This window comes from Novosphingobium indicum (genome assembly GCF_014645195.1).
Classification (GTDB): Bacteria; Pseudomonadota; Alphaproteobacteria; order Sphingomonadales; family Sphingomonadaceae; genus Novosphingobium; species Novosphingobium indicum.
This window is the reverse complement of sequence record NZ_BMLK01000005.1, coordinates 1-114352: the sequence shown is the minus strand read 5'-3', so window position 1 is coordinate 114352 and position 114352 is coordinate 1. Positions and strand designations below refer to the sequence as shown.

108 protein-coding genes and 2 pseudogenes (1 of these 110 cut by a window edge) are annotated in these 114352 nt (G+C 61.1%); 47 read left to right on the top strand and 63 right to left on the bottom strand.

Annotated elements, in window-relative coordinates:
* The 22 genes from cls to IEX64_RS06450 form a co-directional block, all read right to left on the bottom strand.
* Window positions 1–1184: the 5' portion of a cardiolipin synthase gene (gene cls, locus IEX64_RS06555; RefSeq protein WP_013833449.1), read on the bottom strand. It extends 283 nt beyond the left edge of the window; the window shows 1184 of its 1467 coding nt (coding positions 1–1184); it begins with the start codon at window positions 1182–1184; its stop codon lies off the left edge, out of view.
* A 434-nt stretch (window positions 1185–1618) separates the two neighbouring features.
* Window positions 1619–2335 (bottom strand): DUF6629 family protein, encoded by a 717-nt coding sequence (locus IEX64_RS06550; RefSeq protein WP_188818861.1) that lies wholly within the window; start codon window positions 2333–2335, stop codon window positions 1619–1621.
* 228 nt (window positions 2336–2563) lie between these two features.
* Window positions 2564–3334, bottom strand: a complete 771-nt coding sequence (gene ppk2, locus IEX64_RS06545) for a polyphosphate kinase 2 (RefSeq protein WP_188818967.1) — start codon at window positions 3332–3334, stop codon at window positions 2564–2566.
* Between the two features lie 103 nt (window positions 3335–3437).
* Window positions 3438–4106, bottom strand: coding sequence for a methyltransferase family protein (locus tag IEX64_RS06540; RefSeq protein ID WP_098105929.1), 669 nt, complete (start codon window positions 4104–4106; stop codon window positions 3438–3440).
* A gap of 15 nt (window positions 4107–4121) precedes the next feature.
* Window positions 4122–4391, bottom strand: coding sequence for a DUF2933 domain-containing protein (locus IEX64_RS06535; RefSeq protein WP_206049389.1), 270 nt, complete (start codon window positions 4389–4391; stop codon window positions 4122–4124).
* 264 nt (window positions 4392–4655) lie between these two features.
* The gene (locus IEX64_RS06530; RefSeq protein WP_229710111.1) at window positions 4656–5579 is read right to left on the bottom strand and encodes a DMT family transporter; all 924 of its coding nucleotides are present in this window, start codon (window positions 5577–5579) and stop codon (window positions 4656–4658) included.
* Window positions 5580–5682: 103 nt separating this feature from the next.
* Window positions 5683–6666, bottom strand: coding sequence for a F0F1 ATP synthase subunit gamma (locus IEX64_RS06525; protein ID WP_098105926.1), 984 nt, complete (start codon window positions 6664–6666; stop codon window positions 5683–5685).
* On the bottom strand, window positions 6663–8285 hold the full coding sequence (locus IEX64_RS06520) for an alternate F1F0 ATPase, F1 subunit alpha (RefSeq protein WP_188818860.1): 1623 nt from the start codon (window positions 8283–8285) through the stop codon (window positions 6663–6665). The genes IEX64_RS06525 and IEX64_RS06520 overlap by 4 nt, the downstream gene beginning before the upstream one ends.
* Window positions 8282–9127, bottom strand: coding sequence for a F0F1 ATP synthase subunit B family protein (locus tag IEX64_RS06515; protein ID WP_098105924.1), 846 nt, complete (start codon window positions 9125–9127; stop codon window positions 8282–8284). The genes IEX64_RS06520 and IEX64_RS06515 overlap by 4 nt, the downstream gene beginning before the upstream one ends.
* A 3-nt stretch (window positions 9128–9130) precedes the next feature.
* Window positions 9131–9412, bottom strand: a complete 282-nt coding sequence (locus IEX64_RS06510; protein WP_098105923.1) for a F0F1 ATP synthase subunit C — start codon at window positions 9410–9412, stop codon at window positions 9131–9133.
* 24 nt (window positions 9413–9436) lie between these two features.
* Window positions 9437–10138: a F0F1 ATP synthase subunit A gene (locus tag IEX64_RS06505; protein ID WP_098105922.1), complete on the bottom strand. Its 702-nt coding sequence runs from the start codon at window positions 10136–10138 to the stop codon at window positions 9437–9439.
* Window positions 10128–10442 carry an ATP synthase subunit I gene (locus IEX64_RS06500; protein ID WP_098105921.1) on the bottom strand — a complete coding sequence of 105 codons (315 nt, stop codon included), beginning with the start codon at window positions 10440–10442 and terminating at the stop codon, window positions 10128–10130. The genes IEX64_RS06505 and IEX64_RS06500 overlap by 11 nt, the downstream gene beginning before the upstream one ends.
* Window positions 10435–10773 (bottom strand): AtpZ/AtpI family protein, encoded by a 339-nt coding sequence (locus IEX64_RS06495; protein ID WP_098105920.1) that lies wholly within the window; start codon window positions 10771–10773, stop codon window positions 10435–10437. Before IEX64_RS06495 ends, IEX64_RS06500 begins: the two co-directional genes overlap by 8 nt.
* Window positions 10766–11155: a F0F1 ATP synthase subunit epsilon gene (locus IEX64_RS06490; protein ID WP_098105919.1), complete on the bottom strand. Its 390-nt coding sequence runs from the start codon at window positions 11153–11155 to the stop codon at window positions 10766–10768. Before IEX64_RS06490 ends, IEX64_RS06495 begins: the two co-directional genes overlap by 8 nt.
* Before the next feature lie 2 nt (window positions 11156–11157).
* Window positions 11158–12567 (bottom strand): F0F1 ATP synthase subunit beta, encoded by a 1410-nt coding sequence (gene atpD, locus IEX64_RS06485; protein ID WP_098105918.1) that lies wholly within the window; start codon window positions 12565–12567, stop codon window positions 11158–11160.
* Window positions 12564–13748, bottom strand: a complete 1185-nt coding sequence (locus IEX64_RS06480; RefSeq protein WP_168176343.1) for an NAD(P)/FAD-dependent oxidoreductase — start codon at window positions 13746–13748, stop codon at window positions 12564–12566. The genes atpD and IEX64_RS06480 overlap by 4 nt, the downstream gene beginning before the upstream one ends.
* Window positions 13749–13873: 125 nt before the next feature.
* Entirely contained in the window at window positions 13874–14884 is a 1011-nt protein-coding gene (locus IEX64_RS06475; RefSeq protein WP_188818859.1) for a bifunctional enoyl-CoA hydratase/phosphate acetyltransferase, read from the bottom strand.
* Window positions 14881–16137, bottom strand: coding sequence for an acetate/propionate family kinase (locus tag IEX64_RS06470; protein WP_229710110.1), 1257 nt, complete (start codon window positions 16135–16137; stop codon window positions 14881–14883). The genes IEX64_RS06475 and IEX64_RS06470 overlap by 4 nt, the downstream gene beginning before the upstream one ends.
* Window positions 16115–16519 (bottom strand): DUF3141 domain-containing protein, encoded by a 405-nt coding sequence (locus IEX64_RS06465; RefSeq protein WP_229710109.1) that lies wholly within the window; start codon window positions 16517–16519, stop codon window positions 16115–16117. The genes IEX64_RS06470 and IEX64_RS06465 overlap by 23 nt, the downstream gene beginning before the upstream one ends.
* 46 nt (window positions 16520–16565) lie before the next feature.
* The gene (locus IEX64_RS06460; RefSeq protein ID WP_229710134.1) at window positions 16566–18968 is read right to left on the bottom strand and encodes a heavy metal translocating P-type ATPase; all 2403 of its coding nucleotides are present in this window, start codon (window positions 18966–18968) and stop codon (window positions 16566–16568) included.
* Window positions 18969–19592: 624 nt separating this feature from the next.
* Window positions 19593–21254 (bottom strand): phosphoglucomutase (alpha-D-glucose-1,6-bisphosphate-dependent), encoded by a 1662-nt coding sequence (pgm, locus tag IEX64_RS06455; RefSeq protein WP_188818858.1) that lies wholly within the window; start codon window positions 21252–21254, stop codon window positions 19593–19595.
* A 245-nt stretch (window positions 21255–21499) separates the two neighbouring features.
* On the bottom strand, window positions 21500–22762 hold the full coding sequence (locus tag IEX64_RS06450; protein WP_188818857.1) for an MgtC/SapB family protein: 1263 nt from the start codon (window positions 22760–22762) through the stop codon (window positions 21500–21502).
* Between the two features lie 629 nt (window positions 22763–23391).
* On the opposite strand from IEX64_RS06450, the gene ftsH (IEX64_RS06445) reads away from it, so the two are divergent.
* Window positions 23392–25230, top strand: a complete 1839-nt coding sequence (ftsH, locus tag IEX64_RS06445) for an ATP-dependent zinc metalloprotease FtsH (RefSeq protein ID WP_373290130.1) — start codon at window positions 23392–23394, stop codon at window positions 25228–25230.
* A 168-nt stretch (window positions 25231–25398) separates the two neighbouring features.
* Here the strand turns inward: ftsH (IEX64_RS06445) and IEX64_RS06440 are convergent, their stop codons facing one another.
* The 6 genes from IEX64_RS06440 to IEX64_RS06415 form a co-directional block, all read right to left on the bottom strand.
* Complete coding sequence (locus tag IEX64_RS06440) at window positions 25399–25851, bottom strand: DUF2267 domain-containing protein (RefSeq protein WP_188818856.1); 453 nt, start codon at window positions 25849–25851, stop codon at window positions 25399–25401.
* A gap of 160 nt (window positions 25852–26011) precedes the next feature.
* Window positions 26012–27925, bottom strand: a complete 1914-nt coding sequence (ftsH, locus tag IEX64_RS06435) for an ATP-dependent zinc metalloprotease FtsH (protein WP_188818855.1) — start codon at window positions 27923–27925, stop codon at window positions 26012–26014.
* 24 nt (window positions 27926–27949) lie between these two features.
* Window positions 27950–28237, bottom strand: a complete 288-nt coding sequence (locus tag IEX64_RS06430) for a DUF5676 family membrane protein (RefSeq protein WP_188818854.1) — start codon at window positions 28235–28237, stop codon at window positions 27950–27952.
* On the bottom strand, window positions 28227–28481 hold the full coding sequence (locus tag IEX64_RS24700; protein WP_308422590.1) for a YHS domain-containing protein: 255 nt from the start codon (window positions 28479–28481) through the stop codon (window positions 28227–28229). Before IEX64_RS24700 ends, IEX64_RS06430 begins: the two co-directional genes overlap by 11 nt.
* Window positions 28482–28561: 80 nt before the next feature.
* Window positions 28562–29179, bottom strand: coding sequence for a Spy/CpxP family protein refolding chaperone (locus IEX64_RS06420; protein WP_188818853.1), 618 nt, complete (start codon window positions 29177–29179; stop codon window positions 28562–28564).
* A gap of 106 nt (window positions 29180–29285) precedes the next feature.
* Window positions 29286–30575 carry a methionine adenosyltransferase gene (locus tag IEX64_RS06415; RefSeq protein ID WP_229710108.1) on the bottom strand — a complete coding sequence of 430 codons (1290 nt, stop codon included), beginning with the start codon at window positions 30573–30575 and terminating at the stop codon, window positions 29286–29288.
* 191 nt (window positions 30576–30766) lie between these two features.
* On the opposite strand from IEX64_RS06415, the gene IEX64_RS06410 reads away from it, so the two are divergent.
* Both IEX64_RS06410 and IEX64_RS06405 read left to right on the top strand, forming a co-directional pair.
* Window positions 30767–31564, top strand: a complete 798-nt coding sequence (locus IEX64_RS06410; RefSeq protein WP_188818852.1) for a cyclic nucleotide-binding domain-containing protein — start codon at window positions 30767–30769, stop codon at window positions 31562–31564.
* Window positions 31565–31793: 229 nt separating this feature from the next.
* Entirely contained in the window at window positions 31794–33443 is a 1650-nt protein-coding gene (locus tag IEX64_RS06405; protein WP_188818851.1) for an acyl-CoA dehydrogenase family protein, read from the top strand.
* A gap of 15 nt (window positions 33444–33458) precedes the next feature.
* On the opposite strand, the gene IEX64_RS06400 is transcribed toward IEX64_RS06405, so the two are convergent.
* The 7 genes from IEX64_RS06400 to IEX64_RS06370 form a co-directional block, all read right to left on the bottom strand.
* A complete protein-coding gene (locus IEX64_RS06400) occupies window positions 33459–34202 on the bottom strand; it encodes a Bax inhibitor-1/YccA family protein (protein ID WP_041558970.1) in 744 nt (247 codons plus the stop codon).
* A gap of 81 nt (window positions 34203–34283) precedes the next feature.
* Window positions 34284–34535 (bottom strand): sigma factor, encoded by a 252-nt coding sequence (locus IEX64_RS06395; protein ID WP_188818850.1) that lies wholly within the window; start codon window positions 34533–34535, stop codon window positions 34284–34286.
* Between the two features lie 148 nt (window positions 34536–34683).
* A complete protein-coding gene (locus IEX64_RS06390; protein ID WP_188818849.1) occupies window positions 34684–35034 on the bottom strand; it encodes a response regulator in 351 nt (116 codons plus the stop codon).
* Window positions 35035–35671: 637 nt separating this feature from the next.
* Entirely contained in the window at window positions 35672–38041 is a 2370-nt protein-coding gene (locus IEX64_RS06385) for a copper-transporting P-type ATPase (RefSeq protein ID WP_188818848.1), read from the bottom strand.
* Between the two features lie 5 nt (window positions 38042–38046).
* Complete coding sequence (locus tag IEX64_RS06380; RefSeq protein WP_188818847.1) at window positions 38047–38973, bottom strand: ribose-phosphate diphosphokinase; 927 nt, start codon at window positions 38971–38973, stop codon at window positions 38047–38049.
* Window positions 38970–40481 carry a thymidine phosphorylase family protein gene (locus IEX64_RS06375; RefSeq protein ID WP_188818846.1) on the bottom strand — a complete coding sequence of 504 codons (1512 nt, stop codon included), beginning with the start codon at window positions 40479–40481 and terminating at the stop codon, window positions 38970–38972. Before IEX64_RS06375 ends, IEX64_RS06380 begins: the two co-directional genes overlap by 4 nt.
* On the bottom strand, window positions 40478–41860 hold the full coding sequence (locus IEX64_RS06370; protein WP_188818845.1) for an MBL fold metallo-hydrolase RNA specificity domain-containing protein: 1383 nt from the start codon (window positions 41858–41860) through the stop codon (window positions 40478–40480). The genes IEX64_RS06375 and IEX64_RS06370 overlap by 4 nt, the downstream gene beginning before the upstream one ends.
* A gap of 422 nt (window positions 41861–42282) precedes the next feature.
* On the opposite strand from IEX64_RS06370, the gene IEX64_RS06365 reads away from it, so the two are divergent.
* A complete protein-coding gene (locus tag IEX64_RS06365) occupies window positions 42283–42555 on the top strand; it encodes a metal-sensitive transcriptional regulator (RefSeq protein ID WP_098105898.1) in 273 nt (90 codons plus the stop codon).
* A 44-nt stretch (window positions 42556–42599) separates the two neighbouring features.
* Here the strand turns inward: IEX64_RS06365 and IEX64_RS06360 are convergent, their stop codons facing one another.
* The 4 genes from IEX64_RS06360 to IEX64_RS06345 are packed head-to-tail and all read right to left on the bottom strand — an operon-like array spanning window position 42600 to window position 44468.
* On the bottom strand, window positions 42600–42881 hold the full coding sequence (locus IEX64_RS06360; RefSeq protein WP_188818844.1) for a hypothetical protein: 282 nt from the start codon (window positions 42879–42881) through the stop codon (window positions 42600–42602).
* Window positions 42882–42919: 38 nt separating this feature from the next.
* Window positions 42920–43330 carry a DUF411 domain-containing protein gene (locus IEX64_RS06355; RefSeq protein WP_229710133.1) on the bottom strand — a complete coding sequence of 137 codons (411 nt, stop codon included), beginning with the start codon at window positions 43328–43330 and terminating at the stop codon, window positions 42920–42922.
* Window positions 43331–43383: 53 nt separating this feature from the next.
* Entirely contained in the window at window positions 43384–43779 is a 396-nt protein-coding gene (locus tag IEX64_RS06350; protein WP_188818843.1) for a hypothetical protein, read from the bottom strand.
* Window positions 43780–43784: 5 nt separating this feature from the next.
* The gene (locus tag IEX64_RS06345; RefSeq protein WP_188818842.1) at window positions 43785–44468 is read right to left on the bottom strand and encodes a DUF2231 domain-containing protein; all 684 of its coding nucleotides are present in this window, start codon (window positions 44466–44468) and stop codon (window positions 43785–43787) included.
* A gap of 11 nt (window positions 44469–44479) precedes the next feature.
* On the opposite strand from IEX64_RS06345, the gene IEX64_RS06340 reads away from it, so the two are divergent.
* From IEX64_RS06340 to IEX64_RS06300, 9 genes are all read left to right on the top strand, one after another.
* Entirely contained in the window at window positions 44480–44881 is a 402-nt protein-coding gene (locus IEX64_RS06340) for a hypothetical protein (protein ID WP_188818841.1), read from the top strand.
* A complete protein-coding gene (locus IEX64_RS06335) occupies window positions 44878–45321 on the top strand; it encodes a periplasmic heavy metal sensor (RefSeq protein ID WP_098105894.1) in 444 nt (147 codons plus the stop codon). Before IEX64_RS06340 ends, IEX64_RS06335 begins: the two co-directional genes overlap by 4 nt.
* A gap of 6 nt (window positions 45322–45327) precedes the next feature.
* Window positions 45328–45879 (top strand): RNA polymerase sigma factor, encoded by a 552-nt coding sequence (locus IEX64_RS06330; RefSeq protein ID WP_188818840.1) that lies wholly within the window; start codon window positions 45328–45330, stop codon window positions 45877–45879.
* Between the two features lie 66 nt (window positions 45880–45945).
* Window positions 45946–47706, top strand: coding sequence for a copper resistance system multicopper oxidase (locus tag IEX64_RS06325; RefSeq protein WP_188818839.1), 1761 nt, complete (start codon window positions 45946–45948; stop codon window positions 47704–47706).
* Entirely contained in the window at window positions 47703–48743 is a 1041-nt protein-coding gene (locus tag IEX64_RS06320) for a copper resistance protein B (protein ID WP_188818838.1), read from the top strand. The genes IEX64_RS06325 and IEX64_RS06320 overlap by 4 nt, the downstream gene beginning before the upstream one ends.
* A 64-nt stretch (window positions 48744–48807) precedes the next feature.
* Complete coding sequence (locus IEX64_RS06315) at window positions 48808–50253, top strand: APC family permease (RefSeq protein ID WP_373290129.1); 1446 nt, start codon at window positions 48808–48810, stop codon at window positions 50251–50253.
* A gap of 60 nt (window positions 50254–50313) precedes the next feature.
* Entirely contained in the window at window positions 50314–50727 is a 414-nt protein-coding gene (locus IEX64_RS06310; protein ID WP_229710106.1) for a potassium channel family protein, read from the top strand.
* Window positions 50728–51101: 374 nt separating this feature from the next.
* Complete coding sequence (locus tag IEX64_RS06305; protein WP_188818837.1) at window positions 51102–51575, top strand: hypothetical protein; 474 nt, start codon at window positions 51102–51104, stop codon at window positions 51573–51575.
* A gap of 253 nt (window positions 51576–51828) precedes the next feature.
* Complete coding sequence (locus IEX64_RS06300; protein WP_188818836.1) at window positions 51829–52314, top strand: hypothetical protein; 486 nt, start codon at window positions 51829–51831, stop codon at window positions 52312–52314.
* A gap of 286 nt (window positions 52315–52600) precedes the next feature.
* Here the strand turns inward: IEX64_RS06300 and IEX64_RS06295 are convergent, their stop codons facing one another.
* The 15 genes from IEX64_RS06295 to IEX64_RS06225 form a co-directional block, all read right to left on the bottom strand.
* On the bottom strand, window positions 52601–52948 hold the full coding sequence (locus IEX64_RS06295; RefSeq protein WP_188818835.1) for a hypothetical protein: 348 nt from the start codon (window positions 52946–52948) through the stop codon (window positions 52601–52603).
* Window positions 52945–55665: a cation-translocating P-type ATPase gene (locus tag IEX64_RS06290; protein ID WP_188818834.1), complete on the bottom strand. Its 2721-nt coding sequence runs from the start codon at window positions 55663–55665 to the stop codon at window positions 52945–52947. The genes IEX64_RS06295 and IEX64_RS06290 overlap by 4 nt, the downstream gene beginning before the upstream one ends.
* Complete coding sequence (locus tag IEX64_RS06285; RefSeq protein WP_229710105.1) at window positions 55665–56171, bottom strand: sodium:calcium antiporter; 507 nt, start codon at window positions 56169–56171, stop codon at window positions 55665–55667. Before IEX64_RS06285 ends, IEX64_RS06290 begins: the two co-directional genes overlap by 1 nt.
* A 279-nt stretch (window positions 56172–56450) precedes the next feature.
* The gene (locus IEX64_RS06280) at window positions 56451–57482 is read right to left on the bottom strand and encodes an IS110 family RNA-guided transposase (protein WP_188818833.1); all 1032 of its coding nucleotides are present in this window, start codon (window positions 57480–57482) and stop codon (window positions 56451–56453) included.
* The gene (locus IEX64_RS06275) at window positions 57412–58020 is read right to left on the bottom strand and encodes a sodium:calcium antiporter (RefSeq protein WP_229710104.1); all 609 of its coding nucleotides are present in this window, start codon (window positions 58018–58020) and stop codon (window positions 57412–57414) included. The genes IEX64_RS06280 and IEX64_RS06275 overlap by 71 nt, the downstream gene beginning before the upstream one ends.
* A gap of 7 nt (window positions 58021–58027) precedes the next feature.
* Window positions 58028–58981: a 1-phosphofructokinase family hexose kinase gene (locus IEX64_RS06270; RefSeq protein WP_188818832.1), complete on the bottom strand. Its 954-nt coding sequence runs from the start codon at window positions 58979–58981 to the stop codon at window positions 58028–58030.
* 177 nt (window positions 58982–59158) lie between these two features.
* Complete coding sequence (locus IEX64_RS06265; protein ID WP_188818831.1) at window positions 59159–59584, bottom strand: YHS domain-containing protein; 426 nt, start codon at window positions 59582–59584, stop codon at window positions 59159–59161.
* A 205-nt stretch (window positions 59585–59789) separates the two neighbouring features.
* Window positions 59790–60992: an MFS transporter gene (locus tag IEX64_RS06260; protein ID WP_188818830.1), complete on the bottom strand. Its 1203-nt coding sequence runs from the start codon at window positions 60990–60992 to the stop codon at window positions 59790–59792.
* 94 nt (window positions 60993–61086) lie between these two features.
* Complete coding sequence (locus IEX64_RS06255) at window positions 61087–61803, bottom strand: TPM domain-containing protein (protein ID WP_188818829.1); 717 nt, start codon at window positions 61801–61803, stop codon at window positions 61087–61089.
* The gene (locus IEX64_RS06250) at window positions 61772–62557 is read right to left on the bottom strand and encodes a TPM domain-containing protein (RefSeq protein WP_188818828.1); all 786 of its coding nucleotides are present in this window, start codon (window positions 62555–62557) and stop codon (window positions 61772–61774) included. Before IEX64_RS06250 ends, IEX64_RS06255 begins: the two co-directional genes overlap by 32 nt.
* A gap of 15 nt (window positions 62558–62572) precedes the next feature.
* Window positions 62573–63184 (bottom strand): LemA family protein, encoded by a 612-nt coding sequence (locus tag IEX64_RS06245; protein WP_188818827.1) that lies wholly within the window; start codon window positions 63182–63184, stop codon window positions 62573–62575.
* A gap of 291 nt (window positions 63185–63475) precedes the next feature.
* A complete protein-coding gene (locus IEX64_RS06240; protein ID WP_188818826.1) occupies window positions 63476–64576 on the bottom strand; it encodes an ABC transporter permease in 1101 nt (366 codons plus the stop codon).
* Window positions 64576–65670: an ABC transporter permease gene (locus IEX64_RS06235; RefSeq protein ID WP_188818825.1), complete on the bottom strand. Its 1095-nt coding sequence runs from the start codon at window positions 65668–65670 to the stop codon at window positions 64576–64578. The genes IEX64_RS06240 and IEX64_RS06235 overlap by 1 nt, the downstream gene beginning before the upstream one ends.
* Complete coding sequence (locus IEX64_RS06230; RefSeq protein WP_188818824.1) at window positions 65667–67370, bottom strand: ATP-binding cassette domain-containing protein; 1704 nt, start codon at window positions 67368–67370, stop codon at window positions 65667–65669. The genes IEX64_RS06235 and IEX64_RS06230 overlap by 4 nt, the downstream gene beginning before the upstream one ends.
* Before the next feature lie 3 nt (window positions 67371–67373).
* On the bottom strand, window positions 67374–68345 hold the full coding sequence (locus tag IEX64_RS06225) for an HlyD family secretion protein (protein ID WP_229710103.1): 972 nt from the start codon (window positions 68343–68345) through the stop codon (window positions 67374–67376).
* A gap of 332 nt (window positions 68346–68677) precedes the next feature.
* On the opposite strand from IEX64_RS06225, the gene IEX64_RS06220 reads away from it, so the two are divergent.
* Window positions 68678–70189: an efflux transporter outer membrane subunit gene (locus IEX64_RS06220; protein WP_188818823.1), complete on the top strand. Its 1512-nt coding sequence runs from the start codon at window positions 68678–68680 to the stop codon at window positions 70187–70189.
* A 181-nt stretch (window positions 70190–70370) separates the two neighbouring features.
* On the opposite strand, the gene IEX64_RS06215 is transcribed toward IEX64_RS06220, so the two are convergent.
* The 4 genes from IEX64_RS06215 to IEX64_RS06200 all read right to left on the bottom strand — a co-directional run bounded on the left by IEX64_RS06215 (window position 70371) and on the right by IEX64_RS06200 (window position 74401).
* Complete coding sequence (locus IEX64_RS06215; RefSeq protein WP_188818822.1) at window positions 70371–71015, bottom strand: RNA polymerase sigma factor; 645 nt, start codon at window positions 71013–71015, stop codon at window positions 70371–70373.
* Window positions 71016–71637: 622 nt separating this feature from the next.
* Window positions 71638–72069, bottom strand: coding sequence for a response regulator transcription factor (locus tag IEX64_RS06210; RefSeq protein WP_188818821.1), 432 nt, complete (start codon window positions 72067–72069; stop codon window positions 71638–71640).
* 99 nt (window positions 72070–72168) lie between these two features.
* Complete coding sequence (locus IEX64_RS06205) at window positions 72169–72789, bottom strand: response regulator transcription factor (protein WP_188818820.1); 621 nt, start codon at window positions 72787–72789, stop codon at window positions 72169–72171.
* Window positions 72779–74401, bottom strand: a complete 1623-nt coding sequence (locus IEX64_RS06200; RefSeq protein ID WP_229710102.1) for a PAS domain-containing sensor histidine kinase — start codon at window positions 74399–74401, stop codon at window positions 72779–72781. Before IEX64_RS06200 ends, IEX64_RS06205 begins: the two co-directional genes overlap by 11 nt.
* 115 nt (window positions 74402–74516) lie before the next feature.
* Between IEX64_RS06200 and IEX64_RS06195 the strand changes: the two genes are divergently transcribed.
* Complete coding sequence (locus IEX64_RS06195) at window positions 74517–75356, top strand: putative universal stress family protein (protein ID WP_188818819.1); 840 nt, start codon at window positions 74517–74519, stop codon at window positions 75354–75356.
* Window positions 75357–75369: 13 nt separating this feature from the next.
* Here the strand turns inward: IEX64_RS06195 and IEX64_RS06190 are convergent, their stop codons facing one another.
* Window positions 75370–76404 carry a hydroxyacid dehydrogenase gene (locus IEX64_RS06190; RefSeq protein WP_188818818.1) on the bottom strand — a complete coding sequence of 345 codons (1035 nt, stop codon included), beginning with the start codon at window positions 76402–76404 and terminating at the stop codon, window positions 75370–75372.
* Window positions 76405–76700: 296 nt separating this feature from the next.
* Here IEX64_RS06190 and IEX64_RS06185 point away from each other — a divergent pair, with 296 nt between their 5' ends.
* From IEX64_RS06185 to IEX64_RS06175, 3 genes and pseudogenes are all read left to right on the top strand, one after another.
* Entirely contained in the window at window positions 76701–76928 is a 228-nt protein-coding gene (locus IEX64_RS06185) for a hypothetical protein (protein WP_188818817.1), read from the top strand.
* 137 nt (window positions 76929–77065) lie between these two features.
* Window positions 77066–77578, top strand: a pseudogene (locus tag IEX64_RS06180) (helix-turn-helix domain-containing protein); the annotation flags it as partial.
* A 105-nt stretch (window positions 77579–77683) separates the two neighbouring features.
* Window positions 77684–79249: an integrase catalytic domain-containing protein gene (locus IEX64_RS06175; protein WP_229710101.1), complete on the top strand. Its 1566-nt coding sequence runs from the start codon at window positions 77684–77686 to the stop codon at window positions 79247–79249.
* A gap of 104 nt (window positions 79250–79353) precedes the next feature.
* Here IEX64_RS06175 and IEX64_RS06170 read toward each other — a convergent pair whose 3' ends face one another.
* Window positions 79354–81147: a putative bifunctional diguanylate cyclase/phosphodiesterase gene (locus tag IEX64_RS06170; RefSeq protein ID WP_229710100.1), complete on the bottom strand. Its 1794-nt coding sequence runs from the start codon at window positions 81145–81147 to the stop codon at window positions 79354–79356.
* Between the two features lie 315 nt (window positions 81148–81462).
* On the opposite strand from IEX64_RS06170, the gene IEX64_RS06165 reads away from it, so the two are divergent.
* Window positions 81463–81693 carry a helix-turn-helix domain-containing protein gene (locus IEX64_RS06165; RefSeq protein WP_188818814.1) on the top strand — a complete coding sequence of 77 codons (231 nt, stop codon included), beginning with the start codon at window positions 81463–81465 and terminating at the stop codon, window positions 81691–81693.
* 558 nt (window positions 81694–82251) lie between these two features.
* Here the strand turns inward: IEX64_RS06165 and IEX64_RS06160 are convergent.
* Window positions 82252–82668 carry a MerR family transcriptional regulator gene (locus IEX64_RS06160; protein ID WP_188818813.1) on the bottom strand — a complete coding sequence of 139 codons (417 nt, stop codon included), beginning with the start codon at window positions 82666–82668 and terminating at the stop codon, window positions 82252–82254.
* A gap of 77 nt (window positions 82669–82745) precedes the next feature.
* Between IEX64_RS06160 and IEX64_RS06155 the strand changes: the two genes are divergently transcribed.
* From IEX64_RS06155 to merA, 4 genes are read left to right on the top strand one after another with little or no spacing between them, the layout of a single operon-like run.
* Window positions 82746–83144: a mercuric transporter MerT family protein gene (locus tag IEX64_RS06155; RefSeq protein WP_188818812.1), complete on the top strand. Its 399-nt coding sequence runs from the start codon at window positions 82746–82748 to the stop codon at window positions 83142–83144.
* Window positions 83145–83155: 11 nt separating this feature from the next.
* Window positions 83156–83476 (top strand): heavy-metal-associated domain-containing protein, encoded by a 321-nt coding sequence (locus IEX64_RS06150; protein WP_188818811.1) that lies wholly within the window; start codon window positions 83156–83158, stop codon window positions 83474–83476.
* Window positions 83477–83480: 4 nt separating this feature from the next.
* The gene (gene merF / locus IEX64_RS06145; RefSeq protein WP_188818810.1) at window positions 83481–83729 is read left to right on the top strand and encodes a mercury resistance system transport protein MerF; all 249 of its coding nucleotides are present in this window, start codon (window positions 83481–83483) and stop codon (window positions 83727–83729) included.
* A gap of 1 nt (window position 83730) precedes the next feature.
* Complete coding sequence (gene merA / locus IEX64_RS06140) at window positions 83731–85161, top strand: mercury(II) reductase (protein ID WP_188818809.1); 1431 nt, start codon at window positions 83731–83733, stop codon at window positions 85159–85161.
* Between the two features lie 14 nt (window positions 85162–85175).
* On the opposite strand, the gene IEX64_RS24880 is transcribed toward merA, so the two are convergent.
* Complete coding sequence (locus tag IEX64_RS24880) at window positions 85176–85325, bottom strand: four-helix bundle copper-binding protein (protein WP_506330850.1); 150 nt, start codon at window positions 85323–85325, stop codon at window positions 85176–85178.
* Between the two features lie 59 nt (window positions 85326–85384).
* Here IEX64_RS24880 and IEX64_RS06135 point away from each other — a divergent pair.
* From IEX64_RS06135 to IEX64_RS06035, 21 genes and pseudogenes are all read left to right on the top strand, one after another.
* Window positions 85385–85576, top strand: a pseudogene (locus IEX64_RS06135) (integrase core domain-containing protein); the annotation flags it as partial.
* Window positions 85577–85696: 120 nt separating this feature from the next.
* On the top strand, window positions 85697–86053 hold the full coding sequence (locus tag IEX64_RS06130) for a hypothetical protein (RefSeq protein WP_229710098.1): 357 nt from the start codon (window positions 85697–85699) through the stop codon (window positions 86051–86053).
* A 105-nt stretch (window positions 86054–86158) separates the two neighbouring features.
* Window positions 86159–86440: a hypothetical protein gene (locus IEX64_RS06125; RefSeq protein ID WP_188818808.1), complete on the top strand. Its 282-nt coding sequence runs from the start codon at window positions 86159–86161 to the stop codon at window positions 86438–86440.
* Between the two features lie 83 nt (window positions 86441–86523).
* A complete protein-coding gene (locus IEX64_RS06120; RefSeq protein WP_308422589.1) occupies window positions 86524–87810 on the top strand; it encodes a TolC family protein in 1287 nt (428 codons plus the stop codon).
* Window positions 87807–89279 carry an efflux RND transporter periplasmic adaptor subunit gene (locus tag IEX64_RS06115; RefSeq protein WP_188818807.1) on the top strand — a complete coding sequence of 491 codons (1473 nt, stop codon included), beginning with the start codon at window positions 87807–87809 and terminating at the stop codon, window positions 89277–89279. Before IEX64_RS06120 ends, IEX64_RS06115 begins: the two co-directional genes overlap by 4 nt.
* A complete protein-coding gene (locus IEX64_RS06110; protein ID WP_188818806.1) occupies window positions 89276–92419 on the top strand; it encodes an efflux RND transporter permease subunit in 3144 nt (1047 codons plus the stop codon). The genes IEX64_RS06115 and IEX64_RS06110 overlap by 4 nt, the downstream gene beginning before the upstream one ends.
* Window positions 92420–92430: 11 nt before the next feature.
* Window positions 92431–92841 carry a copper-binding protein gene (locus IEX64_RS06105; RefSeq protein WP_188818805.1) on the top strand — a complete coding sequence of 137 codons (411 nt, stop codon included), beginning with the start codon at window positions 92431–92433 and terminating at the stop codon, window positions 92839–92841.
* Between the two features lie 868 nt (window positions 92842–93709).
* Entirely contained in the window at window positions 93710–94054 is a 345-nt protein-coding gene (locus IEX64_RS06100; protein ID WP_188818804.1) for a hypothetical protein, read from the top strand.
* A gap of 67 nt (window positions 94055–94121) precedes the next feature.
* Window positions 94122–95432 (top strand): TolC family protein, encoded by a 1311-nt coding sequence (locus IEX64_RS06095; protein ID WP_188818803.1) that lies wholly within the window; start codon window positions 94122–94124, stop codon window positions 95430–95432.
* A gap of 226 nt (window positions 95433–95658) precedes the next feature.
* The gene (locus IEX64_RS06090; protein WP_188818802.1) at window positions 95659–96819 is read left to right on the top strand and encodes an efflux RND transporter periplasmic adaptor subunit; all 1161 of its coding nucleotides are present in this window, start codon (window positions 95659–95661) and stop codon (window positions 96817–96819) included.
* A 3-nt stretch (window positions 96820–96822) separates the two neighbouring features.
* Window positions 96823–100068: an efflux RND transporter permease subunit gene (locus tag IEX64_RS06085; protein WP_188818801.1), complete on the top strand. Its 3246-nt coding sequence runs from the start codon at window positions 96823–96825 to the stop codon at window positions 100066–100068.
* Between the two features lie 11 nt (window positions 100069–100079).
* Window positions 100080–100424: a DUF190 domain-containing protein gene (locus tag IEX64_RS06080; RefSeq protein WP_188818800.1), complete on the top strand. Its 345-nt coding sequence runs from the start codon at window positions 100080–100082 to the stop codon at window positions 100422–100424.
* 132 nt (window positions 100425–100556) lie between these two features.
* Entirely contained in the window at window positions 100557–101027 is a 471-nt protein-coding gene (locus IEX64_RS06075; RefSeq protein WP_188818799.1) for an SRPBCC family protein, read from the top strand.
* A gap of 202 nt (window positions 101028–101229) precedes the next feature.
* Window positions 101230–103716, top strand: a complete 2487-nt coding sequence (locus tag IEX64_RS06070) for a heavy metal translocating P-type ATPase (RefSeq protein ID WP_188818798.1) — start codon at window positions 101230–101232, stop codon at window positions 103714–103716.
* On the top strand, window positions 103716–105206 hold the full coding sequence (locus IEX64_RS06065) for a TolC family outer membrane protein (RefSeq protein WP_188818797.1): 1491 nt from the start codon (window positions 103716–103718) through the stop codon (window positions 105204–105206). Before IEX64_RS06070 ends, IEX64_RS06065 begins: the two co-directional genes overlap by 1 nt.
* Before the next feature lie 143 nt (window positions 105207–105349).
* The gene (locus IEX64_RS06060) at window positions 105350–105649 is read left to right on the top strand and encodes a TFIIB-type zinc ribbon-containing protein (protein ID WP_188818796.1); all 300 of its coding nucleotides are present in this window, start codon (window positions 105350–105352) and stop codon (window positions 105647–105649) included.
* A 20-nt stretch (window positions 105650–105669) separates the two neighbouring features.
* A complete protein-coding gene (locus tag IEX64_RS06055) occupies window positions 105670–106155 on the top strand; it encodes an SRPBCC family protein (RefSeq protein ID WP_188818795.1) in 486 nt (161 codons plus the stop codon).
* Window positions 106156–106394: 239 nt separating this feature from the next.
* On the top strand, window positions 106395–106778 hold the full coding sequence (locus tag IEX64_RS06050) for a hypothetical protein (protein WP_188818794.1): 384 nt from the start codon (window positions 106395–106397) through the stop codon (window positions 106776–106778).
* Between the two features lie 80 nt (window positions 106779–106858).
* Window positions 106859–107278, top strand: a complete 420-nt coding sequence (locus IEX64_RS06045) for a hypothetical protein (RefSeq protein ID WP_188818793.1) — start codon at window positions 106859–106861, stop codon at window positions 107276–107278.
* A 134-nt stretch (window positions 107279–107412) separates the two neighbouring features.
* Window positions 107413–108216: a universal stress protein gene (locus IEX64_RS06040; protein WP_188818792.1), complete on the top strand. Its 804-nt coding sequence runs from the start codon at window positions 107413–107415 to the stop codon at window positions 108214–108216.
* Between the two features lie 386 nt (window positions 108217–108602).
* Entirely contained in the window at window positions 108603–109217 is a 615-nt protein-coding gene (locus IEX64_RS06035; RefSeq protein ID WP_229710097.1) for a methyltransferase family protein, read from the top strand.
* A 449-nt stretch (window positions 109218–109666) separates the two neighbouring features.
* Here the strand turns inward: IEX64_RS06035 and IEX64_RS06030 are convergent, their stop codons facing one another.
* Entirely contained in the window at window positions 109667–110083 is a 417-nt protein-coding gene (locus IEX64_RS06030) for a MerR family transcriptional regulator (protein ID WP_188818790.1), read from the bottom strand.
* Between the two features lie 164 nt (window positions 110084–110247).
* Here IEX64_RS06030 and IEX64_RS06025 point away from each other — a divergent pair, with 164 nt between their 5' ends.
* The 3 genes from IEX64_RS06025 (at window position 110248) to dmeF (ending at window position 114086) form a co-directional block, all read left to right on the top strand.
* A complete protein-coding gene (locus IEX64_RS06025; RefSeq protein ID WP_188818789.1) occupies window positions 110248–110892 on the top strand; it encodes a cation efflux transmembrane domain-containing protein in 645 nt (214 codons plus the stop codon).
* A 56-nt stretch (window positions 110893–110948) separates the two neighbouring features.
* A complete protein-coding gene (locus IEX64_RS06020) occupies window positions 110949–112850 on the top strand; it encodes an FTR1 family protein (protein ID WP_188818956.1) in 1902 nt (633 codons plus the stop codon).
* A gap of 288 nt (window positions 112851–113138) precedes the next feature.
* Window positions 113139–114086 carry a CDF family Co(II)/Ni(II) efflux transporter DmeF gene (gene dmeF, locus IEX64_RS06015; protein WP_188818788.1) on the top strand — a complete coding sequence of 316 codons (948 nt, stop codon included), beginning with the start codon at window positions 113139–113141 and terminating at the stop codon, window positions 114084–114086.
* The last annotated feature ends 266 nt before the right edge of the window (window positions 114087–114352 follow it).

The following is a 114352-nucleotide window of genomic DNA, read 5'->3' as shown; positions in this document are numbered from 1 at the left end:
ACTCCGGCCCGCAGCAGTTCGTCATAATAGGAACGCTGCGCAAGACCGACCAAGGGGTGATCGGCAACACGCGATAATATAAGTTTTACCTCGACGCCGCGCAGGACTGCTGTTTGCAGCGCCTTCAACAAGGCCTCGTCGGGAATGAAATAGGGTGTGGTGATCGTGATGCGGTGACGAGCGCCATGGACGAGCGCGACGATCAGCCGTTCTGCACCGGATATGGGGTAATCGGGACCGCTGGGTAACAGTTGGGCAACGGCTCCGGCGCGTGGATGGTGATGGGGGAAGAGCGCTGGACTGTCCAGTACGCGCCCTGTCTCGAGGAACCAGTCGGCGACAAACACCGCCTGGAATTCGAGTACAACCGGCCCGCTGGTTCGCGCTACAAGTTCCCTGTTGACGAGACCCGGAGAGAACTCCGCCGCTATCAGATTCTGAGAGCCGATGTAGCCGCAGCGCCCGTCGATGATGACGATCTTGCGGTGATTGCGCAGGTCGACCCGCGTTGAGCGCCGCTGGAAGAAGGTGACGGGAAGTGCGCGTTCAATCTCGACGCCGCCCGATGCGAGGCGCCGTCTCAGGCGGCGCGCCCAGGGACGCGAGCCCAGAGCGTCGATCAATACCCGGCATGCGACGCCGCGTTCAGCCGCCCGCAGCAGCGCATCGACTACTCGCCCGCCGGTGAGATCGTCGGCAAACATATACATCAGGATGTGAACATGGTCGGCGGCGTTCTCGATGTCGGCGACCAGTCGGTCGACCATGCCGTCATAGTCCGATAGAAATTCAACGCTATTGCTGCCGAGCGTCGGGAACTGGCCAAGCCGTTCGATCAGAAGCGCGGCTGGCAAGAAGCGTTCCGGTAGGTCTGGCCGACAGCAATGTTGCGAATGTTTGATTTCGCGCGAGGCTCTGGCGAGGAGATCTTGGGCAGCCTCGAACCGCCGCTTCCGCCACCGTGGATAGGTGGGGCGTCCGATTATCAGATAGAGAACGAGCGCCGGGATCGGCAGGAAGAAGACGAGAAGCAGCCAGCCGCGCGCGGCTTCGGGCGAGCGCCGGAACGGCACGACCACCAGCATTATAATCCGAATTGCCCATTCGACCGCAATGTAGCCAAGGCCGAGAGGGTCGATAGCACCGAGATTTGTCACGGTTAGTTCCCTTTCATCGGGGTCCATGCCAAACGGCTCTGGTCACATCTCCCTCCGTCGATGTTACGCAATTCGTCAATCTGGAGCGAGATTTTCGCCGACAGCGGCGCCCTGCGGGAAAGCTCGACGGATACGCGACATCGTCAGAGCGTTGCAATTGGTTGCTCGGCGACGGAACGCCAGCTGCGTTGACGATAACGCCATAGGTAAGGAGAGCGTCGAGTGGCCTCCCTTGGTTCGGCGTTACCGCTGGCGCGACCACGAGACTCTCCTTCGTGCTGACGGCGCTTCGGTATATTGCCAGTCGAACCGCGAGAGGCCGGTCTCCGTGCTTGGCCGCGATAATGGCGCCTTCCCGGCCAAGCATGACGGCCACGGCGCAAACCGCGTCGCCGGCACTCGGGCTGAGAGGCACAGCGGCAATCGGCTTCACAAGCGCATTCTCAGGTGTCCTTGCCACGTTATCCGGCAGACTTCTCCGCCACGGGCCCATCGGTTTCGTGGGCGGCCGTATCGGTGCCTGGCTCGCGAGCTTTCCACCAGATCATCGCCAATAGATACAGGGACATCAGCGCGCCGCCAAAGCAGAAGACCGAAATATAAGCAAAACGGAAAAAAAGATTGGTCACCAAAAATACGAATGCGACCAGAAGTCCAAATATCCGGACCTCGGGCCGCGAAGCGAGAAGCAGAGGCAAAATGACCGCGGTGAAATAGATGACGACGGTAAGCTCGCGGGCGACAAGAAAATCGAACAGCATGATTCCGCCATAGGAAATCGCATGCGGAAGAAATGTCACGGACATCCAGTCTTCGTGCACAAGATAAGGCAGGTATTGTCCGCCGCCGAGGACCGCGCCCAAGACCGCAAAGCCGAGATAAAGCGGTTTGCGGCGGCCCGGTTCGAGAAAGAAGATTGCCGAGGGCACCCAGACCGGCCAGGCCAGCCAGGAGAAGAACATGTATGCAAGCGTGAAACGTTGGACCGCCGCTGGATCGCTTGCAGAGCCGGACGTCCAGACCAGGCCCTCGAACAACTGCTGGATGCCGAACAGGAAGGGCAGGGCGCAGATTCCGAGATAACGGCGATCTGTCCGGAATGCGATATAGCTGCTCGCGAGCCCGGCTGGCAGGAGCACGGTAGCGGCTGCAAAGCTGGCTTCGGCTGAAAAGCACATGTCAGTCCTGCTTCGCTGGCGGCGGGAAGGCCAAACTGGAGCAAGCCCTTGCGGCGGGGATCGCCATTGCCGGGAGAAGATGGCCGACCGCGTTCGTGGCGAGACCATTGTGAGGTGGCCACGACGCATGGCTTCGGTCTTGCCGGGCTACAACGCTCCCGCTGGTCGGAACCAGCCGGCGAACGTGCGCGCTGCCCCGACAGAGCCAGGTCAATCGGATCGTCCTCATCACGGCGCGATAAGACCCTGTTCCAGCGCAGCATTGTCATAGAGGAAGACGGCGTTCGGATCCGGCAGGCCATGATCGGCGTGTGACGCTTCGCCGAGACGGCTCAGCAAATCGCTGATCAGCGAAAGTCGCGTGTGATGTTTGTCGTCGGCTCGAACCACGATCCACGGTGCGGCGATGCTGTGCGTGCGCGCAAGCATTTCGTTGCGAGCCGTGCTGTAAGCGTCCCAGCGCTTTGTGGCTTGATCGTCAACCGGGCTGATCTTCCACTGCTTGAGGGGATCCTTCCGTCTTGCCGCAAGGCGCTTTTTCTGCTCCGACTTCGAGATATCGAGATAATATTTGACCAATGTGATGCCGCAATGGGCAAGAAGCTGCTCGAACATCGGCACGGTCGCCATGAATTCCTCATACTCGGCGTCTGTACAATATCCCATTACCCGCTCGACGCCAGCGCGGTTATACCAGCTGCGGTTGAACAGAACGATCTCTCCTGCGGCCGGGAGATGACTCGTCCAGCGCTGGAAATACCAGGATCTGCGATCATGGTCCGAAGGTGGACCCAGCGCGACCACGCGCGTTTCGCGTGGGCTGAGATGCTTGACGATTCGTTTGATCGTCCCGTCTTTGCCTGCCGCATCCCTTCCTTCGAAAATGATCAGCAATTTGCGGCCATCGGCGATGATCTGCCGCTGCAGGGCGCTGAGCCCGACCTGGAGCGCACGAAGCTGCTCGGCATGAGAGTGCTTCTCCTTTTCATTCGTGCTCATCTGCACCTCTTCACTTTCAGGCTCTGCGCGGACTTCTTCGGTCCGTCCTTCGCGATAACAAGTCGACCCATAACAATCGTCCCCGCCAAGGGCACTCGTGCTCTCAGGATGGCGGGTTGGAATGATGGGTGGACGAGAACTTCGACCATCGCGGGATAAAGCCGGGAACCCGTTTCATGTACGCGCGGTATTCTTCGCCGAAAGTCGCGAGCGCTTCGCGCTCTTCGTTTCGCGCCAAGCGGACATACATGAAGGTGAGGACCGGGAACATCGCGAGGGTCAGCACGGTCGGCCATTGGAACAGGAACCCGAGCATGATGAGAATGAACCCGTCATATTGCGGATGCCGCACATAGGAATAAATGCCTTCTGTCGCGAGGAGATTGTTCTTTTGCGCGCGGTAGAGGCGGGCCCACCCGCTCGAAATGAGCCAGAAGCCGCCTCCGATCAGAACGAAGCTAGCTATATGAAACGGCCCGAAATGGGGGTTGGCCTGCCACCCGAACAGTTCTTCGAGGAGGTGTCCGGCGTCATGCGAGAACCAGTTCACCTCCGGATAGCGGCTCTGGAGCCACCCCGAGAGCAGATAGATGGTCAGCGGGAAGCCATACATTTCCGCGAACAGAGCAACGAGAAAGGCGCTGAAGGCGCTGAACGAGCGCCAGTCACGCTTTGTTTGCGGCTTGAAGAAGCTGAATGCGAAAAAGATGAAGATCGCGGCATTCACGAATGCCAGACCCCAGAGCCCATATGCGGGTGCTTCGCTGTGCATGGTCTGGTCTCCGGATCAGTGGCGGTGGGAGCCGGAACCGGCTGGCGGGTCATTTGCCGTGTCGGTGCCGGGCCGGCTCCTTCCATGATCGAGGTGGTCGTGTCCGCCATGCCCGCCATGCATGAACATATGCAACAGCGGACAGGCCAGCAGTAGTAGCGCCCACGGAAGAATTCCGAGCATATGCGCCCGGTGTTCGGCCAGAAGGAAGAATGCCGCGATTCCGGCAAAGGCGACAAAGGCGAGCGCGATGCGCCAGGTCGAACCGTTGGTCCTCGCGCCCATTGACCGATCATGTCTCTCGTAGTCCATATCTTGCACCCCATTCAGGCCATCAGTTGATGATCCGCTTCAACCAAAAAGACGCATGATTCACGTCCCCATTACAGTAGTCGTCGGTATGCGGTTCAGATTTCGAGCGCACTAGCAATTGTGGGGCCACCGCCATCGATCGGACCGGCTTCATTCCTGGCCCGGGTTGTCGGGAACGCTTGTCAAACATTAGGATTATCATTCGAATTCCAAGATTCGCACCATCTCGCCCCTTTCCTATTGTAGTCTCTCCTCGTTCGGCCGGCCACAGGGGTCACTTGGCTTGGGCCTGTGACTGGCACGCTGCACGAGAAGGATGCCGCCGAGGATCAGAATGGCGCCTCCGGCCTGTGTCCATGTCAGCCGTTCGCCGAACAGAGCCGTGCCGATCGCCAGGCCGATGATCGGCACCAGGAAGGTGAAGGCATTTGCCTGGGTGAGGCCAACCTGTTCCAGGGCTGTGAACCACAGCCAAAATGCGGCGGACGTGCCCAAAATGGCCAGGGTGAATAATATGGCGGCAAACTGTGCTGTCCAGGAAATCGAAGTCCAATCTTCGCTCGCTGATGATAGGAGCGCCAGAGGAATTGCCCCGATCGCCAGTTGGAAGCCCATTGCCATGACCGCGTCGGTTTGACCCGTGAGACGCTTGATGCCGATATTGCCTAGCGCAACCCCTGTCGCCGCGAGGCCGACATAGGCGATGCCAAAACGGTAATTGGGCATATTGTTTGAAGCGACTGCAGGCCAGGCGATAGCGACAACGCCAAGCAGGCCCAGGACAAGTCCCGCCTTGCCCCAAGAGCTAAGCCGTTCCTGCAAGATGCTGTGGGCGAGAAGCGCGGTCAAAAGCGGCTGCGTATTCGCGATGACAGTAGCAATACCGGGTGAAACATATTCGGCGGCATGGAACATTCCCAGGAACCCAAGGGAAGTTGCACCTAGACCCGAAGCAACGATCAAGATCCAGATACGAATATCGTGGGGGAGGGGCCGGCCCAGGAAAATGCCCAGCAGAATGAGGCTCAGTCCCGCGATTGCAGCGCGCATGGCCGCAAAGGCAACATGAGGCGCCAGGTCAAGACCAATGGTGATGAGCGGGAAGCACCCCGCCCAGAGCAGCATCACGGCAAGGAGTCTGGTGATCGAACCGGCAGTCAAATTTCGTCTGCCCAGGGCGCTTCACGCTCCGGCGAACTCCAGCGTAAAATCATGCGATTGGCAAGTTGCCGCGAGCATGTGGGATGGCGAATGGTCCCAAGCCTCACACCGATGGACTCTTTTCCCGGTCCGGTTCGCGCTCGCGGTTCCCATCGGACAGGCTTTGAATCTGACCTTCGCCTCCATCCATCCGCCGTGGCCTCGATGTGGTCAACGCCTCGAAGCCGGAAATTACATCGAAAAGTTCCTCGTCGATGCCCGTCTGGCGCAACTGCTGGAACGCGCTATTCAACTGCGCCAGCATCTCACTGATGTTCTTGTCGGCTCGCTCCATGGCCGCCAGTCTGCTCGCATTCTCGCTAGCGAGGGATTCGGCACAGGCCCGAAAGAGCGAGATGAACAAATATTCGCGGATGAGTGCGCCGGTAGTCTCAGGTCCGGTGCCCACGATCTGGGGCAAGTTTCCTGTTGGCCAGCGCATACTTGCGACATCGTCTTGCCACTGGGCGTCGAGTGGCAGCAAACGCTGACCAACCGGTTCGAATAGGGCTCCGGCCATGGGCCGGTTATGGAACACCCAAAGGCTGGTTTGCGCAGAGTCAGCCTGAAGCCCTTCGCTTTCAAACAGAAGCTGTGCGACAAAGGCAGTGATACCCTGGACAGAATTGGGAACAGCAAGAAGGCCAACCGGCGGTAGGCCCGCATCCGCGAGACGAGCATGAACACGCTCGCCTATAGCCCAGACCTGAGCTTTGCCAGTCAGAGCATCAAGTGTCTTGATCGCATGATCGGCGACAATATCGTTAAACCTCCCGACCAGTCCTTGGTCAGATCCGAATACGACAGCGCCAACCGCATCGGCCTGATCGGTTTCATTTCTCTCCGCTATCGGGGACGCTACCCGGTTTTCCCGAAACCAGGCGCCCAATCCCAATTCCACGGTTCGATTATAGTCGGCCAGCGCATGGACCGATCTTTCATATTGGCCAATGTTCGACGCGGCCAAGGCTTTCATTGTCCGGACGACGGATTGGAGATCGCTGGCATTGTTGATTTTTCGCCGCAGGCTCTCGATGGTATCGCTCATGATCGTTCTCGTCCGCCTGCCACAGGCCGCGATGAAGTGTTCTGCAGTTCTAGGGTGCCGGGCGATCCTGCGGTAAACTGGGCCTTCGGCGCGGCTTGGAAAGGCGCGACGGCCGCTCTGGCAATTTCAACGATAGTCGAGCGATCCTCGTCGCTGAGCTTGCCGGCGCTTTCAAATCGTTCGCGCACTTGAGCGGGTATGTGCACGGCCGCCTTCTGGACGGCGAGCTCGGCATCGGGCATCTGCTCGAGCGCGACGGTATCGAAGAGCTTGGCGGTTGCCGCAAGCAAGACAGCGATTTGCGCCGGCACCGGCACTGGCGCGCCTTCCCCCTGCTGCAGGCACGCGCGGATACGCTGTCCATGTTCGATCGTCTTGCGGGTGGCTTCATCCAATCGGGCACCAAAGCGGGCAAAGGTCTCGAGTTCCTCGAACTGCGCATAGGCAAGCTTGAGATCGCCTGCGACGGCGCGGTAGGCGGAACGCTGTGCCTTGCCGCCGACGCGCGAAACCGATTTGCCGACGTCGACAGCGGGCAGGATGCCCAATTCGAACAGCGACGGCGAGAGATATATCTGCCCATCGGTGATCGAAATGAGATTGGTCGGAATGTAGGCGGAGATGTTCTGTGCTTCGGTTTCAATGATGGGCAGGGCGGTGATCGACCCGCCTCCGAGTTCTTCGCGCAAATGGGTTGCTCGTTCGAGCAATCGTGCGTGAATGTAGAAGATGTCGCCGGGAAAGGCCTCGCGGCCGGGCGGGCGCCGCAACAGAAGGGACAATTCGCGATAGGCGCGCGCATGTTGCGTGAGATCGTCATAAACGATGAGAACATCGCGGCCCTGCTCCATGAAATGCTCTGCGATACTGGTCGCGGCATATGGGGCGATAAAGGCGAGACCGGGCGGGTCATTGCCTTCGGTGACGACAACGACAGTGTAGTCGAGCGCGCCCGCTTCACGCAGGGTCGCTACCGCTTTGGCGACGGCGGACGCGCGCTGGCCAATCGCACAATAGACGCACAGCACGTTCTGGTCGCGCTGGTTGAGGATAGTGTCGATAGCGATGGCGGTCTTGCCGGTCTGGCGGTCGCCGAGAATCAACTCGCGCTGGCCGCGCCCTATCGGAATGAGCGCATCGATGACCTTGATCCCGGTTTGCAGAGGGATCGTCACAGCTGCGCGATCCATGATGTGCGGTGCCGTGCGCTCAATAGGCAAACGGTCGCTGGCGACGACCGGTCCGTTGCCATCGAGTGGCCGGCCAAGGGGGTCGATAACGCGGCCCAGCAGGCCTTCGCCCACGGCAACATCCATGACTCGGCTTGTTCGCTCGACCTCATCGCCCGCGTTCAAATGAGAATACGCGCCGAGCAGAACGACGCCGGTTTCACTGTCATCAACATTGAATGCCATGCCGAGCACGTCGCCGGGAAAGCGTATCAGCTCCTCGAAGCCGACTTCGGGGAGCCCGGAGACCTTGGCGACCCCGGTCGCAATACTGGTGATGGTTCCCACCTCTCTTGGTGCCAGCTGCGGTGCGAATACCTTCCGCGTCTGACCGATTCCTGCAAATGCAGAGTCGAATGCACTTTGTAGGGTTTCGGACCTGGCTGTCATTGGCGTTGCGTTTCGGGTTTTGGTTTATCGGCCTTTGATCCGGCTTTGGGCGTTGTCGGCGGTCCGGTTGCGGTATCAACCAGATCCTTGTCTTGATGAAGGCTGGCAACCACCTTTTCCATCGCAGTGAGGTAGTCCGCGATGGACCAGGCTATCTTTTGTCCATTCGTGATTAATTCGATTCCGCTCACCAGGCTTGGCGCGGTCTCGAACCGCAAGGGAATATCGGCCGAGAACGTCTCCGTGAGCGCTTGCTCAATCGTAGCACGTTGCTCGCCCGACAAGCCGTAGGCGCTGCGGACGAGCACGGGCTCGGACGCAGCTTCGAGCGTCTGAGCGAGGGTCTCTTTTGTTCCGCCTTTCATCGTGCGCACCTGTTGGACGAACATTTCGGTCATACGCTCTTCAAGGCTGACCGCGGCGAGATCTTTCAGCGTCTTCCGCGCGATGGCGAACACTTCCTGTTGGGTTTTACGGCGTATGGCGTCATTGAGATTGTCGGCTTCGGCGCGCAACGCTTCCTGGCGTTTGGCACTCAGCGCATCGGCCGCCGTTCTCGCCTCATCGAGAAGCCGCCGACGCTCCGCCTTCACCTCTTCCATCGCTTCGTTCATGAGCGCCGCACGCTGCTCGTCGAACTGTTCGTTCTTGTGAAGGAACAGGTCGCGTTCCTCTTGCGCCTCGGACTTCTTCGCGTCAGCGTCAGCGAGCTCTGCGGCAATTCGCCTTTCCCGGGCATCGAGTGCGTCGAGGATCGGCTTGTAGAGGTAGCGCTTCAGCAACCACACCAGAATGAGAAAGTTGAGCGCTTGCGCGCCGACAGTGAACCAATCGATGAGCATCGATCACTTTCCCGCGGCTTGTGCGATGACGTGGTTCCAGAATGGGTTTGCGAAAACGAGGATCATCGAGAGCACGAAGCAATAGATCGCGACCGACTCGATCATCGCCAAGCCGACAAACAAGGTGCGCGTGATGGTGCTTGCGGCATCGGGCTGTTGTGCCAGCGAACTCAATGCTGTCGAGACCGCACGGCCCTCACCGAGCGCGGGTCCGATGCTCCCGAGCGCAATCGTCAGCCCGGCGGTGACTATTGAAGCGATGCCAATGAGCGTCATACTGTCCATAATGCCTCCTCTTGTTGCCGCGTTTCATGTTCTGGGTTCTGGGGTTGATACGGACCTGGCCGTGCGGCCGCGTGTGGCGGCCGCGATATAGACCGTAGCCAAAATGCTGAAGATATAGGCCTGCACCATGCCGGTGAGCAGACCAAGCGCGCTCATGACGACCGGGAAGATAAACGGCGTGACGGTCAGCAGGATCGCGAGTATCATCGTTCCACTCATCATGTTGCCGAACAGACGAACGGCCAGCGCCAATGTGCGCGACAGTTCGCTGATGATGTTGAACGGCAGCATGATGGCTGTCGGCTCGAGATATGACTTGAGGTAGCTACCCGGCCCCTGCTCCTTGATTCCGGAAAACGGCACCACCACCAGAACGCAGAGCGCGAGAGCGGCCGTGGTCGATAGCGATCCCGTGGGCGGTTCATAGCCGGGGAGGATGGTGAAAAGGCTGGCCAAAGCCAGGAACAGAAAGAGCGTGCCCAGAAAACCGATGTATTTTCTTGGGTGTCGGAGACCGACATCTTCGATTTGCTTTTCGATGCCCGTGACAATGATTTCCAGCAGATTCTGCCATCGGGATCGGTGCAGACCGGTCGAGAGCTTCCGAGTGATGAGCCTGGAGCCGACGGCAAGCACGAACATGAGGCCCCATGTGAACGCAATTGTGGCGTTGAACTTGATGAACCCGTATTGCCAGAAGATCATATCGTCGGGGCTAAGGCGCATAGCGGATCTCCGCTGGCAAATCGGGTGGGTTGGGTCTTGACGAACGGGTCAGCGAGTTCACGAAAAACCGTGCCAGGATGAAGCCCAGGAGGCACAGCAGCCACCGCGCCCAGGCATTGCCGCCGACAAGATAGAAGCCCGCCATGGCGATGCTCGTTCGCACCAGCAAACTGGCCGAAAACCAAAGTGCCGGGCGTTGCGACGGGATTGCCCTCTTCACCGTCCACCAAAGGCCGCCAAAGAAGAATACGCCGAGCAGAAAGCCGAGGAACACAGGCGCTGCCAGTATCATTGTTTCATTCATGATCGTCCTCCCGTTCGCTCTGCATCTCCTTTTGTTCCCTGGCCATCCAATGCCAGGCGTTGAGACAGCCGATGGCGAGGCCAGCCACCAGCAGCGCCAGGGTCCAGGGATGCCTACCCGGATAGCGTTGATCCAGCCAGAACCCGAGGGCAGCGCCCAGCAGCGTCGGAATCGCCACCGACCAGCCGATAAGGCCCATCATTCCCAAACCGAACCAGACGCCTTGTCCTGGATTGCGCCGTGCCTTGAGCTTTCGCGCCGCCTTCAAGCCGACCTGTCGGCTGAGCGACTGGCGCGGCTTCACGCGCCTCTTGCGGGACGGGTCAGTCATTGCGAATACTCGCCATGCGGTGGATGAGGTCACTTTCCATTTTCGCCAATATCGAGCGCAGGCTCTGTTCCTGGCGGTCAAGTGTCAGAAATTCCTGCTCGACTGCTTCACGCAACTGACCAAGGTCTGTTCCGCCCAGCGCGCGACGCACCGATACAAGAACGTCAGCACCAGCCTTGACGAGCACCCCTTCGTCCACAGCGAGAAATACTTCCCCCTCTGACGGAGTCTCGTAAGTCAGTATTCCGGCCGTCAGTGCCGCCACGCAATCAAGACGGCGAGGGAGAATACCAAACGAACCATGATGCGTCTCGGCGACAATCCGCGACACGCCGGTTTTCTCGGTGAAGATATCGAAGGGCAAGAGGATTTTGAGGTTCATGATCAGATGGCATGCTCAGATTGCGAACTTGTCTTTGCCTCGTCGATCGCCCCGATCATGTAGAGTGCGCTTTCGGGATAATCCTTGAATTCGTCGCGCAATATCCGCTCGCAGCCGTTCAGCGCGTCCTCGAGGCTGACCAGTTTACCCGTAAGTCCGGTGAACTGCTCTGTCGTGAAAAAGGGTTGCGTGAGAAACCGCTCCAGCCGGCGGGCGCGTGCGACGACGTTGCGGTCTTCCGGCGAAAGCTGCTCCAGCCCAAGCATGGCGATAATGTCCTTGAGCTCATCATATTGTGCGAGCGTGCGCCGGATTTCCCGCGCCAGGCGGTAATGCCGCTCGCCGACCACGCCTGGTGTGGCCATCTTGGAACTGGATTGCAGGGGGTCGACAGCCGGGAACAGGCCTTCGCTGGCCCGTTTGCGTGAGAGCACGATCGACGCGGAAAGGTGCGAGAAGGTGTGCACAGCCGCCGGATCGGTAAAATCGTCGGCCGGCACGTAGACCGCCTGGATCGAGGTGATGGCGCCAGTATCGGTATTGGCGATCCGCTCTTGCAGCCCCGACAGCTCGGTGCCCATGGTGGGTTGATAGCCGAGCCGCGACGGCATCTGGCCCATCAGGCCCGACACTTCCATTCCTGCCTGGATGAAGCGAAAGATGTTATCGACTAGCAGCAACACGTCGCGGTGCTCTTCATCTCGGAAATATTCGGCCATCGTCAGCGCGGCGTGCCCGACGCGAAATCGGGCGCCAGGCGGCTCGTTCATCTGGCCGAAGAGCATCACCATATTCGGCAACACCCCCGCTTGCTTCATGGCATCGTAAAGCTCTTCACCCTCCCGACAACGCTCACCAATGCCGCAGAAAATGCTTACGCCGGCATTTTGACCGACCATGTTGTTGATCATTTCGGTCAGCAGCACCGTCTTGCCGACGCCGGCTCCGCCAAAAAGGCCCGCCTTGCCGCCGCGCTCCAGCGGTGCGAGGATATCGATGACCTTGATGCCTGTCTCAAAGACTTCGGATCTTGTGGAACGTCGCATAAGCGGCGGCGGTGCATTATGCACCGAACGCCATTTGACGCCCGACACTGCAGGTTCGCGATCTATGGCATTGCCAAACACATCAAACATTCGCGAGAGCACTGCCTTGCCCACCGGTGCTTTCAAGGGTCCGCCCGTGTCCTCGACGATCATTCCGCGAGCGAGGCCCTGTGTGGGCGTCAAGGCAATTCCTCGCACATGATGTGCATCTTGCTGAGCCAGAACTTCAATCACGATCTGTTTGTCCGGACCAGCTCGCAGCACCGAATATATCTGCGGCAAACGGCTGGCGAAACGAACGTCAACGACACTGCCGCGCACTGAAACGACCACGCCACAATTTGAAGAACTGGCTTCAGTGTTCATAAATGCTCACCTCGATCCGCTCGAGTGGAACCAGTCGGCGTACTTCCGCCCCTGCTGTTCCGGTCAGCGATAGGAGGTTTGTGTTCGGCCTGGTGCTGGCACCACACGCAATCGCAATCGATGTGATCGCAACTCGGATCGCGAGAGGTTCCGAGATGGTGTAGCTGCGCTATCGGAAAAAGGATTCGGCTCGCTATCGAGGGCCTGTACATTCGCTGGAGCGCAATGCGCGCGTCGCCGTGCGTGAGCAGCTTCTCCACGGCTGGCCAGCCCCGCTCACCGATGAGATTGACGATGAAGCGGTTGACCATACCGGCACGAAGCAGCGGCCGTAGTTCTTCGCGCCATAGGCTGGAATAGTCTCTGGCTTCAAGGATGCTGCGTGCCGCGAGCAGGCCCGATCGAATGGCGTAGCGCATGCCGAATCCCGCCAGCGCATCCTGGAACCCGGCCTGTTCGCCAATCACGGGGTGACCGCCTTGGATGGCCGAGCGTGGAATCCGGAAATTGCCGAAGCCGCCAAACGGCTTTGCGGCGCGCATTGTCAGCCCCAGTTGACTGCGGAAGAAGGCAACGGTTCGCTCCAGATAGACCGCCTGCTGCTTGAAGCCCTTCAACATACAGCTGGCGAGCGTGCCGCGGCCAGCGTGGATCAGCAGATAAGCGTAACCGCGCGGGGCGAGGCGCTCATCCAGGACGAGCCAGCTCCCGTCTGCCATGTGGGTCTCAAACACATACCCGACGGCGATGATGTCTGCCCGTCTCGGGCCGATCGCGAGGACAGCATTTCCTTCGGCGTCACTCGCCCGGTCTTCGAACCTGACCTCTACCCCAGCCGCAATCGCGTGGCGCAACAACGCATGATCGAGGCAACCTTCGTCGCTTCCCCGTCGAACAAGATAGAATAGGGCGCGCGCACTCTGTACCTGATAATGACTGCCACGGGAATCATAGACCGTGCCCCGGGTCACACCATGATGGTCAAAGGTCGGCTCGATGCCGGCAGCGCGCAGGTCATCCAACACATCCGTTTCGCCGCTCCAGTTCTCGAGGCCCTGGAAGTCCCCGTGAAACCGCATGCCGACATTGCGATGCCACTCGCGCACGAGAACGCGACGCCCAGCACGCGCGAGAGCAATCGCGCAAACGAGGCCCGCCGGACCCGCGCCGATAACCGTCACCTGGTTGCTTACATCTTCACGGGCGAAAGCCGGGTGCGTGTGTGGTGCGCGGATAGGGGACTGGGGGGCTGGCCGATCGTTTCCGGTCCCGGTCCGCGTGAGGGATGGCTGAGCGTGGGACATGATCATTTCGCAAGCGGATAGCAGGCACGCTCGGGCTGCGGCGCGCAGTGAAGACTTGCCTCGAACGGGTGCAGCGCCGTCGGAGTTATTGGTCTGCGGTGGTGCATCAGCGCTGCCACAGCGAGCGAGGCCAGCCGTGCCGGCACCGGATCCGCGCGCGACGTCAGCGCCACCGGCACCGCCAAACCGACCGCGATCCCGGCCGCAGTGGCTCCCGCCAGATATTCAAGGTTTTTCGCGAGGATGTTTCCCGAGACTAGATCCGGCACGAGCAGAATGTCTGCGTCACCGGCCACGGCTGAAACAATCCCTTTGTCCGCGGCTGCCTGGCTCGAGATGGCATTGTCGAAGGCGAGCGGGCCGTCGACCAGCGCGCCGGTGATTTGTCCGCGCTGCGCCATGAGCGTCAGACATGCCGCATCGAGTGTCGAGACGATTTCGGGATTGACCGTCTCTATCGCCGAGAGGACGGCGGCCTTTGGCGTCTCGACCCCGAGGAGTTGGAACAGGTTGATCGCATTTTGCAGGATCTGGGCCTTGGCGCTGAGGTCGGGCGCGATGTTGATCGCCGCGTCGGTAATCCCCAGGAGTCTTGACCGGGTTGCGACGTCGACCAGGAAGACATGACTGACCCGCTCGCTTGGCACACGCAGCCCAAGTTCCTTGTCGAGCAAAGCGTGCATCAGGCTGTCGGTGTGGATATGTCCTTTCATCACTGCATCGGCCTTGCCCTCGCGGGCGAGTTCCACAGCTTTTGCTGCTGCGGCAATTCCCGAACCGGCGGGGACCATCCAATCAGGCGCCGGCGTCCATTCGATATCGCTGCAGATCGCGGCGATCGCCTCCGGATCGCCAACGAGACGCGGCTCGACCAAGCCGAGTCCCTGCGCTTCGCGCATAGTTTCCAGAACTTCCGATTGCGCGGCATCAGCTACAGCAACGCGTATGGGTCCAAGGCCGGTTGCCTGTTCGACGAGGCGCTGCAGATGTGGGGCAGGGGGGGTCAAGTTCACGCCACCTGCCTTGCGGGCTGCGCGGCCAGCAGCCGGCGCATGTGCTGCGCTATCATTTGTTCTTCGTCGGTTGCGAATGCTTCAACAACGACACGGCCCGCAGCCGACGAGATGACGCGTGCACCAGCTGTGTTGCGCGTGGGATCCAGGGCGACGCCCAGATAGCCGAGATCCGCGCAAATGTCGGCGCGAACCATGGGGGCATTGGCGCCGATTCCGCCGGTGAATACGAGGCGATCGAGGCCGCCCAAGACGGCGGTCAGTGCTGCCAGGTGTGAGCGCGCCTGGTAGCAGAAGTACGCTACGGCCTCGAGAGCGGAATGGTCTGTGGGCCGCGCCAGCAATTCCTGCATGTTGCGGCTGAAACCGGACAGTCCCAGCAGTCCCGATTCCTCGTAAAGGAGATGCCGGAGCCGATCTGCGGACAAGTCCATCTCTGTCAGCAAGTAAAGGATGATGCCCGGGTCGAGGTCGCCGCAGCGCGTCCCCATGGGCAGACCGCTCAATGTGCTGAAACCCATCGTCGTCTCGACGCTTCTGCCGCCCTTCAGCGCGCACATCGAAGCCCCGTTCCCGAGATGGGCAACGATGACGCGCTCGCCATCGACGTCGACCTCCTCGCTGCGCAGCCGTTCAACGACATATTCGTAGGAGAGGCCATGAAAGCCGTAACGGCGGATGCCTTGGTCACGCAACTCGCGCGGCAAACCCGTCAGGGTTGCGAGGTGCGGCATGCCATGATGAAAGGCGGTATCGAAGCAGGCGATTTGGGACAGGTCTGGGCGAGCGTTGCGGACTGCGGTGATTCCGGCCAGATTGTGCGGTTGATGCAGCGGAGCAAGCGGCACGAACTCGCGCAACCGCGCCTCCAGCGTCTCGGTTACGAATGTGGCGCAATCACATTCCGCGCCGCCATGGACAATGCGGTGCCCGACTGCCGCCAAACCGTCTCCGGCGGTGTGCCGGTCGATCGCATCCAAAAGCAGATGCAGAGCCATGTCGTGGTCAGCGACTTCTGCCGTTTCATCGAACGCCGTCGTCCCTGCTGCGTCAACGGCGTGAAAACGGCCATGTGCAAGGCCGATGCGGTCGATGGCCCCTGACCAGAGGCGCGCTGGGGGATCCTTGGTCGAAAAGAGCGCGAACTTCACGCTCGACGAGCCGCTGTTGATAACCAGAATGGCATCGCCTGCAGCTGCTCGCAGTTGGGGCTGCGGGGGGCGACCATTGCTAGGCATGGCTGCTGCCCGCAAAGCCGTACAGCCAGCCAAAGATCTGCTCGCCGGTTTTGTCCCTGGCTCGCCGCGCGTCCTCGAGCGCTTGGGTGATCGCGCCGATTACGTCTCTTTCCCGCTGAACCAACGACTGGTCAGGTGACAGCGGCTTGCGCCTTGGCGAGATCGCACCCGCCAACATTGCGGCACCGCGCATCCAGGGATTGAGTACCTCGGAAAGGAGATAGCGGCTCGTCCGCATCGGGTGGAGCCATTTGAGAATATCCGGAATGGGCCCGAAGCCGGATAGAATTCGTTTTCGCGCTTCGCCCAGTGATTGGGGAGGACGGTTTCCTGATTGCCGCGACGGCGCCGCCGAAGTTGGTAATGTTCCGCTGGTTTGAGTGGATGAAGAAGCCATTGTTTCGCCGTTTCGCAAGAGATCGAAGAGGTAGCCGAAAATCGGATCACATCGCGGTCGCCGGAACTGGCGAGTCCTGTGCTGCGCTCCCGGCCGGCATCCTGCCGCGGCCAACACCCGTCAGCCTGGTCCGCTTGAGCATCAGCGCGTTGATGGCAACAAGCGCGGAACTGCCCGACATGGCGAGCGCAGCAATCTCCGGGCTCAGCAGCACGGGATAGAGCACGCCGGCGGCGAGCGGGAAGGCGATGATGTTGTAACCCACCGCCCACCAGAGATTCTGGTGCATCTTGCGCAATGTCGCACGCGACAGGGTGATCGCACCGACAATGTCGAAGGGATCGCTCTTCATCAGGACGACGTCCGCGCTTTCCATGGCGACGTCGGTTCCCGCGCCGATGGCGAATCCGACATCGGCCTGCGTCAGGGCGGGCGCATCGTTGACGCCATCTCCGACCATGCCGACCCGCTGGCCTTGCGCCTGCAGTTCCTTGACCTTATCGGCCTTCTGCCCCGGCAGGACATCGGCGAGCACGATGTCGATGCCGAGTTCCGCGGCGATCCGTTTGGCCGTGCCCGCATTGTCGCCGGTGAGCATCGCGACCTTGACCTTGCGTTCGCGCAGTGCGGCGACGGTCGCCTTGGCGGTGGGGCGAGGTGCATCGGCAATCGCGATCAGGCCCAGTATCTCGCCGCCGCGGGCGACATGGACAACCGTGCGGCCGGCGCCCTTCAACCGCTCGGCGGGTTCCGCAAGCGCGCCCAATGGAACGTTTTCATCCTCCATTACCTGACGGTTCCCGACCACCACGGATGCACCTTCGACTTCGGCACCTGCGCCCTTGCCCTCGCGGTTGGCGAAATTGCGGGCTTCCGGCAAAGTGATGCCCGATGCGCGCTCCAGGATCGCGATGGCAAGCGGATGCTCCGAATTGCGTTCAACCGCTCCGGCCATGCGGAGCACCTCGTCCTGCGTATATTCCGCAGCCGCGACCACATCGACGACCTTGGGCTGCCCCATGGTGAGCGTTCCGGTCTTGTCGAAGATGATCACATCAAGCTTGGTCGCGTCCTCGAGCGCGCCGGCATTCTTGAACAAGATGCCGTTCATCGCACCAAGACCGGTTCCGACCATCACCGCCATCGGGGTGGCAAGACCGAGTGCATCGGGACAGGCGATCACGAACACGGTGATCGTCAGTGTCAATGCGAACAGCAAGGTCGAACCCAGCGCCCAGTACCAGCCGGCAAATGTGGCAAGGCCGATAACGATCGCGGCGAGCACCAGCCATTGCGATGCGCGATCCGCGAGCAATTGCGCCGGTGCCTTGGAGTTTTGCGCTTCCTGGACGAGCTTGACGATCTGGGCGAGGGCGGTATCCGCTCCCACTTTGGTCGCGCGGTAGCGGAAACTGCCGCTGCGGTTGATCGTGGCGCCAATGACCGCATCGCCAGGGGCTTTGGAGACCGGCATGGATTCTCCTGTCAGCATCGATTCATCGACGTCCGACTTGCCATCGAGAATCTCGCCGTCGACGGGGATCTTGTTGCCGGGGCGGATCAGAACGACATCGCCGACCAGCACCTCGGCGGTCGGCACTTCGATCTCCTTCCCGTCGCGCAGGACTGTCGCCATCGGCGGCGCCAGGTCCATCAATGCGCGGATAGCCTGCGAAGCGCCGGCCCTTGCCCGCATTTCGAGCCAGTGGCCAAGAAGAATGAAAACGAGCAGAACCGCCGAGGCTTCGTAGAATTGCTGGCCCTCGAAAAAGAAGGTGGTGCCGACGCTGAACAGATAGCCGGTGCCGACGCTCAGCAACACGAGCACGGCCATGTTGAGAATACCATTGCGCAGCGCTCGGATCGCGGCGACCACGAAGGGCCAGACGGGATAAAGGATCGCCGCGCTTGCAAGCAGGAACAAGGCGATGTTGAGCTCCAGGCCGAAAGGTGGGGTAAGCAAGGGGCGGTCCATCCCCATCGGAGACAGGCCGAAGATCGGAAGACTAAAGATCAGGCTGATGAAGAACCGGTTGCGCATGTCGCGCGCCATCGCGGCCATGTCCATCCCCGCGCCGTGCCCCATTTCATGAGCCATGGCGTCGTGCGCCGGCCCCCCTTTGGCGGCAGCAGCGACGGGTCCCGGCCGGTGATGATGGACGTGACCGGACGCGGGGCCCGCGCGGTTCTGGCTGTCGCCGTCTGGGGTCACCACGGCATCGCGGGCGCAGACATGCCGGGGGACGAGACGGCCGCCGCAGTGAAAGCCGCAGTCATTGATGATGCCGCGCAACTCGGCGACATTTATCAGCGTCTCGTCAAAGACGACCGTTACGCTCTCGGAAGCGGGATTGGCTTCGGCGCTGAGCACTCCAGCGCATTTTGAAAGCTGCTTTTCGACGCCGAGATGATCAAGGCATTGGAACAGCCCGCGGGCTTCAAGTGTCACGGTTGGCAAGGCAAGGCTCCGTTGTTGGTCTGGCTCGCCGATGGTGTTCAGCATGGCCACAGGTGTTCGAGGGGCCAAAGGAGGGGGGCGTGCGGCCCCTCGAACAGAGTGGTGCGGCGCACAAAGGGCTGCGCCGCACGTGTTCAGCCTACAGCATCAGCCGGTCGATTTGCACCCTTGGGAGTGCTTCGTCGCCGCGTCTTTGGTGGCGCTCGGGTCTTGTCCGCCGGTCTCCGCGGGACTTGCGGCCCGCTTGTTGCCGCAACAGCATCCCGACGACTCCGTCTTCTTGTCAGGCGCCTCGTTCTGTTTGGCTCGGCTCGTCATGAATACCTCCATTGGTGGCTCCCCCCTGAGGGGATATGGTTCATGACGCACTGGCGGCATGAAACTTACAGTCCGGAACCGGAACCTGGGAAACCTGTCGAACCAGCCCTGACCGGCGGGGTCAGACTGGAGGATGCCGAAGAATTCCATCTTGATGGCATCGTATAGCGCCTGCGGCAGGGAATCCTCTCGGCGCGCTGATAATCGTTGCTCGGGATGGCCTCGACCAGCTTTCATTGTTGGCGCTGGCGAACGCGGCGCCGGCATTCACACGATTCTTCTCTTCCTTCGACTTCGTCAGTGGCGCACGGCCGCTTCTGCAAGCGCGGCACCGATCATCGCCTTTGCTTCGCTCTCGATCTGATCGAGATGGTCGAGGCTCCGGAAGCTTTCCGCGTAGATCTTGTAGATATCCTCCGTTCCCGAAGGCCGCGCCGCGAACCAGCCGTTCGCGCTTCGTACGCGCACGCCGCCCAAGGGAGCGCCGCTCGATGGCGCGGCGCTTTCGATGGCGATCACGGCTTCGCCAGCCAATTGTCCAGCCTCGAAACTGTGCGGCGTCAGCTGCCTGAGCTGCTCTTTCTCGCGTCTCGTCGCCGGAGCGTCGGTACGCCGGTAGAACGGCTTTCCAATCGTGGCGGTCACCTCGGCGTAGAGCGCAGTGGGATCGCGGCCCGTCTTCGCCATGATCTCCGCAGCAAGCAGGCCGAGCGCGATTCCATCCTTGTCGGTTGTCCATACCGAGCTGTTCTTGCGCAGCAGGGTCGCTCCGGCGCTTTCCTCACCCGCAAAGCCGAGCTTGCCTTCGAGCATGGCGTCGACGAACCATCTGAACCCGACCGGCGTCTCGACCAGACGGCGATCGAGATGCGCGGCAAGCCGATCGATAAGCGCGCTCGTTACCATCGTTTTTCCGATCCCGGCGTCGCGCGGCCACTGAGGCCGGTTCATGAACAGATAGGCAACGCAAGCGGCGAGATAGTCGTTCGGAGGCATCAACCCCTGCGAGGCTGTAACAATACCGTGCCGATCGGCATCCGGATCGTTGCCCACGGATATGTCGAATCGGTCCTTGAGGTCGAGTAGCTGCGCCATCGCATAGGGCGAAGAGCAATCCATTCTGATGCGGCCATCGCGATCGGCGGGCATGAACCCGAAGCTCGGATCGACGGTGTCGCTGACCAGGCAAGCATCGAGCCGGTAGCGCTCGATGATGGCAGGCCAGTAGTCGACCGAGCTGCCGCCGAGGGGGTCGATGCCAATTCGCAGGCTCGAGGCGCTGATCGCCTCGAAGTCGAGGACGTTGGCAAGATCGTCGACATAGGCCGAACGGAAATCCTGCCGTGACAATGCGGATGAACGATAGGCCCGGTCATAGGACATGCGGCGCACGCCGCCTAGCCTGGCGTCGAGTAGCGCGTTGGCGAGGCGCTCGATACTGCCGGCCACTTCCGGCTCCGAGGGTCCGCCATGCGGCGGATTGTACTTGAAGCCGCCATCCTCCGGCGGATTGTGTGAAGGAGTTATCACGACGCCATCGGCAAGGCCGCTCGTGCGTCCGCGATTGTAAGAGAGAATCGCGTGAGAGATGACTGGCGTCGGCGTAAAGCCGTCGCGCGCGTCGGTCACGACGGCCACCTCATTCGCTGCGAATACCTCGATTGCTGTCCTTGCCGCCGGTCCCGACAATGCGTGCGTGTCGACCCCCAGGAACAAAGGACCGTCTATGCCGGTCCTTGCACGGTGAAGGCAGACCGCTTGGGCAATCGCCAGAATATGCGCCTCGTTGAACCTGCATTCGAGCGCCGAGCCGCGGTGGCCGGAAGTGCCGAACGTGACACGCTGGCCGGCGTTGCCAGGATCAGGGGCTAGGTCATGATAAGCACGGATCAGTCCCTCGACATCGACGAGCTGCGATGGATCGAGCCGTTTGCCTGCGTCGGGATGCGCGTCAGTCATGCTCCATCATCCTCCGGAATCGATGCTTCGCCCGGATCTTGGTTCAACCGGCCGGATTTGGCTATCCAGTTGGCGACGCCTGGTCTTGTCTGCATGCGCGCGTCGTTTCGGGATCAAGGGAAATGACATCCGCAAGGACGTGGTGTTGCACGAGTTCTTACAGCGAAGCCTCACGTTCTTTCGGCAAAAGCCATGATGCGCCACCCTGCGGCTATATATTCGGCCATTAGCACTCATGGCGGACGTCAGCCAATCGTCAGAAAAAGGGCTCCCCCGGCTGTGATGAGCGCCACCGCGCTTCCTGCGCCCACGATGAGTCCATGCTTCGGCGAACCCGTCAGTGCGCCCAATAGGGATTTGGTCAATGTATTCGCCGTGACCGCCAAGCCGATGCCGATCGCGGCAATCTGCGGATCGAGCGCCCCTTTGGACAATTGGGACAAGGACAGACTGATCGCATCGACATCGGCCAATCCGGAAATCGCAGACAGCCCGAATACGCCGGCGGGACCGGAGAACTGCGCCGCAAGTTTCGAGACCAGCATGACCCCGGCAATGAGTCCGGCAAGCTTCAAGGCCGTGCCCAGTTCCAGCGGGCTGGTCATGGCAATTTGCGGCCGCTCCATGTTGCGCTTGCCGGCGCGTAAAATAAAGATGGCGCCCAGGATCAAGATGACAGAGCCCGAAATCGCCAGCGGCAGCATGATGAGGCCGAGCAGCGACGGATTGGCGATTCCGACGACGACGATCACACGCGCCATCATGACGGCACAGCTCATCAGCGTAGCGCCCGAAAGGAGCCAGCAGGCGTCCGGATGGGCCCTTGCCATCTTCGCGAAAGTCAAAGCGGCAGCGGTCGATGACGCCAGGCCGCCGGCGAGCGCGGATACGATCAGGCCGGCTCGCTCGCCGAAGATGCGGATCGCGAAATAGCCAAGAAAGGAAACGGCGGCGAGGAGGATCGTGAAACGCCAAATCTCGGTCGGATTGATCGCGTTCCATGGATCGATCGCCTTGTCGGGCAAAATGGGCGCAATGAGAGCGGTCATCACGACGAGAATGACGAATGCACGAATCTCCGGCCAGGTGAGCATTTTCAGCCACGCATGAAGGGGCTGCTTGAATGCGAGCATGGCCGTCGCCGCCGCTGCCGATGCAATTGCCACCGACATCTCGCCCAGAACTGCATAGGCTCCGAGCAGGAACGCCAGGAGTCCGGCAACAGTGCCGGTAACACTGAAGCCTTGTTCGGTTCGCGCTTCTAGATATTGGAAAGCGGCCGTGATCAGTCCGAATGTCAGGAATGCAAAGCTGAGAAAAATCGCTCCTGCGGTGGACGCGACAAGAGCACCGATACCTCCGAGCAAGCCGGAAAGACCATAGGTTCTGAGACCGGCCGCGCGCTTTCCTTCAGGTACTTCGCGAAGGCTCCAGCCGCGTTCGAGACCAAAGAGCAGACCGATTGCCAGCGCGATGGCAAGGCGTTCAAACTGGCTATCGATGGGCATACCGCGAACCCTTGTCTCAACAACATTGCCGTCAACCGATCAGCCTCCGCTGGTCAGACAAAGAGCAATCTCAAGTTGCAGGACGTAGGCGAAGCGGCGGCCTTACAGAAGGTTCGGCCACGTTCCGCACATCAGCGGTATCGGCGGAGCTGCGGGATCGAGGGCTCGCAGCGGGCGAAGACTTGTTTCTCGGAATGTCGGCGTGTTTGTGCTCCGGATCACCAACAGGCAAATCGATGTACGAAGTCGGTTGAACGAGCTTTTGATCGTTCGTGACTTTGTCGACTCGCTGGAGGTTAATTCGTTGGGGGACTGGGCACCGCACTGTTCAGCTGCTCCCGCCTGGTAGATGCGGCAGCGAACATTGCAGCGTCGAATCGCAAGGCTCCCATGCCGATTTCATCTATCCACGTGATCTGACGCCCCCTCGCGAACTGTAAGCCGCGTGCGACCCGCGCGTCATGATTATGTTCGCGAGGCGTGCTCGCTCAGCCTGGATGGGAGCAGACATTATGCCGAGACTGACTGATTCCGGAGTTTGCGTTGGGATTGCCCTGCTCATGGCAAGCCTTGCTCATGTCCCCGAGGCGCGGTCACATGCCATCGCAGATGCCGGTTGGAGCACGGCCATGGTAAGTAGTAATCTTGCTGATAGCTCCGCCGCACAGGCCCAGCCCGATCTCGAGATCGCCTATTCGGACTTCATCGATCGCATCGACAGGAACGATGTTCGCGAGGTCGTGATCTCCGACAGCATGGTCAAGGGTGTGCTGGCTGGCGGAAAGCGTTTCCAAACGACCGCCCCGCAGGACGCCGGCCTCATACCGCGGCTGCTCGATCACCGCGTAAGAATAACTGCCGCGCAGAGCAAGACCGGACCGACCTCAGCGGGCTGGTTGTGGTTGTTCATTCTGCTTCTTCTTCCGCTCGTGGCGATTGCGGGTTTCGTGATCTGGTCCCAGAAGCGTCAGGCCAAGAGCGGAGGCGGGGCGTTCGGCATCCGACAATCCCAAGCGAAGCAGGTCGAAACCGATGCGCCGCCCGTGACTTTCAAGGACGTTGCCGGCATCGATGAGGCGGAGTTCGAGTTGAGCGAAATCGTCGAGTTTCTGAAGCGACCGGAGAGATTCCAGCGGCTTGGTGGAAAGATACCCAAAGGTTGCTTGCTTAGCGGGCCACCTGGGACTGGAAAGACCCTGCTCGCACGGGCTATGGCCGGAGAGGCGGGCGTGCCCTTCTTCTCGATGTCCGGCTCTGCGTTCGTTGAAATGTTCGTGGGCGTTGGAGCGCGCCGCGTGCGGGATTTGTTCGCCCAGGCGAAAAAGAACGCACCTTGCGTCGTCTTTATCGACGAGATCGATGCTGTCGGACGACACCGAAGCGCAGGCGTGGGGGGCGGTAACGACGAGCGCGATCAGACGCTCAATCAGCTGCTTGTCGAAATGGACGGATTTGCCGGCGACCAGGGCGTCATTGTCGTCGCCGCCACAAACCGCCCGGACGTCCTGGATCCGGCATTGCTGCGGCCCGGGCGCTTCGACCGCCAGGTGGTGGTGCCCGCTCCTGACGTCGGGGGGCGCGAAAAAATTCTGCGTGTGCACTTGCGGCACGTTCCTCTGGCGCCGGATGTGGACGCGCGGGTCATGGCGCGGGCGACCCCGGGCTTTTCCGGAGCGGACCTTGCCAACCTGGTCAACGAAGCCGCGCTGCTCGCGGCCCGATCCGGCGCTGAACGCGTCTCTACAGCCGAACTGGAGGCGGCGCGGGACAAGGTCCTGCTTGGCGCCGAGCGACGCTCCCTGGCGATGACCGCCGATGAAATACTCACGACAGCCTATCACGAGGCAGGACACGCCTTGGTCGCTCTGCATGTCCCCGGCCATGATCCGCTGTACAAGGTGACGATCATTCCGCGCGGTCGTGCCCTTGGCGTCACGATGTCGTTGCCGGAGCGCGACCGTTACGGCCTTGCTCGCGTGGAACTGGAGGCGAAGATTGCCATGATGTTCGGCGGGCGCGTCGCGGAAGAACTCACCTTTGGGAAGGACAGGATTACCACGGGCGCCAGTGACGACATCCGCCAGGCCACCGTCCTTGCGCGGCGCATGGTCACCGAGTTCGGTTTCAGCGACCGGCTCGGCCCGCTGCGCTACGGCGACGGCGACCAGGACACCTTCCTCGGCCACGGCGGCAGTGCTCGGCTCAATGTTTCGGAAACCACCGCCAATATCATCGATGAGGAAATTCGGCGCATCATCGAAGAGGGCGAATCGAGGGCGCGCAAACTGCTCACCGAACGCCAGGACGAGCTTCAATGCCTGGCAGAAGCTCTCATGGAGCATGAAACTCTGTCGGGCGAGGAAATCCGCGCGCTTCTGGCAATTCCGGTAGCCGGCGGCAGATCCGAAAAGGTCGGAATTCTTGAAGCGCGCGAAAGCGCCGTCCCCGAGATGCCATCGGTGCACTAGCGTCAGGTCTGCGATTTCGATACCGCTCAAGTGGCCCGCCCAGGATTGCTTCAACCCGCCGTTCGATCTCGCACAGTCCTCGTTTCGAAATCCTTCGGTACTGGCTCGAGTTCACGCCGGCCAATGCGTCGAATATTGCACGCGTGAGCGTGAAATTGTGTGCTGATTTCAGCTCGAGGTCCGGGTGGAGGATGTGGCCTGGGGCCAGCTCGCGCGTATGTCCTCGGGCAGGCAGCTTCGTATGTCCTCGATCTCGCCACTTGAAACATGGCGCCCGACGACTGCGAGTGCAGCCTCGACGGCACGTCTCGGATGACGCAGCTTCGTCGGTGCGATGGCGGCCATTACCGCCTCCACAAACTCGATCATCGAGTGGAGACGCGTTGGATGAGACTGAAAGCGCCACCCTTCATAATAGATCCCGCGGATCAGGTTTGGCAGCTGCCCGCCGAATTGGATGGCCTCGGCAGGAGGCAGGCGGTCGCGTAAGACGTGAAGGACGGCGCGCAGCAATGCATAAGTATGTGCCTGATCCACGTCGCCAAGCTCCGCGTCCAGATCCCCTAGCCAGAGGCGAGCCTGGTGAACCGCATGATCAATATGCCGTGATCCTGTGGTCATTCTTCAAATCCTTCAAATGAGTAGTTCGCGGCAATCGAGCGGAAACTCGCGTGATTGCCGGATCAATCTCATCCATGACAACCCTTATGCCATACAGCCGACGTGGCTCTATTCGATGGAGGCCGCCACCCAGCGCTTCGCCCTGAGCATCGGACACAGATCAACTCGCCGACACGGCATTGAGCGCTGGCTCAGTTTGCTGGCCCGCCATCGGGGCCACCATCAGCTCCTTCTTGAGATGTTCGAGTTCTGCGGATCCGAGCGTCTCATGGGCGAGCAGGTCTTTCGCGCTCCTTTCCAGCAAGGCCTGGTTGCGCGTGAGGACGCCCCGGGCGGTTGTGAAGGCATCGTCGATCAGCTTTCTGACGGCCTCGTCGATGGCCTCCGCGGTGCCGTCGCCATAGGTTTTCGGCCGCCAGAGCGGCGTCTGGCCGACAAGGAAGCTTCCGGTCTCCGGCTCATAGGCGACCTGGCCCAGTTCAGGCGTCATACCGAAACGCACCACCATGCTGCGGGCGATGTCGGTCGCACGCTGCAAGTCATCGGCGGCCCCTGTGGACACGTCCTGATAGATGAGATCCTCTGCCGCTCTTCCGCCAAGTAAAGCCGCCATGCGGTTCATGAGTTCACTGCGGCTGGCGAGGAACCGATCCTCCATGGGCCGCTGCAGCGTATAGCCGAGCGCGGCGATACCGCGTGGAATGATCGAGACCTTCTGGACGGGGTCGGTGCCCGGCAGGCTCATTGCGACAAGCGCGTGCCCCATCTCATGATGTGCGACAGTCTCACGCTCGCGTGGACTGAGCACCCGGCTCTTCTTTTCAATGCCGGCGACCAAACGTTCAAAGGCTTGCGTGAAATCCTCAAGGGTCGTCGCTTCCGCGCCGCGTCTGGTGGCGATGACCGCCGCCTCGTTGACGAGATTGGCAAGATCGGCGCCAGTAAAGCCCGGTGTGAGGCCCGCAACGGTGTCGATGTCGAGATCGGATTCAACGCGAATCCGCATCATGTGCACGCGAAGAATTTCAACGCGTCCCTTGCGGTCCGGACGATCGACCAGCACCTGACGGTCGAACCGGCCCGCACGAAGCAGTGCCGGATCGAGAACTTCAGGGCGGTTGGTTGCCGCAAGAACAATGATTCCGGCGCTCGGGTCGAAGCCGTCCATCTCGGCGAGAAGCTGATTGAGTGTCTGTTCCTTCTCTTCATGCCCTCCACCAGGCAGGTCGATCCCCCGTGCCCGGCCGAGCGCGTCGAGCTCGTCGATGAACAGGATCGCCGGGGCCTGCTTGCGTGCTTGCTCGAAAAGGTCGCGCACGCGCGCCGCGCCCACGCCCACGAACATTTCAACGAATTCCGAGCCTGTGATCGAGAAGAAGGGGACATGCGCTTCGCCGGCGACGGCACGCGCGAGCAGGGTCTTGCCGGTGCCCGGCGGTCCGACGAGCAGAACGCCCTTGGGAATGCGGGCACCGAGGCGGCCATACTTCTCGGGATCGCGCAGGAATCCGATGATTTCGGACAACTCCTGCTTGGCTTCGTCGACGCCGGCCACATCGGCGAACGTGGCTTTGACATTCTCTTCCGAATAGACCTTGGCACGGCTGCGGCCAATTCCCATCAAGCCGCCATGGCCTCCCGACGCCATTGGACGCAGCAGGAACATCCACGCCAGGATCAACAGCGCCGTGGGCAGAATCCACGAAAGCAGGTTCGACAGAAATCCAGGCGGCTCTTCGCCTCGATAGGTGATACCGCGCTTCTGGAGCTCGTCGGCGATCGCAGGATCGACTCGGATCGTGGAGAAATGCTGTGTCTCGGCTGCGCCCTTGCCTTTGCCGTTGGCCTCTTGACCAGCGGCCTTGTACGCGCCGGTTATCGTCGTCGGGCCCACAACGACGTCGGTGATCGCGTTTTTCTCGACGAGCGCTTGGAATTCGCTGAACGGGATTGTCTTCAGGTGGCCAGAACTCGTCCAGTAATTCTGCAGGATCACGAGCAGCAAAAATGCCACGATGATGTACACGATATCGAGCTGCGACAAGCCTTTCCGTTTTCTGTCCCCCTGTTCCATGTTCCGGTCCTTTTCCAAGAGAAGTTACCTGCGCCAGGAGGCCAGAAAATTGTACAGTGGTCCGAAAACAAGAGCGACATACCAGCCCCAGGCGAAGCTTTCGCCGAAACCCAGGAAGAAGGTGCGCCAGCTCAGGAGCTCGAATCCGGGCAAAAAGATCGCGAGCGCCGAATGATTGATCAAGCTTCCGGGGAATAACAGATAGCCGATTACGCAGAGCACGTAGGAGAAGACAAGGAACAGGCTGAGGGCGAAGCCGAAGGCGAAAACCGGGATCAAGGCCGGACCGGGCCGTCGAGCATCATGCGCCATGGTGATGCGCTCCTTGAACTGTCCTTGCGGGCGCTTCGCCAGCAAATTCCTGCGGTGCGGCTTCGAACTTATCCCGGCAGTCCGCCGAGCAGAAATAATAGGCCTTGCCCCGATAAATGCTGCTCTTTGCTCCAGGCGTAGCGACCGTCATCCCGCACACCGGATCAATCGCCGTTCCCGGCTCCTGCAGTCTGTCGCCCGATCCTTCATGAGAGCCATGATGGCCATGACCTCCGTGCCCCATGATATGGGCGCCACACCCGAACCGCATCAAAACGAAGAACAGGGCTGCCCAGAAGAGCAGTTAGAGGGTTGTGGTCATCGCTATCTCCGCATTTTTCCGCTCATTGGCATCTGCTGCATCATGCCTTGCGGGCTAAGCAGGGTGTCGGCCTTTTGTTTCTGCTCGGGGGACAACCCCGCATAGAGTCTTTCGAGCGCGGGACGCAGCGTGCGAATGTTGTCGCGCATGGCTTCGAGCATATGCTCGTGACGGTCTAGCCGTGCGATCGGCGATATGGTTGCGTTCCCTTGATGCCCCGCCATCATCGAGGCGCGCATATTATCCATATTGGCGGCGACACCGCGCAGCGCGCTGGCATAGGCGTCCCAGGCTTGCGACTGGGCGGACGTGATGCTGAGCTCGCTCCGGATCGCACCCAGACGCTGCTCGACATGGGCGGCCATGTTCATGCCTTCACCCATCATGCCGCACATTGGCATGCCATCCATCATTTGGCCCTTCATCGGCATTTCCTTGCCAGCCATGCCCTTCATGGTGTCTGGCTGGGCGGGCGGCTGAGTGGAAGGCTGTGGCGTGGCCGCCGGCGCGTCGGTCGGATGGTGCCCGGAATGCGTATCCTGGGCGTGCACCACGGCAGGCGACGCGGCCAACATAGCCAACGCCATGGCGCCAATGCCCACTTGTCCGAATCCGTTCATAGATGGTCTCCTTGCAGTCGTCTTGCGTCGCTCATCCGACGTTTCATGGGGTCGGAGATTACAGTCGAACTTTCGATCGAACGCAAAATCAGGGCGCGTCCCTGAATCAGTTGTCCCGGCGCAGGGGCCAGTCGCCTATACGCAGCCTTCCTGAGACAAGATCGGCACTTGCGGTCGAGAGGCCGAACAGTTCATTCTCGACGATCGCCGCGATAGCGTCCCGATAGTCCTCGCAGTTGGCGCCATGCGTTGGTCGGAGGCGTACGGTTGCCGTTTGAGGTTCGCTGAGGGCCCCACCGATGCCGCTGACGAGCAAGCAATGCGCTTCGCCAACTCCGTCCAGTCGCGCGACCCGCTCGGCAATGAGGCCGGCGGCGATATTGTACAGCTTGCCAACATGCGAGATGGCGTTCTTGCCGGGAACCGATTCCATTGTCATCGGCCGGAAGGGCGTGATCAGTCCATTCACGCGATTGCCGCGCCCGGCCTGCCCGTCGTCACCACTTTCCGCCGATGTGCCGAGAACCGTGAGGTAAAGGCTCATGGCGTCCGGGTCGTCGGCGGTGTTGACCGCGACAACGGCGGGCAGCTGATGATCTTCGGCGATCTGGCCGACGGTGGCGGCGACCAACTTCTTTGCGCGCAAATAGGTGGGCAGGCCGTCAATGTAGCGATCGACGAAGGCGCAGGCGACGGTGAGGCGGACCTGTTCCCCGTGCCGCAATGCCATAATCTTGATGTCCCGGCCGATTTCCGGATGGCCTTGTGTGGCCATACGCCCGAGTTCATGCTCGGCGGCGAGCACGACCTTCTCGAGCCTGCTGAGTGGCGCATAGCCGACGCCGATCGATGTGTCGTTGGCAAGAGGCGAGGCATTGGTTGCACTGCGGTCGAAGAGCGCGCTCAAATCGCTCGAACCCGGACGGACGAGGCAGTGCGTCCGCAAGTGCGAAGCCGGTTCAAACAGTGGAATATGGTCACTAAACCATGCCTCCGCGACCTCACGAACGATATCCTCAAGCGGGATACCTTTCTCACCGCACTGGCTGATCGCACGTCCCGCCAGAAATATTTCCATCGGCTGCGTGATCCGCCCGCCGCCGAATGCGGGTTCGGAGCAGCCGCCCCAGAGCAGTGCCTTGTCGACGTTGTAGTGCAGAATGCGACCGAATGTGTCGAGGTAGCGGTGCGTGAGCTCCCGGCTCAGCGCTTCGGTCAGATGGTCGCAGATCGAATCGGGATGACCGGCGCCTTTGCGTTCGACGATCTCGACGGGGAGCAAGTCACCGCTGGGTTCGGTCAATGGCGTGAGATCGATCCGCATGATGTCACCTCGATGCGAGCTTTGTGGCCTCAAAAAACGCGCTCCAGATCCTGGTTGATCTGCCCCAGCCACAGATCCTTACGGGCTTGAGCGAGCCTGGCGCAACATGTCCTGTGCATGTCCATGCCCAATTGCGTACCGCGCCAGCGGGATCGTGTACCAGCGACCTGTAATCGTTCGACGCCCCATGCGTCCATCCCAACAGCGAATGCCGCGACTGGGTCGCCTCCTTCCAGCAATGGCGATCACGATTGGGGGACACAATGACGCGCACCGGATGTTTCGGACGAGGCGACATTCTTTTCAGTGAAGGTGACGCCGTTGAAGGCGTTCTGCACATCCGTAGCGGAAGCGTCGAAATTCTGCGCCGGCGGGACGGTGTGGAAATCGTTCTTGGAACTATCCATAGCGGCCAGGTCCTCGGCGAGATGAGCGTTGTTGAAAAACGAGCTCGGCGCAGCGCGACAGCGCGTGCCGTCACGGACGGCGAAGTCGAGTTCATCGGCTCGGCCGAATTCCTCGATCGTATCAGCCGCTCCCCCGAAAACGCGCGAACCTTGATTGAACGACTTTGCCATCGACTCCACGATCTGGAAGATCGCTTCGTCGAAGATGAGCAGAGGCTGCAGCTGCCAGCAGGCAGGAATAGTCTTGGCGAATCCCTTGTGGTGCAGAACGTCATGCTGGCGGCCGATCCCCGGGGTTTGCGCCGGCAGCTGCCTGATCCGCTGCGTGTTGACGCGGTTCCTTTCCTGGTCGGGAGGGCGGCTTTGCCGGGAGAACAGGCGCCGCCACGGGCATTGAACCTCGAGCTTGAGGACGAGGTTCCGCTGAGATTGTCTCGCAACCATTTCGCGATCATCCACCATGACGGGCGTTACCACGTCCGCGACCTTCGCAGCACGTTGGGAACGCTGGTCAATGGCCGGCCTATCGGCGAGCATTTCGGCTCGGATTTGGCACCGCTCGTCACAGGCGAAAATGAGGTTGTCGCGGGCGGAAAGGGTTCGCCCTTTGTGTTTTTCATCACCATTGTCGATGAGGGAAACGCGCGCCGATAAAGATCAGCGTCCGCCGACTGCTTGTGAAGAATTCGAAAGTGGTTTGGACTTCGAACCGGGGATCGCCAGATATAGGAACCAAATATTGAAATGGCCTCGTGCGATCAGGCCGTCGCCGCTTAAGTACTGCGGAGACGCCACCGCATTCGCGGGAACGAAGGCCCGGCGTTCAGTGGCTCTGGAGTTTTGCACCGCTGGACATGACGCCGAAGGAACGGAGTAGACGACCATGCCTGTATCAAGGCCGCTCGCCACGCCTGATGTGCATGAGGTGTTCAATCAGACACCAGCCCTGGATGTCGGCAACTGGTTTACCAGTGATCGGGCTTTGACTGAAGCGGTGAGAAGGGCGGGCGGCGCACAGCACGAAAGGCGGCTGTCACGCCTGGGCCGCCGGGCGGCGTCGGCCGAGGTGGTTGAGTGGGGCATATTAGCCAATCGCCATGTCCCGACCCTCGAAAATTACGATTCCCAGGGCCGCCGCATCGACGAAGTCGCGTTCCATCCGGCCTATCACCAGCTCATGGGCTTGGGACTTGGCAATGGCATCGCCGCGGCAGCTTGGGATGGCACGCCGCACGGCCATGTGCTTCACGCCGCCATGAGCTATCTTCTTGGTCAGGTGGATGCTGGCACGATCTGCCCGATGACGATGACCTACGCCGCAGTGCCGGTTCTGAGGAGGGAATCTGCAGTCTCCGAGGAATGGTTGCCGCGTATCCTCGCCGCCCGTTACGATCCGGCTTCACGGCCCGCCGCCGACAAGGCGAGCGTGACGATCGGCATGACGATGACCGAAAAACAGGGCGGTTCCGACCTGCGCGCCAATACCACTCGCGCCGAGCCGGTTGATCGCGCACGCCGGACGTTCTCGCTTACGGGACACAAATGGTTCTGCTCGGCACCGATGAGCGATGCTTTCCTGACCCTTGCCCAGACAGAGCGGGGACTGAGCTGTTTCCTCGTCCCGCGGTGGCTACCCGATGGCCGGCGCAACACAGGTTTCCGGATCGTGCGGCTCAAGGACAAGCTGGGCGACAGGTCCAATGCGACGGCGGAGATCGAATATGATCGGGCTTTCTCCTGGCGCATCGGAGAGGAAGGTCGCGGCATTGCCACGATACTCGAGGCGGTGCAGCACACGCGCCTCGACTGTGTCGTCGGATCGGCCGCTGGCATGCGTGGTGCGCTTGTGCAGGCACTCTGGCACACGCAGCACCGCCAATGTTTTGGGCGCCGTCTTGCCGATCATCCGGCCATGGCGGCGGTGCTCGCTGATCTCGCGGTAGAAAGCGAGGCCGCGACCGCGCTCGCCGTTCGGATCGCCGCGGCGCTCGACGCCGGTGATCCGCTGACACGGCTGCTCACGCCCGTCGCCAAATACTGGATCTGCAAACGTTTGCCAGGCTTTGCCGCGGAGGCGATGGAGTGCCTGGGGGGCAATGGCTATGTCGAAACCAGCCCCATGCCTCGCCATTTTCGCCAATCCCCCGTCAATGCGATCTGGGAAGGCTCGGGCAACATTGTCGCGCTCGATGTGCTCCGAGTTCTGCAGCGTGAACCCGAGGCGGTAGAAGCGCTTCGAGCCTTTCTTGCGGAGCCCATCGGGCGAGAGGCGAATTATGACCAATGGCTGAACTGCATCGATCTTGACTGTTGCGAGGAAGCCCGCGCGAGAGAACTTGTGGAACGGCTTGCGCTCGCCGCGCAGGCGGCGATCCTTCTCCTGGCGCAAAGCCCCCTGGCACCGGTCTTCTGCAGGTCGAGGCTTGGTGCCATGGGATTCACCTACGGTGCTGCCCCCGGTTTGACCGACGCGCGGGCTGTCATAGAGCGTGCGATGCCCAAGTGCTCCGCACCGGGGCAGGGCGATGCATGAACGCCGCTCTCCACATCAGCGCCGGTCCCCCATGAAGCGAAGCAGGAACAGGAACAGGTTGATGAAATCGAGATAGAGCGTCAGCGCGCCCATGACGACAGCCTTGCCGCGAAATTCGCTGCCGCCCACTTCGAAATAGAGGCTCTTGAGCTTCTGGGTGTCGTAAGCCGTGAGACCCGCGAACAGCAGGACGCCGATGGCGCTCACGATCAGGTCCATCATGGATGAACGCAGGAACATGTTGACGAGCATGGCTATCAACAGGCCTACCAACCCCATGATCAGGAAAGTGCCGAAGCCCGACAAATCCTTCTTCGTAGTATAGCCCCACAGGCTGAGACCAGCGAAAGCTGCCGCGGACACAAAGAACGTGCGCGCGACACTTACGCCCGTATAAGCGAAAAGTACCGTCGACAGAGATACACCCATGAGGGCGGCGTAGACCCAGAACAGCGACTTGGCGGTCGACTCCGAAAGCCGGTTGATACCAAATCCGAGCACGAAGACGAGAATCAACGGAGCGAAAACCGCGATCCAACCTAGCAATGTGGGCGCTCCGCTGGCGGCGAAGAACACCGACCTCACGGCGACGTTGCTCGCGACCAGCAGCGCAACCACGCCGGAGAGCAGCACGCCACTGGTCATGTAATTGTAGATCGCCAGCATATAAGACCGCAGGCCGGCGTCGAAGACGGCTGTTGGCGCTCCCATTCCAGCACGAGCGGTCGGAGGTGGGGCTGGTCTGAAGCGATCTGCCATTTCTCAATCTCCTTTATTCCTTGATGACCCGCCGCCGGCATCGGCGAAACTAACCGAAAAGACGTTCGGATATGCCCCAAATTACAGTTCGGCGGCGTTTGGCCTGCCCGATGCGACGTCGCGTTGACAGCGTGTTCCCAAATCGATCAGCGTGGCTTCGAACAGGCGGCGAAGCCAGGCTTGGACCGCCTTGGCATCGCGCAATTGTTCGAAGTGCTCCAGGGCCTTGAGCGCGAATGCCTGCATTACGTCGTCGGCCACAATCTCGTCGCGCAATCGCCGTGTCGCCATGGACCGGTAGCGTTGGTAGCAATAGGCCAGTTCGGTGCGCACGAGGCGGCGCTTCGTTTCACCTGCATCGTCCCCGAAGGAGGAGGGCCTATTCTCGGCGTCAATTGCGCTATCGGTATATGTGTCAAACATGGTTATCGCTTCCATCACGCATTTTGGGACAAGAGACGCGCTCCAGTAAGGGAAATGGTCAACCGGTAGCGTGGCTCAGGGCCACGGCCGCTTCGATCTCGTTGAGAAGGAATGGTCCGTCGAACGGCGTGTCCTTGGGGATGCGCTGGAGCAAGCGGCCCGGATCCGCGGTGATCATCAGGATGGGTATGCTGCGTTGCTTCGCAATGCGCCGGGCAGCGCTCAAGGCTGAACCCGCCTCAACCGAATCACCGACGACCACGAGGTCGGGCTCGCGTCGCGCCGCTGCCGCAACGGCCAGCTCTTCGGTCCATGTCTGATCGAATGAACGGAAGCCGAGAGACGAGAGTCGATCCTGGATCGCGCGGCTGACGATCATGTTGTCGTCGATGATGAGCGCATGAGACATGAGTCTTTCTCTCGATTGCCAGAATGTTCTTTTGGCTGTGACCGGAGCGGCGGGCATTAGGGGCGGTTACGTAATTGTGTCCTTCACCAAGCCGTGGGCAATGCCCGGGTTCGCTGCCCATCCAGTGTGCCGGCGCTTCGAAGACCTTGGGCGGGCGCAACCTCCCAGCCCATGCGCAAAGTCGCGAGCCAAATAAACTTAGCCAAAGAGCTTCACCCCGATGTGGATTGCATAGCCAAGAGCGGCTATAAATAGTATCGTTATCAGTATAGTCTTGATGTTATCTTTGAATCTCCCACTCATAATTTTCATCCTTTCCTATTGTCATGAATATTTTCAGAGCAAGAATTGCTTCGTGGGCTCCAGGTCCGTAAATCTTCTGCACGATCAAGGCGATGGAGCCCAAGGACGGCCGCGCATTGGACATCTTACTATGGCCCTCATCACTTCTGGGGTCGTTGAGAGTAGCCGTGTCGCAACGTCTCCTTCAGACTCAAGCCTCAACGGATGAAACTCATTTAAACATCGCAGGACCTTCCGCACGGTAAGCTCGAACTTCGATGGAACGCGCCTGCGTGCTTCAACTTCTTCAGAATGCGCGACACTCGCTCTTGCAACTTGGGAGCATGTTACGCACTCAGATTTTCGCGCTTCTCAGGCGCAGCGCGTTCGTGACGACCGAGATCGATGAAGCGCTCATGGCAAAGGCGGCGAATATCGGGCTGATCAGGATGCCGAAGAAGGGGTACAGCAAGCCCGCCGCCACCGGCACGCCGGCGGCGTTGTAGATCAGGGCGAAGAACAGGTTCTGGCGGATATTGCGCATGGTGGCGCGGGCCAGCCTACGCGCGCGGACAATCCCGTCGAGGTTGCCCTTCACCAGCGTGATGCCTGCACTTTCGATGGCGACGTCCGCTCCCGTTCCCATGGCGATGCCGACATCGGCCTGGGCAAGGGCTGGTGCATCGTTCACGCCGTCGCCGGCCATGGCGACCTTGCGCCCTTCGGCCTGAAGCTCCTGGATAATGCGCGCCTTGTCCTCGGGCAGCACGTCGGCGCGGATCTCGTCGATGCCGAGCCGGGCGGCCACCGCCCTGGCGGTGCGTTCATTGTCGCCCGTTGCCATGATGATGCGGAAGCCCAGCTTGTGGAGCGCTTCAAGCGCGGCGGGCGTCGTTTCCTTCACCGGGTCGGCGACGCTGACGAGGCCGGCAACGGCGCCGTCCAGCATCACGAACATCACTGTCTCACCCTGGTCGCGATGGGCATTGGCCTTCTCCGTCAGTTCGGCCGCTTCGAGGCCCAGATCGGTGACGAGCTTGAGGTTGCCGAGCGCGACATGCTTGCCGTCGACCACGCCTTTCACGCCCTTGCCTGTGACCGCCTCGAAGTCGCTTGCTTCGCCCAGTGCCACTCCGCGCTCCTCCGCGCCCGCGACGATCGCTTCGGCCAGAGGATGTTCGGAGCCCCTTTCAAGCGTTGCCGCCAGGCGCAGGACTTCGGCTTCATCGTGTCCCGGTTCGGGCAGGACGGAAACCAGCTCCGGCTTGCCCAAGGTCAGGGTTCCGGTCTTGTCGACCATCAGCGTATCGACCTTTTCGAACCGTTCCAGCGCTTCGGCATTCTTGATCAGCACCCCGACCTGCGCACCGCGCCCGGTAGCCGTCATGATCGACATCGGCGTGGCAAGGCCAAGTGCACAGGGGCAAGCAATGATCAGGACCGCGACGGCCGCGATGAGCGCGTAGGAGAGCGCCGGAGCCGGCCCCCAAAGCGCCCAGCCGATGAATGACAGGACCGCAATGCCGATGACCACCGGCACGAACCATCCTGAAACCTTGTCGGCATATTTCTGGATCGGCGCGCGCGAGCGCTGCGCATTGGCTACCATCTCGACGATCTGGGAAAGCATGGTGTCGGCGCCGACACGGGTTGCCTCGATAACGAGGCTGCCGGTTCCGTTGATGGTGGCGCCGGTCACAGGGTCGCCCGCGACCTTTTCCACCGGAACGGGTTCGCCGGTGATCATACTCTCATCGACCGAGGAACGACCGTCAGTGACGACGCCGTCGACCGGGACCTTGTCGCCGGGTCGCACCCGCAGGCGATCGCCGACCAGCACGTCTTCAAGCGGGATTTCCTCCTCGCGGCCATCCTCGCGGATCACCCGCGCGGTCTTGGCCGCAAGATCGAGCAGCGCGCGGATCGCCTTGCCGGTTCCCTCACGCGCGCGCAGTTCCATGACCTGGCCCAGCAGCACCAGCGTGACGATGACCGCCGCAGCCTCGAAATAGACACCGACATGGCCTTCGGCATCGCGAAAGCCATCGGGGAATATGCCCGGCGCCAGGACCGCGACGACGCTGAAGGCCCAGGCGGCGAAGACGCCCATGCCGATCAGCGAGAACATGTTGAGGTTCATCGTGCGAAAGGAATTCCAGCCGCGCACGAGGAATGGCCAGCCGCACCACAGGACGACGGGTGTGCCGAGCACCAGTTCGATCCAGAGTGTGTTGCGTTCCCCGAAGATATCCCTGACGCCGCCAAGGCCGAGGTACGGCCCCATGGTGAAGACCAGCAGCGGAAGCGTCAGCGCCGTGCCGATCCAGAATCGGCGCGTGAAGTCGACCAGTTCGGGATTGGGTCCTTCTTCGGCCATCGTAGCAGATTGGAGCTCCAGCCCCATGCCGCATATCGGGCAGGAACCGGGCTTGGTCTGCCGCACCTGCGGATGCATCGGGCAGGTATAGACCGTGCCGGAATATCCGGCCGGCACCGTGTCGTACCGCTTGTCGTCGGCTCCATCCCCGGCATCTGCGGAATGGGCATGGTGGCCATGGCAGCATGCGTGGGCGTCCTTCGCCTGCTCGCTACCTTCGGGCACGAGATGCATCCCGCATTTGGGGCAATCTCCCGGCCCCTCCTGCCGCACTTCGGGGTGCATCGGGCAAGTGTAGATCGTGTGATCGCTTGCCTCGTGGTGCTGGTGATGGGTGTGGTCGTTCATACAGGTCACCTTATGGTTCGTGCTGCGGCCCGCCTGATCGGTGGATTGCCGCCTTGCAGGTCGCGGGCAGCGTCAGCCAATACCTGCGCAAGTGATACCGCATTGCTGGCATGCGGAATGGAATCCGTCGTCACGACCCGTGCTGCACCTGCGGACAGGATGTCCGTGTGAGCATCGCCGGCAAACACCGCATGGATCACGACGCAGATGGGCGGCCTGGTTCCTGTTGCGAGTAGTCGCTGGATCGCCTGGATCAGCGTCCGTCCGGATGAGGCAATATCGTCCAGAATCACGGGCGTTCCGGCCAGTAGCGCCTCGCTGTGCGGTATGCTGACCTCGACACTGCGATCGCCGCTGCGGCGCTTTTCGAGCACTTCATAGGGCCGGTCCGCGAGCCGGGCGACTTCAGCTACCCATTGCCGGCTCTCGCTGTCGGGACCGAGCAGCACCGCATCGGGCACGTTTGCGGCAATCCAACCGGCCAGCAAGGGGGCGGTTTCGATCCGGCGTACCGGAATGTCGAACAGGTCTTCTAGCGATTGAATCCGGTGCAGATGCGGATCTGCCGTCACCAGCCAGTCGAAGCTCTCCTCCAGAAAGCCGGCGAATAGGGGAGCGCTGACCGCCTGACCTTCGGCAAATCGCCGGTCCTGGCGCATATAGGCGAGATAGGGCGCGATCAGTCCGACGCGGCGGGCACCCATTTCCCTGGCTGTCTCTGCTGCAAATCGCAGGGGCAGGGCCAGCGGATCGGGCTCACGCAGCGTAGCGAGAACGGCGACATCCTTGCCTGCAAGGTCGCCAGGCAAGGTCACGAGGCTCTCGCCATCCGGAAAGCGGTGGAGATCGAGTTCTCCCACCTGCGCTCCGGCTAGCGCGGCGATGGCTTCGCACAGGGGCATCATGCCGGGAAAGGCCAGGATACGGGTCACGGCGCCTCTCCGATCCGGAAGGGAGAAGCGCCCGACCGGGCATAGTCCTGCGCCCAGCCAAGCTCGCCTGGCGTTTCCGCGTGTATCTCGTAGAGCGGCTGGCCTGCCTCGATCACATCGCCCGGCCGTGCGAGCAGACGTACGCCGGCGTGCTTGCGGCCCGGAGCCCCGGCCAGTTTCGCGATCTTGGCGATGCGGCGGTTGTCGATCTCCCTGATCGCGCCGCCTACACCAGCCGTTTCGATGGATTGGTGAGGTGCGCTGCCCGGTTCGCGAAATCCGCCCTGGGCCTCGCAGATGGACAGGAATTTCGCTTCGGCAGCGCCGCTGTCGAGCAGGCTTCTTGCCATCTCGCGGCCATTTCCGCCGTTCGCTTCGGCCAGGTCGAGCAGGGCGCCCGCCAGGTCCAGCGCCCTTTCGCGCAGGTCCATCAGGGCATCATGGTCACGTCTCAGGACCGCAAGCAGGTCGTGGGCCTCAAGCGCCGGGCCGATACCGCGTCCCACCGGGGCCGATCCGTCACTGACATGGATCCGCAGCGTTAGGCCGATCGCCTGGCCGACGGCATGCAGACGCTCGGACAGGGTTCGCGCAGCCGCCTCCGTTCGGACCTTGGCGGTGGGTCCGACCGGCATGTCGATCAGCACATGGGTTGAACCCGCTGCCGCCTTCTTGGAGAGCACGCTGGCGACGAGCTGGCCGTCGCTGTCGAAATCGAGCGGCCGCTCGATCCGGATCAGCAAATCGTCGGCGGGGCTGAGATCGAGGCCACCGCCCCAGACGACGCAACCACCCTCACTTTCGACCACGCGGCGCATGGCGGCGATGTCGAGCGCGACCGGCGCCAGGACTTCCATCGTGTCGGCGGTGCCCGCTGGCGAGGTAATCGCGCGGCTCGAGGTTTTGGGTATGCGAAATCCCGCGGCAGCAAGGATGGCCACGACAATGGGGGTGGTCCGGTTGCCCGGCAGTCCGCCAACGCAATGCTTGTCGAGGACCAGCCCCGCACCCCAGTCAAGCGTCTTGCCCGCGCCGTGCATCGCCCGCGTGAGGGCGATCGTTTCGGCAATATCGAGCCGGTCACCGGCACAAGCCGTGATGAAAGCGGCAAGATCGAGATCGGACAGGCGGTGCGCCACCGTATCGCTGATGATGGCCTGGCATCCAGCCGCATCGAGGCGCTGGCCGTAGACCTTGGAACGGATCGCGGAAGCCGAGGCCGGCGGCTCCGGATGCGAGAAAATCGCATGCTTACCGATCTTCGCGCCAAGCGCTGCCCACGCGGCCTCACTGAGCGCCGCTGTATCGGGTGGCAGCCAGTCAGCATCGGTCACCACATTGAGCGCCGCAACGATCGACCGCTGGCCAAGAGCGATCTCTACTTGGGTGAGCGCCGAGAATCCCTCGGCCCGGCATAGGTGGCAATCCTCGCGCATGTAGACGACCGGCTGACGATAGGTGTCGATACCGGCCCGGATCAGGGGAATCGTGTGCACATCCAAGGTCATCTCGGCTTCCGGATGCTGACCCGCTCGAGATGTTCAGGTACACGCACATTCCATCCGAGCTCGTGGTCAATGCGGAAGCGCAGGGCATCGGCGCTGTCGGGTTCGCCATGGGTGACATAGGTCATTTCCGGAGACCTGGCCTGTCCCATCCAGCCCAGCAACTCGTTGGCGTCGGCATGACCCGATATGCCCTCAAGTTGAATCACTTCGGCGCGGATTTCGATCTCGCGCCCGAAGAGCCGCAAATGCCGCTCGCCTCGGGCGAGGACGGCCCCCCTCGTACCACCAGCCTGGAACCCGCTCAGTACGATCGCGTTCTTCGGATCGGGCCCGAAACTGACCAGATGGTGCAGGACCCGGCCGCCCGCGAGCATGCCGCTTGCGGAAATGATGATCATCGGCCCGTTGCGGCGGTTGAGCTCCTTCGATTCCTCGACCGTGCGCACGCGCTCGGCGAGATCGAACATGGCTTTGCAATCTTCCCAGCTGACGTGATGCTCATCGTGGTGGTTGTGGTAGATTGCGGTCGCGTCCACGCCCATCGGACTGTTGAGGTAGACCGGTATGTATGGGATCGCCTCTCGCGCTCGAAGCCGGGCGATCTGGAGCATTACGCCCTGGATACGGCCCACGGCGAAAGCGGGGATCACGATCGCCCCGCCGCGCCGTGCGACCCGATTGATAACCTCCGCCAGTTCGGCTTCGGGATCATTCTGCGGGTGAACGCGGTTGCCATAGGTGGATTCGGTCACGAGAATGTCGGCGCCTGGATATGGCCGCGGCCCGTGCATCAACGGGTCGGTTTCGCGTCCGACATCGCCGCTGAAGTGCACCGTGCGCCCGCCGACGGTCACCTGGATCTGCGCCGCGCCGAGCAGGTGCCCGGCGGGGATGAAGCGGGCTGAGATGCCGTCTCCGAGGTCAAGAACCCTGTCGAACGCGGTTTCCCGGAAATGGTCCAGCGCCGCGCGGGCATCCTCGAGTGTATAGAGTGGCTTCGGGTTCGCGTGCCTGGAATAACCCTTGCGCTTTGCATAGCGGGCCTCTTCCTCCTGCAGGTGCCCGCTGTCGGGAAGCAGGAGGCCGCAGAGTTCGGCGGTGGCCGGCGTGCAATGGATATGGCCCTGGAAGCCGTTTCGGACCAGCGCGGGCAGATAGCCGGAATGGTCGAGATGGGCGTGTGTGAGAAGGACACTGTCTATTGACTTTGGCGGAACGGGGAACGGATTCCAGTTGCGCAGCCTTAACTGCTTGTATCCCTGGAAGAGCCCGCAATCTACAAGAATGCGCCGACCGTTGGCCTCGATCAGATAGCGTGAGCCGGTGACCGTTCCTGTCGCGCCAAGGAAACTGAGCGAGGGTTCTTGAGCGGTATTCATATCAATCCTCTAGGTCAATAATCGTTCAGTGCGCTCGGCCTGGTCTGAACTCCGGGGCAAAACCAGGTTAGACCAAGGAAGCCGACAGCGGTCCAGTGAGCCGCTGTCGACGGATCCAGTAGCGAAGCCTGGCAAGGTCATCCGGCCCAAGCTTGTCTGTCAGAGGCTCTTGGCAGCCCGCACGCGAAATCTCACGCGCGCAAAACGAGCAGATCCCCCTAAAGATCAATGAGGCGATAAATCGCAACACGCTGTGCGCTCAGCCTCAAGACCGAAGGCTACTGCCGTGAGCCGGCTTGATCATCCCACTCTCCACTTGTCATATACACATAGGGGGTATAGTATCAGGGCAGATGGTTTTCAACAACCAGCTTTTGCCGGAATCCTTGGCTCCTCACAAAAAAGTTGGCGCGAGAGCAACAATGACCAACAAGTTCGCCCGAGAAATTGCCCGGATGCGCCGGATCGAAGGTCAGGCGCGCGGTATCATCCGGATGATGCAAGATGAGAGGTACTGTATCGACATCCTCCAGCAGCTTGCAGCAATGGAAGCGGCCTTGCGAGCGGCCAGGATGAAAGTTCTTAACATCCATGCGAAGACCTGCGTGGAAGAGGTCATAACCTCGCAAGACAAGGCGGAACAGTCCGAGAAACTGTCGGAGTTAATCGCCTTGTTCGAGAAGATGGGGCGCTGAGGCCGGCAACCCCAATTTGGCGGAGCTGCCGGCACATGGTTCGTTCACTTGGGTTGATGGCCTTGATGCTGCTGCTGCCCGCCCTCGCCTTGGTTCATCATCGAATGATTCATCTGGGAGTGGTCCATTGGTCCGGCGCCCTGCTGTTGCCCATTCATCATTTGGCAGGTCATCTTACCGTCCTTGCCCTTCATCATCATCCCCTGCATCTTCTGACCGCTGTGCATCATTTCGCACGTTTTCGGCGCCTCGGGCGCCTTGTCATGAGCAAGAGCCGGCGTGACCGCGAGGCCCAACAGACCGATTGCAGCAACTATTGTCTTCATCGTCATTCTCCTTGGTACTGGGACAATTGCGGGTCCCCTCAGGGATAGCTGGCAAAGACCCGCTTTCCGGCAGGGCCGAAGGCGATGACCTGGTAAGGCTGGGTGCGCCCGCCCATTTCCATGCCCGGCGATCCCACCGGCATTCCGGCGACCGCCAGCCCCTCGACCCCTGCGGGGCGCTCGCGCAGCAGGCGCGCAATATCGGCGGCCGGCACATGGCCTTCGATGACATATCCATCGACGATCATCGTGTGACACGAGCGAAGCTCTTCGGGGACGCCTTCGCGGTCTTTGACCGCACCCATGTCGGCGCTGTCCTGCACCGCCACGTCGGCATGCAGCCCGTCGCGGATATGTGCAGCCCAGGACTCGCAGCAACCGCAACTCGGATCGCGAAACATGGTATAGCTCGCTGCCTGTGCGACACCGCTGCATGCGGCAAGGAACATCGTTCCAAGCAGCGCAATTAGGCCCGTACGGGACGTTCCCGGATCAAATATCTTCATTTGTGTTCCATTCCTTCCATCGCGTGATTGGACATGGTCGACATGTCGTGGCCTGCGTGCGGATCGACTGGCTGTGCCTCCTGCGGCGCAGCTGGCTGGGTGGCTTTTGGCACTGAGCCTGCATCATCTTCCTGCGCACCGCTGTTTCGGCCAGGTCTGGGCTCAACCGGCGTTCGCAAAGGGACGTCAGCCGCCGCCGTCTCGGACTGTTCAGGTTCGCCGGGCTCCAGACTCTCTGCGATCGTCTCATTCTCGGGCGCTGCAGATTCCGAGAGCGCCGGGACGCTGTCCTGCGAAGCTTCCTCCGGCTTTCTATCACATCCAGCGAGCAAAAGGGCCGCTGCCGGCATCAGCCCAAAGAGAGCCGCGCGGGTCAGAATGAAACTCCGCATCGTGTTTACTCCAGACCAAGATGATTGGGGCCAAAGACCATCTCGCCGCCGAGATAACCCTGAACGACGAGGGCGACTGCAAGGATCGCGAGCGTGACGCGGAGGCCTGATCGCCGGTTCGAGCGGAATGCGAACCACGCAGCAAGGAACGCCACCCCCGCAACCGCCGAGCCGTTCCAGCGATGAATCCCAAGCGTTTGCGACCTGTCCGAAAGCCGCCAGCCCGCAGCAAACCAGCCAAGCAATGCGGCGACCAAGGCACCTATCGCGCCACCGGCAACAAGGAACCGCACGGTCGTCTCGAGACCAAGCGCAGGCCGCAGCGCCAGAAGGAGCTCGGCAAGGGCGGCCATGAGCAGCAGAGCGACCGGGAAATGCGCCGCGATTGGATGAAGCCGTCCAAGAAAGTCGCCTGTCGACGTCACCCGGTTCTCCGCAATCGCTGCCTCGAGCGCCTGCTCCGGCGTCTGCCGCTCGCCAACACCATCCGCGGATGGGTGCGCCTGCGCCATGAGCTCGGGATCGTGCATCGCGCCTGCCGCTTCTTCATGCTTGGCGGTTGCCTCGTGCATCTCCACCTGCACCATCTCGGCATCACTCATATCGTCCTTGTGCCCTTCGTGCGCCTGAGCGGTCGCAACCGCCGCTAATGCGAGAAGGGTGGCCAACATCGTCAATATTGCTTTCATGCACGGTCTCGTTGACTGGCTTTGTTCATTGCCATTACGCCTGCCAGAGCATCATCCCTCAAAAATATTTCGAGGGCTGCAAGGCCGCGCTGCGTATAGGAAGCGAAAGCCAAGACAACGGAGAGCCAAAGATGGATGACAATGCACTTGACAAGCTGCTGCGAAAGCTTGCGACCGAAGCGCCCATGATGGATGCGGGGCCGGAATTCCATGACAGTCTCTGGCAACGCATCGGGCAAATGACCGAGGCGCGCGAGCATCGCCGCAGGACCATTTTGGGCCTTGCGATATTTGCGATCGGACTTGGTGCCGGCATGGGAACGCAATATCCTGTTCCCGCGCAACCTGTCAGCTACACGCTGGCGGACGGAGCTGACCTCGCGCCCTCCACACTTCTTCACGTCGCGCCATGAAGATCACGCCCTTCTACGCGGTCCTGCTGCTGCTTCTGGCGGTTGCCGCCGGTAGCCTTGGTGCTATCGCAACCAACCGTTGGCTCGCCCAAGAGGATGCGTCCCGCGGCATGCACGACTTCGTGCACAAGGAGTTGCGCCTTACATCCGCGCAGGAAGTTCGCCTCGACGCGTTGGAACGGGATTTTGCCGTCGAGCGACGTAAACTCGATCTGGCACTGCGGTCCGCTAATGCGGGACTTGCCCAGGCGATGAGCGAAGAGCATCGTTACGGCCCCAAGGTGGGCGCGGCGATTGATCAGGTCCACACAAGGATGGGAGATCTCCAGAAGGCGACCATCCGCCACGTCTTCGATATGCGAGGACTGCTCGAAGCGAACCAGCAGGCAGCATTCGACCGCGAGGTAAACAAGGCGCTAACCAGCGATCCGAAGAGTTAGACGGTCGTGTCTCCGGACGGCGACAACGAGGATGGGCAGCTGATCGCTGCAGCGAAGGCTGGCGATCGCGGCGCCTTTGACAAGCTTGTGGCGAACCACCTGCCAAGACTGCTCGGTGTCGCCCTGCGAATCCTTGGAGAAAAATCCGATGCCGAGGACGCCGTGCAGAACGCATTAGCGTCCGCATGGCTCGCGTTGTATCGCTTCGACCTCGACAAGCCCGCCGGTCCATGGCTTGCAACGATCACGATCAACAAATGTCGCGATGCGATGCGCCGTCGGCGTTTTTCCCGCTTGCTGAGGCTGGACATGGAGGATGGTGTCGATTCCATCGCCCATCCCGAGCCCGACCAGGAACACCAGCTTGCCATCCGGCAAGAGCTTGAAATCTTACAGCAGGAAATTGCGCGTCTGCCGCTGAAGCTCAAGGAGCCATTCATCCTGGCCGTGTTCGATGGCCGCAGTCAGGACGAAGTCGCGCAGATTCTCGGCATCAGCAGAAAGGCGGTGGAAACGCGCATCTACCGCGCCCGAAACGTTCTGCGCGAAAAAATCTGAAATTTGTTGAGGGATAGCGCGTCCTGTCTCGTAACAGCCAATGACATCCAACAGCAGGTCTCGATCATGCCAACACTCAATCGACGTAAGTTTCTGTCCCATGGCACCGCTGCCGCCGGTGCTCTGGGTCTTGCTCATACGATGCCCGCCTGGGCGCGCGGCGCCACTGGTGGTACGCTGGCCCGCCGCGGAAGCGATGTGCTTTCCGGCGAACACCTTACGATGACAGTGGCGGATGCCGCATTTCAGACCGGCAGGCGGCACGGGGCGGCGGTCACCGTCAACGGGACGCTTCCGGGGCCTCTGGTGCGGCTCAAGGAAGGCCAGGACCTCGTCGTCGATCTCGTCAACAACAGCTCCGAAGGCACCTCGATCCACTGGCACGGCATGCTGGTGCCCTTCCTGATGGACGGGGTGCCGGGCGTGACCATGGCGGCGGTAAAGCCCGGCGAGACCTTCCGCTATAAATTCCCGATCCGCCAGGCCGGCACCTACTGGTGGCATGCCCATACGTTGCAGGAGCCGATGGGGCATTATGGTCCGATCGTGATCGATCCGCTTGAGCCCGATCCCTTCACCTGGGACCGGGAATATGTGCTGATGCTGTCCGACTGGTCGCCAATGCGACCCATGACGATCATGAAAAAGCTCAGGACCCAGGCCGACTACTTCAATTACCATCAAACCACCGCCACCGACGACTATCCGCTGAGCGGCGCCGACCGGCGGATGTGGGCCAAGATGCGCATGAGCCCGACCGACATCGCCGATGTCACCGGCTCGACCTATACCTACCTGATCAACGGCCATGGGCCACAGGACCGGCTGGAACTGCCGTTCACGCCGGGTGAGCGTATTCGCCTGCGCATCATCAACGGCAGCGCGATGACGTTCTTCAACATCCGAATGCCGGGACTGCCGATGACCGTTGTCCAGGCAGACGGGCAGAATGTGCAGCCGGTCGAGACCGACGAATTCCAGATCGGCGTTGCCGAGACCTATGATGTCTTGATCACGCCGCAGGATGCACAGGCCTTCGCCTTCGTCGCCGAGTCGATCGATCGTTCCGGGATGGGCGTGGCGATGCTGACCTCGCGCCCCGGTGCCCGCGCACCCGTGCCGGCGCTGCGCAAGCCGCCGGTCCTGACCATGGCCGACATGGGCATGACGATGGGAAGCGGCGCCATGGCCGGCATGGACCACGGCGCGATGGAAGGCATGGACAAGGGTAGCGACGAGTCCGGCATGAAAATGTCAGGCATGAAGATGCGCGATACTTCTCTCCTGCCTCCCGATGTGAAGGCCGGCCCCGGCCTCGACATGGTGGCGATGAACCCGGTTGACCGGATGGATTTCCCCGGACTCGGCCTCGACAATGTCGATCACCGGGTCCTGACTTATAAGCAGCTTGTCGCCGCGAAGCCCAATCCCGATCCGCGCAAGCCCACCCGGCTCAAGGAAATCCACCTGACCGCGAACATGGAACGCTACATGTGGTCGTTCGACGGCCAGAAGTTCGATGCGGTAACCGACAAGCCGATCCGCTTCGCCTTCAACGAACGGGTGCGGGTGAGGTTGGTCAACGACACCATGATGGTCCATCCCATCCATCTGCATGGCCACTTCTTCGAGCTTGTGAACGGCCATGATGGCTTTCAGCCGCTAAAGCATACGGTCAATGTGCAGCCGGGAGGCAGTGCGACCTTCGACCTTACGGCAAACGAGCCGGGAGACTGGGCATTCCATTGCCATCTCTTCTACCACATGCACCAGGGCATGTTCCAGATCGTGACGGTGCGCCCGCTTCAGGAAGGAGCCGAGCTGTGAGATATCTCCTCGCTCTCCCGCTGCTCGTCGCCAGTCCGGCCTTCGCGCAGGATCAGACGGATCACGCCGGCCATCACCCGGAAGCATCGACTCAAAAGCCCACCGATCAATCAGGCGGTGCGGCGAGCACTCCGGATCGCACCACGTCAGACGAGACGATGAAAAGCATGGGGTCCATGGATCATTCGATGATGGATGGCTCGATGGATCAAGGGACGATGGACCACATGCAGATGGGGCACGACATGGGCATGAGCCATGGCGATTCCGCCCCGACGTCCTCCGACAGCATCCCCCAGTCACCGCCGCCCCCCGAGGCCTTCGCCGGTCCGGCCTTTGCGGCGGACCAATATGTCGGCGCTGATGTCATGGCGGCATCACGCGCGCATGTGGTGCGCGAAGTGAGCGGGCTGCCGGTCTTCTGGTTCATGGCGGACCGCGCCGAATATCGAGCGCGCCAGGGCAGGGACGGCTATCTCTGGGATGTCCAGGGCGCCTATGGCGGTCATACCGACAAATTCTGGTTCAAGAGCGAGGGCGAAGGCAATTTCGGCGAGAAGCCGGAGTCGGCTGAAATTCAAGCGCTGTGGAGCCACGCCATTGGACCGTGGTTCGATGTGCAGGCCGGTGTCCGCCAGGATCTCGTGGGGCCATCGCGAACGCATGCAGTGTTGGGGATACAGGGGCTGGTACCCTACAAATTCGAAGTGGACGCTGCGGCATTCATTTCAAACAAGGGCGATGTCACCGCGCGCATCGAAGGAGAACTGGATCAGCGGATCACCCAGCGGTTGATTCTTCAACCCAGGGCGGAAATCAGTCTGGCAGCCCAGGATATTCCTGAATTGGGCATCGGTAGCGGCATTGACCGGGTTGAGGCCGGCCTGCGCTTGCGCTATGAATTCGCCCGCGAATTCGCACCATACATCGGCGTCGCGCAGGAATGGAAAGTCGGCCGGAGCGCCGACTATGCCCGCGCTGCCGGAGAAGACCCGAGCGTCACCAACTTCGTCGTTGGCGTGCGGTTCTGGTTCTGACCCGCACGTCGGGGACTGAACTGGTCCTGAAGCATGATGTGCTCCGGGACTGCCACAGTCTATCTTGCGCGGCCTGGTCCGGATCGTATTCCAGATCACGCGCCAGGCCGCGTCATCAGGCGAGATGTTTGTCTCGACAGACACCCTGAGAAGGAGCGAACAATTGCAGGATGCCCATTCCCAGACGCGCGAAAGGGATGGCACATACACTGACAAGAACAGGATCACCCTGAGCGGTGCGGTCGCGATGGGCACCGGCGTCATGATCGGCGCGGGCATTTTCGCATTGACCGGGCAGATCGCACAACTTGCCGGGCCGCTCTTCCCGCTCTCGTTTATCGTGGGCGCCGCCGTAACGGCGCTCGCTGCCTACAGCTACGTCAAGATGTCTAATGCTTGGCCCTCGTCGGGCGGGATCGCCATGATTCTGAACAAGGCATATGGTCCCGGGACTATCGCCGCTTCCGCCTCTCTGCTGATGGCCCTGTCGATGGTGATCAACGAAAGCCTGGTAGCCCGGACCTTCGCGACATATGCGCTGCGCCCATTCGGCCTGGAAGGTAGTGGGCCGCTGCTTTCCCTTCTGGCGCTCGGCCTGATCGTCCTGGCCTACGCCATCAACGCATCGGGCAATCGCTCCGTCAGTGCGTTCTCCCTGGTCATGTCGATCATTAAAATTGGCGGGATCGTCATTTTTGCCGTGGCAGCGATCTGGGCCAGCGGTCTCGATGCCGGCGCCTTTTCAGGTGCGGCGATTTCCGGCAGTCCCATGGATTTCGTGGCATCGGTTGCGTTTTCGATCCTTGCTTTCAAGGGTTTCACCACGATTACCAATAGCGGCGGAGAAATCGTCGATCCCCATCGCAACGTCGGTCGTACGATCATGATCGCGATCGGTATTTGCGTGGTAACCTACCTGCTTGTCGCAATCGCCGTCGGATCGAGCCTGAGCATCGATGCCATCATCGATGCTCGTGACTACTCGCTTGCTGCGGCTGCGGAGCCCGCGCTAGGCCGTATCGGCTTTTATTTTACCATTGCCATCGCCCTGGCCGCGACAACCTCCGGTGTCATCGCCAGCGTCTTTGCCGTGTCGCGGATGCTGACGATGCTGACTGAAATGAAAATGATCCCCCACAGCCACTTCGGTATGAGTGGGGGCCTGCGCAGCCACCTCCTGATCTATACAGTCGTGGTGGCCGGTGCGCTTGCGGTGCTGTTTGATCTCTCACGTATCGCCGCGCTCGGCGCATTCTTTTACCTGGTGATGGACATGTTGGTTCATTGGGGCGTTTTCCGCCACCTGCGGCGAGAGGTCGGTGCAAGGGTGACGATCCTGCTTGCCGCCCTGGTCGCCGATTTCGTCGTGCTGATCGCGTTCACGATTGCCAAGCTGCAGACCGATCCAGCCATCGTTGGATATGCGGTCGCGGGCATTGGGGCGGCATTCGCGGGAGAATTCATGTTTCTTGCACGCCGCAAGCATTCCTCGACCCATGACCATGATTAGGGTTCGGATCGCACATCGCAAAAAGGAATCTGACATATTTTAACGGCGATCATCATAGGCGTGTTCCTGTTCCTTGGGGCCCTCTGGCTGCACATTGGAATGCTGGCTCTTGCGCGCAAAACTTACACCGGCAACTCCATGCGGATGCTTAGGTCCAGTGCCGCCTACCTCATCGTCTTGATGAGTCACTTGCTTATTGCTCTCGAATTCGCGGCTGGCTTCAAGTGGAGCCATAGCCTCGGGCTCGGCGGATTTGTCCACGTACCGGGAGAGGACTGGATGGATCTCTTCTATTTTTCGCTGGTGAACATCACCACGCTTGGGCTTGGCGATATCTATCCGACCGGGCATCTGCGAGCCCTTGCAGGCATTGAATCGCTTACCGGTTTTCTGTTGATCAGTTGCACTGCACAATTCATTTTTGAAACACTTCACAAGCCTTTACGGTTACGCATTGATGGCGCGCCACTGTGAGGCTGGCCATGCGGATGGTCAACGTAGCCAATGTCGTGCCGTCCCCGTGAATCATTGCATCTCACGATAGGCGGCAATGTGGAATTTCCCGGCCGTGGATGCCAGCGGCGAATCGTCACCCTCATTCTTTCAGTTGTCATCTGCGGCCGACATGATGATGGGTGGGCCGTCAACACCCGGCCTTTGCCGATCTTGATACTCTCGCTCGAGGGCTAACGCCGCCTCCGAAATCGAAACCACCGATGAATTTGTGCGCGGATCGTCGTGGCTTTGAACGAAGCTGCTTCGCGATGGTCCGGAAATTCCCGGCGCGATGTAACCTTGCCACGGGTTTGGCGTCCTATCGACAAGGGCAAACATCATAGGAGGACGCCATGGATTCGAGAACACTCGGCCGCACGCGCAGGGTGATTGCATTGGCAGGTCTTGCCGCACTTCTGTTTGCTCCGGCCACCAGCAACGCCGGTGTGGTCAATGGTGTCCAGAAGGCAGACGGGCTCACGATCAATCTCGGCGTGGTCCCCGCGTCTGCGGTGAAGCGGGCACATCCCCAGATGCATGGCGGCACTGCGGACAGGAGCATACACAACATGCATCTGGTCGCTGCGATTTTCGACGCCAGTGGCACGCGTGTGACCAACGCCACTGTCGTCGCTCACATCTACGAACAGGGCGGAAGGGAATGGAATGTGCCGCTTCGACCGATGACAGTGAACGGCGCTCTGACTTACGGCGGTTACACGACGTTCCCGCGCGACAGCGATTACCGTATTGGCATAATTGTACAGCGCGCTGTGCCGAAACGGCGGCATCCGGTGACGGTGCATTTCACATGGGCGCACGACTGAATCCAACTGCACGCTAGCAAAAAGCTGCGTCGTTGCGGCCAACGTCAACGTCGCCATCGCGCAACGCGAACGACATCGCCGGCAAGCTCCATGCGCCGGTCGTCTGGCAGTTGGTACCAGTGGCGCTCGAGGAATCGAAACCTGCAGCCTTAAATGTAACATCGAGCCAGACAGGGCGTCCAATCGATCGGGCCATGAATTGGAGGATGCCATGCGTTCGAAAACATGCCAATTCTCGCGGAAGTTGCTGGCAATGGCTGGCCTTGCCGGAATTCTATTTGTTCCGGGCATGAGCAATGCCGGCGTGGTCGATGGCGTCCAGACGGCAGATGGTCTCACGATCTATCTCGGCGTGGTGCCCGCAGCTGTTGTGCGCGGACATCCCGCAGATCATCCCGAGGCACAGATGCATGGCGGCACAAGGCGCGGCCAACACATCATGCACGTTGTTGCGGCGGCGTTCGACAAGTCTTCCGGAGCACGGATAACAAAGGCCAATGTCGTGGCGCACATAACCGAACCCGGCGGGATACAGCGATCAGTTCGTCTTCAGCCGATGACAGTCGACGGCGCGCTCACATTCGGCGGATACGTTACCTTCGCCCGCGGCATCGATTACCGGATTGGTATCCGCGTAGAGCGTCCTTCTCACATGCAACCATCGCAGCCGATGCAAAAACCGCATCAGATGCATCGAATTGCGCCAGTGACCGTACATTTTACGTACACGCATGACTGATCCCAACCGCCTGGAAACTCGGTAGAGGCGACAATACCGACAGCGAATGGGATCAAAATGGGATGCCTCGAGTACCGCGGCATCGGTTTTGTTCCATCCCGACAAGCCTCTGGCAAGTGTCGCCGACATTCCGGCAGACTGGCGCGTGGAGCAGGTTGCGCGCCGCGGGACGCCGCTGTTCGCGGCAAACGGTAAGGGTAGGGAAGCAATGGAGACAGCCGGTCTTGCCGTTGCAGGTTCACTTGCCGATCTCTTCAGGACGGCTGATGCAATTGTGGATTGCATATCAGGGCGGCGATGAGCCGCGAATGCCGAATTTGATCGACGCTTGGGCGAGCTTTTCGCCGTCCAGGATGCTGAGAGGCATGAGGTTGCCGGCCACGCCCGTGTCGCCGATGCTATCAATGCAGGGGAGCTCGGCCAAGGACGCTTGCGAAAGCGAGTGTGAGCTAAGTTCATTGACTCCTTCCAGGCAAATGACACAATTATGCTTAGCTTCATCCCCCCGAACCTCTCGCGGGGCGGAGGAGGAGATCGGCGCGATCATTTGGGGAACAGCGGCACAGCGCATCTTCGGACGTTCGACGTTCTCGAACGATCGGGCCAAGGCGGCATCGGCTGCACTTGTGATCATGGTTTTACTGCGCGTAGTTCCTCAAACCATCCCAACCGGTGCATGAAACGCTTCTCGCCTTCCAACAACAGCATCATCATCGCGGCAGAAAAAAGGATCAGCGCAAATTCCGATATCGAAAGCGGCCGGCTGGCAAAGATACGGTTCATCAACGGCAGGTATGTGAAGATCAACTGTGCCGAAACCACCGCGCCTACCGCCAACAGGACCGGCTTCGTGCCGAGCGCTCCTTGCAAGGTGGCCGGACCGGCACGGAGATGGCGAACGCTAAAGAGGTAGAATATCCCGGCCCCCACGAGCATATTGACCACCATCGTGCGCGCGGTTTCAACGCTGCGCCCTGTATCCAGCGCCGCGAAAAAGATGCCAAGCGACATGGCCGCAAAGAGAATCGAAACCAGAAGCACTCGCCACAGCATGAAGGCGGACAGAAGAGCCGCTTTCGCGTTTCGCGGCGGTCGCTCCATCACCCCGCGTTCAGACGGCTCGAAGGCCAGCGCGAGGCCTAGCGCGCTGTCGGTGACGAGATTGATCCACAGAATCTGCGTCGCTGTCATCGGCAGGGTGAAGCCCATCAGAATCGCAAGGAGCACTATAACGGCCTCACCGCCGTTGGTCGGCAAAGTCCAGGCGATCACCTTGCGGATATTATCATATACCGTGCGCCCCTCGTGAACCGCAGCGACGATGGAGGCAAAATTGTCATCTAGCAGCACCATTTTCGCGGCTTCCCTGGAAGCTTCGCTGCCCTTTTGGCCCATGGCTGTGCCAACATCAGCCTGCTTGAGCGAAGGGGCATCGTTGACCCCGTCGCCGGTCATGGCGACGATGTGGCCTCGCGCCTGCAATGCCTTGACGATGCGCAGCTTGTGCTCAGGGCTGGCCCTGGCGAATACTGATGTCTCCTCGACAGCGTTGAGCAAATCCTCCTCGTCGAGCTGTTCGATTTCGGTGCCGGTCATCGCTCTGGGTTGATCGGCGAGCCGAATCAGTCTGGCGATCGCCAACGCCGTCACGGCATGGTCGCCGGTGATCATCTTGATCCCTATCCCCGCCCGCCTGCACTGGGCTACCGCGTCGTGGGCTTCCGGGCGAGGCGGGTCGATGAAACCAGCCAGGCCAAGCGGTTCGATGCCGGTCTTCAGTAAATCGGGGTCGAGCGCCTTCACCGAATAGTCCACTCGCTTCGTCGCGAAACCGAGAAGCCGCTCGCCAGCCGCCGCAGCAGAAATAAGCTCTGCCCATTGTTTGCTCACTGCCGGATTGCCGATCATGTGCAGCACGACTTCGGGAGCGCCCTTGATAAACACGACATGCCCTCCCTCTGGTGACCGGTGTAAGGTCGCCATGTATCGGTGCGTCGCATCGAAAGGGATCTCGTCGAGGCGTGGCCATTCGCGGCGCTCGTGCGATGGGTCGAGGCCGGCTTTCATTGCGAAGGCGATAAGCGCACCCTCCATCGGGTCCCCCTCGACTGACCAGCCATTTTCACCTTGTTCGAGCCGTGCATCGCCGCACAACAGACCACACAAGGCAAGCTCGCGGATCGCAATACGGGTTTCATCGGGACCGCCCTGCGCACCGGTGAGATCTCCTTCTGGCGCATAGCCGGAGCCACCGACCAGCACTTGTGCGTTCCCGGCAAAGACGTGGCGGACCATCATCTCGTTGCGGGTGAGTGTGCCTGTTTTGTCGGTGCAAATGACTGATACGGCGCCAAGCGTCTCCACTGCCGGTAGCTTGCGAATGAACGCGTGACGCACTGCCATCCGGCGCACGCCGATAGCAAGGGTGATTGTGATCACCGCCGGCAAGCCTTCCGGAATCAGGCCCACGGCAAGTGCCACAACCATTATGAGTGCCTCGCTCCATTCGAACTGCCGCCCCCATACGAGGAAAGCGAATAGCAGGATCGAGCCAACCAGCATCACTCGGGTGAAACGGGTGGCGAAGCGGTTGATCTGCCGAAGCAAGGGAGTGGAAAGTTCAGTCACCTCCTGAAGCATCCCGCCGATCTTTCCGATCTCAGTCGCCTGACCCGTGGCGGTTACAACCACTGTCGCTTGGCCGGTCTTGACGAGAGTTCCTGAAAAAACCATGCTGGTGCGGTCGCCTAGCGCGGACTTCGCCGCCACCGCTGTCGAACTCTTGTCCGCAGTGAGTGATTCCCCGGTCAGCAGCGCTTCGTCCACGGACATGGCGCGGGAACGCACGATCCGCGCGTCAGCCGGCACCTTCTGCCCTGCCTCCAGCAGTACGATATCGCCGGGCACAAGCTCTGCCACTGGTACACTGGTCCGTTGTCCATCCCGTTTCACTATTGCCTGGTGCGAGATGAGATGTCCGATGGCGCGCAGGGCCTGCTCGGCCTTGCCTTCCTGGACAAAGCCCACGACCGCATTGACCATGACGACCGATGCGATCACTGCCCCATCGATGACGTGCCCGAGCATGAAAGAGGCCAGGGCCGCAGCTCCAAGGAAATAAATGAGGCCGCTATTGAATTGCGCCAGGAAGCGGCGCATTGGGCTGGTCCGCGCGGGCTCGGGAAGGCTGTTGGGTCCCCAATCCTCAAGGCGGCGCTGGGCTTCAGCGCTACTGATCCCGTCGATGCGGCTCTCGGCGCGGGCCAGGCTTTGATCTGGGGAAAGTGCGTGCCAGTCAGTCGCTTCGAGATCCGTTTGTGAATTACCGGCGATGTCCACTTTTGCTCCCATCAATGCCCGTACAGGTAGATCACGTAGGAACTCAGCAGATAGACGGCGAGGAGCAACAGGCTTATCCAACCGAAGAGACCGAAAAACCGGTTACCGGGCCTGTAAAGCAGACCAACGATGCACAATCCCGCCATGATCGATGCAGCAAAGGCCGTCACCGCATGGGTCGGTGAGACGACGGCGAAGAATGAACCCTGCGTGTAGGCGATGTCGTCAAGGGCGATGACCAGTATCGCAAAGAGATTGCTACCGAGCAGATTGCCTATCGCCATATCGGCCGAGCCCATCCGCAACGCGCTGAGGGTAATGATCAGCTCAGGTAGCGATGTGGCCCCAGCCACGAGCAGAGTGCCGACAAAACTGGTTTTCCAGCCCATCACTTGTGCAATCTCGAGCCCGACGAAGGGAAGCCATGCTCCCGCTCCGCCGATGACCGCGGCAGACAAGATGTAACGAACGAGTGCGCGCTTCAGGGAGCTGCCCTCTTTTTCATCATCGTCCAGCACGGATGTGACCCGCTCGGGGCGACGCTCATAAAAAAACGTATGGCCCGCCCCGTCTGCAAGGGTAAAATGGATGACTTAGTGGGTCTGCATCAACGTATCCGGTCTCAGGCTTGTTGTCCTGGCCAAGATGGGTTCCGCGCGGGTGGGGCCTCATAAAGCTATCGGCGTCATGCGCCACATTTTTAATCAGGCTGACCGCTCCGCCGGTTCGACCGTTATGCCATCTTTCTCACCTCCACAGACATGTTGGGCAACCGGTTAGGTCCGGCCGCAATTACTTCAGACCAGGCTTCCTTGCGTCCGATATGCGTCGCCGCGCCGAAGGACGGCCCAGGCGATCCGAGCCAGCTTGGCAGCAAGCGCAACCACCACGACATTGGGATGCGCGCGTGCAAGCAGATTGCGGATCCAGGCCCCAAGCGCCGTTGGTCTTTCGGCGAAGTGCCGCATCGCCGCCCGCGCGCCGTGGATGAGCTGGGTTCGCAGGTAACGATTGCCGCGTTTGCTGATCCCCAGCATTTTGGTTTTGCCGCCGGTAGAGTGTTGGCGCGGTGTCAGACCGAGCCAGGCGGCGAGATCGCGCGCTTTGGCGAAGGCGCTGGCATCACCCACTGCGGCGACCAAGGCCGTTGCATTGATCACGCCGATGCCGGGAACCGTAACCAGACGCCGGGCGAGATCGTCTTCCCGCGTCATTGCAATCAGTTCCTCGTCATAGGCACTAATCCTGCGGTCCAGGTCCGCCCATTCCTCTCGCAAGTCGTTCAGCAGGCGCAGCATTCTGGCGCTGATAGGCGGATTGTTCGCCATGAGTTCGTCGAGCCGTTTGATCAGGGGGCTGCGGCGCTTCGGCAGAATGATACCACGCTCCAGCAACATCGCGCGCAGCTGATTGGTCAGCCGTGTCCGCTCCGCAACCAACCTCGCTCGCGCCCGATGCAAGATTTGCAGATCGAGTTGCGCTTCGCTTTTCGGCGTCACTAGGCGCATTGTCGGACGGGTCGCGGCTTCGGCGATAGCTTCGGCATCCCGGTCGTCGGTCTTCTGCGCCTTGACGTAGGGCTGAACGTATTCCGGCGGCATCAATCGTACGGTGTGTCCATGTGTCACGAAGATGCGGCTCAAAAAGTGCGCGCCGCAGCATGCCTCCATCGCCACAACGCATTGCGGCAACTTCGAGACGAATTTGACCAAGCCTTCGCGCGTCATTCGCCGCCGCATCACGACAGCACCCGCGGCATCAAGGCCTGCGATGCTGCAGCTGTTCTTGCCAAGATCTACGCCCAGAATGCTGATCGCCGGATTCGCCATCGGTCCTCTCCTCTTCTATTCCGGCAGCATAGTAATGCCGGTCGGTGAGGGGCGGGCCATCCCATAAGGCTGCACGCATCGCCACGACGTAGAGCACCACGAGAAGCGGTGAATATACGCTGACGTGGGCAATTCGGAAATTGAGGTCGCTACGGGCTATCAACACCAGCACGCCAACAAAACTGATCAGAATGATCCCGAAGCTGGCGGTTAGGATATGGCCCTGGTCGATACGCCGCCAGACTGGCGTATCGCGTGACAGGGTGTCGAGCACCGCCACCATGACCAGATTGAATATGCAGCTTCCCAAGGCGTCGCCCATGGCAATGTTCGGCGCATCGGCTACAGTGACCGCGCTGATACCGGTGAACAATTCCGGCAGCGATGTTGCTGTCGCCAGCATGATCAGCCCAACCCAGGAGGCCGACATCCCGGTAAGTCGCGCGATTGCTTGACCGCTGCGTGTCAGCACCGGTCCGGCCAATCCGATCGCGACGACGCAGAGACCGAACTGAAGCCATGGGAAAACGAGTTGCATCGGCAGGTTACGATCGGAAGGATGGCGTCTCGTCGTGCTTCGCTACGAGCGCGAATAATCGATCGATATCTTCGGGAAAGGCAAGGTCTGTGCCCGGGGTAAGCACGGCTGCAGAGCCGGCGGCCATGCCATAGCGGAAGGCTTGGATTGGCTCGAAGCCGACAGTTAGCGCGTAAACCATGGCGGCAAGGAAACTGTCGCCAGCGCCAACCGCGCTTTTCGCCTCGATCGGCAACGCGGGCAAGTGCAAGACTCCCTTCTGCCACGCCAGCAAGGCGCCCCTGTGACCCATGGTAACCGCAACAAACTCGGCCTGCCCCTTGTCGACGATGGCCTTGGCCGCCTCACCGATTTCCTCGACGGATTCAAGGTCACGACCGACGAACTGGCGCAATTCACCCAGACTCGGCTTGACGAGTAAAAAACCGCCCCCTGCCAGCCCGTATTTCAATGCATCGCCAGAGGTGTCGAGTATTGTCCGAATTCCCCGCTTTTGCATGATCCTGACCACACGGGCATAGAAATCGGAAGGTACGCCGGGCGGCAGCGACCCGCTTGCCACAAGATGACTGCAATCCGCTTCGGCAAGCCGGTTGAGGCAGTCCTGCCATTCTTCCGCTGCTACCGGTGGTCCCGGCGGCGTGAAACGGTATTCCTTGCCGCTTTCGCGTTCCAGCACTGCAGCGGCGATTCGCGTGTCATGTTCGATCGGAATGCGCGTGCGCACCAGCTGGTGCATATCGACGAGACCGTCGAGTGCCGCGCTGGTCGCGCCGCCTGACAGATAGTAGCAACGTGCGGTGCCGCCCAGACGGCAGAAGACCCGCGCCACGTTGATGCCGCCGCCGCCCGGAGCATAGCGTTCGTTGCGGGTGCGCATCTTGCGCGTGTGAAAAACGCTATCAACCTCGTAGGAGACATCGATGGTCGGGTTCATTGTCAGGGTGGCTATCGTTTTCATGGAAATGTCCGTTCCGTCGTATGTGTGCAAGGTTGAAGGCACGCGGTGATCCTTCGCCAAATCATGCGCAATCGACGTTCCGGAACAGCTTGGCCGAACCTGGCGTCGCTACCCACCCACCGCCCGGCAAATCGCCAAGCGTCCGAACAGTCCGCTACCTCGCCAGCCAATTGGTAATCAACACCCGCGATGCCGGCGGCGAGCTCGCCCCGCACCATCTTCACCTCCAATCGGAATTCCCTGTACCTTGTTGGCGTAATTCTGCGGCGCAGCCTCGAAACGGTCGCGGTTCTCCTTCGACGCGAAATAATAGGCTCTTCCCTGATAGACCGATGTGATCGCGTCAGCTGTGCGGATCGCAGCTCCGCTCACCGGGTCCACCACGGTCTCGGGGGGCTGTTGCGGCCAGGGTACGTCCCTGCGATTCGCATCATTGGAGTGGCGATGGTGATAGTGCCCATGATTGCCTCCGAGATCGAAGCCGCCATGCCCATGTCCGCTCTGCCCAAAGCCGCCGTGTCGGTTAACTCGCCGCAAGAGGAAGAAAGCTGCAACTGCAATGGCGATGAGGATCCAGGTCCAATTCTGCGTCAGCTCTTGCATCTCGAATCCTCTACACTCGCTTTTGGACCGGACGCTCGTGGAACGCCTATCCCGTACCTGTGAGGCGCACCCGACCAGTCACGCGATCCGCTTCCAGCATCGCAATGGCTCGATGGCCTCCAGCGAAGAGACGCTGGAGGGCTTGTCTCGTTACAGTCGTGATGCCGGTCTGGGCGAATTTCGCTCCGCCTGCCAAACAGGCGCGTTACTCGGGTGCTGGCTTCAGGTCCCGAAGCCTTCCTGCGGCGCTGCAACTCATGACTGCAGAGAGGACGAGCAGAGTTGCGGCAAGCACGAACGGTGCGCCTGTCACCAAGTCGGTGTTGTACGTCAGCCCGACGATGGCTGACCCGATCCCTTGGCCGAGACTGGCTGCCGCGACCTGTGACCCAAGATTCGTACCCTGCTGCGGTCCAGCGGCCAAGGACACCCAATAGGTGAAGACGGGAACCAGAACGCCGCCGCTCGCCGCCACCAAGCCGACCACCACCGAGAGCGCAAGTAACCCGTTCGACCAGGGCAAGATGAGCACGCCCACGCCCATGATGGCAAGGCCGGGCGCAATCGTTCGCCAGGTCGCGGTCGCCTTGAACCAAGGCGAGAATACGACTGCCTGCGCAATGAACATGACGAGGCTGCATTCTGCAAACAGCACCGCCAGTTGCGTTGCCCCCATCCCCAACACACCATCGCTGCGCAGCACCAAGCCGACCTCGAAGACGCCGACAGCGACACCCAAGACGAGTGAAAGGGCGAGAAGGAAGAGAACCGCTCTTCGCCTGGCAGCATCCTGAGCAGCGGGGCGCAGTTTCGCGGAAGGCAGGTGGAGGGGAAGCAGCAGGAGGGAGCCAATCGCGGTGATGATTGCAAGTGCCGCCGTTGCGGCAAAGGCCAATTGCGCTCCAGAGCGCGCTGCTGCAGCGGCCCCTGCGGCCGGCCCCAGAAATAAACCGGCCGTCGCTGCCATGCCGAGCCAGGCAAGCCGTCGCGCCCGCCACTCTTCGTTCGGGGCGCTGTCGCCAACCACGGCCGATGCTACAGGACTGATCGCAGCAGCGAACAGTCCTGACAGCAGCCGCTCGCCATAAAGGCCGGCAATACCTCCGAGCGAGGCGACGCCAAGCAGGCTGACGCCATAGCCAAGCAGTCCAGCGGCGATCACCGTCCGTCGGCCGTGCCGATCCGAAAGCCAGCCCCACATCGGTGCAAACAGGAAGAGCGCCAGAGTGTAAAGCGAGGATGCCAAACCTGTGTGTCGGGCTATAGCCTCCGCACTCAGGCTGGCATCTGCCGCCAGGATAAATGAAGGCAGAACGGGAAGCACGACACTGTAGCCGAACCAGACGACAAAGACCGCAAGCAGCAGCGAGGCGAGCGCCAGCGGGCTGAGTGCTCGCGCGGGCATCATCTGGCGGTAAACGGCTCAGGCGTCATTCCGAATCCTCCGGCGATGAACAGCGACTCTGGCGCCGGCATGCCGGTCAGCCGGTCCTCGTAGCGCTTCAAAGCTCGACGACCTTGTCGGGCAGCTCGTTGGGGTTCTCCGCACTAGGCGGAAAATGTGTTGCAAGCAGCGTCCCAACGCGTTCAACGGCTTCGACCAGGCCTGTTGCGATCTCGTTGCGCTTGATGCCGGCGACTATGGTGGCAACTGCATCGGCCCAGGCCTCTGGCGGAACTCTCGTGTAGATTCCCTCATCGGCTATCACCTCGGCCTGCCGGTCGCTGAGCGAGACGAATATGAGCACGCCGGTACGCCTGGCGGTCCGGCGCAAGCCCCTGGCTCGGAATTGCTCGAGCGCCGAGCGATGGACATGCTGGCGCCGGATGCGCCGAGGCGTGAGAAACCGAGAAACCGGCGGGACAAGCGTGACAGCATAAGTCAGAATGAATAACGCGATAGGCAGAACGGTGTATCCGAGCCCGAAACGATGATAGGCGATCGTCGTTGCATCCTCCCAATGACCTGGCTGCCAACCAGGGGGCATCATCATCCCGATATCGATGCCTGTGAGCCACAGAAGATAGGGTACAAGCAGGGCAATAGCGGCAGCCCAGGCGAGCGCTACCTGCGGATAGTAGCTGTCGGCCTCGCTTAAGACGCACAGGATTTCACCGGAGGTGCTGGTTTCCGCGCGGCGAATAGCGTCCGCGACATTCTGGTGCTCGGCATCGCTTAATATCATCTCACCAGCCTCCAGACGCGCCGCCGCCGCCAAATGAGCCGCCGCCCCCGCGGAAACCTCCGCGAGAGCCGCCACGGCCACGCCCTCCCAGGCCTGGTCCCCAAAGAATCGTTGGCAGGCCCGATCCATGCCGGTGCCGGCGGCCATGGCCATGGCCACCGAACGCCATCAGCGCCCAGATGCCGAAAATCAGCAGCGGGAAGAGGGATGCGGGTCCGACCTCAGTGTCGCTCTGCGACTGCTCCGTCGCTTGGTCAGCGGCCTTGGCCTGGGCTCGAGCGTCGCTCTCTGACAGGGTCAGCTGACGGATCAGTGCATCGGTTCCAGCCTCTATGCCCCCGCCGATATCACCTCGCTTGAATCTGGGCACGATCGTCTGGGTGATGATCAGCGAGGACATCCCGTCGGTCAGAATTCCTTCAAGATTGTAGCCGACCTCGATTCGAACCTTGCGCTGGCCCGGGGCGACGATGAGCAGCGCCCCATCGTTGCGCTGTTTGTCACCCAGACCCCAGGCGCGACCGAGTTGATAGCCGTAGTCCGATATCTCATATCCCTGGAGGTCCGAAATGGTGGCCACGACCAGCTGGCGGCCGGACTTCTTTTCCAGCGCTTCGAGCTTTTGCGTCAGCCGCGTCTCGATATCGGGCGGGACGATGTTGGCCGCATCGACTACCCGGCCGGTCAGTGGCGGAAAGTTCGGCGCGGCCAGCGCGGGCATGACGAGGACTGCCAGCACGAGGAGGAGCGCCGCAACAAAGGCAAGGACGGGGTAAATAAGCCTCATGGCCCTGTGCCGCTCTCAGAGCTTGCCTTCGAGGCTTGGCGCGACCTCGGAGCCGGGCGTCACCGCCTGATAAGGCACCATCGGCTTGGCACCCCGAATCGCGCCGCCAATCATCTCGGGGAAGGTGCGGACGCGCGTGTTGTAGTCCTGGACCGCGCCATTGTAGTCTCGGATAGCCACACGGATACGGTTTTCCTGGCCTTCCAACTGGCTCTGCAACATCTGGTAGTTGGTAATGCTCTTGAGTTCGGGGTAGCGCTCGACATTGACGAGCAGCCGACCGAAGCCCGCGAGCGAATTCGACAATTGGTTCTGTGCCGCTTGGAATTGTGCCATCTTGGCGGGATCGGTGAGGTCGTTGGCATTGAGTTGGATACTCGTTGCCTTGGCGCGTGCCTCGATCACGCCGGTGAGGATGCCTTTCTCCTGCTCGGCCGCGCCCTTGGCGACGACGGCGAGATTCGGAACCAGGTTGGTGCGCTCCTGGAATGCAGCCTGGACGTCGGCCCACTTCGCCTTTGCGTTCTCTTGCGCCGTCGGTACAGAATTGATACCGCAGCCGGCAAGCGCGAACGCAGCAATGGTAGCAATTGCCCAGTTACGGGCGGATTTGGGCCAACTGATCATCTCTGCCTCTCTTTCGAGCTGGTTTGAGTTCCCATTCGCACGGTGGTCAGCATTCGACGCAGTCGAGAACGCTTTATTACAGCTCCGGCTGGTCGAGCGGTGGAACGAGACGCGGGAAGGCATCCGGTCAGTCGCCAGTCGCCAGTCGCCACAGCGTCGAGGTCAGATTGAGCGAGTCAGAGCCGATTTCAGCCCCGGGAAAGGTCTGGCCGCAACGCATTCAGTCGGCGATGGATCGGCAGTGCCAAGCCACTTCGATGCTTGCACATATCGAAGGCCACGACCGCAAATTCACCACTGCCGCTTGAACAGGAACCAACCTCCGGCGAACATTGCCGCACTGATTGCGATAAGGGCCGCGGCGTGTGACCAGAGTTCGCCGATTCCGGCGCCTTTCAGGAACAGCCCCGACACGATGTCCACATAATGTAGCAGTGGACTGGCCTGGGAGGCTGCCTGCAGCCACCCAGGCATGGACTCGATCGGCGCGATCGTCCCCGAGAGGAACAGCAGCGGGAACAAACCGAAGAAACTGACCAGCATGGCCTGCTGCAAAGTGTTGGTGATTGTCGCCACAAACACGCCGATCGAGACCGCGCTCATCAGGAAAACGACTGTTAATGCAAGCAAGGTTCCGATGCCCCCTTGCACCGGAATGCCCAGCAACGTCAGGATGAAAAGAACCGGAAAAACCGCGCCCGAGCAGATCACGATGGTCGGCGTGATCTTGGCCAGGAACAATTCGTGAGCGCGAACAGGGGTTACCCGCAGTTGTTCTATGGTGCCGCCCTGCTTTTCGCGTACGATCGCAGCCGCCGGCAGCACCACCCCGAGCATCAGACCTGCCTCGGCCAACATCGTCAACGCCATGAATCGGGTGTTCGTCAGGTCGGGATTATACCAGACTCGCAGAACCGGCTGCACGCCATGTGTGTGTATCTGCACGGCGGTTCGCTCTTGCGCGAAACGCGCGAGGATCTCGATGACATAGGCGCGGGCGCGGGCGGCGATGTTGCCATTCGACCCATCGACGACGACGCCAAGATCGACTCGGCGACCGGCTGCGATCCGTCGGGCGAAACCGGGAGGTATTTCCACGACCGCGTCGAGGGCCCCCCGTTGCAGATGGTCTTCGACCTGACGCATGTCGGCAAACTGGGCAGCCAGCACGAAATTGTCGCCTCCTGTCAGCGCCTGGATCACCGAGCGGCTGGCTTCGGTCCGGTCATGGTCGATCACACCGAGTTTCAGGTTCTGGACGTCAAATCCGAGCGCCAGCGTGCAAATCACCAGTTCGGCGCTATAGAGATATACGATAAGAAAAAGTATGATCGGGTCGCGCAGGACCTGCGTGAATTCCTTGATAGTCAACCCGGCTATACGTCCCCACATCAGCCAATCCTCTTTCGAAAGCGCCAGGCGGCAAGGAGGAACACGACTGCCGTGTAAGCGGCAATGATTGCGACATAGAACCAGATTTCTTTCAGACCCGCCCCACGCAGGACGATGCCTCGCGAAGCCTCCAGGAAGTAGCGCGTCGGGAACGCCGAAGCGTAGGTCTGGAACGCGGCAGGCATGGTGAAGATGGGATAGACGAAGCCCGAGAACAGGAATGCCGGCATCAAAGTAACGATCAGCGCAACCAGCATGGCGGCCAATTGCGTTCTGACAAGCGTGGACACCAGCAGGCCAATCGACACCGTGCACACGACGTAGAGGAGGCCAACCACGATCAGCAGCAGGAGACTGCCGCGAATTGGCACGGAGAACCATAAAAGGCCTCCGCCGACCACGATCAGGAGTTCCAGAAACGCGAGGACGGCATAGGGCAGAAGCTTGCCTGCGATGAACTCTCCTTTGGTCATGGGTGACGCGTAGATCTGCGCGATGGTGCCCAGTTCCTTTTCCCGCGCTACGGCAAGCGCGGTGAGGAGCGGCGGAAATGCCATCAGGATGACCGCGAACAGGCCTGGCACGATGAAGTCGCGGCTTCTTAGCTGCGGATTATACCAGACCCGGACTTCCGGCTGGATCGGCAATCGCAGCTCTCCAGGAAAGGCATAGAGTATCGCCCGTCCGTAGGCCGAAAGGATGGAAGCCGTGGTCGCATAGGTGCCATCGACGATGAGTTGAACCGGCGCTGGCTCGCCACGGCTCAAGCGTCGCGCAAAGCCGTTGGGAATGAATAGCGCGGCGCGCGTTTCTCCCCGCATCAGGGCGTGCTCGGCCACGCGTGCATCCTGGGGCGCGTCCGTGAGCATGAAATAACCCGAGTTCAGAAACCGCGCCTGCAACTCCCGGCTTGCCGCGCTCTTGTCCTGATCGACTACGACCAGCGGCGCGTTCTCGACGTCGAGCGAGATTGCGTAAGCGAACAGAAACAGCATGACGAGCGGCATGAAGATCGCCACCCATAAGGTGAAGGGATCACGCGAAATCTCCAGCACCTCCTTGCGAGAGAACGCGAACATGCGCCGCAGCTTCATGTTACCCTCTCGTTCTCGCGTTCACGAGCAATGAACCCTAGGAACACCTCCTCGACGCTACCTCGGGATAAGCCAAGGTCCGCCTTGAGGGTCGCGAGCGCACCGATGGCGATCAGCCTCCCATCCATCATCAGACCGAGTCGATCGCAGAAGGTGGCTTCTTCCAGATAATGGGTCGTGACAACGATGCTCACGCCGTCGGCGGCGAGGGCGGCGATCAACCGCCAGAACCGGAAGCGCGAGAGCGGGTCCACACCGGAGGTGGGCTCGTCGAGAAACAGCACCTGAGGACGGTGCACAATTGCGCAGGCGAGCGCCAGCCGCTGGCGGATCGCGCCCGACAGACCTCCGACCGGCTTTTCGTCTATCTGCTCAAGCCCCGCACGCGCCACCGCCCACCCGATCCGGCTCGCGAACTCGGTGCGCGGTACGCCGTAGGCTCGAGCGAAAAAGCCGAGGTTTTCGCGCGCCGTGAGGTCCGGGTAGAGCGAGAATTTCTGCGACATATACCCGATGCGCGCCCGCACCGCTTCGCTTTGACGCGCCACATCGAATCCGGCGATCTCGGCTCGACCTTCTGTAGGCGCAAGGAGCCCACAAAGGATGCGGATTAATGTGGTCTTGCCGGCGCCGTTCGGGCCCAGAAGTCCCAGCACTTCGCCCGCCCGGATAGACAGGCTCACTCTGTCGACGGCGGTAAACGCCCCGAATCGGCGCGTAACACGCTCGGCAACAACGACCGACGCTCCCATCTGCTGCGCGGGCGGCGCAGCATGAGGTTCGCTTATCGGCGGCGCTGCATCCGCCGAACTGACGGTAAAGACATCCTCCATTGTCGGCTCGGTCGGTTCAATCAAAGTCACGGCGTTGCCGCTGATCCTGGGTGGCCGCGCCATTCGCAACTGCGTCCGAATCTCGTTGCCCGAACGGCGCTGGAAGCTGATGACTGCCGCATCGGCCGCAAGCTCGCGCTCGATAGAGGCCGGTTCGGCGGTTCCGATCCGGTAAACCCGGCCCTGCGCCCCGGCCCGAAGTTCAGCAGGCGTTCCCATCGCCAGCGGACGGCCGTCACGGAGCAGCAGCACCCGGTCGCTGGCGTCCGCTTCTTCCATGTAGGAGGTCGCAAAGACGATGGATCGCCCGGCAGCCCTGGCCGTATCCAGTATCTTCCACAATTCGCGGCGCGAGAGCGGGTCCACGCCAAGGCTCGGTTCATCGAGAATGAGCAGCGGCGGCTCGTGAATCAGATTTGTGCAGAGGGCCAGCTTCTTGCGCATCCCACCCGAGAGCGCACCCTCGCGCCGGTCCTGGAATCGCTCCAGTCCGGCCATTGCCAGCAACTGGGCCCGCCGTTCACCCAGATCTGTCCTCGGGACGTCACGGATATCAGCGGCAAACGCGATGTTTTCCGCGACCGTCAACCGGTCGTAGAGTGAGAAGCCTTGCGACATGTAGCCAACACGCGCCTGAACAAGGCTCGCTCTGCGGCGGACATCTTCCCCCAGTACGCGGCATCTGCCCTCGCTCGGTGTGAGAATGGCGGCCAGCATCTGCAACAGCGTCGTCTTTCCCGCGCCGTCGGGACCGACAACACCGAACACTTCTCCGGGTCCGACTTGAAAGCTCACATCCTGCAGCACTGCACGTCCGCCATATCGGCGACCGAGCCCTTCGGCCTCGACGATGGAATCCGGCACCATGGCCTATTCCGGCACCGTCAGGCGCGCGGGCCAGCCAGCTCGCTTGTCCCAGAGTATCCAGGCATCGGCAGGCATCCCGGGCTTGAGCAGACCATCGGGATTGTCGGCTTCCAGTGTCACACCGTAAACGGTCCGGCTGCGTTCATCTTCCATGTGAATATCGCGAGGAGTGAACTGGGCTTGCGCATCAATGCGCGCCACCTTCGCCGTGAAGAACCGTTCGGGAAAAGCGTCGACGCGCAAGCGCGCCACGGCACCAAGGCGCACCTTGCCGAGATCACGCTCGCTCACAAACAGCTTGAGCCTCACCCGGGACAGATTCGCCACGACCGCTACCGCCTGGCCGGCGGCCAGCACTTCGCCCGGCTCGACGAGCCGCTCGAGCACGGCTCCTGAAATGGGCGCGAAAATTCGCGTCTTGTTGAGCTGCAACCGAGCCAGAGCCAGGTTTTCTGCAGCAACGTCGGCCTCGGCTTCGGCTCTGGCCTGCTGCTCCTGCAAGATTCGAACTTCGTCGATGGCGGCGCGATTGGCATTCCGCTGGAAGTCCACCTCGCGCGCCGAGACGGCGCCTTCGCCGGACAAGGCCTCGAACCGCCGAAGGTCGGTTCTGGCGGTTCGTGCGTGATGCCGGGCGAGACTGATCTGCGGAACGAGCTGTGCCGCCGCGCGCTGCGCCGCAGCCTGGTGTGCTTCGGCGCGATTGGCTTCAAGCACATAATCATTGGGATCGAGCCGGGCCACAAGCTGGCCTGTCGCAAGATTTTGGCCCTCGACTGCCGCATTTTCCAGCAACCTTCCCGGAAGCTCGACGGCTATCCGGACCTCGTCGGCCTCGATACGGCCGCTGCCATAGATCACCTGAGCGGGTTGAGGCTGCGGTTTCAACATCCAGTAAAGGCCTGCCGACACCACAACTATGGCGAGCAACCCGAAGGCCACCAGTCGGGTCAGATGTTTGGCTTGCAATGCCAAGGCAATCTCCGATCTGTCTTTCAGTTTGCGATCAATCCGCCGTCAGGCATTGCGCGGCGATACCTTAGACGCGGCGGCGCCATCGACATTACGGCGATGGGGCGACAAAAGTCACATGTAATAATCCTGGACGCCGTCGCGTCATGATACTGTGAAGACTGTGATTTCGGTACACGCTGGAGAATTGCCATCCTTTCGGCGCTTGTTCGGATAGAGCCGTGGGAGTCACAGTCCGTTACACATGGAAGCGGATGGAGATGTCGGACGTGAGAGGTGGCAGCCAGACCAACGCGGGAAACCGCCGAGACAGGCTATGTCGGCGGATTGCTCGCATGGCCTGGGTCTCACCGGCGGTATTTGCCACAACTGCCTTGAGCGGCTGTGTCGTCGGACCCGACTTCCAGCGTCCGAAACCCGATGTGCCTGCGGCATGGTCCTCACCCGGGGCCGGGCCGCAAAGCCGCGCAACCACCCAAGGCTTTCAGCAGCCGAAGTGGTGGACGACCTTCAACGATCCGATGCTCACCTCGCTGGTAGAGAGAGCCGCATCCGCAAATGCCGACTTGCGGCTCGCTGCTTTGCGCATCCAGGAAGCGCGGGCCCAACGCGCCGTCGTCGGCGCGGCAGCAAGGCCATCGCTCGACACCGCCGGATCCTGGCAAGGGCAACGCATCAGCGAGAACACGCCCAGCGGCAAGCTTTTTGGGCTGGCGGGCGATATTCCTGGATTGGCGAACTCGCCCGGCGCCTCGATCGCGAACCCCTACGGACAATTTCAATTCGGCTTCGATGCGGTCTGGGAGCTGGATCTCTTCGGGGGAATCCGGCGAAGCATAGAAGCAGCCGACGCGGATGCCGCAACGGCCGTGGAGGACTGGCGCGGCGTCGAGGTGGCGCTGTTCGGTGAAGTAGCGCGTGCCTACATCGACCTGCGCGGCGCCCAGCTCAAGCGCGCGGTCGCCCTGGACAACCTAGCCACCGCGCGCGATCTGCTGCGCATCGCAAGGCGAAGGCGCATTCTGGGACTGTCGAGCGAGATCGACGTCTCGCGCGCGGCAGCGCAGGCCAGCCTGATCGAGGCGCAGCTCCCGTTGCTCGAGCGGCAGATTGTTGCCGACATCAACGAGCTCAGCCGGCTCATAGATCGCGAGCCTGGCGCGCTCAGGAGCCAGCTCGAATCCGCCAAACCGGTCCCAGTGATTCCGCCGCAGGTCGCGGTCGGTCTTCCCGCAGAACTCCTTTGCAGGCGTCCCGACATTCGAAGCGCTGAAAAGCGCTTCCATGCGGCGACCGCGCGCCAGGGCGTTGCTATTGCCGATCGCTTTCCGCGCCTGACCTTGACCGTCGCGGGAGGATATCAGGCGCAGGACCTCACCAACCTGTTTGATTGGGCAAGCCGGTTCGGCTTGGTTGGTCCCCAGCTCGCCGCGCCACTATTTGACGGCGGACGCCGCCGCGCCAAGGTCGCGGCGGCAGGCTATCGCACTGAAGCGGCAGCGGTCGACTATGGGCGCACCGTGCTCAATGCACTGCATGAGGTGGATAGTGCTCTTACCGCCTACGCCGAGGAGCAGAAGCGGCGCGCTTCTGTCGTCGAGGCGGTGAGCCAGAACAGGTCCGCGGTTCGCCTGGCCCGGCTGCGCTATGAGAATGGCCTCGACAGCATTCTCGAAGTGCTCGATGCGGAAAGGACATTGCATGAAAGTGAGGCGCTGCACGCGGACAGCACGACGGCCATCTCAATACGCCTTGTCGCGCTTTATAAGGCTCTTGGCGGCGGATGGGAGGGATCGGCGGACGCAGTCAATTCCTGCGCGGACCAAGCGGACCAATCGCATCGATGACCGATGTTACGGCAATCGAGATGGAAGCATCTCGTCTGGTTTCACCAGTCCGTCCGTTGTGGCGAACCGCGGATCATTAAATCGTCCGCAGCAGCAAGCTAGTTTTCGAACCGAAGCTGGAACCCCACACCCTCAGCCGATGGCTGAGGCATGGCGACCGCGGCGGCCAATGTTGGGAGCCCTATGCGCTCGCCAGCGCAAATGCCGGTGAGCAAGCCGTACCTCCTGAAGTGGGGAGCGAAGCGCCGAACGAAGCCGGCACTGAATCGATCGCGTCGCGAAGTGCACGTCGCGCCCTGTGGGCCCGGACCGTCAGATTGTTCACGGTTATGCCCAGCTCTTGCGCCGCGTCCTCCTTGGGCTGGTTTTGCAGGTCAAGCCGGTAGATGACATCCGCATATTCCTGCCTGATGTTCGACATCAGGCCCAAGATCGTGCCCTCCGGATCTGGCAAGCTGTCCGTCAGGGCCTCGTGCGGACGATCGTGATGCTCTATCTCGAATGTCACCTCGCGTTGGCGGCGGGTTCCCCGGCGTCGGCAGAAATCGATCAACGTGGTTTCGAACAAGCGGCGAAGCCAGCCATGGACAGCTCGCGCGTCACGTAATTGTTCGAATCGCTCCAGCGCCTTGAGCGCGAACGCCTGCACCACGTCATCGGCCGCAACCTCGTCGCGCAACCGGCGAGCGGCCATGGCCCGGTAGCGCTGGTAACAACACGCAAGTTCCTTGCGCACGAGGCGGCGCTTCGTTTCATCTGCCGCGTCCCCACCGAAGGAGTCGCTTTCCTCGGCGTGAGTTTCGTTGTCAGGGCATATGTCGAACATGGCTGTACTCCCTATTTCGACGGCAGTCTCATCCCGGCGCGGCAAGAATGGTGCCGGATCGCAATGGACAGCGCATTAGGCTTCACCGCATGGCTCTTGTGACGAGTGCATCGACGGCTGGATCCCGAGGGAGGACTTAAACCAAACCGGCGAACAGCATTTTGGCAGGTTCCCGACCGGGGGGCTCCAGGCATCCGCACGCCGCCATTCAGCGCCGTCAATGAATTGCGAAAATCATGAAAAACGTTCGGAACGATGCTGTACGTGGCACTGGGAGAATGTTGCATCATATTGAAAATAGACGCGCTATTCTTGTAAGATATTGCGGTGCTTTCTATTCCACATCCAACAGAACCAGACTGCGCCAGCATGGTGCCCTCCACTCATCTGATAGGAACGGGCTATCACGCGTTTCTGCCAGAAGGACTACGGGCGGTTACCTAATGCGACGCGACATCATATCGTTTGCGCTGTAATCGAAGCGCCATGACCGCCGGGAAGTTGCACGAGGTGCGAGCCCGGATGGCCGCGATCATGGCGCTCGGCCGGCAGATATGACAGAAGATGGAAGCCCCGCATCAAGGTTTCCGGCGCGGCAATTCGACGGACGCTTCCGCTCTGGTCAGGACGCAGGTCGGGATCTGTCCGGCAGTGGCGGCCTATCGAGGCACTGCGCGATCAAGCCGACCAATTTCTCGTCGGTCAGGGGTTTTTCAACCAATGCGGAGAACCCTGCTTCCAGCGCGCGTTTCTCCAGATCGTGCTGGTAGCGACCGGTAATAAGAATGGCGGTCCCCGGCCATCCGCTCTGGCGAAGCCGTGCAAGCAGCGTGATCCCGTCCATCGATGGCATCGAATAATCCGTGATCAGGCAATGACAACCACTGCAGGTGTCACTTCCCAGCAATTCGGTGGCCGAACCGAAATCGCAGACGCAGAAGCCGTGCGCGCGAAGGAGCAGGCTGACGGACCGGCGCACCGCCTCGTCGTCGTCGACGAGCTGCACGCAGTGGCTGGCATCGTCCTTCCCGTCAGTCCTGATCACACCGAACATCCCACACTATTTGTCGCGACAACTCAAGGGTTGCCGCTTCTGGCCTACGCTGGCCTCCGGCCGCGCAGTATAGGTGCGTTCCCTTAATAAGTAGGCAGGCTAGAGGTCGGTGCCGAGGCCCGCGATCAGCGCGATGCGCAAGGCCTCGGGCAATGTATGCACACCGAGTTTTTCCATCATGTTGGCCCGGTGGATCTCCACGGTCCGCGGGCTGATGCCGTGGGCGCGTGCGATCATCTTGTTGGTCTGCCCGGCGGCCAGGCCCTCGAGCACATCGCGTTCACGAGGCGTCAGCGTTTCGATGCGCGACATTGCCGCAGCCGCGGTCAACCGTTGTGCATCCGCCTGCTCGGCGATAGCAAAGACTTCCTCCAGAGCTTGAAGTATCGTGTCCTGCTCGAAGGGCTTTTCGATGAAATTGTGAGCACCCTTGCGCATCGCTGTGACCGCAGTGCCGATGTCGCCATGCGCGGTCATCACGACCACCGGCAAATCCGATCCCCCGGCGCGCAACCGTTCAAGCACTGTGACCCCGTCAATTTCGGGCATTCGCACATCAAGCAATACGCAGCCCGGCCTCAGCGTTTGAGCTGCCTCGAGAAACAACACGCCCGAATTGTAACTTTCGACCGCATAGCCCTGGGTGCGGAGGAAAAGGCTGGTCGAACGGCGAATGGCGCCGTCGTCGTCGACGATATAGACGAGCTTCTCAACGGACATCTTGCTGCTCCGCTCGATCCATCCGCGTCAACGTGAAACGAAACACCGTACCTCCTTCTGGTCCTGGCTCGGCCCAGAGGCGTCCCCCGTGAGCCTCGACAATGGTGCGGCATATGGAAAGGCCCACCCCAAGGCCCTGCGCCTTGGTACTGTTGAAGGGTTCGAACAACCGTTCGGCAATCTCGTCCGAAATCCCGACGCCGCTATCGGTGACCGCCAGTTCGACCTCCTCGTCGCTGACGGCCGCTGTCGAAATCAAGAGATCCCGGCGTTCGCAGCCTTCCATCGCCTCGACCGCGTTGCGGATCAGGTTAAGCAGGACCTGTTGGATCTGGACGCGATCGACGAGGACACGCATCACGGCCGGGTCGAGGTTCGTCTCCACACGGACCCCACGCAGACTCGCGCCGGCAAGCGCAAGCGCCGCAGCCTCTTCGATCAATTTCGTCAAACCAACAATTTCCCGCTCGGTTTCACCCCGCGAAACGAAATCCCGAAGGCGACGCACGATCTGACCGGCGCGGACCGCTTCGGCGATGCCATCAGCAAGCGCCTGACGGGCCTCCGCTGCGGCATCTGGTCGATCGGCGTCCAAAAGCGCTTTTGCCGCCATTGCGTAGCTGGCTACTGCCGTCAGCGGCTGATTCAGCTCATGGGCAAGCGTCGATGCCATGCTTCCCACTGCAGACACGCGAGAAATATGGATCAGCTCGTCCTGGAGATCCTGCAAGCGCCGCTCGACGTCCTGCTTGGTCGACAGATCCCGGATGAACCCGGTGAACAACCGGTGACCATCTGCTTTCACGGCCTCACCTATTGCAAGCTCCATCGGGAAAATGCTGCCATCGCGTTTGCGGCCAGACACCACGCGACCGATGCCGATTATGCGCCGTTCCCCTGTCGCGAGATATCGCGCGAGATAACCATCGTGGGCTTCGTGATGGGGGGAGGGGGCCAGCAGGCTGACGTTGCGCCCCACAACTTCATCCTCCCGGTACCCGAAGAGCCTTTCCGCCGTCGCGCTGAATGATTGAATAATTCCTCTTTCGTCGATCACCACCATTGCATCCGGCACGGTATTAAGGATGGATCGCAGATGGTCTTCCTGGGTCTGCAAGGCGGATTGCGCACGCTGCCATTCAGTGATGTCGCGAACAACCTTGCCATAGCCGACGATATTTCCGTCCAAGTCGCGCAGGGTATGAATGGCTACTTGTGCGAGAAACTCGGCCCCATCCTTGCGGACACGAAGCTCCTCTCCGAAATAGTGCCCTTCTGTTCGGGCAATCTCCAAGACATGATCCGGCCTGCCTTGGGCAATCGCCTCCGCCGGATGCAGGATCGACCAGTGCCGGCCCAGCACTTCGTCCGCGCTCCATCCTTTGATTTGCTGAGCACCCTTGCTCCAGAGCGTGATGCATCCTGCCTCATCGAGCATGAGAATTGCTTCATTTTCAAGGCAGTCGATAAAGCGCAGCAGTTGGTCGACGCTTGGCTCGCCAACCCTTCCTGCCATGGGTCTTTGATTTTCGGGTCCTTCCATCGCCTCATCTTCTGCCTTGAAATCCATCGGCTGACGGCAAGGCAAAATCCCCATTGCGCTGATCGCCAAACCTCGCTGTCCGGCTCTGCCGTTGTTTGTCATACGCACCCGCCGCCCGTATCCCTCATGCTAATGAGAAAAATTTTTAGGGTGACCGTAATTACCGGTATCTGGGAACGTCTAAATGTCGGCGTCAGACCTGTTGCCGCGATCGCTCAAAGAGAAGGTGCGCGTGAAGAACATCCTACTGCATGTCCAGGACGATCCTGGGATGGGAGCCCGTTTCCAGACGGCCTTGTCGCTGGCCCGCGATCAAGATGGCCATCTTACCTGCCTCCAGGTGACGCCAACCCCCTATTTTCCGGCCGACGGTCCGGTATCACCCGAAACTTTCAATCTCTTCGTTGACAGCGTCGAGGTGCCCGCGCGCGAGCTGCGCGCTGCTCTGGAAGCGCGGCTGAACAGCGATATGGTGTCCTGGGACTGGCGCACCAGAAACGGGAACAGCGCCATCGAGATACTCAGAGAGGCGCTGCTGGCCGATGTGATCGTGGCCGCTACAGGAGATGAGGCACCGGACATTTCCACGGTTGGAGCGCTTGTCGTACATGGCCACGTGCCGATTCTAGCCGTGCCGGTCACTGCGTCGCAATTCGACCCCGGCGATCCAATCATGATTGCCTGGAACGGTACGGCGGAATCCGCCAATTCGGTCCGCCACAGCCTCGCAATGATGAGAGCGGCCGCAAGCGTGCATATTGTGACGATCGCGGAAGAGCGCCTGGACTTTCCACCGACCGATGTCGCGGCCTACCTTTCACGGCACGGGATTCATGCGGAAATACACGAGCGGCCAGCCGAGCCATCGGTGGCAGAAGCGCTTACTGCCTCGGCGCGCGAATTGGGGGTCTCGTGCATTGTCATGGGCGGCTACGGCCATTCGCGCTATCGTGAAAGGATGTTCGGGGGCGTCACGCGCACGTTGCTTCTTGATTGTCCAATCCCGTTGCTTCTGTCGCATTGACGGTCCCAGAGCTTCAAACGCTCACCGCACGAGCCTGCTCCGAGTCCATCGCCACAAGGTTGATCGGATTGCCTGCGGCAAAGGTACGAATGTTCTCGATCGTCATGTCGATGAGCCGGCGAAGAGCGTCCTCAGTGTTATAGGCAACATGCGGCGTGATGAGGACATTGGAAGCGCTCGCCAAGACATGATGGGCAAGCAGTTCCTTAAGTGCGTCCGCCCCAATCTCGCGTCCACGAAAGACTTCGGCTTCGTCCCGGATAAGCGGCTCCTGCGGAAGAACATCAAGACCCGCTGCCCGTATCCTGCCGCTGGTGATCGCTCGAACGAGAGCCTCGGTCTCAATGATGTTGCCACGGGCCGTGTTGATCAGAACGGCTCCCTCCTTCATCAGTTCGAATTCGGCATCCCCGATCATCCCCTCCGTGCCCGAGGTCGCGGGCAGGTGCAGCGAAACGATATCGGCTTCGCCAAGCAAGGCAGGGAGATCGACATATCGAAAATCAAGAGCCTCGGCGATCTCATTGCGAGGCGAGATGTCATAGGCGACCACGCTCATTCCGAAACCGCGGGCGATCCGGATGACACATTGGCCGATCCGGCCGGTGCCGATCACTCCGATGGTCTTGCCGAACAGATCGAACCCTCGCAAATCGGCCGGGTCGAAATCGCCATGCCGAACCCTTTCGCTATAGGCAGGCAGATGGCGCGCCAAGCCCAGCAGGAGTGCGAACACATGTTCGGCGACAGTCACATCGCCATAGCCCGGCACATTCGCGACAGCGATGCCCGCCTTTGCGCAAAAGTTCAGGTCGATGTGATCATAGCCGGTCGACCGCGTCGCGATAAGCCTGAGATGTGGCATCTGGGCCAGGACCGGTATCGTCAATCTCGAATGGACGAAAACCGTTATGATTTCCGCGTCGTGGTAGGCGGCGACATTGGTTTCGTCGAGCGCGCCCTCGGTGCAGGTGAACTCGATCTCCGGCGGAAGGGCGTGGCACGCCTCGGCCTCCCAAGCTTCGGTTTCGAATGCGATCAGCTTCATGTGGCCCTCTTGCCCGTTTAGGAAACGAAAGACAGCCAAAAGCGAGGCACGGCTACCTTCATTTATTGGGACGCGCGACAAACCCCGTGGTTACAGGCCGGTCGGAATTCGCCGGATCCCGGTTTCGACAGTCGCGCTCAAGCTGGCGTGAGAACATCGGCAACCTCCAGCGCAGCAATCTATCAGCTTCATTCGAGGGATAGGGCTTCATACTGCGTATTGTGTTCAGGGCGCGCGAAAAACAGCGCCTCGCACATGGACGCCCGACCTGTGGGCGCTGTTACGGGAGACAACCAATGGCTGGATTGCGAAATTTCGATTTCCGGCGCCATTTGCCAAGCACGACCTTCGTCGCCCTCACGCTTCTGATATTCGCCGGGCTGGCCGCGATCGCGATCTACCTCGGCGTATATAACATCGCGGCCGATGCCCCCCATTATAGACCTACCTATTGGCTCATCGAAAACCTCCGTGACGAGTCAATCGCAGTCCGCGCGAAATCGATCATCGGCCAAAGAATTTAGCCGACCCAAAGCGCTGAGAACGGCGGTGCAAAATTAGACCACGGTAGCGGCGGCGCAGTGTTGCTGCGGGCGGCGTAAAAGTCGTCCACTTTTTCCCTTTTCGCGAAGCTGGTGGGGAGGGATGAGGGATTTACACCGTGGAACTTTATCTGAGGGTTCGCCTGGCTTGCGCTGAAGGCATGAGCCAGCGGGAGGCAGCGAAGCATTTCAACATATCGCGCGACACGGTTCGCAAGATGCTGTCATATTCCGAGCCGCCCGGCTACCGGCGCACGGCTGCGGTGCGGCGACCGAAGCTGGAAGCGTTCATTCTGGTCATCGATGCGTGGCTGGATGAAGACCGTGATGTGCCGCGCAAGCAGCGCCATACGGCGAAGCGGGTATTCGACCGTCTTCGCGAGGAGCATGGCTTCACCGGCGGCTACACGATCATCAAGGATTACGTCCGGGAGCGGAACCAGCGTCGGCGGGAGATGTTCGTGCCGCTGGCGCACGCTCCCGGCCATGCCCAGGCTGATTTTGGCGAGGCACTGGTCGAGATCGGTGGGGTGGAGCAGAAGGCGCACTTCTTCGTGCTCGATCTGCCGCACAGCGATGCCTGCCATGTGCGCGCTTATCCCGCTGCCGTTGCCGAGGCGTGGATGGACGGCGCATTGCCTCAAGCAGAATGTTACCAGTAAGATTGCTGTCCCGAGGGGGACGGAGGCTGTTCTGTCATCCAGTCTCGGGGATAGCGGATGGGCAGGCGGATCAGCATGGCGACACGGTCGGAATTGGTTGAAGCGATTGTCGAGCGGTATCGGACCTGTTCTCGAGCGGGCAAGCAGCAGATCCTCGATGAGTTTGTTGCGGTCACCGGTTATCATCGCAAACACGCGATCCGGGTGCTTCGGCGCCGCGAGACCAAGCCGCCGCGGGACCGCCGGCAGGCAATCCGTTACGGCGCCGATGTCCGGGAAGCTTTGGTGGTGTTGTGGGAGGCATCGGATCGCCTCTGCTCGAAGCGCCTGGCGCCGATGATCCCGGTTTTGCTACCGGCACTCGAGCGGCATGGCCGGCTCGAAGTCAGCGCCGGACTCCGCGAGAAACTGCTCACGGTCAGCGCGGCGACAATGGACCGTCTTCTATCTGAGGTGCGCCTCGTCGCGCGCGGCGGGCGGCGGCGCCGGACCGGCATGAGCTCGGCGGTACGGCGATCGGTTCCAGTCCGCACCTTCGGAGACTGGAACGATCCTGTGCCCGGTTACGTGGAGGTCGACTTCGTGGCGCATTCCGGCACCTCGTCCTCCGGCAGTTTCGTGCAAACGATGGTGCTGACCGATATCGCCACGGGCTGGACCGAATGCGTGCCGGTCCGAACGCGCGACAGCAGCCTCGTGGTTGCGGCGATCCAGCAGGCGCAGCGCCTCTTTCCGTTCCCGCTCCTGGGCGTCGACTTCGACAACGACAGCGCCTTCATGAACGAACTCGTGGTCTGCTGGTGCCGCAGCCAAGGATTGGAAGTGACGCGCTCGCGCGCCTATCGCAAAAATGATCAGGCATGGGTCGAGCAGAAGAACGGTGCCATCGTCCGGCGCCTGGTGGGCTACGGCAGGTTCGTGGGAGCGGAGGCGACGGCGGCGCTAGGTCGCCTGTACGATGTGGTGCGGCTGCATGGCAATCTGTTCCAACCCTCGTTCAAGCTGCGGGAGAAGACGCGGATCGGCGCGCGCGTCATCAAACGCTATCATCCGCCGGTGCCGCCGGCCGCGCGCGTTCTGGATCATCCCGACGTAGCCGCAGCCGACAAGGCGCGGCTGATCCGGGTGCTGGAAACAGCCGATCCCGTGATGCTGTTCGCGGGCATCCGGGCAGCGCAGGACGATCTGGGAAAGCGGGTCGACCGTCGCGGGCTGAATGCCAAGCCTGAGGAACCAGTCGTCATCGACCTGACGCGCTTTGCCGCGAACCTGGAAACAGCCTGGCAGGCGGGCGAGATTCGACCGACGCATCGCCGCCCGTACCGGCGGACCAAGCCCTATCCCAAAAGGCCGAGCATGCTCGATCCGTTCGAGGCGCAGATCCGCGCGTGGCTTGAGGCCGACATGACGCTCTCGGCAGCCGAAGTATTGCAGCGTCTCATCAGTGCCGAACCGGCGCGCTTCACGAAGAAAAGCGAGCGGACGGTGCAAATCGCCGTGAAGGCATGGCGCGCAGAAATAACCGGACAGATCATCCTCAATGGAGACTGGATGAAGGGCGTCGCCATATCTGCGCCCGCCGCGGCGGGCGCAGATATGGCGCATCTCGCGACTGCTCAACTCGGTAACAATCTTCGGTGAGGCAACAGGGGGGGTCAGTTTGTCAGTTCGTGTGACACTATTATGAAGTAGCTTACACTTCATGCGACATTTGGCGTCTGAAATGTACTGGACCTGTAATCTTCTTACAGACCGGGTCCACCCACGCCTATCGACACGGTTGCGTTCCTGGGAGACAGCAACAGGTTGGTTGCGGCCTCGTAGTCAAGCGGCTGCGAATAGAAGTAACCTTGGCCGAGCCGGCATCCCAGTTGTGCAAGGCAGGCCGCCTGCGCCTCACTCTCGACTCCTTCGGCAACGACCGGAATGTCGAGTTCGCGCGCAGTGTGGAGCAGACCGCCGATCACGGCTGCGCCCGCGCCGTCGGGCGCAAGATGATCGACCAGCACCTGATCGATCTTGATCATGTCGACGGGCATCGTCAGCAACGGCATCAGAAGCCCGTCGCCCGTTCCGAAATCGTCAATCGCCACTCTCAAGCCCTTCTGGCGGAGCGCGCCGATAGCATCGAGGAGTGCCTTGTCCCGCAAAGCCGGGTAGGCACTTTCAGTGACTTCTATCACCAGGTGCTCGAGGGGGAGGTCATGGCCGTCGAGCACCGATGCGATCTGCGTGTCGAGTTGCCCGCCATGGAAATCGGCCAGAGACACATTGATTCCGATATGTTCAAGCGGGATGGAACGCTCCCGCCAGTGCCGCATGTCGCTTGCCACGATTTCGAGCATGCGTTGCGTCAGTTCCGATGCGACATGGATGTCGGCAGTGGCTTCGCAGAATGCCGCGGCGGCAAGAAGGCCGCCGTTGGCCATTCTCAACCGGCACAGCGCTTCCATCGCGACGATTTCTCGCGTGTCGAGCCGGACTATAGGTTGGTAATGCGCCTCGACCCTGTGGTCGCGTAGTGCGGCATCGACGTCCCGGATGGCGGCGATGCGATGGATGATGCGCGTGTCGATACCAGGCCAATATCGCACGAAGCCGCCCCGGCCGGTTTCCTTCGCATGGTAGAGCGCGAAGTCCGCATTCTGCCGTACTGTCTCGGGGCTTCGGTCGCCGGTGTCGAAGATGGCTCCCCCGATGGTGGCCTTGGGCACGACAGAGTGCCCGTTGCAGTCGAGCGGCTGGGTCAGGCATGCAAGAAGGCGCGCAGCAAAGCCGTCGAGATCATGCAGCGCCTCCGGAGTTCGCAAGATTAAGGCAATTTCGTCGCCGCCGATCCTGAAGACGCGGTTCGGGGCGGCGCACTCTTCGGTTCGCCGCGCCGCTGCCTGGATCAGGAGATCGCCGGCATGGTGCCCGAAACCGTCGTTGACGACCTTGAGGTTGTCGAGGTCGAGGATCAGCAAGGCCCATGTTCCGGGCTTGTCGCAAGGCAATAGCGAGAGCGCCGTTCCGAATGCGGATCGATTGCCAAGTCCTGTCAACAGGTCGATGCTCGCCCTTCGCTCGCGTTCCAGCACGCGCTCATGACGTTCGAGCGCTATGGAGCAGAGGTGCGTCGATGCCTCGACTATGGCTTTCTCTTCCTCACTCGGCGTACGCGGTTGGCGGCAATAGAGGGCGAACGTGCCGATAACCCGGTCCAATTCACCGTAAATCGGTGTCGACCAGCACGCGCGAAAACCAAGCAGCAGTGCCGCCTCCCGAAAATCGGCCCAGCGCGGATCACAGGCAATGTCGGTGACGACGACTGGTTTGCGAAGATAGGCTGCGCTGCCGAAGGATCCGACGTTGGGGCCGATCATCAGTCCGTCAAGTGCAGCGGAGAATTCCGCGGGCAAACCGGGCGCCGACAGCGGATGAAGGAAACCATCGCGATCGACTGACAGGACCGAGCAGGTCACCTCCGGCGCAAGTGCCTCGACTTCAAGGCATAAGCGGTCCATGGTCGCCGTGAGGTCGGCTCCCTTTGCGATCATTTCAAGGATGATGTTTCGTAAGCCTAGCAATGACCGACCTGATGATTTGAAAGTTTGATGGGAAAGGGACTGTCGACTACGATACGCGTCCGCATTTAAGTCTCTGCTAACGCGTGCGTTTCGAAGCTCCTTATTTGCACTTTATTTGGCCATTTTGGTCTCAAGTCCCCGCAGTTCATCGCGCCATTTGGGACGCGCGGGCGTCATTGATCGTTCCGACCGCATGAGTGCCGTCTAAGTGCGATTTATGCGAGCCGGGTTAAATGATACTTAAAACCCGTCGCCTTATAACCATCTAAGGTCGATTTATGTGGCGTGAAACGGACGCATCCTGGCACTCTTCGAAATGTCCTGGCGACGAACATCCGTCGGTGTCGCTTGGCAAAAGGCGTGAGCCAGCAGGATTTTGCTCTCGAGATCGAAATGGATCGAACCTATTTTGGTGGCGTCGAACGCGGCGAGCGCAATGTGTCGATCGACAACATCGAGAGGATCGCGAAGGGGCTTGAAGTCAGTCCTTGGCTGCTGTTCAAGGAACCGGACTAACGGGACGGGCGGGCCCGCGAGGGACGGGCGTGCGTATGAACGTTGATTAAGCTGTCCTTGTCGATGGCCGCCATCGGATCAGCACCGCGATCAAAATCTGACCCATTCGACCTTGTCTCATGCCGCCCTGTGCGTTGGCGAGATTTCCTACCGGTCGGGTCAAGGCCCACAATTCGTGGAAGCCGATGTGAACGACAGGGTTCGGTTTGTCTCGGCCGAAATCTTCGCCGATCGTCACTTGCGCATCTGCAGACCTGCAGGGCTCGATGCCGAGGAAATCTAGAAGGTTTGCTCCATTGCCACCAGCCGAGCGGCGGCGATGCATAATTGCATTGGGCAACGGCGAGCCGACCAAGGCGATTCGCTCCGGCCTGATCGCGCAGGCATTCCAGCCTGTTTGTCACCACAGCCTCTTCGTCCCCCCCGGGATTTCGACGTGTCGCCCTATTTTCAGGTGAACAAACCCACCCTCGACGCGGACTTCAGTCCACATGCCTTGCAATGGGCCGAGATGGCGCAGTGAAGATGGTTTCGATTACAGAACACCGAGGACGTCATTCATGCGGCGAGCGCGTCGAGAATCGGGCACTCGGGAACATCTTCGCCCGAACAAAGCGAGGACGTGGTTGCCAACGCTCTTTCGATCCGGCGCAAGTCGGCGATCTTTGCCCGGACACTGGCCAGATGCCGTTCAGTCCGTTCCTTCACCTCGGCGCAGGTTTGTGTGCCGCCATCGACAAGGTCGAGCAGACCGCGGATTTCCTCGATGGTAAAGCCCAGATCGCGCCCGCGCATGATGAAACGAAGGCGCGAAACATGACTTTTGTCATAGATGCGGTAGCCTGCCGCCGTTCGGGGAGGGTCGGGCATCATGCCGACCTTCTCGTAATAGCGGATGGTTTCGAGATTGCAGCCCGTGGCCTTGGCAAGGTCGGCGCGCCGGTAGCCCCGTTCGGAAAGACGACGGTTTTGCATCCAAAAAAATAGCCCTTGAGTCTGTAGTTGCTACAGACCTTACAGTCTGACTGCATGAAGATCGAGAGGCGATTCGCATGAACAATTCGAACATCGAGGCAGGGCTGTCGGAGGCGGTTCGACACGTCGAGAGCAGAAACAAGACATTGTTCGCCGCTGGCGGCGCGATCGGAGCTGTCCTGGCCTCCACCTGCTGCGTTGTGCCGCTGCTTCTGTTGACGCTCGGTGTCTCGGGTGCCTGGATCGGCAATCTCACCTTGCTCGAACCCTACAGGCCGATCTCCGCCGGCATAGCGCTCGTCTTCATCGGTCTGGGATTCCGGCAGGTCTATTTCAAAGCCAAGCCGGCCTGCGAGGAAGGATCCTACTGCGCCCGCCCGGAATCGTCCGTCATCACCAAAACAGTCCTCTGGATTTCGACCGTACTGGTTCTCCTCGCACTGACGATCGACTGGTGGGCGCCCTATTTCTACTAGGAGAAAGCAGCATGAAACGACTTGCAATCATCGCGGGCGGTGCTCTTGCCATCGCCACCGCCGCCATTCCTCCGGCCGCTTCCGTCGCGCAGCCACCCACCTACACGGCAACAGCGAGCCGAACGGCGACTTTCGCTGTCGAGAACATGACCTGCGCCCTGTGCCCGGTCACGGTTAAGAAGGCCATGGAGGGCGTAAGGGGCGTGAAGTCGGTCTGGATCGACTTCGATGCCAAGACCGCCACAGTGGTGTTCGATCCCTCGAAAGCGACCGTCGCGGCGATCGCTGCTGCATCAACCAACGCGGGCTATCCGGCGTCGGTCACGAGCTGATAGCGTGAAGGACGCGACCATCATCAAGACTGGCATCGCAGGTTCGCTTATTGCCGCCATCTGCTGCGCCACGCCGGTACTAGTCATCGCACTTGGCGCAATTGGCCTGTCTGCCTGGGTCGGTTGGCTCGATTACATACTCCTTCCGGCGCTCGCCATCTTCGTGGGCATGACGGCTTATGGGCTGTGGCGACGGAACCGCACAGCAGCCTGCTGCGCGGCTGATGTTCTGACGAACAAGGAAAGAAGCTGACATGGCGGACCATCGCGTTCCCAAAGGAAAAAAAGAAACCGTCTATGACCTCGCCGTGATCGGCGCAGGCTCGGCGGGGTTCTCCGCCGCGATCACGGCGGCCGAGCAGGGCGCCAATGTCGCGCTGATCGGCCACGGCACCATCGGCGGCACCTGCGTCAATGTCGGCTGCGTGCCGTCGAAAACGATGATCCGCGCGGCCGAGGCGCTGCATGGCGCTCGCGCCGTGCGTCGATTTCCCGGCCTTTCCGGCGACGCGCAGGTGGATGACTGGCGCAGCCTGATTGCCGCCAAGGACGACCTTGTCTCGGAATTGCGGCAGAAGAAATATATCAACCTGCTGCCCGAGTATGACGGCATCACCTATCTGGAGGGCGCGGGACGGCTCGACGGCGCGGGCGTGATTGTTCGCGACGCACCTATCACCGCTGGAAAGATCATCATCGCCACCGGCGGCCGTCCATCTGTGCCGCCGATACCGGGCATCGAGAAAGTGAACTACCTGACCAGCACATCGCTGCTGGATCTGATAGACTTGCCGGAAAGCCTGATCGTCGTCGGCGGCGGTTATGTCGGCGCGGAGCTTGCCCAGATGATGGGTCGCATGGGGGTCGATGTCACCGTGATTTGTCGCTCGCGACTTCTGCCTCAGGCGGAGCCGGAAGTGTCCGCCGCGCTGGCGGATGTGTTCCGGTCGGAGGGCATCACTCTCCATTGCGGCATCGCTTACAATGCCTGCCGGGAAGACAACACGGGCGTGACCATATGCGCTGAGGACGGAGGCAAGCTGATCGAACTCACAGCCGAACGGCTGCTGATCGCTACAGGCCGCGCGCCCAACGCCGAGAGGTTAGGGCTGGCGGAAGCTGGCATCACTCAGGACGCGCGCGGCGCCATTATCGTCGATGATCGCATGCGCACGTCAAAGGCCGGCATCTATGCCGCCGGCGACGTCACCAACCGCGACCAGTTCGTCTATATGGCGGCTTATGGCGCCAAGCTCGCGGCGCTCAATGCGCTGAATGGAGACACCTTGTTCTACGACAATGAAGTCATGCCGTGGGTCGCGTTCACCGATCCGCAGGTCGCAGGTGTCGGAATGACCGAGGCCGAAGCCCGGCAGCGGGGTTTTGCCGTCAAGATGTCGGTCGTCTTGCTCGAACAGGTTCCCCGGGCACTCGCTGCTCGCGACACACGCGGTCTCGTCAAATTGGTCGCGGATGCTGACGGCGGACTGCTCCTCGGCGGACAGATTCTTGCGCCCGAAGGCTCGGACAGCATCCAGACCCTGGCGCTCGCGCTCAAGTTCGGAATGACCGCTGATGCCCTTGGCGAGATGGTCTTTCCCTACCTCACCACCGTCGAGGCGCTGAAGCTTGCGGCGCAAGGCATTCGCAAGGACGTTTCGAAGCTCTCATGTTGCGCAGGTTGAGGGGCGGGCGGGAGTCAGCTCCGTGCGCCTTGACGGCACCGGTCGGCGCACTGGCGGCACTGCCGTGCACATTCCTTTACGACGGCCTCGTCATATTTCGCGCATTCGGCCGCACAGGTATCGCAAATCTCGGCGCAGAAGTCGCACCATTTCGCATCGACCATTTCGCATCGGGAGTCGATTCGCCGCAGTCGATGCAGAGCCGGTTGCAATCGCCCATGCCGGGCTTGTCGAGGCCCAAATCGAGGCCTTCGTCGAACACTACAACCACCAGCGTTAACACGAGAGCCCGAACAACGTGACGCCCGCCGCCGCTTACTTCGGCCGGGCGTCGGCCATCATCAAACAGCGCGAAAGGATCAAACGACAAACCATCGAATATCGGCGCTTGCGCCACCGCAAGCTTGCCGCCTAACATCAAATCCAAGACGAGGCCCGCACTTCGCTAATTTACGCCGCGAGTTGTTCCGAATGTCCTGACGACGGACAGTTCCTAGTTGCGTTTGTTCGAAGACATTTATAGATTGACTTGGTCGTGAAACGCTTCCTCCCCCTGCTCTTGCTGATCGGCGCATTGAGTGGTCTGCTCGGTCAGGAGGCGGCGTTTGCCAGTGGCCCGCGCGTGCCGATGATCGGAATGGCGGCTGGCGTGATGTCCACCGATTGCATGGAAATGATGCAACAGGATCGGCAACAGCCTGCCAAGATGCCGTGCGAGGGGCTTACGCTCGACTGTATCGCAGCGATGGGCTGCACAATCCCACTGTTTGCCGTGCCTGAACCTGGTGCGGTCGGTGGATTGCTTTATGCGCCGCAACTTCATTTCCTTCCCCCCGTCCGTCAGCTTGCCGGCCTATCGACCGGACCGGAGCCACCTCCGCCTAACGCCTGAATCGAATGCCATAGCCTACCTGACCGGTTCCTTCTGGGCAGAACGTGACTGCGCTTGTCAGTCGCTCATGTAGGCCATTCCACCACTCGATTCAGGAATACTATCATGCAGAATATTCTAATTGGCGCGGCTGTTGCCGCCCTTTCGCTTGGTCTTGGCGCGGCGCCGGCTTTCGCGCAGCAGACGGAATCCGCGTCCGGCGGGCGCTATGAATGGCGCACCGTCCCGCAAGCCGGTCCGCGCTCCGCTGTGCCCGTCTCACGCAAACGAGTCTGGGTGGCGGACCGGACGCAGGGGACCAATTGCGACTGCGACATGATGAAGATGAGCGCTGATGAGTGCATGAAGAGCATGCATGATCGCAAAGCCGCTCCGTCGGCGGGCTAAGACTGTTGCCTGGCCGATAGCAATAGACATGTGAGCCAGGCGCGTGGCGCCGGCGGAGATCCCTCATCTTCGCCGGCGTCCGTTTGCCGAGCCGCTATTGTTTACACGTCGGTCTGATTGCTGCCGATCAGGAGACTTCAATGCGATTGTTATATTGCGCGCCGCTCCTCGCGGCGATTTCGGGCCCAGCGCTGGCGGGGCCACTCAGTTTCGAGGAAGCGCTGAACCGCGCGGCAAACGACGCCCCGTTGCTTGAGGCGCGGGCGCAACAAGTTCGCGCGCGTCAGTCGGCCGCGATTGCCGCGGGGCAACTGCCCGACCCGAAGCTCGGGATCGGCATCGACAATTTTCCCGTATCCGGCCCGCCAGCTTTTAACTTCACCCGAGAGAACATGACGATGGAACGGTTCGGCATCGAGCAGGAGGTGCCGAACCTTGCCAAGCGGCACGCCCAGCAGGACAGGGCGGAGGCTGATATCGTAGCGGCTCAGGCCAAAAGCAGTTCGGATCTTCGCAGAATCAGAGTTGCCACGGCGCTGGCGTGGATCGACGCTTTCTATGCGCAAAAACGCCTTGAGGCGATGGACATCATATTGGAACGTCTGCGGCGTCTGTCCGGCGCCGCCGTTTCGGCAGTGACGGCAGGCACGGGACGGCCGGCGCAAAGCCTCAACATCCGCCAGTCGATTGCCGAACTGTTCGAAGATCGCCGCAGCATGCTCGTCGCCGAAGCAGGCAAGGCCCGCGCGGAACTGGCGCGCTGGACCGGCGAGGCCGACCCGGTCCCCACAGGGACGATCCCGCATTTCGACATTTCGCGATCCGAGCTCAGCGCCGCGATCGCTCGCCATCCGGATCTCGGGCTGGCCTCTGCAAATGTTGGCCAGGCGCTGGCCGACGTCGAGACCGCACGGGCGGAAAAACGGCCCGACTGGGGGTTCAATGTCGCTTTCCAGCGACGTGATCCGCAATTTGGCAACATGGTGTCGGTAGGTGCCACCATGTCGCTGCCGATCTTTCCCGGCCGCCGGCAGAATCCGCGGATCGCGGCGGCGACATCGGACGCGGCGGCCGCTCGCGCCGAGCAGGAAGACGTGCGCCGGACTTTGCAGGCGCAGCTCGATGCCGGGCTCGCGCAGCACGCCATGCACCACAAACAGTGGATGCGGGCGAAAGACACGCTCCTGCCGCTTGGCCGGCGGGAAGCGGCGCTTGAGACCGCCAGTTACGCCGCTGGACGCGCCGGGCTGCTCGATGTGATCGAGGCGGAAGCTAGCCTTGCCCGGACCGAGCTCGACACGCTGGACCGCGAAGCCGCCGTTGCCCGCCATGAAGCGTGGCTGGCTCTGAACTTTGGAGACGATCGATGAAGCTGCAACTTTCTTCGAAAGCGCGGCTCGGCCTTGCCGCGGCGGCGATTGCACTGGTCGCGAGCGGCCTGGGCTATGGCCTGGCTTCGTTGAGCCATGATGTGTCGGCCCCGGCTAAGACCGAAGAAGGCCGCAAGGTGCTATACTGGTACGATCCGATGGTGCCCCAGGAGCATTACGACAATCCGGAAACTCGTTCCTCGATGGGCATGAAGACCATTCCCAAATATGCCGACGAAGGTGGGGAAGGCGCAGGCGTGCGCATCGATCCAGCATTGGCCCAGAGCCTGGGCATGCGCATCGCCGAGGCGCGCTGGGGGACCATTGGCGGCGGCCTCACCGCGACGGGAACGATCGGTTACAACGAGCGCGAGGTCGCGATCATCCAGCCGCGCGCCAGCGGCTTCGTCCAGCGGAGCTATAACCGCGCACCTGATGACGTAATCGGGGCCGGAGCACCGCTCGTCGATTTGCTCATTCCCGAGTGGGGCGGAGCGCAGGAAGAGTTCGTTGCAGTGCTCCGCACGGGCGACCAGGCTCTCGCCAACGCGGCGAGACAGCGCCTCGTCCTGCTCGGCATGCCGCAATCGACCATCGCCATGGTGGAGCGTAGCGGACGCCCTCGGACGGCCATCACAATCGCTTCGCCTATCGGGGGCGCGATCAAGTCGCTTGCCGTGCGCCCGGGCATGAGCGTCATGGCCGGCCAGACCCTCGCCGAGGTAAACGGGCTCGGCACAGTCTGGCTCGATGCCGCCGTGCCCGAGGCGATGGCGCGTCAAGCACAGCCGGGAGGACCGGTTAACGCAACCCTGACCGCCTTCCCGGGCGAGACGTTTCGGGGACGGGTGCGCACGATCCTTCCGCAGGCAGATTCCCAAAGCCGGACAGTGACCGCGCGCATTGAGCTTGCCAATCGCGGTGGCAGGCTGCGTCCTGGCATGTTTGCGACGGTAAGCTTTGCGGCCGCGCAGCGCAGTGCGCTGCTGGTGCCGTCCGAAGCGCTCATTCGTACTGGCAAGCGCACGCTAGTGATGCTGGCGCTGGCGAAGGGACGCTATCAGCCGGCAGAAGTCAGGACGGGCTTGGAGGCGGATGGCCGGACCGAAATCCTTGCGGGCCTGTCCGAGGGCGAGAAAGTCGTCACCTCGGGCCAATTCCTGATCGATTCCGAGGCGAGCCTGTCGGCAATGGAAGTGCGGCCAATCAGTGGCACCGCGACGCCGCCCGCATCCAAGGCCAAAAACTATACCGCGACAGGACAGATCGAGAAGATCGCGTCCGACAGTGTCACCCTGAAGCATGGCCCGGTGCCGGCCCTCGGCTGGCCGGCCATGACCATGAGCTTCCGGCTGGGCGATCCGGCAACCACCAAAGGGTTCAAGGCAGGCGACAAGGTCCGGTTTACCTTCGACCAGCCGCCGGAAGGGCCGACCGTTCGCTTCATTACACGGGAGAGCGGTCAATGATTGCCCGGCTCATTCACTGGTCGGTCCAGAACCGTCTCTTTGTTGTATTGGGCGCGCTGGCACTGCTCTTCGCCGGGCTTTGGGCGGTGCAGACCACGCCGATCGACGCGCTCCCCGACCTTTCGGATACGCAGGTCATCGTCCGCACCAGCTATCCCGGACAAGCGCCGCAGATTGTGGAGGATCAGGTCACCTATCCGCTCGCCACCACCATGCTTTCAGTGCCCGGTGCCATGACCGTGCGGGGCTACAGCTTTTTCGGTGACAGCTATGTCTATGTAATCTTCGAGGATGGCACCGATCTTTACTGGGCACGCTCGCGCGTGCTCGAATATTTGAACCAGGTACAGGGCAACCTTCCGGAGACAGCGAAGAGCGCAATCGGACCCGATGCAACCGGCGTCGGGTGGATTTACGAATACGCGCTTGTCGATCGCACAGGACGGAACGATCTCTCGCAACTGCGGAGCCTGCAGGACTGGTTCCTGCGCTACGAACTCAAAACCATTCCCGGCATAGCCGAAGTCGCGAGTCTTGGCGGCATGGTCAAACAGTATCAGGTGGTGCTCGATCCGGTGAAGCTTGTCGGCTACGGTGTCACCCACGCTGAGGCGGTGGAAGCGATAAGGCGGGCCAATCAGGAGACCGGCGGTTCGGTGCTCGAAATGGCCGAAGCCGAATATATGGTCCGCGCCTCCGGCTATCTCCGGTCGCTGGACGATTTCCGCGCTATCCCGCTGCGCACCGCAGCCGGCGGCATACCCGTGACGCTGGGCGATGTCGCTACCATTCAGCTCGGTCCCGAAATCCGGCGAGGCATCGCGGAACTCGACGGTGAGGGTGAGGTGGCGGGCGGCGTCATCGTGTTGCGCCAAGGCGCAGATGCCCGCAGCGCCATCGAGTCAGTCGAGACAAAGCTGGAGGAACTCAAGAAGGGCCTGCCCAAGGGGGTTGAGATTGTTCCCACCTATGACCGCTCGCAGCTGATAGATGCTTCGGTCGCGAACCTCACCAGCAAGCTTCTCGAGGAATTCCTGGTCGTCGCCATCGTCTGTGCATTATTCCTCTGGCACGCCCGTTCGGCGCTGGTAGCAATCGTGACACTGCCGCTGGGAGTGCTTGCGGCGTTCATCGTGATGCGTTTCCAAGGGGTCAACGCCAACATCATGTCGCTTGGTGGCATCGCGATCGCGGTCGGCGCGATGGTCGACGCGGCAATCGTGATGATCGAGAACGCGCACAAGAAGATTGAGCGTTGGGAGCGCGATCATCCCGGCGAAGAACTACGGGGTCAGAAACGCTGGACCGTCGTCACCGAGGCAGCGGTGGAGGTTGGACCGGCGCTGTTCTTCTCGCTGCTGATCATCACCCTGTCCTTCGTGCCGGTATTCACGCTGCAGGCGCAGGAAGGGCGGTTGTTCTCACCGCTCGCCTTCACCAAGACCTACGCCATGGCTGCCGCCGCGATCCTGTCGGTAACGCTTGTGCCGGTGCTGATGGGCTGGCTCATCCGGGGGCGCATTCCTTCCGAACAGGCAAATCCGATCAATCGCGGCCTCACCCGCGCCTATCGGCCGGGCATAGACTGGGTGCTTAAGCGGCCCAAGGCAACGCTCGTCATCGCCGGGGTCGTTCTCGCTACCACCGTCTGGCCGCTGTCCCGCCTCGGCGGTGAATTCCTGCCGCCCATGGACGAGGGCGACCTGCTCTACATGCCCTCCGCCCTGCCGGGCCTGTCTGCCGCCAAGGCATCCGAGTTGCTCCAGCAGACCGACCGTATGATCAAGAGCGTGCCGGAGGTCGAGCGGGTGTTCGGCAAGGCCGGGCGCGCGGAAACCGCCACCGACCCCGCACCGCTCGTCATGTTCGAGACCACCATCCGCTTCAAGCCGCGCGACCAGTGGCGAGCCGGCATGACTTCCGAAAAACTGGTCGAGGAACTGGATCGCGTGGTGCAGGTGCCGGGGCTCGCCAATATCTGGGTGCCGCCAATCCGTAACCGCATCGACATGCTCGCGACCGGCATCAAGAGCCCAATCGGGGTCAAGGTGTCGGGGCCCGATCTCGCCGAACTCGATCGCATTGCCCATGATGTTGAAGCGGTGGCGAAACAGGTGCCGGGCGTGAGTTCCGCGCTGGCTGAACGGCTCACAGGCGGGCGCTACATCGATGTCGACATCGACCGCGCGGCCGCCGCGCGCTTCGGGCTCAATATTGCTGACGTGCAGGAGATCGTGGCGGGCGCGATTGGCGGCGAGAATATCGGGCAGACGGTCGAAGGCCTCGCGCGCTATCCCATCAGCGTACGCTATCCGCGCGAAATCCGCGACAGCCTCGATGAATTGCGGGCCCTGCCCATTCTTACGCCGGCCGGGCAACAGATCACGCTGGGAACCATAGCGCGGCTCCAGGTGAACGACGGGCCACCGATGCTCAAGACCGAGAACGGCCGGCTGTCGACCTGGGTCTATATCGACGTGCGGGGCCGCGATCTCACTTCGGTGGTGGACGACCTGCAAACGACGGTGTCCAAGGAGGTCAAACTTGCGCCCGGCGTTTCCATCGCCTGGTCGGGCCAGTTCGAATATCTCCAGCGAGCCCTCGACAGACTCAAGATCGTTGTTCCGGCAACGTTGGCCATCATTTTCGTTCTGTTGTTCATGATCTTCGGCAGGCTCGACGAGGCGGCGCTGATCATGGCGACGCTTCCCTTCGCGCTGACGGGTGGCTTCTGGATGCTTTACCTGTTGGGCTATCATCAGTCGGTTGCGACCGGCGTCGGCTTCATCGCACTGGCCGGTGTCGCTGCCGAGTTCGGCGTGGTGATGCTCATATATCTCAAGAGCGCACTAAAGGACCAAGGCGAAGACCTTTCTACCGAACAGGTATCCGAGGCCGTGCGCGAAGGCGCGCTGCTGCGCGTCCGACCCAAAGCGATGACCGTGGCGGTGATCGTTGCCGGTCTGCTCCCGATATTGGTCGGCACGGGCGCGGGATCGGAAATCATGAGCCGGATCGCAGCACCAATGGTCGGCGGCATGCTCACCGCGCCGCTGCTCTCGATGTTCGTGATCCCTGCCGCCTATCTGCTGATACGCCGGCGGCGAGCGAAAACCGGCGCTCGACCCGCTCAATACTGAAGGAGAAAAAAATGAAACCTCTCATGCTCATGACCATACTTGGCGTTTCGGCCCTGCTCGCCGCATGCGGCCAGAAGGCGGAAACTAACGATACCACAGCAGCGAATACAGCTACCGAAGCTGCGTCCGACAAGGGCGAGATGGCCGGGAGCATGTCCGGCGACATGGGCAATATGGCGATGCCCGCCGATGGCGGTGCCAAGATGGCGAAGGGCAAGGGTACGGTGACGGCGATCGACAAGTCGGCCGGTTCGATCACACTCGACCATGGACCGATTCCCGAGGCGGACTGGCCGTCCATGACCATGGCGTTCAAGGCGAAGCCCGAACTCCTCGACAGCGTGAAGGTCGGTGATAGGGTAGTCTTCGATCTGACACTGAAGGACGGCAGCGGCGAGGTGACGGCCCTTCAGAAACAGTAGTTGGTTACCCAGGCTCCGGGAGGAGCCAGAAAGCACCTCCCGAAGAGCTTTGAAGTTTGGACCAGGCGAAGATCGTCGATTCATGGCTGCGGCGAGAACGCGTTTTCGCCTTGCCGTCGCATCACGCCAACTGCGGTCATCGCTCCCATCGATGCCAAACGCGGACAGGCGCCTGCAAAGGTGCACGTGGGCGGGAGAAGCGTTTTACGCTGCCCAACTCCCGGAGCGCTTCGCCCCGCGAATGTTCAGCCCGAGGTTTTCGGAGGATGGAGTTCAGGTGCTACAAATAGGCCCTCCATTGACGGCATTAAAGGCCACACCGAAGAGTCTACGCCCAGGACCGCTTCTGTAACCGACTGCCCAGCGTTGAGCGTCAACGGCATGGTCGTCCTGATGCTTTACCGTTACCGCCCAGGCGATGGCGGCATGCGCGCGGTCCTGCTCTGCTCGCGCAATGATACCATCGGTGATGTCGCCGCAGTTCTTCCCGCAGGCGAGTTCGGGACGGGATCCGCATGGCCAGCTCTCATCGTTGCGAGCAAAATGGTAGCGCATGGAATAAGCAGCCGCCCTGAATTGTTCGGCAAACACAACGTTAGCCTAGTGTCGTCTGGTCAATCGATCGGTGGTCAACAACAGATGAACGTATGGTGCTAGCTGGATGTGGGTTGGAACGACGCGCAATCCTGTCCAGATTGCATTGACGTTTCTGATGCCGAATGAATTTTCGTCTGCAGTAGTAGATAGACCTTCGTAGGATGAGATGGCATATCATATAGAGCAGGCTTAGGAAACGCAGGGTCACTTTCAGCACGTGCGGTCGTTTTTACTATTCCCACTCGACAACAAAGTTGCTAGGGGCCGCGCAATGAAAAGCCTGCTCCAACTCCTTGCAAGCCTTTTCCTCGTCCTCGGCGTGGTGACGGGATCGATGGCGCATGCGGCGGAAATCAGGGCAGAAAAGAGCGCGGCTAGCGGCGCCGAATTTTTCAAGAGCACCAAGGATACGGTCGAGCAAGGCAAGGATTCCTCATCGGACAGCGGAACGTTGTTGGTGAAGTGCTATGGCTGTCATTGTCACCATATTGCTGTCCCAGTGGAAGCTGGATCTGGCGAGGTACTGGGGGAAAAGCTAGAAATCCTGCCCGCAGGACCAGGGAGCGCCATTGCTCCACCAACACTCTTCGACGTGTATCGACCTCCAATGGCCTGACAACCAACTTGCCGTAGCCTGATCGCAGGCCGGCGCACCTGTTTGGTTTGTCAGGAGTCGTTTCTTCATGCATCGCATATCTGCCGCCGCCTCGGTTGCGGCGCTCGTGGCGGCATTCAGCGCCACGCCCGCTGCCGCGCAGCCGACGGCGTCTCAAATAGCGGGACCGCCGGCCCCGGAGGCCGCTGTTGCGGTCCGGACCGGACCGCTACCGTCAAGGCTGACCCTTGCCGAAGCCCTAGAAGAAGCCGAGGCGCGGTCTCCGGCGCTCGCGGCTGCGCGTGCCGAAGTCGAAGCCGCACGCGGACGGCTGCGCCAGGCGAAGCTCCGGTTCAATCCGGTCCTGAGCGTTGACGTCGAAAATTTCGCCGGCACGGGCCCCTATTCGGGCTTCAACGGCACCGAAACGACGGTCTCGGTCAATCAGAGGCTCGACATCGGCGGCAGGCGAAGGGCGCGGATGACGCTTGCCGAGGCCGAACTTGCCGCACAGGAATATCGCTTCGCGATTGCACGTGCCGAACTTGGCCAACAGGTCCGCAATCTCTTCGCATTTGGTGTAGCCGCGCGCGACAATCTGGCGCTTGCGCGCGAAAATGAAATGAGAGCGCGCGAGTTATCGCGGATCGCGCGCGAACTTGTCGAGGCGGGAAAGGAGCCGCCGCTGCGGGGCCTGCGCGCCGATGCGGCCCTCGCACAGGCGACGGCGGCGCTCCGTGCGGCCGAAGCCGATGAAGCCGCCGCGCGACGCTCACTTGCGGCGCTCTTTGGCGTCGATATTCCGCCGGCCGAGCTTAGCGGCAGCGATATGCTGGCACCGCCCAGAAACGTGGATGCTGTGGCGACGCTTGACGTGCGCCTTGCAGAAGCCGAGCGAGTCATCGCTGATGCGCAACTGCGACAAGCCCGCGCAGACGGCCGGCTCGATCCGTCGATTGGTGTGGGGGTGCGCCAGCTCCGCCAAACCGGCGATCGAGCGCTGATAGCCAGCCTTTCGGTGCCGCTGCCGGTGTTCGATCGCAACCAAGGCAACATCGCAGCCGCGCGGTCGGGAACTCAATCGGCCGAGGCGCGGCGCAACAGTGTTCTTGCCAACACCCAGGCGGAAATCGCCAACGCACGTGCAGCACTGGCAGCCGCCGAGGCCCGCGTCACAGCACTTGAGGCCAGCGGCATCGGCCAGGCGCGCGAGGCGTTGCGGCTGGCCCAGCTATCGTACCGGGCCGGCAAATCCTCGCTGCTCGAGCTGCTTGATGCTCAGCAGGCCTATGCCTCAACCCAGGCCGAACTGATCGCAGCGCGCCGCGCACGGGCGGAAGCTCAAGCCACGCTAGCGCGCCAGGCAGCGGCGGCGAGCGAAGTGGACATGGGGCTATGAACCAGCTTGTCGCAAACGACGGCCACCGCCCAATGCTTGGACCGGCTGTTTTTCATGCACGTTTGCGGGCTGAGGACGCTTACGTCGAAACTGACGGGAAACGCACCATGCCCGCAGTGCCGGATGCGACAGTCGGCACCATCCCGCTTTCCTTAACCTCTGCCTCACGGCTCGCCGGGACGCGCGCCCTCCCGCAGCCAGCTCACACGATATCCGGAGATGTTGAATGATCACACAAGATAAACGCCTCCTCGGCGGGGTGGCTGGCGCCGTTCTGCTCGCAGCAGTTGGTGGCTTCTCAGTCGCGCGCTGCACCGCGGAGCCTACTGCGGAAGCGCCAAGTGCCGGAAAGGCCGAAGAGACGGCGGAAGCCCCCACCGCTAGCCTTGCGATGACCAACGAGGCGATCCGCAAGGCTGCCATCGGCGTAGAACCGGCGCAAGCGGGCGGCCTTGGCTCCGAAATCCTCGCGCAGGGCACGGTTACCGCGACGCCGGCGGGTGAAGCGATCGTCACAGCCCGTGCTGGCGGCGCCGTCACGCGAGTGCTCAAACGGCTGGGCGATCCTGTACGCGCAGGAGAAACGCTGGCCATAGTGCAGAGTCGAGATGCCGCCCAGATCGCCGCCGACCGGACGGCGGCCGACGCGCGCTCGGTTCTGGCCCAGCGCACGCTCGCTCGGGAGCGCCATCTCTATGAGCAGAAGGTAACCGCCCGCGCCGACTATGAGCAGGCGCAGGCAGAGGCCGCGGTCGCTGCGGCCGAAGCCCGAAGAGCCCAGGTTGCCGCCGGTGCTGCGAACGTCACGCGCGATGGCAGCGGCGCGATAGTGGCCAGCCCGATCTCCGGGCGGGTGACGGCGGAAAACGTCAGTCTTGGCGCCTTCGTGCAACCGGAGACCGAGTTGTTCCGCATCGCCGACCCGTCAAAGGTGCAAATCGAGGCTACGGTCGGGCCAATTGACGCCCAGAGGCTTGCTCCCGGCGACCGGGCCATCATCGAGCTGCCCGGCGGCCGAACGATAGACGCTCGTGTGCGCGCCGTTACGCCTGGTCTTGGCGGTGAGACGCGTTCCGCCACGGCTGTACTTGATGTGGCGGGAAGTCTGCAGCCTGGGCTTGCCGTGCGCGTCCGCCTCCTGCCGAGCCGCGGTGAAGTGTCAGATGCAATCGTCATATCGGAGGACGCGCTTCAATCCCTTGAAGGACGAGATGTTGTCTTCGTGCGAACCAATCAGGGCTTCCGCACGCAAAACGTGACGATCGGACAACGCAGTGCCGGCCGCGTTGAGATCGTCTCAGGCCTGAAGCCAGGCCAGATGATCGCAACCCAAAATGCATTCCTGCTCAAGGCCGAGCTCGGCAAGGGCGCGGGCGAGGAGGAATAAACCGTGATTGCAAGTCTCATTGCGCTCGCCGTCCGCACACGCTGGGCGGTCCTGTTCATCTTCCTCGCGGTCGCTGGCCTCGGCATTTGGCAGCTGACCAAGCTACCGATCGATGCGGTGCCCGACATCACCAGCAACCAGGTGCAGATCAACACCGTCGATCCGCGCTTGTCGCCGGTAGAAATCGAGAAGCTCGTCACTTATCCGGTTGAAATTTCCCTCGCCGGCATTCCGGGGCTTGAAACGACGCGCTCCATCTCACGCAATGGGTTCAGCCAGGTCACCGCCATATTCTCGGAATCCACCGATCTTTATTTTGCGCGCCAGCAGGTTGGCGAACGGCTGAGGCAAGCGACCGAGAACCTGCCGGACGGCGTCCAACCGCAGATCGGGCCGGTGACAACCGGTCTCGGCGAGATCGTCATGTATACGGTCGGCTATACCAATCCGGATGGCAAGGGCGCGAAGAAGATTGCCGGACAGCCCGGTTGGCAGCCCGATGGAAGCTATCTCACTTCAGAGGGGGACCGGTTAACTGACGAGGCCCAGAAGGCCGGCTATCTGCGAACCGTGCAGGACTGGATCATCGGCCCGCAATTGAAGGCGGTGCCGGGCGTGGCGGGTGTCGACTCGATCGGTGGCTACGCGAAAACCTTCGTCGTCGAACCCGATCCGACCAAGCTGACCAATTTCGGCATTTCCTACAGCGAGCTCGGCGAGGCGCTGGAAAAAGCCAACCTCGCCGTCGGCGCCAACTTTTACAACCGCGGCGGCGAAGCCTATCTTGTCCGCGTCGATGCACGGGCGCGTTCGGTCGATGAGATCCGGAACGCGGTTGCGGCAACGCGCGGCGGCGTTCCGATCACTGTCGGCCAGATCGCCAATGTCAAGATAGGCGGCGATCTGCGTACGGGCGCGGGCAGCATGAATGGCGAGGAGGCGGTGATCGGCACCGTTCTCATGCTCATCGACGAGAACAGCCGTATCGTGGCGCAGGATGTTTCCGCCAAGCTCGATCAGGTTTCGAAAACGCTGCCGCCAGGCATCGAAGTCAAGATCGTGCTCGACCGCGCCAAGCTGGTCAATGCAACGGTGGGGACGGTCGAACGCAACCTCACCGAGGGTGCGCTGCTGGTCGCAGCTTCGCTGTTTCTGCTGCTCGGCAACTGGCGCGCGGCCATCATCGCGACCCTCGTCATCCCATTTTCGTTCCTCATGATGGCGATGGGGATGAATGCGTTTCGCGTGCCGGGCAATCTGATGAGCCTTGGCGCATTGGACTTCGGCCTGATCGTCGATGGCGCCGTGATCATCATCGAGAACTGTCTAGCGCGACTGGCGCATCGTCAGGAACACGAAGGACGGCTGCTGACGCTTCGGGAGCGGCTCGAAGAAACGATGCATGCTTCGCAGGAGATGATCAAACCGACCGTGTTCGGCCAGGTGATCATCCTCCTCTCCTTCGCGCCGCTTCTGATGTTCACCGGTGTCGAGGGCAAGACTTTCTCGCCCATGGCGATCACCATCATGCTGGCGCTTGTCTCCGCCTTCATCCTCTCGATCACGCTGGTGCCCGCACTGGTAGCAATCCTCATTCGCGGGCGTGTTGCCGAGAAAGAAGTGTGGCTGATCCGCAAGAGCAAGGATCGTTATCGACCGCTGCTCGACAAAGCACTCGCTCGGCCGTGGCCGTTCATCCTGGGCGGTCTCGCCTTCTTCTTGGCGGCTGTACCGGCGTTTGGCCTTCTCGGCTCGGAGTTCATTCCCCAGCTCGATGAGAAGAACCTGGCGCTCGCCTCGACGCGCGTGCCCTCGGTGAGTCTCGAACAATCCCTGGCGATGCAGCGCAAGGTCGAGGAGGCGGTCAAGAAGCTTCCCGAGGTGGAGCTGATGTTCTCCAAGACGGGTACCGCCGAGGTCGCCACCGACCCGATGCCGCCGAACATTTCCGATGGCTTCGTTATCCTGAAGCCGCAGGACCAATGGCCGGCAGGCGTCGAGACAAAGGCCGATGTGGTTGAACGCATCGAGAAGGCTTCGGGCGGTCTACTCGGACAGCTTTACGAAGTCAGCCAGCCCATTGAGCTGCGCTTCAACGAACTGATCTCCGGCGTACGCGGCGACGTTGCAATCAAGCTCTATGGCGACGATCTCGACAAGATGTCGCAGAGCGCCAACGAGATGGTGCGGGTGCTGCAGGCGATTCCCGGAGCGAGCAGCGTGAAGGCGGACCAGGTCGGCGGTGCGCCCGTGCTGGACGTGAAACTCGATCGCGCGATGATCGCGCGCTACGGGCTGACCGTACAGGAAGTCGCCGATACGGTCGCTGCGGCACTCGGCGGGCGGGAATCGGGCCTGCTCTACGAAGGCGATCGGCGCTTCGACATCACGGTACGCGTGCCCGATACAACCCGGGTCAACCTTGACGACATCCGCTCGCTGCCAGTGCTCCTGCCCGAGGAGCCCGGCGAAGTGCGCCGACAGGTCCCGCTCGCGCAAGTGGCCCAGATCCGCTTCACCGAAGGACTCAATGAGATAAGACGCGAGAACGGCAAGCGCCGTGTCGTTGTCCAGTTGAACCTGGAAGGTCGCGATGCAGGCTCGTTCGTCCAGGAAGCGCAGGCGAAGATCGCGCAGGTGAAGCTGCCGGCTGGCTACTATCTCGAATGGGGCGGACAGTTCGAGAATTTGCAAGCGGCCACCGCACGACTGTCAATTGTGGTGCCGCTGGCTTTTGTCGCCATCTTCGTCCTGCTTTTCATGGCCCTTGGATCGGCAGGCCGCGCAACTGCGGTCTTCCTGACCGTGCCGCTGGGATTGGCCGGGGGAATCTTCACCCTCGTCTTAACCGGGATCAACTTCTCCGTCTCGGCAGCGGTTGGGCTTATCGTGCTGGCCGGTGTTTCAGTTCTGAACGGCCTGGTTGTGATGACGGCCATTCGTGAACGCCAGGAACATGGGCTACCTCTGATTGAGGCAATCCGGGAAGGCATGGCAGAAAAAATGCGCGCGGTCATCATGACCGGCTTTGTCCCGGCAATCGGCTTCATACCAATGGCGATCGCCACGGGGACCGGCGCTGAAGTTCAGAAGCCGCTGGCGACCACGGTGATCGGCGGCCTGATCGCCGCGACGGTCCTCACCCTCCTTGTTTTGCCGGCGATCTCAAAGGTTGTGCTCGGTGCAATCGAAGGAAGGCGCCGCAAGCGCGAAGAGCCAGTCGAGCCGACCGCACCCGAGCCGGCGTAAAGGAGAAGATCATGACTGAAGCAATCAAGCTGTTGCGGATATACACCGATGAGGGCGCCTATCTTGGTGATCGCAGGGTGTTCGAAGTCATTGCATCCCGGGCAAGGGATGCCGGCCTGGCTGGCGTCACGGTTCTAGAGGCGCGGTTGGGGTTCGGCCGCTCGGCACACATGCACCGGCGCCATGTCTTCGAAAACGACCGGGCACTCCTCATCGAGATTGTCGACGATGAACCAAAGTTGAGAAGCTTTGCCGTCGCACTCGACGATATTCCGGACATCGGAATGATGACACTGGAACCTGTGGAAATTCTTGGCGGAAAGGCCAAGCAGGGACTGCCAGGAAAAAATCCGTGACCCGCATCGGATCCCCACGTGAATCACGCGAACCTGCAAGCATCGCGCATGGAAGGCAGCACTACCTTCGCGTGTCTGATGTGGCCCCCGGTGCAACCCGGGTGGCTTCCGGCTGTCGTGGGATGACCCGCTATGTTTACGGTAGAAAATTCGATATCATTGTCTGCACCTTTGGCACGGGTATGGCGGGTGCTGGTCGACGTCGACCGCTATCGCGACTGGCATCCGCATACGGGGCTCGAAAGCGACCCGGCCGATCCGAGGAAGCTATTTTATGCCTATTGGCAACCGGGCTGGGCAGATCCGGTGATTTCGGCGGAGGCGAGGGTTGTTCGCCTCAAACGACCATCCGACTTCGCCTGGCGCGTGGGGATCACAGGGCTGCTCCAGATCGAGGAAGGGTTTCGTCTGGAGAAGTTGCCGGAAGGCACCCAGATCACGCACCGGCTGTCCTGTTCGGGTATCGGCTCGGGGCTTGGATACTTTGTCATGAGACCACTCTTGCGGCGTCAGCTTGTCAAGACCGGCTCTTCGTTGGCGTGCCATCTTCGGCGGGGGATCGTGATATCGCGCTATGCGCACCAAGGCGCCCGCCGTCCTTGAGCGGAGGACCGTACTCCCGAGCGTGGGCCGACCAGACCAGCGGTTCGCTTGGCTCTGGCAGGTTCGAATCTTTTGGTTTCCGCCAGAGTCAACGTCATGAGGTGCGGGCGTTCGACGCGCCCGCACCTCACCATCAGCGAGAACCAACAGCTTCGGTGCTGCGCTTTCCCACGCGCGCGCCGAGCGGAAGAGGAGAGCGGCCATGACGGATCAAGTGCGTCTCGACATTCCGCTTCTGCTCCCGGAAGTCAAAGATGAGGCTGATCGCTGCATAGACAGGCTGACAATTGAACTGCGAGGCCGCACTGGTATCCAGGAAGCGCACGTCGTGGCGAGCCACGACGATACGCCGGCACAACTCTGCATTCACTATGATCCGGCCATCCTGTCGCTCGAGCGGGTGCGCGAAATCGCCAAAGGCGCCGGCGCTGCGCTCACCGAAAAATATCAGCATATCCACTGGTCGGTCGATGGACTGACCCACGCCCGCAAGGCCCGCACGGTCGCCGGTCGGCTTCGCAAAATGCCGGGGATCGTCGAAGCCGAGGCGAGCGCGGCGGGCGCCATCAGCATCGAATTCAGCCGATCCCGACTGCCGGAGGCGGAAATTCGCAAGGCGCTGGCCCAGATGGGTGTCCGCGCACGGCCGGAAATCGGCGCAGCTTCAGCGACAGCCCCGACGAAAGGTCACAATCATGCCGAGCACGATCACGCCGAAGGGGAACATGAGCATACCCATGGCGGAGTCTTCGGTGCCAATACCGAGTTGATCTTCGCGCTGATTTGCGGCGGCGCGCTCGCGACCGGATTTGCGATCGAGAAGCTGACGGCGGTACCTGCCTGGATTCCGATCGTCTGCTATCTCGCTGCCTATGTTTTCGGCGGGTGGTTCACCCTTCGCGAAGCAATCGAGAATCTGCGCCTGAAACGTTTCGAGATCGACACGCTGATGCTCGTGGCGGCAGCGGGCGCCGCTGCCTTGGGCGCCTGGGCCGAAGGCGCTCTTCTCCTGTTCCTGTTCAGCCTCGGGCATGCGCTCGAACATTACGCCATGGGCCGGGCCAAACGCGCGATCGAGGCGTTGGCCGAGCTCGCCCCGCGCACGGCCATGGTTCGGCGCGGCGATGGCGGTCTGAGCGAAGTTCCCGTCGAGGAACTCGTCATTGGCGACACCGTAGTCGTAAAGCCCAATGAACGGCTGGCAGCAGACGGGTTCGTGGTGGTCGGGCGATCGAGCGTCAACCAGGCCCCGGTCACGGGCGAAAGCGTCCCCGTCGATAAGGAGCCGGTGCCGGACCGCGCCCAGGCGGCAGCCCAGCCCGACAAGGTTCCCGCCCAGCACCGCGTATTCGCGGGCACCATCAACGGTCCGGGAGCAATTGAAATCGCCGTTACTCGCCTTGCCGCCGACACGACATTGGCCAAGGTGGTCAAAATGGTGAGCGAGGCCGAAACGCAAAAATCGCCAACCCAGCGATTCACCGACCGTTTCGAGCGTGCTTTCGTGCCCTCCGTCCTCGCTCTCGTGGTCGTTCTGCTGTTCGCCTGGGTCGTCATCGACGAACCGTTCCGCGATAGCTTCTATCGGGCGATGGCCGTGCTCGTTGCGGCTAGCCCCTGCGCGCTCGCCATTGCCACGCCGAGCGCCGTTTTGTCGGGCGTAGCGCGCGCGGCGCGCGGGGGCGTACTGATAAAAGGCGGCGGACCGCTTGAAACTCTGGGCTCGCTGAATGCGTTGGCGTTCGACAAGACGGGCACGCTCACCGAGGGGAGGCCGCGCATCACCGATGTTGTTCCGGCGAATGGCGTAAAGGACGAGCAGCTCATGGCGATCGCTGTGGCGGTGGAAAGCCTCAGCGATCATCCCCTGGCCACCGCCATCGCGCGCGACGGCCATCAATTTCTTAACGGCAAACCGGTTACGGTCGCGACCGACCTCAAGAGCCTTACCGGCCGCGGCGTAGAGGCAAAGGTCGATGGTGAAGCCGTCCTCATCGGCAAGGCCGAAATGTTCGGAAGCAACGGCGTTGCCACGCTTTCGGACGAAATGACGCAAGCCATCGAACGCCTGCGCCTGCTGGGGCGGACCACCATGGTGGTCCGCATGGGCGAGCGCGACCTGGGCGCCATCGGTCTGATGGACACGCCTCGCAGTGCCGCCAAGGTTACGATCGAGCGGCTCAAAGCCCTGGGCATCCGCCGGATGATCATGATCTCTGGCGACAATCAGCGCGTCGCCACTGCGATCGCCGCCGAGGTCGGCATCGGCGAAGCCTGGGGCGACCTGATGCCGGAGGACAAGGTCGAGGCGATCAAGCGGCTTCGCGATGAAATGCCCGTGGCGATGGTGGGCGATGGCGTCAACGACGCGCCTGCCCTGGCAAGCGCGACGGTCGGCGTCGCAATGGGTGCGGCCGGGTCCGATGTCGCGCTTGAGACTGCCGATGTCGCCCTGATGGCTGACAACCTCGCGCATCTGCCCTTTGCCGTAGGTCTCAGCCGTTCGACGCGCAGCATCATCCGGCAAAATCTGGTCGTCAGCCTCGGGGTCGTGGCACTGCTCATCCCCGCGACCATTCTCGGGCTCGGGATCGGGCCGGCGGTTGCGGCTCACGAAGGGTCGACTTTGATTGTCGTCTTCAACGCGCTTCGTCTCCTAGTCTACCGCGACAACGGGGAGATCGCGTGATGGCCGGGAAAGCAGCTCTGAAATTTGCGTTCGCGTCGCTTCCTCTTCTGTGCGCGACAACCGTGCGCGCGGATACCCTTCGCGAGGCGCTCATTGCAGCTTATCGAACCAACCCCAGCCTCACCGGCGCACGCGCCGGCCTTCGCGCGATCGATGAGGGCGTGCCAATCGCCAAGGCGGCGGCGCGACCCAACCTTAGCGCAACCGCCGATTATCAGGAGTTCGTTGTCCGGTCTTCGAACAGCTTCTCTGCTCCGTTACGGGCAGCGAGCGCCAATGCCAGATTGTCCTTGCCGCTCTACCAGGGCGGTCAGGTCAAGAATTCAATCCGTGCCGCCGATGCGCGCGTTGAAGCGGGAAGGGCCAACCTGCGCGCGACCGAAGCTGATGTTTTCACCGCCATCGTCTCGGTCTACATGGATGTCTTGCGCGACAGCGCTGTCGTCGAATTCAACGTCCGCAACGTGGCGGTGCTCGAAACCAATCTCCAGGCCTCACGCGACCGCTTCGAGATCGGTGACCTGACCAGAACCGATGTCGCCCAGTCCGAGGCGCGGCTGTCCGTCGCCATCGGGCAGTTGGACCAAGCCACAGCCCAACTGGACACTAGTCTTGAAAATTATCTGCGCTTCGTCGGTCTGCCGGCGCGCGCCCTTGAGCCGCCGCCTGCATTGCCCGGCCTTCCCGCAACCTCCGAAGAGGCCGTCAACATTGCCGTCGAGAGCAACCCTCAGCTTTTGGCGGCCAAAGCGGATGCCAGTGGGGCACGCTACGACGTAAGGGTCGCGGCAGCATCTCGGCTGCCCCGGCTATCGGCGGTCGCCAGTAGCGGCTATAATAACTATCTTGGCTCGCTGACCAGTTCGCTTCCAGGCTTGACCTTTCGGCAGGCGCAGACGACGGCGACGGTCGGCCTGTCCGCCACCATCCCGCTGTATCAGGGCGGTCTGCCTGCGGCGGAGGTGCGGCGCGCGAATGCGCTGTCAGGCCAGGCGCTCGAGCAGATCATTTTCGTCGAGCGCCGTGTCGTTGCGGAAACTCGTGCGGCCTTTTCGCGCTATCGGGCAACTCTTGCGGTCATTGAAGCCTCGAAATCCGCGGTTTCCGCCAACGAGCTCGCGCTCGAGGGGGTGCGCGCCGAAAATACAGTTGGAGCGCGCAATGTGCTCGACGTGCTGAACGCCGAGCAGGAGCTTCTCAACAGTCGCGTCCAGTTCGTTACCGCTGAACGTGACGCCTATGTCGCCGGCTTCACTCTGCTCGCCGCAATGGGACGCGCCGAGGCGCGCGATCTCAATCTCTTCGGCGGAACGCTGTTCGAGCCCGGCTTCAGCAAACTGGCGCCTCAGAGTCCACAGGCCCCTTCTGTCAATCCGCCTTATGGTGCCGGGAGAATTACACTGCGCCCGTCGGGCCCAGTGCTCGAAACTCACGTCCCCGGCCGAGGCGAAGGAACGAGGGCCAAGGGGGCAGAAGGGGACATGAAATGAGACGGCCAGCTCAATCGCGACCGCGTTCGCGGAGCTGTTCGGCAGCGCTCATGCAATTGTTCAAACCTGGGCCGAGGCGTGCTCGACGAGCGAGCCGATCCACCCTTCAATATTGGTGAAACGAATCAGAGCGGAGAACGACAATGAATTCCCAACCTTCTTTGCAGCAAGGAATGCTCTGCCCCGTTTGCCGCCTACCCCTTTCGATGTCCGAGCGACAAGGCGTCGAGATCGACTTCTGCCCGCAATGCCGCGGCGTTTGGCTCGATCGCGGCGAACTCGACAAGATCATTGCGCGATCGGAATGGATAACGGCTCCACGTACTGGTCGCGCCGCTTGGCCGCAGGCTGAAACCTCGGAACGTGAATCCCGTGCGCATCACCGGTCCGACCATCACGGACACAGGCGCCGGCGCGGCTTTCTCGCCGATTTGTTCGATTGAGCCGGTTTGTGGAGGCGCGCATGATCGAAGAGATCAACGAGACGATCTTGCATGCGTCACCGGCAAAAGTCTGGCCGGTCCTGTCCAGGTTTGAGGACTATAAATTCTGGCATCCTTATACCCGGCCCACTGGGCTGCCGGTTCCGAAGAGTGTCGTTCAATATTCCTTCAGGATCGATCCGCGCAAGGACCGATTCTGGACCATGGATTCGGTAGTGGCCGAATGCGACGAAGGCACTCGGCTCGCATTCCAGCTTCGTCTTGGCTGGCTGATGACGCTCGAGGAGCGCTTCTCGATAGGCCATGATCCGGTCGGCTCGAAACTGGTCCATAGCTATCGATGCACTGGGCTCCTATCTCTTCTGCCGCTCAGGGGGCTGCGGCGAAACTTCCAGGGAATGCTGAAAGCAACGGATCGTCTCTTGCAAAGACGGCTGACGCGTGTGCTGTCGAAGCCAAAATCCAACAAGCCTCGGGCTCGCAAGGGCTTTCGCCCTGATCGATAGGAAAGATATGAACATAGGTCAATCTGCACTGGTCGAATGGGATAGACACCGAGAAATCGGCAAATCCACGCCGCAACCTATTCCTTTGGTCCTCGGAAAGAAGTGAAAGGGCTCCGCAAGACGAGCACACTCCGCCCGCGCAGGACCACGCCGTGGGCACGCCTCCCGCCCCCGCGTGCCCACGGCGGCACCATTGTTGCATATTTTGCAAGAATATTGTCGAGAGAGTGAGTTGCACTATGACCCAGGCAATTAAAGCGCGTAAATGTGACGCGTATCGCGCCGGAGTGCGGATCGTCCTTCCTATTCTGGTCGCCGGCTTGGTGGCCGCGTGCTCCGGCGCAGGAACCGATGATCAGCGCGGCTCGGACAATGCCTCGACACCGCCCATCGGAGAAAGCCATTCCTATCGCTGTGAGGGCGGGCAGGTGCTATACATCGACATCCTTCAAGACGGCTTGTCGATGATGGTGCGCCGATCTCCGGATGGTCCAGCACTGCGTCTGTCAGCTGCGGCACAAGGTCGGATTTTTCTTGGAGAGCGGATGAACATCATGCTCTCGGGAAAGGATCTGACGCTTGAAGAAACCGACCGCGAGCCGATCCTGTGCAAGCGCGGCTGAAAACCTCCACGCCGTTGGAAGCACACGGGTGCGACGCAGTTTCCCGGAGACGCCTTCACATGCGCGGAAGGTTTAAAACCATGAGCAAGATTCGTTTGCCGGGAAACCGCGCGCGCTCTTTGGCCTGTGTTCTATTTCTCTCCGCCTGCAGCTACGGTCCGCGATTGGAAACCTCCGTCATTACACTTCCCGGCAGGCAACTGGCCATTTACGGCGTCAGGAGCTACGCACATGAAAAAGGCCTACTTGTTACCGGTAGGGTCAGGCGGCAGGCACCACTCTCTCGTCCCATCTGGGGCCATCTTCATGTCCAGGGCTTGTTTGAGGATCGCCGCCCGCCGGTAACCGTCGATACACGATGGGGGACGCTTTCACCGCGCGGCAGCCCGTCGGTGACCTTTACCGCGTTCCTCCGCACATCAACGCCGCTCGAGATCGGGTCAGTCAGGGTTGAGTATCGTGCCGCGCCAGACCGGCAAAAACCTGACCGGCTCGATTGAGATGTGTGCGGGGTGTAAGATTGCGAGGTCTCAGATGGCGAGGATCTGAGTGCCAGCCTGTTATTTCATTTCGCTAGAGCGTTTTAGAACGCGGAATTATTCGAATCAAAACGCCTTTCGTATGGAGATGGTCCGTGAGTTATCGGGATATAGTTATAGATGCGTGCCCCAAGAATAACATTGAGCAGACGCTTAAACTAGCGCGTGCGTTTGCCGTCGCGTTTGACGCAAAGTTGCTCGTCGCCGCCTATGCTTGGCCAAAGGCGCGTTTCACGGATGCCCTTTCAGGGAATAGTTTATCTGTTCAGATCAAAGCGCAGGAGATGCAGGAATCCCTGGATTCTTCGAGAACAGCGTTCAAGAAAGTTTTCCCGGACGCATCGATTGACGTGGAATGGTGTGAGGGGATCCGTGACCCGGCCAGCGCCCTGCAAGAGCACCTTCTGGCCGCCGATCTTCTGATTACCAGCGAATCCGAAGACAATGGCTGTGTTATGGCTGAACCAGCCGCGCTTGCGCTGAATTCGGGGACCCCCGTGCTACGGACAGGCGGGGCCATAGCGTCATGTCATTTTTCCAATGTTCTTGTGTTGTGGAAAGATTGCCCGCAGGCGCGGCGCGCCTTGCACGATGCATTGCCGATCCTGGAGCGCGCGGACAAGGTGACCGTCGTCGGTGTGGGAGACGAAATAAACGGCCCGCGCCTTGAATCGGTTGCCGCGCATCTAAGTCGACATAACGTTTCAGCTGGCCATCTCCACCTTTCGCGTTCCGAATATGGTGTGGGCGCGGATCTGATTTGCCACGCACATCGGGAGACAGCAGATCTGATCGTCGCAGGTGCCTACAGTCGCGGACCGATCGCCGAGCGCGTTTGGGGTGGTGTCACCAGAGAGTTGCTCAGGACTGGAGGCCTGTCCTGGTTTATGGCTCATTAGATGCCGTATCTGCCTGCTCCAGCGAATGCCGAGGATCAAATACATGATATGTCAGAAGCTCTTGAACCACTTGCAAACTTGCCGTGGTTGGCATTCTTTCGCAGGTCCGACTTACAGAACCTATCGCAGGTGTCCGACTGGGACGGAAGGCATGCCCGCCTTTCGGAAAGTCGGCCCGCATTGCGTGGCGCCGAATGCTCTGCCACCTGAAGGTCTCACCTGAACTCCGCTTTCAGCGAACCTGTAAGATTTCATCCGCTGGCGCGTCTTAGTCCGCTGAATGGACAACGATCAGTATTTCTGCAGGGCACAACGCTAGACGCATGCCATTGCACCAACATTAGGGGGATATCATGGGAACATTCGGGTGGGGCCTCGCGGCGATAATGATCGTAGTGGTATCCTGGATATTCTACCGATATTTTGCTCCGCAGGCTTGGCGGGAATGGGCGGGTGCGGGTCTGGTCCAGGCCTTTATCATCGCACTTTATGCAGAAATGTATGGTTTCCCGTTGACAATCTACTTGCTGGTGCGTTCGTTTGGCCTCGACAGGGAATATGTCAGCGCAAGCCTTTGGTCGACACTTGCCAGTGTCGGCGAAACGGGCATGTTGATTTCGATGATTCTGGGCTACGGCCTCGCATTTATCGGCATAGGTATCTTCATCCAGGGCTGGCGAGAGGTCCATCGCGCTCGTCAAGAGGACCAACTCGTGACGGACGGGCTGTACAGGTTCGTCAGGCATCCGCAGTATTTGGGCTTGTTCCTGGCGCTCTTTGGCGAAGGGGTCGTTCACTGGCCGACGCTCTTCTCGGTTGGCCTGTTCCCTTTGATTGTGATCGCCTATTTTCTTCTTGCGCGCAGCGAGGAACGTCGCATGGTAACCCTGTTCGGAAACGCCTACCGAACCTACCAGTCCCGGGTACCGATGTTCATTCCCCGTTGGGGAAAGTGGAGAAACCTGGTGGATGAGGCACAGGGATCCGAGAAAAAACAATAAGTGTCTGATCCCAAGACTCTTACATTTCGTGTTTCTCCGCCCCAAGTTTGGATAAATGGCCTGCTGCTGGACAGCGCGCGCGCCTTCGGCAGCTGGAATATCGCCGCTCTCCGACCCATTGCCATAGATGTCGCAGATCGGTGTTCCGCCTTTGGATGCTCCGACCGGTCTCGCCCTGGCTACCGGTCCATAGTCTGAAGTAAAGGTCGCTTTGAAAGTGAACGTCAGACACTGGGGTACGAAAGTGCCCCTTGAACGCCATCCAGTCGCAGACAACCCCCCAGATCGGTACGAAGTCCTTTCCGCAGGGGCGTGAACTCAATGCGCTCGGCAAAGTCAAGCGGAAACGCGAACAGGCATGCAAGGGACAATAGTTTCAGGGTTGCTGAAGTCCACACGACGAGAGCGTAGCGCCTTTCAGAGCCATCACCTTCTGATTATTGAGGACTTCACTCGATAGGCATTTCTGCGCCAGCGATCGCTTCGATCACCTGGCAATCTCCAACGCAGCCCCCCTCACAGGAAACGACGATCTTCGCCAGCACATCGCGCAATGTTTCGAGGCGCGCAATTCGCGCTTCAATGTCGAGAAGATGCTTTTCTGCAATAACTGTAGCTTCGGCACAATCGCGCTCAGGCTCATCGGCAAGAGCAAGCAGGGAGCGTATCTCATCGATAGAGAAGCCAAGCCCGCGTCCGTGCCGGATGAACGCGAGACGACGAACGTCAGCCGTGACATAGGTCCGCCGCCCCGATGCAGTGCGGTTGGGAAGCGGGAGGAGGCCAATTTCCTCGTAGAACCGAATGGTATTTACCTTGGTGCCAGTCTGCCGCGCCAGGTCGCCAATCGCCAGCCGCTTCGTCATAAGACTTGATCCTCCAGTCGCCGGAGAACTTACGGACTTTCATGCTTTAATCCAACCGTGTTGCGCCGGAGATGACCGAGTTGATGTGCCGGAAAAAACGCATATCGCGAACGATTCGCAAAAATGCTTGCTTCTACAGTAGCTGGAGCTTGTAGAAGGCGGCCATGGTGGATTCGAATCAATCAGGCGGCTGCGGCTGCACCGGAGACAGCAATCGCGCTGAACACGATCCAGCGTATCGGCGAGCGTTGTGGATCGTCGTGCTGCTCAATCTGGGCTTCGGCGCATGCGAGATCGTCGGCGGGTTCATTGCCGACAGTCAGGCGCTCAAGGCCGATGCGCTCGACTTCCTCGGGGACGGGACAATCACGTTTGTCGGACTGATTGCACTCGGCTGGGCTGCGGCGGTGCGCGCGCGCATCGCGCTCGTGCAGGGAATATTCCTTATGACCCTCGGTCTTGGCGTGATCGGGGTCGCATTCTGGCGCGCACTGACCGCCGTTGCTCCCGATGCCGATCTGATGGGGGGCATCGGTATTATCGCGCTTGTCATCAATGGCGCATCGGCATTCGTCCTTTCACGCTTCCGTGAAGGTGATGCGAATGTCCGTGCGGTCTGGCTGTTCAGCCGTAACGACGCCCTCGCCAATGTTGCCGTGATCGCGGCTGCCGGCCTGGTCGCCTTGACCAACAGCGCCTGGCCCGACCTGACGGTCGCCGCCGTGATCGCGGCGCTCTTCCTTCATTCCGCCTTCGAGATTCTCCGCAGTGCGCGTGCCGAGCTGCATCAACTGGCTCTGGCGTCCTGACCTTCGGAGTTTCACGCGTGCCTGTCCCATTCCGCCTTCGCTTTCTTGTCAGCCTTATGACCGTATTTGCCGGTCTCATGCTCAATCCCGCTGGCGCGCGGGCGGAAGCCGGTGAGGCTCAGACCGTTTGGAGACTGCTCGATTATGTGGCAGTCGATTACGGTGGCGCAGTGTCGAACGGTCGCGTCACCAGCTCGGCTGAATATGCCGAGATGACCGAGTTCTCCGCGACGATCCGGAGCGGCATCGCGGCGCTTCCCGCGAAGGCCGAGCGCGCGCGGCTCATTGTCGAAGCGGAAGGGCTCCAGACCGCAATAGCGTCCAAGGCAGCCCCTGATATTGTCGCGCAAAAGGCACGCTCTCTGGCGAGCGACCTGCTCGCTGCTTATCCGGTGCCACTCGCGCCAGCAAAGGCTCCTGATCCGGCTCGTGGCGCGGCGCTCTACGCAGAGCATTGTGCAAGTTGCCACGGCGCAAACGGTGATGGCCACGGTCCGCAGGCCGCAGGGCTCGACCCGCCGCCGATCGCCTTCACTGATACTGAGCGCGCGCGCAAGCGCAGCCTGTTCGCGCTTTACCAGGTGATCGATCAGGGACTCGACGGCACTGCCATGCAGAGCTTCGCGGACATGCCCTCCCAAGATAGGTGGGCGCTGGCAACCTATGTAGGAAGCCTGGCTTTCAAGGATGCGGCTGCCGGTGAGCGCTTCTGGAAAAGCGACCTGGCCCTGCGCCAGCGCATCCCCGACCTCCAGACCTTGGCCACCATGACGCCCGAGAACCTTGGCCGCACCATCGACCAGGACAAGGCCGACGCCGCTATGGGCTATCTGCGTGCGAACCCGCAGGCACTCAACGTGGCGACGCCAGCTTCGCTCACTGTCGCGCGCGAAAAGCTCAGGCAGAGCCTCGCTGCCTATCGCGAGGGCGACAGGCAAGCAGCCAAGCGGTTGGCTCTCTCCGCCTATCTCGACGGGTTCGAGCCGGTGGAGCCAATCCTGGCGGCGCGAGACGCGACGCTCATGGCGCGTATCGAGGGTGCGATGGGCGAATACCGCGCCGCAATCAGACGCGGTGTCACCGCTGAGGAGCTTGCCGGAAAAGAAGCCGTGCTTGAAAGCCTGTTTGCGGATGTTGAGGCTGTTCTTTCACCTGATGCGGCGAGCGACGCTTCGACCTTTATCGGTGCGCTCACCATCCTCTTGCGTGAAGGACTAGAGGCGCTGCTGATCGTCGTTGCGATGATCGCCTTTCTTCGCAAGGCCGACCGACCCGAAGTGGTGCCCTATGTTCATGGCGGTTGGATTGCGGCGCTCGTTGCGGGCGGAGCGACCTGGGCGGTCGCCACTTATGCGATCGGGATCAGCGGCGCGAGCCGGGAACTCACGGAAGGCTTCGGCTCGCTCTTTGCGGCGGTAGTGCTCGTCTCTGTCGGCATCTGGATGCATGGCAAGTCGCAAGCCGAGAGCTGGCAGCGCTACATAGACAAGGTGCTCGGCAAGGCTCTGTCGCGCAGTTCGGCGTGGTTCCTATTCGGTCTCGCTTTCCTTGTCGTCTATCGCGAAGCCTTCGAGACGATCCTCTTCTTCGCGGCGTTGGCGGCGCAGGGACGCGGCAGCGTCATCGCGGCAGGTACTGCCGCTGCGATTGCGTTCCTCGCGGCAATCGCCTGGGCCATGCTGCGCTACAGCCGTTCGCTGCCCATCGGGAAATTCTTCACTTACAGTTCGGCACTCATCGCCGTCCTCGCGGTGGTTCTCGCTGGCAAGGGGACGGCTGCACTTCAAGAAGCAGGCCTGATCGACATCACGCCGGTCGCATATGTGCCCAGACTGTCGATGCTCGGCATTTTTCCAGCATTGCAGCCGCTGCTTCTCCAGCTTCTGACGGTTGTGAGCCTTTGGATCGGGTTCTGGTACAACGGACGCAAAAATGTCGTTCGTAGCGCTGTTGAATAGAGATGCTGCGGCGCGCCGCTCCCCGCGCAACGTCGTGCAAGCAGACGCAACGCCGGGAGAATTCGCCATGATGGTGTTTGCCATTTTGTTGGGCAACCCTTCCGCACTTGAAAGCGCCCATGCTGAAGGCCTTCCACGTCGACGCCGGCGGTCAGAATGATCGGAAATTTCAGCCAGTCCTGACAGGTCATCCCCAAGAAATCACCGACTCTTCAAAGGTTGCTCAACGCCTGTCAGCTGGAATATCCTCTATCTCCGATCAGACATCGTAGTCACCAAGGTATTCTCATGCATCACAACGACTTGAGCGACTTTGCTCATAGCCACAATTTCCTGAGCACCTATCACGACGCCAACGAGCGCCGGACGCGGTATGTCGTAATGCTGACCGCAGCGATGATGGTCGTCGAGATCGTCGCTGGCCTGTTGACCGGATCTATGGCTCTCCTTGCCGATGGCATTCACATGGCGACGCATGCTGGCGCGCTTGGAGTTGCAGCTTTCGCGTACTGGTTTGCCCGGCGACACGCTGACAATCCCAGGTTCACCCTTGGAACCGGTAAAATTGGCGACCTCGCAGGATTTGCCAGTGCGGTGGTATTGGCGATCTTCGCCATCGGGATCGCTGTAGAGTCATTCCAACGCCTCATTAGCCCTCAGGCAATTGCTTACAGCGAGGCCATCTGGATTGCGGTCCTCGGGCTTCTCGTCAATCTACTGAGCGCTTGGCTATTAGGTGCCGCTCATCACCATGTGCACGGACACGATCACGGTCACGACCACACGCATACCGACAACAACCTGCGATCCGCTTATTTTCATGTTCTGGCCGATGCACTGACCTCCGTATTGGCAATCATTGCACTATTTGCCGGTCGATATCTCGGCTGGGCTTGGATGGATGCTGCGATGGGTCTTGTCGGAGCGCTGGTTATCGGGCGATGGTCATGGTCCTTGCTGCGGGATACCGCGGCTGTGCTGGTCGATGCCGATGCCGACAGCGCCCAATTCGCGGAGGTCCGTGAGACCATTGAAGATGGAGACGCGTCGGTCACCGACCTGCACATCTGGCGAGTAGGACCGGGGAAATTTGCTGCGGTTGTTTCGCTCGTTGCCGCCGAACCCTTGGAACCGACGGAGTATGCCGCCCGGCTCTTGATTCACGAGGAGTATGTCCACGTCACCGTCGAAATTCATAAATGCCGGGGCGAGCACCCTGAACTCAAGGCGGCTTAATCAGTTCGGTTCCCCGCGAGTGTAGAGCCTCCAGCCAGCACTCTCGCGGCCTTTTTTGCCTACGCAACTTGCTGGCGAACGAAGGCGTTGATGATGAGCCACGCCGCGCATTCCTCGTCTATCGCTTCGGCCACAATCGCCCGATGTACCAAATTCTTGCTGCGACTTGAAAGCCGCTTGCCGAGGAATTCGTGCATGGGTTAGAGCAACGCACGTTTAATCTGACGCATAGCCTGCTTTTCTGAAGTAGTTCTGGCATTCTTCTG

What these genes read in the sequence shown, in the direction of transcription:
- IEX64_RS06550 (WP_188818861.1), bottom strand. Translation starts at nt 2,335, where the DNA reads ATGTGCTTTTCAGCCGAAGCCAGCTTTGCAGCCGCTACCGTGCTCCTG.
- ppk2 (WP_188818967.1), bottom strand. Translation starts at nt 3,334, where the DNA reads ATGAGCACGAATGAAAAGGAGAAGCACTCTCATGCCGAGCAGCTTCGT.
- IEX64_RS06540 (WP_098105929.1), bottom strand. Translation starts at nt 4,106, where the DNA reads ATGCACAGCGAAGCACCCGCATATGGGCTCTGGGGTCTGGCATTCGTG.
- IEX64_RS06535 (WP_206049389.1), bottom strand. Translation starts at nt 4,391, where the DNA reads ATGGGCGCGAGGACCAACGGTTCGACCTGGCGCATCGCGCTCGCCTTT.
- IEX64_RS06525 (WP_098105926.1), bottom strand. Translation starts at nt 6,666, where the DNA reads ATGAGCGATACCATCGAGAGCCTGCGGCGAAAAATCAACAATGCCAGC.
- IEX64_RS06520 (WP_188818860.1), bottom strand. Translation starts at nt 8,285, where the DNA reads ATGACAGCCAGGTCCGAAACCCTACAAAGTGCATTCGACTCTGCATTT.
- IEX64_RS06515 (WP_098105924.1), bottom strand. Translation starts at nt 9,127, where the DNA reads ATGCTCATCGATTGGTTCACTGTCGGCGCGCAAGCGCTCAACTTTCTC.
- IEX64_RS06510 (WP_098105923.1), bottom strand. Translation starts at nt 9,412, where the DNA reads ATGGACAGTATGACGCTCATTGGCATCGCTTCAATAGTCACCGCCGGG.
- IEX64_RS06505 (WP_098105922.1), bottom strand. Translation starts at nt 10,138, where the DNA reads ATGCGCCTTAGCCCCGACGATATGATCTTCTGGCAATACGGGTTCATC.
- IEX64_RS06500 (WP_098105921.1), bottom strand. Translation starts at nt 10,442, where the DNA reads ATGAATGAAACAATGATACTGGCAGCGCCTGTGTTCCTCGGCTTTCTG.
- IEX64_RS06495 (WP_098105920.1), bottom strand. Translation starts at nt 10,773, where the DNA reads ATGACTGACCCGTCCCGCAAGAGGCGCGTGAAGCCGCGCCAGTCGCTC.
- IEX64_RS06490 (WP_098105919.1), bottom strand. Translation starts at nt 11,155, where the DNA reads ATGAACCTCAAAATCCTCTTGCCCTTCGATATCTTCACCGAGAAAACC.
- atpD (WP_098105918.1), bottom strand. Translation starts at nt 12,567, where the DNA reads ATGAACACTGAAGCCAGTTCTTCAAATTGTGGCGTGGTCGTTTCAGTG.
- IEX64_RS06465 (WP_229710109.1), bottom strand. Translation starts at nt 16,519, where the DNA reads ATGGCTTCTTCATCCACTCAAACCAGCGGAACATTACCAACTTCGGCG.
- pgm (WP_188818858.1), bottom strand. Translation starts at nt 21,254, where the DNA reads ATGACTGACGCGCATCCCGACGCAGGCAAACGGCTCGATCCATCGCAG.
- IEX64_RS06450 (WP_188818857.1), bottom strand. Translation starts at nt 22,762, where the DNA reads ATGCCCATCGATAGCCAGTTTGAACGCCTTGCCATCGCGCTGGCAATC.
- ftsH (WP_373290130.1), top strand. Translation starts at nt 23,392, where the DNA reads ATGGTAAGTAGTAATCTTGCTGATAGCTCCGCCGCACAGGCCCAGCCC.
- IEX64_RS06440 (WP_188818856.1), bottom strand. Translation starts at nt 25,851, where the DNA reads ATGACCACAGGATCACGGCATATTGATCATGCGGTTCACCAGGCTCGC.
- ftsH (WP_188818855.1), bottom strand. Translation starts at nt 27,925, where the DNA reads ATGGAACAGGGGGACAGAAAACGGAAAGGCTTGTCGCAGCTCGATATC.
- IEX64_RS06430 (WP_188818854.1), bottom strand. Translation starts at nt 28,237, where the DNA reads ATGGCGCATGATGCTCGACGGCCCGGTCCGGCCTTGATCCCGGTTTTC.
- IEX64_RS24700 (WP_308422590.1), bottom strand. Translation starts at nt 28,481, where the DNA reads ATGGGGCACGGAGGTCATGGCCATCATGGCTCTCATGAAGGATCGGGC.
- IEX64_RS06420 (WP_188818853.1), bottom strand. Translation starts at nt 29,179, where the DNA reads ATGAACGGATTCGGACAAGTGGGCATTGGCGCCATGGCGTTGGCTATG.
- IEX64_RS06410 (WP_188818852.1), top strand. Translation starts at nt 30,767, where the DNA reads ATGACGCGCACCGGATGTTTCGGACGAGGCGACATTCTTTTCAGTGAA.
- IEX64_RS06405 (WP_188818851.1), top strand. Translation starts at nt 31,794, where the DNA reads ATGCCTGTATCAAGGCCGCTCGCCACGCCTGATGTGCATGAGGTGTTC.
- IEX64_RS06400 (WP_041558970.1), bottom strand. Translation starts at nt 34,202, where the DNA reads ATGGCAGATCGCTTCAGACCAGCCCCACCTCCGACCGCTCGTGCTGGA.
- IEX64_RS06390 (WP_188818849.1), bottom strand. Translation starts at nt 35,034, where the DNA reads ATGTCTCATGCGCTCATCATCGACGACAACATGATCGTCAGCCGCGCG.
- IEX64_RS06385 (WP_188818848.1), bottom strand. Translation starts at nt 38,041, where the DNA reads ATGAACGACCACACCCATCACCAGCACCACGAGGCAAGCGATCACACG.
- IEX64_RS06375 (WP_188818846.1), bottom strand. Translation starts at nt 40,481, where the DNA reads ATGACCTTGGATGTGCACACGATTCCCCTGATCCGGGCCGGTATCGAC.
- IEX64_RS06370 (WP_188818845.1), bottom strand. Translation starts at nt 41,860, where the DNA reads ATGAATACCGCTCAAGAACCCTCGCTCAGTTTCCTTGGCGCGACAGGA.
- IEX64_RS06365 (WP_098105898.1), top strand. Translation starts at nt 42,283, where the DNA reads ATGACCAACAAGTTCGCCCGAGAAATTGCCCGGATGCGCCGGATCGAA.
- IEX64_RS06360 (WP_188818844.1), bottom strand. Translation starts at nt 42,881, where the DNA reads ATGAAGACAATAGTTGCTGCAATCGGTCTGTTGGGCCTCGCGGTCACG.
- IEX64_RS06355 (WP_229710133.1), bottom strand. Translation starts at nt 43,330, where the DNA reads ATGTTCCTTGCCGCATGCAGCGGTGTCGCACAGGCAGCGAGCTATACC.
- IEX64_RS06350 (WP_188818843.1), bottom strand. Translation starts at nt 43,779, where the DNA reads ATGCGGAGTTTCATTCTGACCCGCGCGGCTCTCTTTGGGCTGATGCCG.
- IEX64_RS06345 (WP_188818842.1), bottom strand. Translation starts at nt 44,468, where the DNA reads ATGAAAGCAATATTGACGATGTTGGCCACCCTTCTCGCATTAGCGGCG.
- IEX64_RS06335 (WP_098105894.1), top strand. Translation starts at nt 44,878, where the DNA reads ATGAAGATCACGCCCTTCTACGCGGTCCTGCTGCTGCTTCTGGCGGTT.
- IEX64_RS06325 (WP_188818839.1), top strand. Translation starts at nt 45,946, where the DNA reads ATGCCAACACTCAATCGACGTAAGTTTCTGTCCCATGGCACCGCTGCC.
- IEX64_RS06305 (WP_188818837.1), top strand. Translation starts at nt 51,102, where the DNA reads ATGGATTCGAGAACACTCGGCCGCACGCGCAGGGTGATTGCATTGGCA.
- IEX64_RS06300 (WP_188818836.1), top strand. Translation starts at nt 51,829, where the DNA reads ATGGCTGGCCTTGCCGGAATTCTATTTGTTCCGGGCATGAGCAATGCC.
- IEX64_RS06295 (WP_188818835.1), bottom strand. Translation starts at nt 52,948, where the DNA reads ATGATCACAAGTGCAGCCGATGCCGCCTTGGCCCGATCGTTCGAGAAC.
- IEX64_RS06290 (WP_188818834.1), bottom strand. Translation starts at nt 55,665, where the DNA reads ATGGGAGCAAAAGTGGACATCGCCGGTAATTCACAAACGGATCTCGAA.
- IEX64_RS06280 (WP_188818833.1), bottom strand. Translation starts at nt 57,482, where the DNA reads ATGGCGAATCCGGCGATCAGCATTCTGGGCGTAGATCTTGGCAAGAAC.
- IEX64_RS06275 (WP_229710104.1), bottom strand. Translation starts at nt 58,020, where the DNA reads ATGCAACTCGTTTTCCCATGGCTTCAGTTCGGTCTCTGCGTCGTCGCG.
- IEX64_RS06270 (WP_188818832.1), bottom strand. Translation starts at nt 58,981, where the DNA reads ATGAAAACGATAGCCACCCTGACAATGAACCCGACCATCGATGTCTCC.
- IEX64_RS06265 (WP_188818831.1), bottom strand. Translation starts at nt 59,584, where the DNA reads ATGCAAGAGCTGACGCAGAATTGGACCTGGATCCTCATCGCCATTGCA.
- IEX64_RS06260 (WP_188818830.1), bottom strand. Translation starts at nt 60,992, where the DNA reads ATGATGCCCGCGCGAGCACTCAGCCCGCTGGCGCTCGCCTCGCTGCTG.
- IEX64_RS06250 (WP_188818828.1), bottom strand. Translation starts at nt 62,557, where the DNA reads ATGAGGCTTATTTACCCCGTCCTTGCCTTTGTTGCGGCGCTCCTCCTC.
- IEX64_RS06245 (WP_188818827.1), bottom strand. Translation starts at nt 63,184, where the DNA reads ATGATCAGTTGGCCCAAATCCGCCCGTAACTGGGCAATTGCTACCATT.
- IEX64_RS06240 (WP_188818826.1), bottom strand. Translation starts at nt 64,576, where the DNA reads ATGTGGGGACGTATAGCCGGGTTGACTATCAAGGAATTCACGCAGGTC.
- IEX64_RS06235 (WP_188818825.1), bottom strand. Translation starts at nt 65,670, where the DNA reads ATGAAGCTGCGGCGCATGTTCGCGTTCTCTCGCAAGGAGGTGCTGGAG.
- IEX64_RS06230 (WP_188818824.1), bottom strand. Translation starts at nt 67,370, where the DNA reads ATGGTGCCGGATTCCATCGTCGAGGCCGAAGGGCTCGGTCGCCGATAT.
- IEX64_RS06220 (WP_188818823.1), top strand. Translation starts at nt 68,678, where the DNA reads ATGGCCTGGGTCTCACCGGCGGTATTTGCCACAACTGCCTTGAGCGGC.
- IEX64_RS06215 (WP_188818822.1), bottom strand. Translation starts at nt 71,015, where the DNA reads ATGTTCGACATATGCCCTGACAACGAAACTCACGCCGAGGAAAGCGAC.
- IEX64_RS06210 (WP_188818821.1), bottom strand. Translation starts at nt 72,069, where the DNA reads ATGTTCGGTGTGATCAGGACTGACGGGAAGGACGATGCCAGCCACTGC.
- IEX64_RS06205 (WP_188818820.1), bottom strand. Translation starts at nt 72,789, where the DNA reads ATGTCCGTTGAGAAGCTCGTCTATATCGTCGACGACGACGGCGCCATT.
- IEX64_RS06195 (WP_188818819.1), top strand. Translation starts at nt 74,517, where the DNA reads ATGTCGGCGTCAGACCTGTTGCCGCGATCGCTCAAAGAGAAGGTGCGC.
- IEX64_RS06190 (WP_188818818.1), bottom strand. Translation starts at nt 76,404, where the DNA reads ATGAAGCTGATCGCATTCGAAACCGAAGCTTGGGAGGCCGAGGCGTGC.
- IEX64_RS06185 (WP_188818817.1), top strand. Translation starts at nt 76,701, where the DNA reads ATGGCTGGATTGCGAAATTTCGATTTCCGGCGCCATTTGCCAAGCACG.
- IEX64_RS06175 (WP_229710101.1), top strand. Translation starts at nt 77,684, where the DNA reads ATGGCGACACGGTCGGAATTGGTTGAAGCGATTGTCGAGCGGTATCGG.
- IEX64_RS06170 (WP_229710100.1), bottom strand. Translation starts at nt 81,147, where the DNA reads ATGATCGCAAAGGGAGCCGACCTCACGGCGACCATGGACCGCTTATGC.
- IEX64_RS06160 (WP_188818813.1), bottom strand. Translation starts at nt 82,668, where the DNA reads ATGCAAAACCGTCGTCTTTCCGAACGGGGCTACCGGCGCGCCGACCTT.
- IEX64_RS06155 (WP_188818812.1), top strand. Translation starts at nt 82,746, where the DNA reads ATGAACAATTCGAACATCGAGGCAGGGCTGTCGGAGGCGGTTCGACAC.
- IEX64_RS06150 (WP_188818811.1), top strand. Translation starts at nt 83,156, where the DNA reads ATGAAACGACTTGCAATCATCGCGGGCGGTGCTCTTGCCATCGCCACC.
- merA (WP_188818809.1), top strand. Translation starts at nt 83,731, where the DNA reads ATGGCGGACCATCGCGTTCCCAAAGGAAAAAAAGAAACCGTCTATGAC.
- IEX64_RS24880 (WP_506330850.1), bottom strand. Translation starts at nt 85,325, where the DNA reads ATGGTCGATGCGAAATGGTGCGACTTCTGCGCCGAGATTTGCGATACC.
- IEX64_RS06125 (WP_188818808.1), top strand. Translation starts at nt 86,159, where the DNA reads ATGCAGAATATTCTAATTGGCGCGGCTGTTGCCGCCCTTTCGCTTGGT.
- IEX64_RS06115 (WP_188818807.1), top strand. Translation starts at nt 87,807, where the DNA reads ATGAAGCTGCAACTTTCTTCGAAAGCGCGGCTCGGCCTTGCCGCGGCG.
- IEX64_RS06110 (WP_188818806.1), top strand. Translation starts at nt 89,276, where the DNA reads ATGATTGCCCGGCTCATTCACTGGTCGGTCCAGAACCGTCTCTTTGTT.
- IEX64_RS06105 (WP_188818805.1), top strand. Translation starts at nt 92,431, where the DNA reads ATGAAACCTCTCATGCTCATGACCATACTTGGCGTTTCGGCCCTGCTC.
- IEX64_RS06100 (WP_188818804.1), top strand. Translation starts at nt 93,710, where the DNA reads ATGAAAAGCCTGCTCCAACTCCTTGCAAGCCTTTTCCTCGTCCTCGGC.
- IEX64_RS06095 (WP_188818803.1), top strand. Translation starts at nt 94,122, where the DNA reads ATGCATCGCATATCTGCCGCCGCCTCGGTTGCGGCGCTCGTGGCGGCA.
- IEX64_RS06090 (WP_188818802.1), top strand. Translation starts at nt 95,659, where the DNA reads ATGATCACACAAGATAAACGCCTCCTCGGCGGGGTGGCTGGCGCCGTT.
- IEX64_RS06080 (WP_188818800.1), top strand. Translation starts at nt 100,080, where the DNA reads ATGACTGAAGCAATCAAGCTGTTGCGGATATACACCGATGAGGGCGCC.
- IEX64_RS06075 (WP_188818799.1), top strand. Translation starts at nt 100,557, where the DNA reads ATGTTTACGGTAGAAAATTCGATATCATTGTCTGCACCTTTGGCACGG.
- IEX64_RS06070 (WP_188818798.1), top strand. Translation starts at nt 101,230, where the DNA reads ATGACGGATCAAGTGCGTCTCGACATTCCGCTTCTGCTCCCGGAAGTC.
- IEX64_RS06065 (WP_188818797.1), top strand. Translation starts at nt 103,716, where the DNA reads ATGGCCGGGAAAGCAGCTCTGAAATTTGCGTTCGCGTCGCTTCCTCTT.
- IEX64_RS06060 (WP_188818796.1), top strand. Translation starts at nt 105,350, where the DNA reads ATGAATTCCCAACCTTCTTTGCAGCAAGGAATGCTCTGCCCCGTTTGC.
- IEX64_RS06055 (WP_188818795.1), top strand. Translation starts at nt 105,670, where the DNA reads ATGATCGAAGAGATCAACGAGACGATCTTGCATGCGTCACCGGCAAAA.
- IEX64_RS06050 (WP_188818794.1), top strand. Translation starts at nt 106,395, where the DNA reads ATGACCCAGGCAATTAAAGCGCGTAAATGTGACGCGTATCGCGCCGGA.
- IEX64_RS06045 (WP_188818793.1), top strand. Translation starts at nt 106,859, where the DNA reads ATGAGCAAGATTCGTTTGCCGGGAAACCGCGCGCGCTCTTTGGCCTGT.
- IEX64_RS06035 (WP_229710097.1), top strand. Translation starts at nt 108,603, where the DNA reads ATGATCGTAGTGGTATCCTGGATATTCTACCGATATTTTGCTCCGCAG.
- IEX64_RS06030 (WP_188818790.1), bottom strand. Translation starts at nt 110,083, where the DNA reads ATGACGAAGCGGCTGGCGATTGGCGACCTGGCGCGGCAGACTGGCACC.
- IEX64_RS06025 (WP_188818789.1), top strand. Translation starts at nt 110,248, where the DNA reads ATGGTGGATTCGAATCAATCAGGCGGCTGCGGCTGCACCGGAGACAGC.
- IEX64_RS06020 (WP_188818956.1), top strand. Translation starts at nt 110,949, where the DNA reads ATGACCGTATTTGCCGGTCTCATGCTCAATCCCGCTGGCGCGCGGGCG.
- dmeF (WP_188818788.1), top strand. Translation starts at nt 113,139, where the DNA reads ATGCATCACAACGACTTGAGCGACTTTGCTCATAGCCACAATTTCCTG.